Source organism: Sulfurospirillum sp. hDNRA2, assembly GCF_024206095.2.
In the GTDB taxonomy this organism is placed as follows: domain Bacteria; phylum Campylobacterota; class Campylobacteria; order Campylobacterales; family Sulfurospirillaceae; genus Sulfurospirillum.
The window spans coordinates 511,019-626,361 of record NZ_CP159800.1 but is presented as its reverse complement, the minus strand read 5'-3'; the positions used below and the strand labels follow the sequence as shown (position 1 = coordinate 626,361).

Here is a 115,343-nt window from a genome sequence, read left to right as displayed (position 1 = left end):
AAGCTACGGCAATACGATCGATATTTTTTGCGGCGAAAAAGAGCTCAAAAAGACGATTGCCCGTGTCGTTACCGATTCCACTCCCTTAGAAGAGCCCAAAGACTACACGACATGTAACGTTTTTGCTTTGGCTAAACTCTTTTTGAAAAATGACGAAGTAGAGGCGTTAAAAGAACGTTACGCAAAAGGCGGCGAAGGATACGGGCATTTTAAAGCCTATTTGAACGAATTGGTTTGGAACTATTTTGCAAGCGCGCGCGAAAAACGTGCCTACTTTTTAGACCATCCAAACGAAGTGATCGAGATTTTAGAAGCCGGCGCGCAAAAAGCCCGCACCATCGCTTCTGCAAAAATGAAAATCGTACGCGACCTTGTCGGAATTTATCGTTAGGAACTTTTATGTTAGATATTAAACTGATACAAAATGATTTTGAAACCGTAGCGACCGCGCTTCGCAAGAAAAAAGTCGACGAAAGTCTGTTGGAAAATCTTCGAACGCTCTCGTTGGAGCTTAAAAATGCGCGCATCGTGCTGGAGCCTTTGCAAGCGGAGCAAAACACCAAAAGCAAACTCTTCGGCGTTTACGCGAAAGAAGGTAAAGACGTGAGCGCACTCAAAGCGGAACTCGCGGACAATAAAGCAAAAATCGCCGAAGCACAAGAGATCGTTCGGGCATTGGAAGAACAAATGGAAATACAAGCCTCCGTCATTCCCAATATGCCCTCTTCCCTTGTTCCCGAAGGTGAAGACGAAAACGATAACGTCGAACTCAAACGCGTTTTAGAACCTCGCGTCTTCTCCTTTACGCCCAAAGAGCATTGGGATTTGGATATCAAACAAAATTGGATCGATTTTGAGCGCGGCGTCAAACTCTCCAAAAGCCGTTTTAGCGTTCTGAAAAACGAAGCGGCACGGCTTGAACGCGCCTTAATTAATTATATGTTGGATTTTAACCGTAAACGCGGCTTTCACGAGGTGTGCGTTCCGTACATCGTCAACCGCGAAACCTTGATGGGAACGGGACAATTGCCCAAATTCGAAGACGATCTGTTTAAAATCGAAGGCGAAGAGCTTTTTCTCATTCCGACTGCCGAAGTACCCGTAACCAACCTCTTTCGAGACGAAATTCTAACGCAAGAAGAGTTGCCTATTAAAATGACATGTTATTCGGCGTGTTTTCGTAAAGAAGCGGGCAGTGCCGGTAAAGATACTCGCGGTATGATTCGCCAACATCAGTTCGATAAAGTCGAGCTGGTCAGCATCACGACGCCCGAGCAAAGCGAAGCCGTTTTTGACGAGATGCTCTCGTGCGCTTCCGATTTGTTGACCTCTTTAGGGCTTCCGCACCGCCATTTAATGCTCTGCGGCGGAGACCTCGGTTTTAGTGCCGCCAAAACGGTCGATTTGGAAGTCTGGCTTCCCGGACAAAACCGTTACCGTGAGATCAGTTCCGTCTCCAACACCTTTGATTTTCAAGCCAGACGCGCGAAAATTCGCTTCAAAGATAACGGTAAAAACCGTCTCGTTCATACGCTCAACGGCTCTTCGTTAGCCGTCGGACGTACGTTAATCGCACTGATGGAAAATTACCAACAAGAAGACGGGAGCATCGCGATTCCCGACGTTTTAAAAGAGTACATGTAAGATGGCGGAAGAAGAAGTCGTCATCCTCGAAGCGGATCCTTCGACTCCTACGGAAGAAGGCTTTGCGCCTATCGAAGAGGAAGCTTCCGAGGAGACGGCATCCGCAGAGAATGCGGAAGACGAACTTGCCAAACACGCGAAAAAACGTCTGTTGATTCTCTTAGTCGCCGCGGGCGTACTTCTTCTGGCGATTATTATCGCGATCATCGTGATTTTAAAATTAAAATCACACCCGACACCATCCCCCGCGCCGATCGTTAAACACGAAGAAAAACCGATCGTCAAAGAGCAGTTTTCACCTTCCCGCGTCGATTCGATGATTAAAAAAGCCCATGTGCTTTACGAGCAAGGGAACAAAGACGAAGCGTTGAAACTCTACGAAAAGATTGCGACGTATAATGAAGCGATTTCGTATTACAATATCGGCGTCGCCAAGCTCAAAGAACAAAGTTACGCCGAAGCTTTGGACGCCTTTAAAAAAGCGATTCAAAACCAAGAGCATCGCTGCATCAGTGCTATCAATGCTGCCGTATGCGCTTTGGAAATGGGGGACGCAACGCTGTTTCACTACTACGTCGATTTGGCATACGCGTACCTTCCCGAAGAGAGCAATGCTCCGCTTTATTCCTACTACGTGGGCTTGGTGCATTATTATAAAAATTTTTACGTTGAAGCCTTAAGTGCGCTCTCGCATCCTACCAACGATTTTTACCGCGAAGACCAAAACTATCTTACGTCGAAAATCTTGGCCTCTTTAGCGTACAATCAAGAAGCGTACAAGGATTTAGAAGGTGTTGCCAAAGAGAGCGATCTGTTTACGTTAGGACTTTTACAGGCAAAACTCGGTGATTATGGCAAAGCCAAAAACTATTTGGTACGCGCGCTTCGCAACGAACCTGAAAATACGCACATCAAAATGGCACTTGCTTTGGTTGAAAATAAACTCGGCAATCTTGCCAACACGGCTTCGCTCATCCAAGAAGTCGCCAAAGTACGTGACGAAAACGCCGCCCCGATTTACAAAATGCACGCAATTTTAAAACCCACGCTCTTTGATGTGGACAAGGCGCAAAGCGAATTTGAAAAAGAGCTTTTCTTCGACAACGAAAATATCTACAGTCTTTTATTTTACTACGCGCCGTACAAAGTTTTCGACGCGAAACAGACGATCGATTATATTCGAAAAGGAAGTATGAATATTTTTATCGACGAAATCGGACCGGCTCTTTCGTATTTAAAAGCCAGCTCGACGATTTCCAAAGTCAACATCGCTATCTCCAAAGGCATCAAAAAAGCTCTTGATTTTCACGTATACGAAGCCAACGATCTCTTCTTGAAAATGGTCGATGAATACAAAAACCACTCCATTTTGCATTACAATCTGGCGTTAACCTATGCACAGATGGGCGATTACGGCGCGGCATATCGCCATTTTTCCAAAAGTTACCATCTCGATAACGGCAACTATCTCGCCGGCGTTTTTGCGCTCATGAGCGGAAATCTCATCGGCAAAGACATCACGAAACTCAGCGAAGACGTGAAAGAGAGCATCACCAAAAATCCTACACTCGGGCAAGACAGTCTGTACGCGTCGATGATCTACCTCACGGACGGCAACCATTTTTCACTGACGCGTTGGATTGAAAAAGAGAAAGAAGACTCGCCCTTGCATCTTGTCTTAAACATTGTCGCGTCGCAAAAGCTCGGCAACGATCGCATGTATCGCCTCAATGCGCAAAAGTTACAAGCCTTACTTCCCAAAGATATTCTTGCCAATATCATCCTGTTTAACATCAAGCACGACAAACAAGATATCAAACAATACGCCAAAGCGATTCAAATCGAATTTAATGCACTACCGTTAGACTACGACGCTTTTTACTACGGTCCCAAAATCGTCAAAGAACAGTACATCAAACTCTTACAAATCGGCGGATTATTGCATCAAAAACGCGATTTTGTGGTCAAACGCATGGAAGAAGAGCGTGTCGATATTCCGTCGATTATGCAAACGCTCGCATATTTGCAAATTTATACCAACAATTTTGAAGAAGCGTTTGTGCTCTACAATAAACTCATCGACGATTTTCATAAGAAAGATACCTACACCGTATTTCTCGCCTCAGTCGCGGCTATCGGTGCGGGCCATAGCGAAAACGCCATCGCGCTTTTAGAGCTTTCCAAATTGACCGACCCCTCCAACGTGGAGAGCAAGTACGCGCTTGGTTTGCTGTATCAAGAAGTCGGAAATTACGAGGCGGCGACCGCCCAGTACCGAAGCATCGGAAATATCGGTTTTATCTCGCAGTATTTTACGTTCGCATTGGTCAAATAACCTTACATGTACGTTTTGACATGTAAGGTTTAAGACCGGAGGCTTAAATGCCTTCTTGTTCCATTTTATGAACGCTACGCAAACGATCGCGCATCGACATGTAACTGTTAAGTGCCCCGATATAGGCTTTTGCCGTTGCTAACATCGTATCGACGCTTAGCCCGTGCCCCATAATCGCCGGCTTGCTCTCGTCGAAAACGACTTTGACGATGACGCGCGCCATAGCATCTTTGCCTTGTGAAACCGCATCGACTTTATAATCTTTAAGCTCTCCGCTGACGCCGCACACGCGATCGATTACTTTAAAAATAGCGTCCATCGTTCCGTTGCCGATTGCCGCATCGGTAATCTCTTTACCGTCGTGATTGATCGTCACCGCCGCACTTGGGACGCCTCCGGGAGCACAATCGGAAAGTTGCAAGCGAAGCAACTCGAACACTTGAGGAATTTTCGTAATCTCTTCGGCGACCAACGCACGTAAATCATCGTCGAAAATCTCTTTTTTCTGATCCGCCAAAATTTTAAAACGTTCAAACGCTTCGTTAATTTCATCGTCTTGCAATTCGTATCCCAAGCTTGCCAATTTGTCTTTAAATGCATGACGACCGGAATGTTTTCCAAGAACGATCGAGTTTTTATCGAGTCCGATATCTTTAGCACTCATAATTTCATACGTTTGCGTATGTTTTAAAACGCCGTCTTGGTGAATGCCGCTTTCATGCGAAAATGCGTTTTTACCGACGATCGCTTTATTGGGTTGCGGTTCGATTCCGGTAATCGAAGAGACAAGACGGCTGGTCGGGTAAATCTCTTTAATGTTAATATTCGTCTCGTAAGCACTGAAATGATCTTTACGCGTTCGAAGTGCCATCACGATCTCTTCAAGTGCCGCATTTCCGGCACGCTCGCCCAACCCGTTAATTGTACACTCGATTTGACGCGCACCGCTTTCGACGCATGCAAGCGAATTTGCGACCGCAAGCCCCAAATCGTTATGGTTGTGTACCGAGATGATCGCGCGCGCTCCTACAAATTCGTGTAACGACTTAATAATCGCTCCCATCTCCGTCGGTAAGCGATAGCCGACCGTATCGGGAATATTGAGCGTCGTTGCTCCGGCGTTGATGACGGCGTCTAGCACCTCTTTCATAAAACCGATTTCGCTACGTCCGGCGTCTTCGCAACTAAATTCGACGTCTTCACAAAAAGTTTTGGCGTATTGTACCGCTTCGACCGCTTTTTTAATGACTTGATCCGGACTCATTTTAAGTTTGTATTGCATGTGAATCGGACTTGTCGCGATAAACGTGTGAATGCGATTGAATTTTGCTTTGGAAACGGCTTCGCCCGCCGCTTTAATATCCCTCTCCAACGCACGCGCCAATGAACAAACGCGACTTTTGGTAATCACTTCGCTAATACGCGCAATCGCGTCAAAATCTCCCGGGCTTGCCGCGGCAAATCCCGCCTCGATCACGTCAACGCCGAGCTTTTGCAATTGCAAGGCGATTTGAATTTTTTCTTCCGTATTCATGGATGCGCCGGGACTTTGCTCGCCGTCGCGTAACGTCGTATCAAAAATGATAATAGTATTGTCGCTCATAAGGTTATCCTTTAAATGATTGTATCTGTATCGCTAAAAATGAATGAAAAAAAAGAAAATTAGAGGGAGAGAAGGTTTTGCAGGAGGGCGTTTTTAATCTCAATTTTGGGTAAACATTTAATCGATTTCATAATGCCGATCGCCGTAACGTTTTTCATCGTTTCTCCTTTAAAAATAGCTATTTTGAAGAAGAGCGTGAAACGCACTTCTTCAGAGTGGACGTATTATACTCAATTTTTATAGTATTTGGCAACGATGAACGTGTAAACGCCTCGTAATAAGCCATACACAAGGTATAGGCTAATCAGAAGCGTTCCGACTTCGATCGGATATAAATACAGAAGCGAAAACGTCGCGACAAGGTACACCAGTGTTTTAATCAGATGACCTTTCTTTAAATCGATCTTCTTGAAACTCGGATAACGAATATTACTGACCATGAGACACGAAAGTCCGCCTAAACCAAACAGCATCAGACTCTCATAGCCGTGAATAGCGGGATATTCTTTATAAAATAAAATCCACATCGCAACAACGACGGCGGCGGTAGGAATCGGAACACCGATAAAAACGGAAGGCTCGACCGTGCCGATCATCACGTTAAAACGTGCCAAACGGATCGCTCCGAAAACGACGAACATCGCACATAAAAGCGAACCGACTTTCCCGTACGCATGGGCGATACTAAAATAAAATAACATCGCAGGGGCAACGCCGAAAGCTACGATATCCGCTAAAGAGTCGAATTCGGCACCGAATTTACTCGTCGCATTGGTCAATCGTGCAACTCTACCGTCAAGTCCATCAAAAATTAACGACAAAAGAATATAAATCGCCGCTTTATCAAATTGTGCATTTGCCGAAGCAATAACGCTAATAACGCCTAAAAAAGCACTAGCCGCCGTAAAAAGATTGGGGAAGACATACATCAATTGCAATTTGTTCCCGTTTTGAACGTTCATCTTAATCCTTATACGCAAGATAGCCGAGCACACTTTGCCCCGCTTTAACCGTGTCGTTTAGAACCACCTTGATACGCGCGTCTAAACTAACGAGCACGGCAATTTCCCCATCTTTGAGAAAACCCATACGTTCCGTTGCTTTAAAAGAACCGTTTTTGCGGTAAAACACGATAGGATTTCCCCAAGCACCGATGGAACAAACCATATACAGTTGGTCATTTTGTGCCTGACATGTCACGATACTTCGCTCGCCCAATACGGACGACAATGCATGCGAAGGCGGCATAAAAAGACCGAATCGATGTGTCGTTGTAACAACATTCATTGCAAGAGGAGCGCGAATCAATCCCACGTCAAAAAACGATTTTCGAATCACGATACGCAACATCTCTTGATTGTTTTCAAGCGTCGTTTTCGCAATCGACGTTACTCTTCCGTCAATCGGCGAAATCAAAGCGCGCACATCGTCTTCGTCTGCAAGGCGCTCAGGATTACGATAGGAAAAAAGCGCCCATGCAAAAAGCAGGAAAAACAACCACGTCAGCCACGAAAGCACATACGAAAGGAGCAACAACATTCCCGTTAAAACAAGACGGTTCCATCCCTCTTTGGCGATCGGTTGCGTTGTCGTGTATAAAGCGTTACGCATGGCTCGTCGGTTGTTCGTTCAACGGTTTTTCGTGAACGGATTTAGTGTGTTTGAGTTTTGAAGGCATACCGTTTTCTTCTTCAAACGAAGCAATGACTTCGCGCAACTGATCTCCGTCAATCGTTTCAAATTCGTTTAATTTCATCACGATGCGTTCGATGCATTCTCGATACTCTTCCAAACGGACTTTAACGACTTCATAACGCTCTTGCAAGGTTTTTTTAATGTGCTCGTCAAGTTTCTCAGCCATTTTATCGCTGTAGTCTTTGACCGTTCCGCCGTTTAAAAACGTATTACGTTGTTTTTCAAGAACCATTAATCCGGCAACGTCGCTCATACCGTAAATACTCACCATCGCTTTAATAATATCCGTCGCTCTTTCCAAATCGTTACCGGCACCCGTCGAAATTTCGCCCAAAAAAACCTCTTCCGCCGCACGACCGGCCAAAAGAACGTCGACTTCCGCCATCAATTCGTGTTTTTGCATCAAAAATTTATTTTCTTCGGGAGTGTTAAGCGTATATCCAAGGGCTGCAAGTCCTCTTGGAATAATCGATACTTTCGAAACGCGTTTTGCACCTTCCGTCGTTTCCGCAAGAAGTGCATGTCCGCTTTCATGGTATGCTACGATACGTTTTTCTTCCGGATTGATACGGCGACTTTTTTTCTCAAGCCCCGCAATTGCACGCTCTACCGCTTCAACAAGATCTTGTTGTTCGACGTACGTTTTAGTCTTACGTCCCGCAAGAAGCGCGGCTTCGTTAATAATATTGGCTAAGTCCGCACCCGCAAGACCCGCCGTTAAGCGTGCAATTTCTTCAAGATTAATATCTTTTCCTAATTTAATATCGACGACATGTACCTTTAAAATATCTTTACGGCCTTGAAAATCGGGCTTATCGACTAAAACCTGTCGATCGAAACGTCCCGGTCGCAAGAGTGCGGCATCCAATACTTCGGGTCTATTCGTTGCCGCTAAAACGATCACGGGAGACTTATCCGAACTAAACCCGTCCATTTCCGCTAAAAGCTGATTGAGCGTTTGTTCTCTTTCATCGTTACCGCCCATCATACCGCTAGCGGCTCTGCTCTTACCGATCGCATCGATTTCATCGATAAATACGATCGCCGGTGCTTCTTTTTTAGCGTTCTCGAATAAATCGCGTACGCGGCTTGCGCCTACACCTACGAACATTTCGATAAAGCTTGAACCCGAAACCGAGAAAAACGGCACGCTTGCCTCTCCCGCAACCGCTTTAGCAAGCAAGGTTTTACCCGTACCCGGAGGACCTACTAAAAGCACGCCTTTAGGAATTTTAGCTCCTAAGTTCATATAACGATCGGGGTATTTTAAAAAGTCGACGATCTCTTTGACCTCTTCTTTAGCTTCTTCGACCCCGGCAACGTCTTCGAATTTGACTTTCGGCTTTTCGGAGTTGACGAGTTTTTTACTGCTCCCCATACCCAAAATTCCTCCGCCCATATTTTTTTGCATACGATTGGCTAAAAACATCCAAATACCGAAAAAGACAAATACGGGTAAAACCCATGAGAAGAGAATCTCGGTAAAAATATTGGATTCGTTATAACCGCCGTAACTAACTTTTTTTTCATCCATCAACGGAATCAACGTACTGTCTTCGCCGACTTTTTTAACGACATATACGGTTTTTTGTGCACCTTCGTTGGAAAAAGCTTTGATCGTCGTTTGTCCGATCGCCACATAGCTGATTTGGCTGTTGCGGATCAACTCTTTAAGTTCGTAATAACTAATGGTACGCGTTGCACTGTTTTGAACGTTGAAATTAGCCGCCATACCGTTGTCGCTCGTACCGCCGGTAAAATTTTTAAAAAGTAAAATAACGATTATGGAAAAAATCGCAAACATTAAGAGAGGATTTTGGTTGAAAAAGTTATTTTTTTTATCGTTTTTATTTTCTGGGTTGGGATTCATCTATTTCCTTTGTAAAACGAGCGTAAACCACTCGTCTTTTTGGTACTTTTCAACAAGGTGCATTGTCGTAAATTTATGCTCGACCTTATCGATGTATTTATCTAAAATGCCGGAAAGTATCAAAAGACCGTTTTCGTTGACCGCACTTTGCAAGTCGGAAGCCAACATGATTAATACGTCGGCGATAATATTAGCGACGACGATATCGTATTCGCGTTCTCTTTTTTGTACCGAACCCGTCCATATCGTTTGAAACGTCGCATGATTGCGTTGAAAATTTTCACTCGCCGAAAGCGTCGCTTGTTCATCGGTATCGCATAAATCGACTTTAGCACCTAATTTAGAAGCCGCTATCGCTAAAATCCCGCTCCCGCATCCGACGTCAAGTAAAGTCATATTCGGTTGGACATAGCGTTGTAAAAGCAACAAACATCCGTAGGTCGTCTCATGGTGTCCCGATCCGAATGCCAACGCCGGATCGATCACGACATTGATTTTGTTCGGATCGTCTTGTACCCAGCTGGGATGAATGTATAAATTTTCGACATAAAGCGGTTGAACGGAATTGCGATACTGCGCGATCCAATCTTCATTCTCACAAACCGACAAGGTACTTTCAAGCGTTATAGAACGATCTAAAGCGAGAGAGAGTTGTTGGGCAAACGTTTCCATACCGAAGCGAATCGTCTCAAGGTCTTCTTCGCTACGCAAAATCATCGTACCGTCTTTTTCTTCAATAGCCTCATCGCTGAGGCTCATCAAACAATCCATAAAAAGGGAGTATTCGCTACTAGGGGTTAAGGACAATTCGTTATAGGTTTGTTTCATTCAGATTAACCTAAAACATCCTCGAGTTTTTCTTTTAAGACTTGGGGCGTAAACGGTTTGACGATATAGTTATTGACTCCGGCTTTAAGCGCGGTAATCACTTCGGCTTTACCGCCTTCGGTCGTAACCATGATGATCGGCATATTTTCGTATTTTTTTTCGGCACGCACTTTGCGTACGAGATCAAGTCCGTTCATCTCAGGCATATTCCAATCGGTAATCAAAACGTTTACATCCGGAGTTCTTTCCAAAATTTGCCAGGCTTCTACGCCGTGTTCTGCTTCTAACACGTCATCAAACCCCAATCTCTGTAAAGTGTTTTTTATAATACGGCGCATTGTCGAGCTATCGTCTACTACAAGCAGCTTCAATGTCACTCCTTTAACTTTAAGGTTTAGTCTTCCATTCTAACGAACTTTAGTTTGAACTTAGTTTAAAGCACTCTTTTAAGAGCAACGGGCAAAGGCTTCGCGTAAGTCCAACGTACCCTCGTAAAACGCTTTTCCGACGATAACACCGGCGACTTTACGCGAGTGTTTTAGTAAAACTATATCGTCCAAATTTTTAACGCCTCCACTGGCAATCGTATCGATCCCCGAAGCTTCCGCAATGGAGAGTGTAAACTCTGCATTCACGCCGCTTAACATGCCGTCTCTCCCGACGTCGGTACAAATAATTGCTTCCACGCCGGCATTCGCAAATTCTTTGGCTAAATCCGTCGCCAACATCGTCGATTTTTCCGCCCAACCTTCCACTGCGACAAAACCGTCGATCGCATCGATGCCGACGACAATACGGTACTTTCGACACATTTCTTTCACAAAAGCGGGATTTTTAAGTGCGACGGAGCCCAAAATAACCCTATCGATTCCAAGATCGGCATAGCGTCGAATCGTCTCTTCGTCACGAATCCCTCCGCCCAATTCCAATTTGAGGTTGCATTTCTTACGAATTTTTTGAATTTGCTCCATATTGCGCGGTTCACCCGCAAACGCACCGTTTAAATCGACCAAGTGAACCCATTTTGAGCCCATTTCTTCAAACGTTTTTGCCACTTCCCACGGTTCGTTCGAATAGACCGTAGCACTTTGCATCAGTCCTTTTGTCAAGCGCACCGCCTTGCCGTCTTTCAAATCAATCGCCGGTAAAATTTCCATCATAACTCCACAAAATTCTTTAAAATAGCCAAGCCGTTTTCATGCGACTTTTCAGGGTGCGGCTGAAACCCGTAGATATTTTCTTTTTGAACCGCGCTCGCAAACGCATAGCCGTACGTCGTTTTTCCGATTTGATATTTTTTGTCGCACTGCACATGAAAGCTGTGCACGAAATAGAGGTAAAAGCGAGGTGCCATCCCCTTAAAAAGCGGCGTATCTCGCACCACTTCAAGCTCGTTCCAACCCATATGCGGTACTTTAAGGTGTTGAGAAAAACGCGTCGTGTCAAATTTAACGACTTCCCCTTCAATGAGTCCTAGTCCTTGCGTTTTTCCAAATTCCGTGCTGGCTTCAAACAACAGTTGCATCCCCAAACAGATACCTAAAAGAGGCTTTTTCGTTGAGGCAAACGCTTTGACGGCTTCATCCATCTCGCGCTCTTTTAAACACGCCATCGCATCTTTAAAAGCACCTACACCCGGAAGAATAATCTTGTCGTAACCTTCTACATGTGAAGCGTCTTTCACAATTTCGATACGCGTACCGAGTTTCTCAAACGCGTTGGTAACGCTTCGAAGATTGCCCATATTGTAATCGATTAAACCTATCATAATTCTCTCTTTTGATTCACGGATTTCACGTAAAACGCCAAGCCAAACAGTAAAAACGTCACGCCTCCGATGAGATACACCGCATTGACGATATGCGACGCGTCGATAATCGCAAATTTAAACACCAACATCAACGCCTCAATCGCCAACGCGATAATAATCGAGCCTAAAAAACGTACCATCGTTTTATGCATTCCGGAGGTATCGTCTTTTTCGTTACGCCCTAAAACTTCCTCTTCAAAAATGGTTTTTACCAGATCGAAAATTGCCAAAGAGAGCGTAATCAAAATGGTCGATTCGAACATCGCTTTAATGTCCAAAAGTTCGAAGGCAAGTCCGTGCATAAACAAACTTCGCATACCGTTAAAAAGCAGTAAAAGCGCGATTGCCAGTAAAGAGATCGAAAAAAGCGTATAGATCAATTTCGACGTTTTTCCAAATCCCGACTGCAACGATGAAGGGTGGGCAATTTTTAAGATATGTTCCAAAGAGACGTCGATACATGCGATAAAACGTAACGCTCCTTGTTCGTCGTAAATAGGATACGACGCTGTGACGGTTAAGTCGTTCGTTAACGTCGAAGGGTAAGGATCGCTTAAAACGCATCGTTTTTCACGCACGGCACGGTAATAATAGGATTTACCGCTACGATTTTGTCCGAGCCCGCCTTTTTTATGCGGATCGTCGGTGATATTGTTAATGACTTGTTCGCCTTTGTAATCCAACAGGTACAAGGCTTCAAAATCGTCGACTTCATGCACGATTTTATCTAAGCTCGCGGTAATCACGTCCAGATTGGGTTCTGGCATGCGATTGGGTATATTACGCGTAAAAAGATAGCACAAATAGGCTCTTGCCCGCGTTCTCACTTCGGAGAACTGCTGTATTTCTCGAATGACCATCACATCTACCTTTTTATTTTTCGTAATTGTAACTAAATTTTCAAACGGTATATTTTAGCATACGGTTCTAAACTAATCGGCTCAAAAAACCGCCCGTCCGCATTTTCCAAAACAAAAAGTTGTATGTAGGTCGATTCGAACATGGCGTTATCGACGATTAAGAAGGTATTATACGTCTGCATGTAGATCACGTTGAGTTCTCCGTTTGGATGAAGCGATTGTTGTTGTTTCACAAAGGTTCCGCGTTCGTCGTATCCCGTTTGAATGAAGGTGCGAACGCCAACTTCGTTACTACCGATTTTCAATGCTCCTTTTTCTTTATCCAAAGCGATACCGTTTCCGAGTTGAAGTAACTTAACACCGTCTTGAAAACGACTGGTTTCATAGAAAAAAGGGTGGCGAACCGTTTTGCCGCTCATAATATCCAAGTTGCTAAATTGTGCGACGGTCGGGAAAATACTGAGCATGCGAAACGGTAAATAAAAGTAGATTTCACGCGTTTTTTGGGGTAAGTTCAAAGGCGTTTGCAAAGCATCTAAAAAATCATTTGCATTGTTAAAACCGTAATCCAAACTCATTTGGGCGGTATTGTTGATGATCTTTTTTGGCTGCTCTTTCGTTTTCGTTTCATTTTCTTCGGCCGTTACAAAGGCTTTTTCGGTGTATTCGACTTCCAAGCGGGCAAGTCGTGCCGCGCTTTCTTGCGTATTCGTGAGCATAAAACTAACGGGAAAATTCACGTCGCCACCGTGTTTTCCGCCATCGATCAACGTCTTCGTATCGGCATAGTAGCGTAACGGATACCCGTAATCCCACCATGTCACGATATAATCTTCTCTACCGACGTTATTTCGCAATGATGCGAGCTGTTCGACTTCGGTTTTATTCAAAACGGTCGGAACTCTATATTCGATAATATGTGCGACATTGGGATATAAAACGGCTAAGCTTGCCGTCACGACAAAGCCCGATTTGAGAATCCGCCCCAATGTTTCATTGACGAAAAATCCCGTAATAGAGCTACTAAGTATAAAAAGGAGATAGGCAACACCCAACGCGCAAACGGGTACGGCATAAATCGTAAAGCGTAGTCCGCCCCAAAGAGCTAAAAAGCCGAGTCCCATGAGCGGCAATCCCAACAACATCGCTTTGTAACGTCTTACCAATAACGCATAACCGACTATCGAAGCGGCAAACGTGATCGTATGTCCGCTGATTCGCTCCGCAAAAACCGAAAAAGGAATATCGCCGGCTTCTCGGATCGTTTGGTTAACTGAGAAGAAATGAAGTTCGAGCCCTTGCTGGCTTACGTCGATCGCATCTTTAAAAACATAACTTTTTAATTGCGCCCAAATCGGAGAGAAACCTCCCGTTGCAAAAAAAAGAATACTACCGATCGCTAAAATATACCATACGTATGAAGCAAGTTTTTTTTGTTTGAAGAGGGCATAAAGCACGCTTACACCGATCAAACGTGCAAATATCGGCAAACCCATCATCGCAAAAAGCATCATTGCGATTAACTTAATCGGGAAAGACTCTTTACGCTCAAACACCAAAGCATAAACTAAAATCAGCCCCAAATATGCAAATTCTAACGAATAGCTTTGCGGATACCACCATCGATACGCAATAATTTCTACTGCCGTTATCAGAAGATATTTATCTTCTTTCGTGCGTAATGCCAAAATCAACGACCATAAAAGAAGTGTCGGGAAGACGATATTGAGCATATCGGTATCGTAATACCCGATCATCGTTCGATTGTAATAACTGACCGCGATCGACGCCAATAACGATGCAAGGAAACCGACTTCGATCATACCGAGGTTATACGCGATCAACATCATCGGGAAAACGATCAACGATCCCAAAACGGCCGGCATATAAAAAATAAGCGTTTCAAACGAAACCGGTACTATTTTCGCAAGCAGAAACGTCAATTGAGCAGGGGCTTGATCTATGGGAGAGCCGTCAAACTTTTGATGTGTCCCAGCAAGCAAATCTCGCGCGCCTTCCGCCCAATAATAACCGTCGTTGGTGTTAATCATAAACGTATCGGCATAGTGAAAACTCTCAAAATTGCTAAACTGATACACCCAAATCAAACGAATCGCAATGCTAAACGCAAAAGCAATCAAACAATATAATGCAACATAACTTTTGTGACGTAAATCCATCAAGCACCTCTTTTGGGTGTGAGTAAAAGATAAAAAATCGTAAAGCAAAGAGCATAAAGAAAGAAAATATAAACATCGTCTCGCACTTTAAATCCTAACCCTATATACGAAAAAAATCCTTGCAAAAGCCCTAAAATAATAACCGTTCTTCGCGTATTGCCGTTTTGCAATTGAAAAATCATATGGTGTATATGGGTTTTATCGGCATGCAGAGGGCTTTGATGGTTAAGGATGCGTCGTAACATCACGATCAGTGTATCTAAAATCGGAATAGCCGCTAAAAGCAAAATGGAAATAGCCGTTATATACGCTTTTTGAATCGAATAAAGCGTCAGCATCGCAATAATAAAACCTATCGTTAAACTACCGCTATCACCCATAAAAATTTTAGCCGGATGCCAATTCAGGACTAAAAATCCTATCAAAGCACTGATCAAGCCTACGGACGTATAAAACAAAAAAAGATCTTCATATTTCCATCCGATATAAGAAAACGCCGCTAAAATAACTAACGCTATACACGAAGCTAACCCGTCTAAGCCGTCGATCAGATTAAGAGCGCTCACAAATCCGCTAATCGCAAATGCGCAAAACGCCAATGCCGCCCAGAAAGTAAAAACAATTTCATGTCCAAAAAAGATTCCGAACCGTTGAATATCAAATCCGTTCAGATACAACAATCCTCCGGCACATGCCGTAATAAGTAGTTTAAGCCTTGCGGGTACCGATCGAATATCGTCCCAAAGTCCTGTCACAAAAACCAAAGTCAAGGGTAATAACGCTACCGCGTTGTCAAGAGGATTGAAAAGAATAAAGGCATAAACAAACGCACCAAAAATAGCAATGCCGCCGCTTCGAGGAACCACGCGATCATGCGAACTACGATCGTTGGGAATATCTAAAATATTGATGCGTTTTTGATAATAAACCAAAAGGACGTTTAATCCTAACGACACGCTAAAAACCGTCAAGCATTTTAACAAGACAAAAGTATCGATCAGTGCCAACGTACGTCCTTACATGTCATGTTTAGGCTATTATAGTTAAAAAGAGTTTAAAGCTCGATAGAAGTTAAATCGATGGTAGTAAACACTGATTTCGATATCCTGTAATTTTTGCAGGATATTTTGACAAAATTTTAAATATCGTACTTCGAATACCGTTTTCTCGACAAGCTCTTAGTTGTTCAACAGAATTTAGATAGAGGCTTCGAAACGATGTACTAATCCCTCCCAAGCGCATCTTAACAATCGGCATTTGCAAATAGGTATAGCTGATACGATGGACCGCTAGTAAACGCAGTAATAATTCAAAGTCGGCGGCAATTCGATAATTCGTTTTAAAAGCTCCGTATATCTCATAAAGCTCTCGTCGGCAAAAAAACGTCGGATGCGCCGGCATCCAACCGTATGCAAATTTTTCAGGCGTGCAATGACTACTATCGTAATAGCGTATAACTTTATTCAAATTCGCCGCTCTCACGTAAACCAAATCCGCAAAAACACTTTGCGTCTTCGATTGATAAAAGGCTTGCACAATTTCTTCAATGACGTGATCATGTATGTACATATCGTCGCTATTCAAAAACCCTACGACGTCTCCGGTAGCAAGCTTAATACCTTTATTCATTGCATCGTAAACTCCATGATCGGGTTCGCTGATAAACTGTGTGATTTGAGTGCCGTAAGTATTCACGATATCAATCGTTCCATCGGTACTTGCACCGTCTACAACAATGTATTCAATATTAGAATACGTTTGTGAAAGTACCGAGTCAATAGCGGTTTTAATCACATCTACGTTGTTATAAACAACTGTGATAATGGAAATTTTCATTCTGAAAACGCTTTTAAAGATGCACACACATATGCGATATCCTCTTTCGTATGGCAATAAGAAATAGGTAAGCTAAGCGTTGTCGCATGAATTTCCTCCGAAAGAGGATACGTACCCTCCAAGATTCCCTTCATCGCTTCTTGTTTATGCGGGGGGAAAGGATAATGCACTTCCGTTTTAATGCCGTGCTCCAAAAGGTATTGGCGTAATACATCACGTTTAGAATGACGAATATTGAAAATATGGTAAACATCAAAAAAATCTTCGTGAACATGAGGCAAAATGAAACGTTCATCTAAACATTCCAAATAAATACGCGCCAATGCTCGCTTATGTGCATTAATTTCATCTAAAGCCTTTAACTTTATCGATAAGAACCCTGCTTGTATTTCATCAAGCCTTGAGTTAAAACCTAAATAGTCATTATAATATTTAGTCGATGATCCGTAATTTCGTAAAGAGAGTAAGGCATGATATAAAGTTTCATCATCGGTAATAATTGCTCCGGCATCACCTAATGCACCTAAGTTTTTAGTCGGATAGAAACTAAAACACCCTACCCCGAATGTTCCTGCCTTTTGATGTCGATACATCGCTCCGTGTGCTTGAGCAACATCTTCAATAATTTTAAGATCATAGGCTTCTGCAAGGTCGACAATCGGCTGCATATCGCATACTTTACCGTAGAGATGAACTGCCAAAATCGCTTTGGTATTCGGCGTAATTTTTGCTTCTATTTTAGCAGGATCGATTGTATAGGCTTGCAAATCAGGTTCGACCAATACGGGTTTATAACCATTTCGTATGATTGCCAAAATTGTAGCGATATACGTATTAGACGGAACAATAATTTCACTTTGAGGAGGAAACGCAAATGCATTTAATGCCAAAATAAGTGCATCGAGCCCTGAAGCCACGCCGATACAGTATTTGACTCCGTGATAGTGAGCAAATTCCTCTTCAAAGCGTTTTACATTATTTCCTAATATGTACCATCCGCTTTGTAAAAACGACTCAAAACTCTTTCGGTAGTCTGTAAAAAATTTTTGGTTTACTTTATGAAGATTTTCATATTCGATCATTCGCCGTAAGCCTCTTTAATATAGTCGTTTCTATCATAATATTCTGATGAAAGCACCAATAAAACACTCCCCTTGGAGAAATGATCCATAGTATGCCAATCACGTGGGTCTAATACCAAACATTGAGTCGGTTTATCCAACACGACTGTACGCTTTTTTTCTCCGTCATAGATATCAATTTCACACTGACCGCTAACGCACACAAGTGCTTGGATTGCTTTTTTATGACGATGCCCGCCTCTTTGTTTTTGAACGTCGTATATCCAATAGATACGTTTGATCTCGAACGGCAATACCTTTTCAATAACGCTTAAAGCACCTCTATCATCGCGAAATGTCGGTAAATTAATAATAGTTGCCATACTTGCCCTTCCAGTAATGCCCTAACGATATGAAAAATCCGTACACAATAAACGGCAATGCCATAATACTCAAAATACCTTTACGTTTAAAAGCGACATGTAAAGCCTCTAAATGATTTCGTACAAAATTTTGAGCACCTGCACCCCCGGTAAGATAGACGACAAAAGGTTCATCGATGCGTTTATATTCTTGAATCCGAGATACTAAATCAAAATAGGAATCTAACTCAGCTTTATAGCGATACGCCAACGAGTAAGGAGTTATCTTCTCTTTTTTGATGAACATCGCCTGATGGCACAACGTCCCTGTACCCCAAAATAAAAGATTCAACGTCGTAAACTCTTTGGGATGAACATATAGCCCCTCTTTTGCATCTAATAAAATACCTCCGTAAACCAAATCAAGCCTCGTATTTTTCGTTATTGTAGAGGCAACCAAGGAGAGAATATGCGAGCTTGCCAAAAAATCTCCTGCATTTAAAAAAACAATCCACTCTCCCGTTACAAGTTTCAAGCCTTTATTCATCGCATCATAAATGCCACTGTCTTTTTCACTAATCCAAACAACCGGATACGATGCGTATTTTTGAATGAGCGCAATCGTACCGTCACTCGAACCACCGTCGATAATAATATATTCGACAGAAGAATAGTCTTGTTCCAAAACCGATAAAATAGTTTGTTCCAAAAGCGTAACAGCATTATAAACAACGGTAATAATCGATATTTTTGGTAACGTTTTCATGCGATAAAACTCTTTTTATCAAAAATTCTTTGGCGACTGAAAAGTTTTCTGTAAAAAAATTTCAACGGCAGCAACCAATCTTCTTTAAGACGCGAAAGCATGTATAAAAGCGTATACCCCTCAACAGAAACCGGTTTTTGTAAAAATACAAATTGCTCGCCTACCGTATGGGTTAACATTTCAAGATGCCTGACATATGGCTTGTAAAGGTACATTCTGTCGCTTTGGCTTAAACGATACACACTCAATTCTATTTGGTCATTATTCAAAAAACGTAATGCGTGAAAATGGTAAAAGATAACTTCAAATTTTGCATATGTTTTTTTCTCGATACCGTATAATGTTGAGCCTTCTTGCACCAAAGTATATTGCTGAATGTTCCACGGTGCAACGCCGCCGCCTAAGTGACGTAAAACATGCACTCCATCAAACATACTCGTCCAATGATCCAAATACATCTGATCTCCAAACTTCCCGTCTTCGTAACGAGCGAAACACCACTCGCTACACGCGTTTTGCCACCATGAGAGGACTTTGATACCACGCTCATCGTTCTTAAATGTTACGAATTGGACGCAATAAATACCGCTAGTCGCACTTTGGTCGTACATCGGCGTATAGCGATGTTCAGTAATTAAAACCGACGCATTTTGCATCTCGTTGACCAAAACGGATGGATCGGAAAAAAAATACACATCGGCATCAAGATAGGTACAATGTTCAAGCCCAAAGCGCTCAATCGCGTAACGAATCACAAAAGGCGTACATGTCCAACAGTATTCACCTTTCGTTCTTTCTTGTTTGATGCGTTTAAGTGTTTCGTCCTCAAACATTTCTAACGAGATGATAGTAGCATGCTCAAGGTCTAATTTCACAAGTGTTTCAAACGACAAATCGTCAAACGCAAAAATATAAAGATGAAACTTTTTACAATGCACACTGAGTGACTCATACATGGCAAGTCCGCGCGTTAAATAAGCACTATCAAAAAGGGTGCAAAAGTTATACTGAGCCATGAAAAAGCCTTCGGATTTTATTGAATACTTTATGCGCATAGATTAGCGGTATCTTTCGCCTCATACGTGAAAGTGCATACATCAAGGCTTTTTCAAAAACCTCATCGTGATACGATGTCAATGCTTGACGCGCCAAATCAATCGCAAAACCGTACTGCTTTAAAGAAAGTGCTATTGCGCAACCTAGCAAGTACTCTCTTTTGTCAAATGACTCTTCTTGAGCATAGGTATTCATATATGTTAATTCAGCCCATGCCGTCGATTCTTCCAATACGTAGCGAAAATCGTATAACCTGTCGATAAAATTGGGAAAATATTGCTTCATCGAACTACGGCTTATGCGTTGTGTTCCGCGAGGAGTCATACGCATGAGCCAAAAAGGCTCTTGCGCCATATAACGCAATACTTCAAATAAAAAATCTTCTTTTTCATAAGCGTTGATAATGCCTGGCTCAAACTCAGCAATCGCTATTTTTTGGCGAAGTAAAGAAGGTAGGGAATTAAAAATTCTTAAATCCGTACCTTGGGAATCCGTTTTAAACCAATCAATGTAGTCAAGGCCTAAAACGTTTAATGCCTCATTCACACTCGTCGCTTGCATGGTGACACTTTTTTCTATATCAAAAAGTTCACTAAACGCCCAGTGTTTAAGCTCTTGCTGATTAGGTTTTAAACGGCTTGAACAATACGGAGATTTGGTTAAGTAAAAAGGCGTATCGTGTGTGGATTCGGCAACAAGTTTATTAAAAACATACAATCTTCGATAGCCTGCCGTCGTGCTTTCGACAAATTGCGTCTCACGCTCATCCGCATCAAACGCAATGCAAATAGCATAAGGCGCTAACATTTTCCAAGAAGTATGCAGTGCACCAGAAGCTCCCACATCCACCAAGACGGGCGGCTTATGTTTAAATTCGTTATGCGTTAAGAGTTCTTTTATCATCGATTTTTCCGTTGATAGATAAAGCCTTTATAAATTGCCTCGTCATTTTCAGACAAATAAATGATTAATTCCGGCATAGCGTGAAACTCCTCGACCAAATCATAGTTTGATTCAAAAAAAGCGTTAAACGGATCTTGAGCAAATATCCAGCAAGGATAACTTGCTTCGTAGATTTGAGGAGGCACATGTTGAACACATAGGCGCTCTTTCCCGCTTTTTGAAAACGGTGTCAAATCAACGATAATATACTCAAAGTCATACGCAAAAATCTCGTGCAAAAATTCATAAGGCTTCTCTAAATATTGAAGAACACTTGAAAGCAAAAGAACATTAGGCTTTTGATGTGTCACACATGTTTTAACGTCATAAAAAAACGTTAATGTTTTTGTTTCAAACTCTTTGATGCCCAAATCGACAAAATGTTTTTGCTCGACGACATTCCATGAAACGTCTTTTAAGCCGTCTAAAAATTTTTTATTTTGAAAGTAGGTACTTCCTAAACTTCCTCCAAAATCAACAACATGTAACTTTCCTTGCGTTCGTGAAGACGCGTACATAAGGCCACTCAAAAGCGGCCACGAATATTCTATCGTATCAAATAAAACGCCGTCACGCTCATAGACAGCCTTACCTTCCTTTACTTGCTTTATCGCGTCATAGACTTTTTCGATAATCTTTTCATTATCGTAGCTTCCAGCATCGCATTTTGCTTCTTCCCATGAGGCATAATTTCCAAGCCATCCGTATCGACGGTGTTTCAAGCGCCTCAAATATCGCAATACAAAAGGTGGCAACAGCTCTTTAACCCATGTTCGCATGACGTAAATATCCCACTATTTTAGTAATGATTTTTTCAAAAATATTGCGTTTTGATTGCAAAAAGTAGCCTCTGATTTTTGCCTTAGCCACTTTATCCTCTCTGATAGCCACGTTATTGAGCGCAACATCAAAATTTAAAGCTACATCGTAAACCGTTGTAGCACTACAATGGGTGCCTTGTCCGTCTAAACCGATATTTTGCACGTAACTTTTCCCCGGATAAAGCGTTAAAGCGTCTTGAAGCAATGCCGAAAAATACCACCGTATCGCCCATGAGTTGTTTTTCCCTTGAATCTGATCTTTTAGCATTTGCGTATAGGCATACGCACCGTCAAAATCCGCTTCTTTTTGAAGTTTGCGCTTAGAGACTTCATCTAAGAGTTTCTGCCCGTTTGCTTCAAACGCATCCCAGCCTCGCTTCCACGTCGCCCAACCCCAACAGTCCGCACCCTTTAAAAAAAACGTATCAGGAAGATCTGCAACGGGATAAATATAACCGTGAATCGAAATGACTTTAGGCTCATTTTCGTACAAGGTAAGCGCTTCATTCATATAGGTTAAAAAACAAGGACTCGTTACCAAATCATCTTCAAGAACGATGATTTTTCCGTATTGATTGACGATATTTGTAACACCGTCGATAATGGAATTTGCCAATCCCCAGTTTTTTTCTCGCTCGATAACGGTGACTTTTTTAAACCCTTCTATCGTTTGAAGATACTCTCTTATATTTCTTACATGTAAAGATGCCGCATCGTTTTTTGCGCCGTCGCTGTAGACAAAAAGTTCACTCTCGTTTGCTAATGCGTTTTTTTGTAACGCTTCAACGGTTTGCTTCGTATGCCAAAGGCGATTATAGGTAAACAAAACGATAGGGGCTAAAGTCATTTGTTTTTCACTTCTTCAAAATAGATTCTATGCACGAAAAATACGGTATTGACCGTCTTGGCATAAACCTTATAGCCTAAATTCGTCATAAATTTTACGATTTCATTGTCGCCTAAGCACATCTCGTCGGTTTCAAGAACTTCAACTAAAACGACTTTAGGGCAATGTGTTAAAAAATCATTCGATTTAAGAACTTTAAAATCCCATCCTTCAACATCGATGGATAAAAAATCAATTTTTTGTCCGCTGGGCAAATTGGCATCAAAAATCTCTTTTAACGTATATGTTTGCAACGGTATTTTCGATGTAACAAAATACACGCCCTCATCTTCGCGTTTTTGGGTTAGTGTTTCGGAAAATCCATTCAATGCAGGGTCATTAAAAACGTAATAAGTAAGTTCTTGGTTAGTATCTGAAACGGGAGCCTCAATATTTATATCGCGAGGGCGCATTTTATCAAAAACTTTCATGCTGTTTGGCATCGCATCGATATTGATACCGTACCAACCTTTACGGTAAAAAAGATAAGTATTTGAAAATCGCTTTGGATGATGCGCTCCGACATCAACGTAAAATCCATTTGCTTGATGCGAGAATAGCCGATTTAAAACCATATCCTCGCCTTCTTGAGAATATGATTGAGTGACATACCCATTAAAATAATTGTTTTTGAACTCAATTAAATAATCGCGTATTTGTTTTGGGATAATTGTTTTAAACCATTTTTTTATCATCAAATACCCTCTTAAAAATAATACTTTTTGATAAACAGATAAAATTTATTCTTGTTCGATCCCAAAAAGATAATGAAATATACGCCGCTAAAGCGTAGGAAATAAGCGTTGCCCACGCCGCACCTTGTATCCCAATGCTATCAATTAAAAAATAATTTAATCCAATATTTGAAAGTGCACCTATCAATGTATTAATTGTAGAAAAAATTTGTAAATTTTCATTAACCAGCCAAAAACCGCTTGCAACACCCAAAAACACAAATACTCCAGCCCAAATATGGATCCTTAAAACATCTCCTGCTTGAGCATATTGGCTTCCATAAAGCAAATGAACGATCCAATGTGATAAAAATGTCATCGGAAGCGCAATCAATATTGCTAACCATATCATCAACGTATAAAGCCTTTGAAGCCTTGTGTAATAAAGCTCTTCACTCACTTGTTTAGCGTTTATGATAGCCGGAAATAGCGAACTTGCAATAACCGTCGGTATAAAATACCACGCTTCCGAAATTCGTACAGCCGCAGCATACTGACCTACGGCTTCGCTTCCTAACATCTCTTGTATCATCACTTGATCGATTTTCATATAAATTGAAATGACGATACCGCTGAGTATCAACGGCCAAGAATCTTTCAATAAATTTTTGGCCGTTGGCATATCCCATGTCATTTTTATTTGCCGAAATGTTGAATATTGAAGATAAAAATAAATATAGCCTATCGCCAAAATAATACTATCGAACAACACTACCCAAGCAAATGCAACCAAAGGAGCTTCATTAAGGATAAGTGCTATTTTAATCGTACTTGAAAAAAAAAGACTTAGGACATTAGCAAAAACAACATACTTGCTCATCACTTTTGCTTGAAAATAAAAGTCTACGACATTAAACGCTTGAAAGAATGTCGCACTTGCAATAATAAAAACCAATGTATTTGTAGAATCATCATTAGAGGTCAAATGAACCGCAATAGCAAGAAGCAGTAATACAAAAAAAGCGGCAACCAGCTTGAGCCAAAAGGCTGTTGTTAAAACAACTTGCGCTTTTACAGCATCGTTCACAATTTCGCGTACAACGATGCCGTCAAGTCCTAGCGTAGCAATCGTTGCAAAAAGTCCAACAAAACTCTGAACATAACTAAAACGTCCAAACTGCTCTGGACCTAAATAACGGGCAACCCAAATACCGACCAAAAGACCAACGAGCATACGAAGAATTTTTTCTGCAAAAAGCCATGAAGTATTACAAAAATACTTCATAAATCCTTGATGCTCTTTTAGTGCCTTTATTTTGGAGAGCATTCTTGTTTCAAAAACCACCCGTAAACCGTTTGGATTCCTTCTTCAAGCCGTACCTTATGTTTCCAACCCAAAGCATTAAGCTTTGAAGGGTCGGTACGCTTGAGCATCGTTCCGTCAGGTTTATCCGTATTGTAAACGAGTGTTCCTTCATAGCCGACAATCGTTCGTACCAATTCCGCTAGTTCTCGAATACTAATATCATCTCCCGTTCCGATATTAATGTGCGTATTACGAATCTCTTTTTTATCGCCGATCAGATCTTTAAAATCAACGTTTTCCATAAGAAATACGCATGCGTCCGCCATATCTTCGGAGTAGAGAAACTCTCTTCGCGGTTTTCCGCTTCCCCAAATTTCGACTTCCTTCTCTTGATTCACTTTGGCTTCGTGAATTTTTCGAATGAGTGCCGGAAGGACATGCGACGTTTCAAGATCGAAATTATCATTTGGTCCGTAAAGATTCGTAGGCATCACGGAGATGAAATTGGTACCGTATTGAAGATTGTAACTCTCGCACATTTTAATACCGGCAATTTTTGCTATGGCATAAGGTTCATTGGTGTATTCAAGCTCACTCGTGAGTAAAGAGTCTTCCTTCATCGGCTGCGGTGCGTTTTTGGGGTAAATGCAGGTTGAGCCTAAAAAGAGCAATTTTTTAACGCCGTGAACATAGCTTTGGTAAATCACGTTATTTTGCACGGCTAAATTTTCATAGATGAAATCGGCTCGGTAGGTATTGTTGGCTACGATACCTCCGACTTTAGCGGCTGCTAGAAAAACATACTCGGGCTTTTCCTTTTCAAAAAATTCTTGCACGTCTTTTTGACATGTAAGATCAAGTTCTCCGTGCGTTTTACCGATAATATTGGTATACCCCTTGGCTGTAAGGCTTTTGACAATGGCGCTTCCGACAAGTCCACGATGTCCCGCAACGTAGATTTTGGACGTTTTATTCATCATCTTACTCAAAATAACTCATAATTTTATAGCCACCTTCTTTGAGGTAAACATCTTTGGTCATCAATTTCAGATCCGATGCCATCATGTCTTTGACCAAATCCTCGAGCTTAAATTCACGTTTCCATCCTAATTTTTGCTCTGCTTTACTTGGATCTCCCAAAAGCAGATCCACTTCAGTCGGTCTGAAATAGCGAGGATCGACTGCTACCACCTCTTTCCCGATTTCAACTTGGTAAAGCGGATTGGAACATGCTTTGACGATACCGACTTCCTTCACGCCAATACCTTTAAACTCAAGCTCGATACCGCAATAGCCAAACGCCATACGTACAAAATCACGCACCATCGTCGTTTGCCCCGTAGCGATTACCCAGTCTTCTGGTTCGTCTGCTTGAAGAATCATCCACATCATTTTGACGTAATCTTTGGCATGTCCCCAGTCACGTTTGGCATCTAAGTTACCAAGATAAAGTTTATCTTGAAGACCAAGTGCAATCTTAGAAGCAGCGCGGGTGATTTTACGCGTTACAAATGTCTCTCCACGCACGGGAGATTCATGGTTAAATAAAATGCCGTTGCAGGCAAACATACCATACGCTTCTCGGTAATTAACGGTAATCCAATACGCATACATTTTAGCCACGGCATACGGGCTTCTCGGATAAAACGGCGTGGTCTCTTTTTGAGGGGTTTCTTGGACTTTTCCATAAAGTTCGGAGGTACTGGCTTGATAGATTTTTGTCTTTTTCTCTAAGCCTAAAAGACGCACCGCTTCTAAGATACGAAGCGTTCCTGTACCATCCGCATTGGCTACGTATTCAGGCGTTTCAAATGAAACAGCTACGTGACTCATCGCCGCAAGATTATAGATCTCATCAGGCTGTGTCTCTTGGATGATACGTGTTAAATTCATACTATCGGTCATATCACCGTGATGCAAAATAAGGTTTCTATTCTCAACGTGAGGGTCTTGGTAAAGATGGTCGATTCTATCGGTATTAAACAGTGAACTGCGTCGTTTTAGTCCGTGAACGATGTAGCCTTTTTTAAGCAAAAATTCTGCTAAATAACTTCCATCTTGTCCTGTAATTCCTGTAATAAGTGCCACTTTTTGATTCATACTTCTTTCCTTTTATAATCGTCTTCAACTCTTACGATATCGTCTTCGCCCGTATAACTTCCTACTTGCGCTTCGATCAACACCAAGGGAATTTTCCCTTCATTGCTTAGGCGATGAATTTCCCCCGCCTTAATGTACGTCGATTCGTTTTCCCGTACCAAGAAAATTTTCTCTTCAACTTGAACAACGGCCGTTCCGCTAACGACGATCCAGTGCTCATTACGGTGAAAGTGCTTTTGCAAGCTCAAGCGACATCCCGGTTTCACGACAATTTTTTTAATTTTATACCCTATTTTATCTTCTAAAACGCTGTAAGTACCCCATGGACGATGCACTGTTTTATGCGTCGTCGTCAAATCACCGTTTTCTTTTTTGAGCTTTCCTACAATCTCTTTGACTTTTTGGGAACTCCCTTTTTGACTAATCAAAAGCGCATCTTCCGTATCGATAACAATCAAATCATGGACATCAATGAGGCTGACATGTTTATCGGCCATCACGAAATTATTGCTTGCATCATTATCGAGTTCTTGACAGAGTGCATCAAAACTTCCCACGTCACTCCAACCCATATCGCTTGGAACGACTTTCACTTTTTTGCTTTTTTCCATTACGGCATAATCGATACTATCTTCGGGAATAGCAAACATATCGTCATGACCGATGCGTAAAACGGTGTCTTGGCGTGCATGGGCATAAGCAGTTTGACATGTCAGGAAAATTTGCGGCGCATACGTCTCAAGTTCATGCAAAAACACACCTGCTTTGAAACAGAACATCCCGCTGTTCCAGTAGTAATTTCCGGCTTGTACGTAAGCTTCCGCCGTTTGATGATCGGGCTTTTCATGAAAAGCTTTCACCTCTGCACCCTCGGCTTCGATATAACCGAATCCCGTTTCGGCGAACGTCGGCTTGATACCAAACGTCACCAAAAAGCCCTCTTTGGCTAAGCGTTCCGCTTCGTTAACCGCTCTTTCATATGCTTTTTGATCTTTAATCAGATGATCGCTTGGGGTAACTAAAACGATCTCTTCTTGGTTTACCGCCATACATGCAAGGGCAATAGCAGGAGCTGTATTGCGAGCAATCGGCTCGAGCAAATAACGATTGTTCGACTTTTTAAGCTCTTCCAATTGATCGAGTGCTAAGAAATATTGCTCGGTATTGGAGACGATAAAGTGTTCGCTACACACCGTACTGTTGCGTTCAACCGTCAACTGGAACAACGATTTTTGATCAAAAAGTTTGACAAACTGTTTGGGCATCAGCGTACGGCTAAGCGGCCATAGTCGTGTACCGCTCCCGCCGCATAAAATGACATTAATCACATACATTCCTTATGTTTAATCTTTACCAAATAAATCTCTCGTAAACACTTTTGTTTTAACATCTTCAAGATCAGGTGTTATGCGATTGACAAGAATGACATCGCATATTTTTTTAAATTTATTAATATCGTTCACTACGCAAGAATTGAAGAACTTTGGTTCTTTCAACATGGGTTCATAAACAACAACCTCTATTCCTTTAGCTTTAATACGCTTCATCACGCCTTGAATCGATGAGGTGCGGAAGTTACTACCTCCTGCTTTCATAATTAATCGGTAAATTCCTACGACGTTCGGCTTTTGTTTGATGATCGAATCGGCGATAAAATCTTTTCGCGTACTATTGGAATCAACTATTGCACGAATAAGGTTATTAGGGACATTATTGTAGTTCGCCAAAAGTTGCTTGGTATCTTTTGGCAAGCAGTACCCACCGTAGCCAAACGAAGGATTGTTGTAAAAATTGCCGATACGTGGGTCTAAACAGACACCTTCGATGATCTCTTGAGTACTCAGTCCATGAATTTGCGCGTAGGAGTCAAGCTCGTTAAAAAAGGCGACACGCATAGCAAGATAGGTATTGGCAAAGAGTTTGATGGCTTCAGCTTCCGTTGATTCGGTAAACTCAATCGCAATATCTTTTTTCAAAGCGCCCTCTACGAGTAACGCTGCAAATTTTTGTGCTCGCTCGCTCTTTTCTCCCACCACAATGCGAGAAGGGTAAAGATTGTCATACAAAGCTTTGCCTTCACGTAAAAATTCAGGGACAAAAATAATGTTTTGAGTTTTAAAACGCTCACGTACACTTTTAGTATACCCCACCGGGATGGTTGATTTGATCACCATCGTTGCGCTCGGATTAGAGGTCAAAATATCTTGAATGACACTCTCGATCAATTTAGTATCAAAATAATTGGTCTCAGGATCGTAGTCAGTGGGTGTTGCGATAATAATAAACTCTGCATTCTCATACGCTTCGTGTTTATCCAATGTTGCTTTAAAACGAAGCGGTTTTTCTCTCAAATATGCTTCAATCTCTTTATCCTCGATGGGTGAAATTTTAGCATTCAGCATTTCAATTTTTTCAGGCACAATATCCAAAGCGACCACGTCATGATGCTGTGCCAATAAAATACCGTTTGAAAGCCCGACATACCCTGTTCCGACGACGGTTATTTTCACTTACAATCTCCACGTCGGATTTTTGAGGATGCCTTTGACGTCGATTAAGACGTTACTGAGGCGTCGGTACTCCGATTCGGGCAAGGTCACAAACGCTTGGTGACCTACGGCAACGACGATGGCGTCGTATTTTTTATCGTTTTCAAACGGATCGGCAATCAAATCGTAGCCGTAATGTAACTTTGCTTCGGCCGGATCGACCCACGGATCGTAAACATCGACGTTGCATTTGAACGTTTTTAACTCTTCGATAATATCGACGACCTTGGTATTGCGAATATCCGGACAATTTTCTTTAAAGGTCAAGCCCAAAATAAGCACGTTGGCATCTTTAATTTTCGTATCGTGTTCGATCATCAGCTTAATCGTTTTATCGGCGACGTATTTTCCCATGCTGTTGTTGATTTGGCGCGCGCCGAGAATGAGATTGGGTTTATAGCCTAACTCTTCGGCTTTGTACGTTAAATAATACGGATCGACCCCGATGCAATGTCCGCCGACAAGCCCCGGTTTGAGCTTAATAAAATTCCATTTCGTCGCGGCGGCTTCTAAAACTTCATTGGTATCGATTCCCATCGTATTAAAAATAAGCGCTAATTCGTTGATCAACCCGATATTCACGTCTCGTTGGGTGTTTTCGATAACTTTACTCGCTTCAGCGACTTTAATGCAAGAGGCTTTATGCGTTCCGGCGACGATAATGCTACGGTAAAGCGCATCGACTTTTTCGGCAACTTCGGGCGTAGAACCCGAAGTCACTTTCAAAATATGCTTAACCGTATGCGTTTTATCACCCGGATTGATACGCTCGGGCGAATAACCCGCAAAAAAGTCGCGATTGAACGTTAAGCCCGAAACCTCTTCGAGAACGGGCACGCAAACCTCTTCGGTCACGCCCGGATACACCGTGCTTTCGTAAATGACGATGTCGCCTTTTTTCAAAACTTTTCCCACGCTTTGACTGGCTTTAATCAGAGGCGTTAAATCGGGACGATTGCTTGCGTCGATCGGCGTAGGAACCGTAACGATAAAAATCGTACACGAACGCATATCTTCCAGATTCGTGCTGAAGCTGATGCCGCAACGTAACGCCTCTTTGAGCTCGTCGCTTGTGAGTTCTAAGGTACGATCGTACCCTTGAGAAAGTTCGTCGATACGTGCTTGAAAAATATCGAAGCCGACGACGGGGTATTGCTTAGCAAACTCTGCGGCTAAGGGAAGCCCGACGTAACCCAGACCGATGATTGCAATTTTATCCATAACCACTACCTTTTAAATCTCTTCTTTGATTCTCACGTACACGGGGAAACGCGGTTTTTGATTGGACGTCGTCTCTTTGTATTTGTACGTAATTTTTGTTCCGATCGCCGGAGGATTTTTTCGCTCTTCGTCGCTAAAACCCGAACCGATATCGAAGCGAACGCCTTCGTCGTTTTGACATGTCAGCGAGCCTAAAACTTTTTTGTATTTTCCCTCGCCCGGATGTAGTGCCGTGACGACGCATTCGGCGTCGTAAAAACGTTTCACTTTCAAGGCGTTCGGATCGCGTTTGGCAACGTATTTGGCATCGGGGTTGCGAACGACGACACCCTCGCCGCCGCCTTGTTCAACCTCGCTTAGAAAACGTTGCAAATCGTCGTTGTCTTTACATGTCACTTGTTTTGCGATGTGAAGATAATCGGCTTGATTCAGTTTGAGATAATACTCAAGCTTGACCAAACGCTGCACCAAACCGCCGCTTTCCAAAGGAACGTCAAACGCGTAAAAAGCGATCTCCTTCCATCCTTCGTGCGGTTCTTGTTTTTTGACGATCGAGACGATTTTCGAAAATTCTCCGCGCTTGCTCCACAACTCTCCGTCCACCGCAAAAGACGGAAATCCTTCGGTAAACCACGTCGGAGCCGCAAAAACGACGCCGCCGCGCGAAATCAACTTTTGTCCGTCCCAATAAGCGCGTACGCCGTCCATTTTCTCGCTCATTAACCAGCCTGAAACGTTTTGGTCTTTCCACTCTTCCAAAAGCATCAAATCCGGCTTAGCGGCAAAACAAAAACAAAGCGATACGAAACAGATAAAAACAACCTTACGCATCGACACTCTTAATGCGATGCCAACATCTCTTTTGCCTGCGCAATCAACGCATTGAGCTTTTGCTCGTAGAGTTTGGCATGCGCTTGCACGGTCGATTCAAAACGCGTCACCAGTACGGGTGTCGTATTGCTAGCTCTGACCAAACCCCAACCGTCGCTAAAAATCACCCTAACGCCGTCGACGTCGACGATCTCTTTAATCGCCGGAAAATCTTTGGGAGGATTTTTTAAGAGCTCTTTGACTTTTTCGACCAATGGAAATTTGTCGTTTTCGTTGGTTTCGACTTTAAGTTCTTCGGTCGAATAAACGACCGGTAGCTTTGCAATCTCCGCGTCGACGTCAAGACCGTTTTTCACCAATTCGATCATACGAAGGGTCGCGTAAATAGCGTCGTCGTAACCGAAATAGCGGTCGTTGAAGAAAAGATGCCCGCTCACTTCCGCCGCAAAATCCGCACCCGTTTTGGCGATCATCACTTTAAGGTTACTGTGTCCCGTTTTATACATGATCGCTTTGCCTCTGGCGTTGATGTCGTCGTACATGATTTGCGAGCATTTGACCTCGCCGATCACGGTCGGATTTTTCATCGCACGGGAGAACAAAATCGCCATAATGTCGCCCTTGACGTTATTTTTCTTCGTGAGAAACGCGATTCTATCGGCATCGCCGTCGTAAGCAAAGCCTAGAGAAAATTCGCCCTCAAGCTCTTTTTTAATGTCTTTAAGGTTTTTTTCCACCGTAGGGTCTGGATGATGGTTCGGGAAAGTACCGTCGGGGTCTGTGAACAAACCTTTACATGTAAAGTTTAAACCTTTGAAAATATCCTGTACGACAACCCCCGCAACGCCGTTACCGCAGTCGTAGACAAACGGCGTGCTAAAGCCTTTGAGATGGTCGAACTCTTGAATCATATAAGCGATATAACGCTCTTTGGCGTTGATAAACGTCGAGCTAAGATCGTCTTCGATCTCCATCTCGTAATTGCGCATAATTTCAGCACCCAAAGCATAAATATCTTCGCCGAAGAAAGGCTTTTTATCGATCGTCACTTTAAAGCCGTTATATTCGCTCGGGTTGTGAGACCCCGTGATCATAATAGACGCGTTAGGCGTGAGCCCCTCAAACGTTTGAAAATTGCTAAAGTAGTTCACGGGCGTCGCCACGAGTCCCATATTGAGCACTTTACATCCCGCTTTATTTAAACCGCTGGTCAGATTATCGCATAAAACAGGCGAATGGCTTCGTGCGTCGTAGCCGATCGAAACGACGTTTCCGACCTCTAAAATGCGTTTGCCCAAAAAGTAGCCGATCAGTTTAACCGTCTGCTCGTTCAGTTCGTTTGGATAAATACCCCTGATGTCATATTCCCTAAAAATCGTCTTCATCGATGTTCCTTGTACAATTCTTCTTCAATGGCTATGCCGAACACGTCGGTATAGGATTTGTCGTGTTTTAAATTTTCCTGCATTGTAACCAATGCGCGCTGATAATCTTCTATAATGAGATTGCCTTTTAAAAGCTCGTATTTTAAAAAAAGCCAATAAGTATTGAGCACGTCGCTTTCGCAATACTCTTTGATTTTGCCGATTTCCCCCGCGTAATAAAGCTCCATCACTTGGTCGCCGTGGACGTCGTATTTTCCCGGAAGTCCCGCCATCGCGCAAACATGATCGAGTTTGAGTCCTCGAACCGCGCCGAATTCGCACAAATGATCCATCACGTCCACGTGAAAGCGATCCGAATAGCGTGCGCGGTAATTTTCCCATTTATTTTTATTTAACTCTTTGTTTTCCGCTTCAAAATACGCACTACATGTCAGGTTGTATTGCATCGCGCGAAGCATCAAAAGCGGCATATCGAAACTCCGTCCGTTAAAGCTGACCAATTTAGGATTTTTCTGGTTGATAAAATGAAGGAAATTTTTGATCATTTCATGCTCGTTTGCACCCTCGATGCTACTGACTTTTCGGAACATTCCGAAATCATCGGCAATCACCGCGGAAACGGCGACGATCTTGTGAAAAGGAAGCGGCAGAAACGAACTTCCGCTTTTTTCTTCTTGCTCTTTCATCGCTAACATCGAGACGCTATAGTCGTCTCCTTCGTAGCCTAAAACGTTTCGAATCAGCGCGGCATCGGGAATCGTCTCTATGTCGAAGACGCAGATCATTAAGTCTCTCCTTGGCTCGTTTTAGCTAAAATTTTAGCCTAATTTTACTATGAAAGTGATGAGATGCGAATTTACGTGGAATACGCCGTCGTTAAAAGTGTGCTCTTTTTAGCCAAGCTGCTTCCTATCCGTGTGATTTACCGTTTGTTCGGAGTGCTTGCAGCGCTCTTTTTCAGGCTTGATCGTCGTAGACGTTCGCTAACGCTTAAAAACCTCGCGTTGGCATTTCCGGAGATGGAAGCCTCCTCCCGTTTAGCGTTGGCAAAAAAAGCATATGCCAGTGTCGGCACGACGCTTGCGGAAGTTTTACTAATGTACCATCGCCGTTTCGATATCGATGCGGCCGTCGAAAACCTCGACGAAGCGCTTGAGGAGATCCACGCACGTTTTTCCGATAATCGTAAAGGCATTTTACTCCTAACCGCTCATTTCGGGAATTGGGAACTATTAGCCCATTTTCTAGCCAAACACGGTTATCCGATGGTCGTCATCGGTCGAAGCGGCAACAACCGTTTGATCGAACAATATATTACCGCACCGTTTCGAAGCCTCTACGGAAATGCGCTCGCCAACAAAAGCCAAGCGATAAACGCCATTTTACGCACGTTAAAAAACAAAGGTATCGCCGGTATGTTGATCGACCAAAAAGCAAGCGGTGCCAATAGCATCCAAGCCTCTTTTTTCGGACATCCCGCCGATACCGTAAGTTCCACCGCGCTCTTAAAACGACGCTACGATCCGCCCGTCATACCGCTTTTTATGGCACGTCAAGCAAGCGGTCGCTACCGACTGATCATCGGTCGCGACGCCGAACTTTCTTTGAGCGAAGCGTGGGATGAAACGGAAAAAATCGCACGCTTAACCCAACACTACAACGATATTATCGAAGCAGTCGTGAGGGAGTATCCCGAACAGTGGTTTTGGATGCACAATCGCTGGAGGATTCGCCCGTGAGGATTCTCATTTTAAGCGACTCCCGAAAAGGGCATCTCAACCAATCCGTCGCATTTGCCGAATACCTTGAAGCGCATTACGATATTCTTCCCGTTGCCTTTACATGTCGCACGTTGAAACTGCTCTCGTACGTGCTTGATTTTTTCAAAATTTACACGCTTTGGCTTTTTAAAAATCTTGAGCCGCTTCATCAAACCTACGATCTGATCGTCTCGGCAGGCTCTGGGACCTATTATGCGAACAAAACGCTTGCGCGCGCCCTCAACATTAAGTCCGTCACGATGATGCTTCCGCAAGGTTACCGTTACGACTTCGATCTTATTTTTGCACAAGAGCACGATCATCCGCCACGACGGACGAACATTGTCGTGCTCCCGGCAAATTTTAGCCGTCCAAGGCCGCAAGGGCTGTTCACGCCGAAAGCTCCGTCTGTAGGTATCGTTATCGGCGGGGACAACGCTCTTTTGAAAATGGATAAAGAGCGTCTCAAAAACCAACTCGACGCTATCTTTCAACGCTTTCAAGGCTACGAAATCGCGCTAACGACATCCCCTCGAACCTCCAAAGAGATCGAAGCCTTAGTCGAACGTTATCCCTTTGCCTACCGCGTCATTTTTTCCCAAACACCCATCAACCCTATCGCCGATTTTTTGGAGCATTGCGAAGTCGTGTTTATCACGATCGACTCCACGTCGATGATTAGCGAAGCGATCGGTTACGGTACGTCTTGCGTTGAAGTGTTGCCGCTGAACGCAGTGAAAAACACTAAATTTTTTGCCATGGCAAAGACCCTTGAGCAAGAAGGATACCTCCACCTGTTTGACGGAACGGTAGCACGCTGCAACCGTAAAATCGACTTTAAACGCTACGCGCAGGAGATCGGTAGATGAAAATCGTCCAACTGCTTCCCGAACTCAACGAAGGCGGCGTGGAACGCGGCGTCGTCGAACTCTCACACGAATTGATCAAACGCGGATTTGAAAGCGTCGTCATCAGCAACGGCGGTCGTTTGGTCGAGCGATTAGAGCGTGAAGGAAGCGTACATGTCAAAGTCGACGTCTGCTCGAAAAACCCCTTCAGTGCACCGTGGCGCATCTTTGTGTTGTACCGTACTTTGAAAAAAATCCGCCCCGATCTTTTACATGTCAGAAGCCGCGTACCGGCGTGGATGGTCTTTTTCGCCAATCGCTTTTTACGCCTTCCCGTCGTCTCAACCGTTCACGGCTTTAACTCCGTCGGATTTTACAGTTCGATTATGACCAAAACCGATCACGTGATTTGCGTTAGCGGCGCGATCAAAGACTTTATTCAAACACACTACGGCGTTCCCGATGAAAAAATAAGCGTCATCCCGAGGGGTATCGATCTTACGGTTTTTAATCCTTCAACGATCGATCGATCGTTTATCGAAGCGTTTCAAACGCGCTTTGGCCTTCACGATCGCTTCGTCGTCTCGACGGTCGGACGCATTACGCAACTCAAAGATCTGGAAACGTTTATCCGAGCCGTTGCGATTCTTAAAAAAGAGATTCCCAACATCGTCGGACTCGTTATCGGAGGTATCCGCGAAGATAAACACGCCTATGCCGCGTCACTTCAGGCTCTTTGTGCATCGCTGGAACTTGACGATACGGTGTTATTTTGCGGAAGCTCCAATAACGTAGCGGAAATTTACGCCCTAAGCGACGTTACGCTCAGCTGCTCCAAAAAACCCGAAAGTTTCGGAAGAAGCGTCGCCGAAGCGATCGCCATGAACACGCCGGTCGTCGCCACGCGTCACGGCGGCGTTTTAGACATCGTTCAAGAAGGCGTAAACGGCTACTTTTCCGCCATCGAAGACGCTCAGGATTTGGCGCAAAAAATTACACAAGCAAAAGAGTTAAGCTTTGATGGGTATACTTACGTGAAATGCCATTTTTCGTTAGATCAAATGGTCGAAAAAACAATAGGTGTCTATCAGAAACGACTATGATACAAACTTACATGTTAAAACTCTTGACGATTAGAACCCTTTTATCGGTACGTTACCGCATTATTGCGTGTGTTCAAAAGCTTTTATTTTCTTCTAAAATGCCTGTCTCAAAAATCTTAATACATCGCATCGGAACATTCGGTGATTCCATCGTCACGCTTCCGGCACTTTCGATCATACGTCGGCACTATCCTCACGCGCAACTCGATTTTGTTACGACGTATGCAACCCCTTTAAACCTTTCGACGATTGTACGGAAAGATTTTTTTTCGAAAATCTATCTGATTCAAAAACAAAACCGTAAAAAGGAACTCAAAGCCTTAAAACACGAACATTACGATCTTTACATTGAGCTTCCCCAAAACTACGGACTCATTAAGACCTTACGCAATATGCTGGTCGTTCGTTTTTTGCTAGGGATCAAAAATGCTTTCGGATGGGATGAAGGTATGTCCAAGCTCTTTGTGAAAGAGCAATTAACGTACGCACCTCCTTTGCGCGAAAGTGAACGCTTTGTACGAAACTTAGCGCGCAACGCTATTACGGGAACGCCTGATTATCCTTTGCAGATCGAAGCTCCTTCTGCCGAACTACTCACACTTTTTCAAACACCGCACAAGGTGGTTGCCTTTGTCATCGGAACCAACGTTCCCGCCAACAAATGGCCGCTTTCTTCTTGGCGGTCGTTGGCGGTTGCTTTATGCAAAGAAGGCTTTAGCGTAGCGGTTATCGGAGGAGAACAAGAGAAGCAAGACGCACATAAAATTATTGCCGATTTGGATCGCGCCTATACTTTTTGCGGACAATTTTCGATTGCGCAAAGTGCCGGATTTTTACAAACGTGTACGGCAGCGATTTGCCACGATACCGGAGCGATGCATTTATGCTATGCCGTTCATACGCCCTTAGTTGCACTTTTTAGCTCTCGACAACTCGCTTCAAAATGGTTTCCGCCCGAAAAAGGAAACGCCGTTTTGATGCAAATTCTTTCTTGTTCGGGCTGTTTTCGTAAACAATGCGAGAATAATCTTTGCTTAAAAGAAATTACCCCTGACGCCGTAGAACGACAACTGCACGAACTGTTAAAGGAGATTGATGAAAATAGTCCATGTCGCAAGCTTTAATTATCTCAAAGACGGGCAAAGCTATTATGCTACCGATTATAAAATCCAGCAAGGCTTAATTCGTAACGGGCACTTTGTCTATCCTTTCAGCTATCGAGACACGGCGCGATGCGGTAATATCTTCGGTTCCAAGCGATGGGGGATCGGCAAAACAAATCGCCGACTAATTGAAACATGTAAAAATATTGCCCCGGACCTTTTACTGCTTTCTCATGCCGAACTGATCAGCGGTGAAACGTTAGAGCACATTCGTCTTTTATTGCCGAATATTAAAATTGCTATGTGGTTTGTCGATCCGCTTTGGATTCAGCACCATTGTTTAAATATTCAATCCAAAATTGACTCTTTGGACGTTTTTTTTGCAACGACAAGCGGCACGCTGTTAAAAGCATTCAAACGCCCCCGTAACCGCGTCGCTTATTTTCCCAATATTGCCGATGCTTCCATCGAAACTGCCCAATGCTTCGCGCATAGCGACCTTTCGATCGATTTTCTTTTTTGCGGCAGAGACTATAAAGAACCCGAGCGTCAAGCTTTTTTAGTAGAACTTGAAAAAAGCCTCTCTTTTTGCAACGCACAATTCTTTGGTTGCTTAGGAAAACCGTTGATTTTTGGAGATGCGTATACATCACAATTATCCCAAGCCAAAATGGGATTAAGCTACAATCGCCGTAACGACGTCGATCTTTACATGTCAGATCGTATCGTACAACTTACGGGAAACGGTATTTTGACGTTTTCACCTAAAGTTCCCGATATGGAGCTTTTATACACGCATGAAGAGGTCGTTTATGTCGACTCAGCGGAAGAGTTACATGCCAAACTCCGCTATTTTCATACACACGATCAAGAACGCCGAAATATCGCACAAAAAGGTTGGGGAAAAACCCACCGAAGCTTTAACGGCGAAAGAATTACGCGTTATATGATTGAGACGATTTTTGATCGTCCTTTGAGTGAAAATTACGAATGGCAAAATGAGAGGTTTTAATGCTAAGTACCTTGTGGAATAAACTGATCGTATATTGGAAATTGAAGCATTCTTTTCTTTGCGTTAAAGGAAAAGCAAAAATTCGTATCAAAAAAGGAGCTTCGGTAACGCAGCGTACGCAAGGAAAGCTGATTGTCGGTTACGGCGACGGTGCTATCGCTCGATTTACGCATACGGGATGTAATATCAATTTAATGCAACACAGCCGACTCGTTTTAAACGGCAACAGTAAAATAGGATTGGGAAGTGCCTTAACCCTTGAAGAAGGAGCCGTCTTCGAAATAGGTAACAGCACGTACATCAGCGCCGGAGCGACTCTTCGTTCCGCCCAAAAAATTTCAATCGGCGATCAGTGTGCTATTTCATGGAATGTCACGATTTTAGACAGTGATTTTCATGAATATACCTTAGAAGACGGCAGTCTCTCCGTTAAAACCAAAGAGGTAAAAATCGGCAATAATGTCTGGATCGGTAATAACGTCTTGATTTTAAAAGGCGTCACTATCGGCGATAATGCCATTATTGCGGCAGGAAGCGTCGTAACCAAAAGCGTACCGCACGGAACGATCGTCGCGGGCAATCCCGCTAAAATAATCAAAAGCGGCGTCACGCCGACGAACTTAAAGTTTTAATCATGCTCAATACGCTCAAACAAAAATTTCGCACATGGCGATTACACCGAGAAAATGCTCTCTACGAAAAAGCCTATATTCAAAAATTCGGTCCGTTGCCGCCTTTTGAGACTTTTGTAATCCACGAGAACACATTTTCAAGACGTCGCTTGAATATTATCTATCTTACATCGTACGACGGTACGTTTAGTATTAATAACACGTATTTGCCGTTGCAAGAATTAGGTACCGTCTTTCGTTTTGAGATGGATCCGCAAGACGATCGAAAACAGTGGTACGCCCAAAAAGAAGCAATCAATCGTCAGATGGTGCGTTTCGTACAAGAAACCATGGCTCAACATACAATCGACGTTATCGTATGTTATCTATCGGGAAGAACGCTCACGCAAGCAACTTTGGACTTTTTTAAAACGCTCAACGTACCTATTATCAACGAAAGTTTGGATGACGAACGCAAATTCAAAAGCCGTAAAGGTCCTGATGGAAGGTATCGCGGTATGAGTGAGATTTGTTCTTATTTTGACGTATCGCTGACCACGTCAAAAAGTGCTCTTATCAAATACGTCGTTGAAGGAGGAAAGGTTCTTTACAAACCGTATGCCGCTAACCCGTTAATTTATAAAAAGCTAGGACTTGAAAAAAAGTACGATGTCGTTTTTATCGGAGCAAATTACGGAACCCGCCCGACGTATATCACGTATTTGCGCCAAAACGGCATTTCGGTTTTAACCAAAGGTTCGGGCTGGGAAGAAGGGAACGCAACGCCCGATGAAATGATTGTGCTCTTTAATCAAGCCAAAATTATTTTGGGCTTTGCCGGAGTCGGTATCAATGACGATATTTTTATCTTAAAAGGGCGAGATTTTGAAGCTCCGCTAACCGGTTCATTCTATATCACCCAACGCCATTCGGAATTGGAAGAATATTTCGTTTTGGGCAAAGATATTGAAACGTATGCAACCAAAGAAGAACTTCTTGAAAAAGTGCGTTATTTTTTATCGTATGAGAACGAACGAGAAGCCGTTGCACGCAATGGATTTGACACATGCCTTCATCACTATACGGCAAAAGCCGCTTACGAAAAAATTTTAGGACACTTAGGCTTATGAGATCGATACTGTATTATGCTTCACTGGAAAACGCCATTCGCTTTTTCTTATCTGTCTTTATTCTTTTTATTCCCATGAAAACGGCGATATACCCTATTAGTTACAGTTTATTCCTCTTTTTTAGTGGAATTTATTTTTACAAAAATCGCCTCTTTTTTTCTTTTAAAGACTTTGCCATCACCTATCAAAAGCTCCTACTCGCATTTGGACTTGTCATTGCGTCTATGGTGACATCAAACCTTTTAAGTCCTTATGTTTCGTTTGGCTCTTGGAAAATTATTTTTGAATACGTCGTTCGTTATTTTCTACTTTTCGTCGTCTTAATCGTGCTTTATCAAAATGCCGTTATTTCAAAGCGCTTTTTACTCATTTCGATTTTATGTGCCTTGTCGATTCAAGGTATCGACGGGATGTATCAAGCCATTAGCGGTATCGATTTGATTCGAGGGCATTTGGGATCGATCGCCGGAGAGGGTATGAATGGGGGAATCCGTGCGGCAATGTTTCACCGCAATACGTTTGGACTTTTTATGGCAATAGGTATCACATTATCGACACTTTTGTTAATTTTCGAAAACGATCTTTCCCCTAAACATTATCAAACACTCTTTTTAAGCATCACTATACCGTTTTTCATTTTCGGGTTGTTATTCAGTTATTCCCGTTCCGCATGGGTTTTTTGCACCGTTTTTTTAGCGATCTATCTTTTCAAAGAATACAAACGATTGACCTACAAACATTACGCGCTATTGCTGATACTCATTGTATCGATCGTCTGCTTTTTCCTTTACTTTGATACGCTTTTTTTACGATTCGTACAACTCATTCACCTCAATTCAAGCGATCGCGACATTATATGGATGGATAGTATCCGCTTAATTCAAGCACATCCGATAGTCGGCTACGGATTGATGAGCTATCAAAAAATTGCTTCACAAAATACATTCAGCGTACACAATAGCTTCTTGGAAATTATGCTGTTTTTGGGTATTGTCGGCTTCGCGGCTTTCTCTTTTTTACTTTATGTCGCCTTAGAAAAAATCGTTCAAATCAAAAATTCCGTTTTATTGGCTTTTTTTGTCGCGTTTTTAGTCGTTAGCCAGTTTGATCATAGTATTATCAGCAATGCACCTATGCTCTCGGCACTCTCGTTGTTCGCATTTTTTATTTTTGCACAAAAGAGCGAACCGTCACCGCGTTAAAAATTAAAAATTTTTCGTAAAATTTTTAGCACGAAATCCCATATAGTGAAAAAGATCGGGAAGGTGTTTCACCCGCATCATCCTTCTCGAGTAGATTTTCTGATTCGGCGCGAACTGCGCCGTTTGAGAATTTTGTACGATTTGAGCAACCATCGCTACAAGATTATACTCTTCAAGTACACGTCTTCTAGCCTCTTTGAGTGCCTCAAAGCGCCTTTCGTACTCACCTTCTTTTGCGATAATTTCTTTAATTTTTGCGATAGATCCTTCCATATCGTGAATATCGATCGAAATAAGACTCTCTTCAGGGAAATAGTCGTAAACGTTCGGGCAACCGCAATAAATCGGGATACACCATCCTAAAAACGCATCGGCCAATTTTTCCGTCCATACGTGGGCTTCCATATGATTTTCTACAGCAACATGGAATTCATAATCGTCAAGTGCGTCGGCTTTATTTTCAATCCATTTAAACCCTCGCCCGAAGCGTTCGAGTTCTAAAATGGCTTCTTGCATTTTTTGCGTAAATTCGTACCTTAATTTATGCATCGTATGCCCTTGTTGTTTAATCGAACATACGGTTGAAATTTTTTTAGTTTTAACGGGATAGATCATGCGGGCTATTTCATCATAACGCTTGCCGTAGAACCAAACATTTCCCGTTTGAGAACGTTTCGCATTGGGATGAGGGAGTGCTTTTGAATCATGATTGGTTATCAGATAATGAAATTGTCTCGCAAACGCTTCTCCGTAATAAGCGATGGTACTGGGTTCCGTGGTGACTAATATCGTATTTTCTTTAGGGCATTGCAGGCGTTCGGTTCGATTGGGAATACAATGAGGTAAGTCATCGATAACGACCAACCAATCATAGTTTTGATCTAAAGGGTCAAACGTAAAAGAGCATCCTCCCCATACGGCATCGTCGGTTTCAAATTGTTTTTTAAAACCGCTCTCCCCGTCGGGTTTACTTCCGCGCGATATTAACTTAACCCTTACGTATTCTTTCATATCAATACCTTTTAGCTTTTTAAATGTATACACTCATTTGCATTATTTTACGTCGATCGCTTGGCATAGAATATGCCCGATCAAAATGTGCATCTCTTGGATGCGCGGCGTATCGTCGCTCGGCACGATAATATTGACGTCGCAAAATTCGCTCATCACGCCGCCGTCTCTTCCGCTTAAACCGACGGTACGGCATCCCATATTGCGAGCCAGACTGAGCGCGCGCACGACGTTTTTGCTGTGTCCGCTGGTTGATATACCGATGAGCACGTCGCCCTTTTGCGCCAAAGCTTCGACTTGACGATCGAAAATACGATCAAACCCGTAATCGTTTCCTACCGCCGTTAAAACCGACGTATCGGTCGTTAAAGCAAGCCCCGCAAGCCCGCGTCGCTCCGTTTTATAACGCCCGCTCAGTTCGGCGGCGATATGTTGCGCGTCGGCGGCACTTCCTCCGTTACCGCAAAGCATAATCTTATGACCGTTTTTTAAAGCTTCGCTCGCAATAATCGAAGCGGTATAGATGTGGCTTTGCAACGTCGAAAGCGTTGCCTCGACGACCGCTTGATGCGCTTTTATTTCGGTATAAATCATCTCCATCATGCGTTTCGTATCCTTTCTATCGTCTTCGTCGTACTTTTGCCCTCGATAAAGCTTACTAATCGTACTTCCTTGGCGATGTCGCTTCCCACGACCTCTTTACCTTCATAGTCCGCTCCTTTAACCAGTATATCGGGTTTGATAGCGGCAATAAGCTCTAAAGGCGTGTCTTCTTCAAACAAAACGACGTAACTGACCGATTCCAATCCCGCTAACAGGTACGCGCGATCTTCCCATGGATTAATCGGACGGCTTTTTCCTTTTAAACGCTGAATCGACGCATCCGAATTAAGCCCCACAATGAGCATATCCCCAAAGCTTTTAGCCACTTCGAGGTACTTCACATGCCCTACATGTAAGATGTCGAAACAACCGTTGGTAAAAACGATCGTGCGGTGTTTTTGCTCGGCAAGAATGCGGAGGATCTGCTCTTTCGTTTTCAGCTTACTTTGCGCGCTCGTGCGGCAAAACGTATGCTCGTAGGCTTCGATTTCATCGAAATTCACCGTAGCACTTCCGAGTTTTCCGACGACTACGGCGGCGGCTTTGTTGGCAAACGATGCGGCTTCTTGAATACTTAAATCGCAGGCAAGCGCATAGCCGAGTGCGGCTAAGACCGTATCTCCCGCGCCGGTGACGTCGTAGACTTCACGCGCGACGGTGGGCATTTTCATAAACGTCTCGCCAAACAGTGCCATACCGTCTTCGGAAAGCGTAATCACGGCATACTCAAGATTCAAACGCTCTTTGAGCAACATACCCGCTTTTTGCAAACTCTCATCATCGACGATGGCAATTTTCGTCGCAAGGCTTGCCTCTTTTTTATTGGGCGTCACCAGCGTTGCACCGGCATATTTGCGATAATCGTCGCCTTTTGGATCCACCAAAATCAACTTACTCTTTGCTCGTGCAAGCGCAATAACGTGACATGTAAGGGCTTCCGTTAAAACCCCTTTACCGTAATCGGAAAGCAAAACGAGATCGACATGGGGAAGCATTTTTTCATAATGAGACACTAGCGCCTCGATCGACGTTTGGCTAATCGGTTCTTTGGATTCGCTGTCATACCGTACGACGTGTTGATGCGACGCAATCACGCGGCTTTTTTTGCCGGTTTTTCGCCCGACTTCTCGAACGATGCCTCCAACGTCGGCACCGGAAATTTCAAGCATGCGTACCAGCTCTTCGGCGTTTTCGTCTTGACCGACGACGCTTAAAACGCCGACGTTTGCGCCTAAGCTTAAAAGATTATTGACCACGTTTCCGGCACCGCCTAAAACGGTGCTCTCTTTTTGAATGTCCACGACTTGAACCGGAGCTTCGGGTGAAATGCGTTCGCATTTTCCCCAAAGGTAATGATCCAGCATCACGTCACCGATGACCAAAATATTCGGACGATACGTTCGTAATTTATCCACGTTTGACTTCGCTTTCATAAATGCGTTGTATTTCGGGAGCATACGCTTTGATGCCCGCTTCCAAGCTCACGCTCGGCCGGTAACCCAAATCCTGACATGTCAAAGCAATATCTGCTTGCGTATGCATCTGATACGCTCCGACATAAGGATTTTCAAAATAGTCCGTGCCTAAGGAAGTACCGAGCTCTTGTTGCAAGGTATCGGCAATCTCTTGAAAACTACGCGGATTTCCCGTTCCGACATTGTAAACGCCGCATTTGCCGCAAAGCGCGGCTTTAAGATTGGCTTGAATGACGTCGTCGATGTAGATAAAATCGCGTTGGATCGCTTCCGATCCGTAAAAAAGACGCGGTTTATTACCGCTTAAAATTTGAAGACCGAGTTGCAACGCCATCGACGCCGTTTTGTGTTTAAAGTACTCTCTTGGACCGTAAACGTTAAAATACCGAAGCCCTACAACGGACATTTTTGGATGCAATACGCAAAATGCTCGTGCGGTATGTTCCATGGCAAGTTTGCTAAAACCGTACACGTTTTGGGGTCGCTCGTATCCGATGCGTTGAGGAGAAGGAGCATCGCCGTACGTTGCGGCACTGGAAGCGTAGACTATGACCGCACCGCTTTGATGGGCCAGTTCCAAGATATGCTTAAAAGCATTGACGTTGGTTTGGATCATCATCCCTTGATCGAGCACGGTCGTATCGGAAATCGCCGCTTCGTGGAAGATATAATCAAAGCGGTACGCAACCAGTTTCGCAATAGCCGCTTCATCGTTAATATCGCCGCTAATCACTTCGCCTTGAAATCCGATCAGGTTTTTAAAATGCCCGAAACTCTTCAAATGGCCGTTGGAAAACGTCGCTTCGCTTCGGAAACAATCAAAAACGACGACCTTACATGTCGGAAAGTTTTCTTGAAAATAAAAAGCGAGGTTACTGCCGATAAATCCAGCACCGCCCGTAATTAAAACTGTTTTATGATGAAAATCGACCATAAAAAACCTTATTTATCGCTAGTTGTTTTAATAATATTGATTGTATCCAAAAGAAAATTAACCCTATATTTAGCATCGCTCGGTTGATCTTCGCCGATGAAAATCGTTTGCTCGATACGAGCGCCTCTTGCGGCAATCATATCGCTTGGTTTATCGCCGATCATCCAAGAACGCTTCACGTCGATGTCAAACGCTTGGATCGCCTCTTCAAACATTTGGCTTCGAGGCTTACGACACGAACAACCAAGTTCCGGTGCGTGCGGACAATGATACACCGCGTCGATGGTCACGTTTACATGTAAAAACGCTTGACACATCCACGACGTTAAAACGTGAAAATCTTCTTCACGGTAATACCCGCGTCCGATACCCGATTGATTCGTGACAATAATCAGCAAATACCCTAAATCTTGAAACGTACGCAAGGTTTCGAAAACACCCTCGCAAAACTCGAAATCTTCGATCCGATAGACATAACCCTTATCTTTGTTAATCACGCCGTCGCGATCCAAAAACACCGCTTTGTTCATCTATTTTTCCAACTCTTGCGTAATGTCGCTGAGCAAATTGGTGTACTCCAAATAATCAAATTCTTTTTGCTGTGCGATCAAAGACTCTTTCGCCCGCCTAAAAAACACGCGCGCTTCGTCGCGATTTTTCATATCGTACGCTAAAAATTTTCCCATATAATAATTGGCGAACAGATGATCGGGTTCTGCGTTTAAAACTTTTTGAACGGCTTCAAGCGCACTGTAAATTTGCGTATTTTTTTGCAAGGCAAGGGCGAGTTTAAGACGAATCATATGTTGCATGCCGTCCACCGCCAAACTTTTTTTATACATCAACGCCGCTTCGCTGAAAATACCCATTTCAAAATACCCGTCACCTAGCTCGTTCCAAATACGTTTATCGTTACTTTTTGCCGCTTGCTGTTTGAGATTGGTCACTTTAAGCGCAAAAGGTAAAACCGTTGCGATTTGGCTGTTTTCCACATGATGAGGATCGATCGTATAGGCATCGACGAGCAGTTCGAAACCGCGCGCGATTTGCCCGCGCTTGAGGTAAATATTGGCAAGTTGAAGCATGCAAACCGTATTGGAAGGCTCTTCGATTAAGATTTTTTCTATCTTCGCTTTAGCACTTTGAGAGTCGATTCGCTCCGTCTCGCATACGCTATGCGTTTGAGCGTACGCTAAAGAGATACACCACGCGATTACACCCAAAACTCGCCACATCTCAACTTACCGTCCTTGGATTTTTAAGATAGATTATACCTAAACTTTGACCTAAACCCTCTTTGCCTTTGAGCAAAATGTCACATCGGCTAAGCAAGGATAAAGTCTCGTGCGTTATAATTTTGCCACACACAACATTCAAGGGGCTTTCAATGAAAAAACTTTCTCTATTCTTGGCGATTGCGGCTTGTTCAACGCTTATGGCAGCGGACGGCGAAGCGATCTACAAATCAAAATGCTTTTCTTGCCACGGCGACAAAGCTTCCAAAGCGGCTTTAAACAAGTCTCAAATTATTGCAGGCTGGGATGCCGCAAAAATCATCGCTTCCGTTAACGGATACAAAAACGGCGAAGGCGGACCGATGAAAGGCGTTATGAAACCGATCGCGTCAGGCTTAAACGACGAAGATCTTAAAGCGGTAGCCGCGACCATCGCTTCTTATAAATAAGCGATATACGGCTACGGGGCATCGCGCTTTTGTAGCCGTATCGACGTTCTTTGTTCAATCCGGCGGGGCGTATCCCGTCTCTTTTTTACGTTTTTCTTCCAAAAGTTCTTTGCGTTTTTTCTCCATCATCACCGCATCGTTCAATGCCTCTTGGCTGTCAAACTGCGCACCGTCGATAAATTTGGTTTGATCGTCGAACTGTCCGCTTCGAATACCCCATATCAACGCCCACAAACCGAATGCTCCCAAAAGCGTCGAAGCACCGAGCATCATCGCAATAACCCAACCGTCCATTACTCTTTCCTTTTCAATACCGTTTTAATACGCATCGCATTTCCCACCACAACCAGCGAACTTAAAGACATCGACAATGCCGCAAACAGAGGGATAATATAACCGCTCATCGCCAAAGGCACGGTCAAAACGTTGTAAAGCAACGAAAACGCCAAATTTTCTTTGACGATCCGCAATGTTTTACGCGCAATCACAAACGCCTCGTACAAACCGCGCATATCGCCTTGCGTCAAAACGACGTCGCTCACTTCGACCGCCACGTCCGCACCGCTTCCCATCGCAATGGCGATCTCACTACTCGAAAGGGCTAACGTATCGTTGATACCGTCTCCCACCATGACGACCTTATGCCCTTTTTGGCGCAACGCTTCGATGTATTCGGCTTTTTCGTGCGGTAAAAGAGCAGACGCGTACGTTTCGATTCCCGCTTCCTTTGCGATACTTTCGGTGACATGGGCATGATCACCGCTTAAAAGTACCAAGGAAAGCCCTAACGCTTGGAGCTTTTCAAGGCTCTCTTTCGCATCGCTTTTGAGCGTATCTTTGAGCCCGAACATCGCAACGATCTGCCCGTCGACCGCAAAAAAGTAATGCGTCAGATTTTCCAACGTTTGAGGGATGCGAACCTCGATTCCCTCTTCGTGCATCAAGCGAGCATTACCGCCTACGATACGCTTGGTCTCGCAAAGGGCTTTAACGCCTTTGGCTTCGATCGCTTTGATTTGTTCTAAAGGGTGTGAGGGCATCTTGGGAAATCGCGCTTTTAAATACGCTCCGACACCTTGACTGATCGGATGCGAAGAGCTACATGTCAGGGCATATGCTAAAGACGCAAACGATTCGTCTTCAAAGATCGTTTCGATCACTTCGGGCTTCGCGTTGGTAATCGTGCCCGTTTTATCGAGCACCAGCGTATCGCATTGTGCCATACTTTCCAAAAACCCCGCCTCTTTAAACAAAATGCCCCTTCGTGCCGCCAAAGAGATGCCGACCAACGTCGCAATCGGCGTCGCCAAAGACAAAGCGCACGGGCAGGCGATGACGATGACCGAGATCGAAACGATCAACGCGGTCTCAAACGAAGCACTTTGGTAGAACCAAAAACAAAACGTCAGAAGTGCCAACGTTAAAATCGTACGCGAAAAATAGCCCGAAATACGGTTTGCCAACTTCTCGATCTGCGGTTTTTTACTCATCGCGTCTTCTAGTAAGGAGACGATTTTCGAGAGCATCGAAGAGGCAAACGTCGACGTCGCTTTGTAACGAATCACGCTGTCCAGACAAATGGAACCGCTCAAAATTTTATCGCCTTGTTTGAGTAAAACGGGAATCGATTCGCCGTTAATACGCGAAAAATCAAAGGAGCCTTCTCCTTCGCAAACGATGCCGTCGATCACGATTTTATCGCCGGCACGAACCTCAAGGATTTCGCCCGCTTCGATCGATTCGACATCGGTTAAAATTTTTTCTTCGCCTTTTACCAATACGACTTCTGTGGGCATTGCGCTACCGAACGCATCCATCGTATCGACGGCTTTTTTCTTAGTCAAAACTTCTAAATATTTCCCCGCAAAAACAAACGTAATAATCATCGTAACCGAGTCGAAATAGACTTCGGCATTTTGGGAAAACATCGCATACAGTGAGAAAAGATAGGTTAAAGAAGCTCCCGTAGCAACCAAAAAATCCATTGTGATCTGTCGGTGTTTCAAGCCGTAATACGCCCCTTTAAAATAGACCGATCCCGTATAAAAAAGCGTCGGACTGGCTAAAACGAACTCCGCAAAATTCAAAATATTTTTATGGTATTTTTCCATACCGCTAAAATACCCCGCGTATTGCGCCACGGCGATCCACATCACGTTCATCGTCGCAAAAATGCCGACTAAGAGCTTCGTATAGTATTCCCTACGCTGAGCGATACTGCGTTCTTCCCCGCTTTTAGGATCGTAAGGATACGCGTTATAGCCGATACTTCGAATCGTCTCGATAATCTCGGACAATTTGATAACGCTTGCGTCCCAAACGATTTTGGCTTTATGATTCGTATAATTAATGCTTGCTTCGACGATGCCCTCTTTTTTGGAGAGCACTTTTTCGTTGAGCCACACGCAAGCACTGCAATGAATCCCCTCGATAATGAGCGAAATTTCGTTAAAGCCCTCTTTATTTTCTTTCACGTACTTGGAAACGAATCCGTCCAAATCGAATCTCGCAACGTCGTCGTGAAGCACCTTAGGCGGCTCCAGCGTCGTTTCGCCGATCTTGCCGTAAAACGTTTGTAATCCTTCCTCTTGAAGCAGATGAAAAACGCCTTGGCAGCCTTTGCAACAAAAGTATTTGGACGGAGTAAAGCTCTTATCTTCAAATAACGCCGAAGCGTCGTACTCTAATCGGCAGTGATCGCAACGTTGTTTAGCCATAGTAATCTTTCGCGTAAAGTTTGAGCTCAGATTATAGCGTGACTTTTGTGTGATGAACCTGATAGTGCGTTTCAATCGTGCGTTGACAAGAGCTCTTCTTTATTTTTTTTTCAAACCCTTTGTGCTAAAGTGCCTTCCTTGCATTCTCGCGGGCTCATATCGGTATTTAGGGATTGGATTGAAACGCTCATATAAACTTTTTTTAAAGACGGGATTGCTTCTTGCGAGCCTGATGCTCCCGATCGGCATCGCCGTACATTATGATTACGATATGCTCGTCTATACCCTTCTTGCGCTACTGGGTGTTTTAAACTTTTGGGGCGTTTACAAGGTCTTACAATCCAACGATAAACTCAAAGACGAATTACGCAAAAATCTCTATATCGACCTCAACACGCGCCTTCCCAATCGACTCAAACTCCTTCAAGAAAAGAAAAAACTCGACCCCTCTATCGATTCGACGCTGATGATTATTAACATCGACTCGTTTCAAAATACCAATAACTTTTACGGTCATCGCTTCGGCGACCAATTTCTCAAAGTCATCGGCGAATGGCTACAAGGCAATCTCCCGCCCGTAGAATCTTCACTTTACAAATTTGAAGCCGATATTTACGCCATTTTGATCAAAGTGCCTTTTAGCGAATTTAACCTTCAAAAGTACCTGAAAAAACTTTCGACGAAAATTACGAAAGATCGCATCATGTGTGAAGAAGTCGAAGTCGACACGACGCTTTCGATCGGCGCGTACCAAGGTAAGAAAAACCTCTTGAAACTTGCCTCTATTGCCTGCAAAGAGGCAAAAAATAAACGTCTTGCGTATATGATTTACGACAAAAGTAGCCATAAAGAAGCAGAGTACCATCACAATATGATGATGAACCACACCCTTAAAGAAGCCCTTGCCAAAGACCGCGTCGTTCCTTTTTTCCAACCGATACTCAACGTTCGTACGTATGAGATCGAAAAATACGAAACCTTGATGCGCATTCAAAAAGAAAACGAAGGGTATTACGTTCCTAGCGAGTTTTTAGACGTTGCCAAGCATTCGAAAATCTACTCCAAACTCTCTATGTCGTTGATCCAAAAAGCGTTTGAGACCTTCCAAATCTCATCGAGCAGTTTTTCGATCAACCTCTCGTACTTGGATATGACCAATCTGGTAACGACGACGTTTATCATGGAAAAACTCGAAGAGTTTAACGTCGGACCTTGGGTTATCTTTGAGATTTTGGAAAGTGACAGTATCGACAACTACGAAGCCGTGTTGCATTTTATTTCGCAAGTCAAATCCTACGGCGCAAAAATCGCCATCGACGACTTTGGGGCGGGATATTCCAATTTTGAGCGTTTAAGCGAGTTGCATGCCGATTTTATCAAAATCGACGGAAGCTTGATTAAAAATATCCATCGCAACGACGAAATGAAGATTATTGCCAAAACCGTCGTCAACTTTGCCAAAGAGCTCGGCATCAAAACCATTGCCGAATACGTGCATTCCAAAGAAGTGCTCGAATGCGTGAAAGAGATCGGCGTGGACTACGCGCAGGGCTTTTACATCGGCAAACCCGACGCCGCCTTCAAATCTTCGAGCAGCTTTTTTGACGAACAAACAAACACAGGTAAAGTCCACATCCTATAAAAACGGCACCTCCTAGATGGTACCATTCCAAGCGTTCGCCTAAAAACAGATACGCCAAAGCACTTCCGAAAAGCGGCATCAAATGGGTAAACTGTCCGGTTTTATCCGCTCCGATACGCGCAATTCCCAGATGCCATAAGTAATACGAAACGATCGACGTCAAAAGACTCACGTAAGCGATGGCCCAATAGTAGTGTTTAAGCACGAAATATTCGCGCTCCAACGTATAGCCTTGCGCCAAATAAAAAGGTAGCAACATGATGACGCCCAAGAAAACCGTCGTCATAAAAAACTCGAAACTGCTCAAAGCTTTCGGACGGAATTTAACCAAAACACTGTAAGCAGCCCAGCATAAAGAAGAGGCGATCACCCAAAAATCGCCTTGATTGAACTGAAGCGAACCCAAAACGCGCCAATCGCCTTTAAGGACCAAAAACGCGACGCCCGCCGTTGAGAGCACGATGCCGAAAACCTGAACCGCGCGTATGGGCAAGCCTAAAAAGACGAAAGAGAAAAAAACGATCAATAACGGAATGCTCGAATTAATCAACAATGCGTTGATCGCAGCGGTGTAATGTAACCCGACGTACAAAAGCGTATTGAAACCCGCAATCCCGAGCATCGCTAAAAGCGCCAACACGAAAAAATGCTCTTTAAGCGCACGTGCAATGTTTCGTACATGTAAGCATAAAAACGGCAAACCCACGATCAAAACACCAAGCCACCTGAAAAACGCCAACTCCAACGGCTCGATCGCATCGGAGACGAAGCGTCCCAAAACAAAATTTCCCGACCACAGTAGCACGCATAAAACCAACAACGCATAGATTCGCATCACCGTCCTTTATGATGGCATTTTGGCAAAACCACTCGCACTTTTTCCGGATACTTCCCACTTTTTTGCGGTATGCGTTTTGCAAAAACACTCTTCAAAAGCGGCATTATAACAAGTAGCTTATTTCTTTAGCGTTAACCTCTTTAATTAAGAGTTTATTTATCCGAGTTAGTTATAATGGAAGCACGAATACATCTTTTTTAAAGGAACACTCTATGGCAACTACCAAACTCAAAGGCAATCTTGTAAACTTAGCGGGAACCGAATTAAACGTCGGCGATAAAGCACCTTGTATCAGCGTCGTCGCGAAAGATTTGAGCGAAATTACGATCGGCGGAGCAAGCGATAAAACGCAAGTGATCGTCATCGTCCCTTCATTAGACACACCCGTATGTGCGCAAGAGACTCGTATGTTCAATACCAAAGCCGCCGGTATCGACAACGCAACCGTTACCGTCGTTTCGATGGACTTACCGTTTGCGATGGGTCGCTTTTGTACCACAGAGGGTATCGCAAACCTTCAAGTCGGTAGCGATTTTAGAGACAAAGCCGCCGCAAACGCTTACGGCGTTTTGATTGCCGATGGTCCGCTTAAAGGTTTGAGTGCCCGTGCAATTTTCATCGTCGATAAACACGGCGTGATCGTTTACAAAGAACTTTGCCCCGAAATCACCGAAGAGCCGAATTACGAAGCGGCGTTAGAAGCCCTCAAAACGGTTGCGGCGGCAAAAAGCGGTTGCGGTTGCAGTTGCGGACACTAATGGCTGAGTAACGCTTTTTCTTGTGCGCCATCAAGCCACAAGAGAAGCTCTGCCGTTTGCTCCAACGTTTGCATCGGAATCACGATTTGAGGCAACGCGGCAAACGCTGCCAGTAAGGTCTCGTTTTGCAAAAAAGCGACGTTGTAAAGCGTCGCTTTTTTTAAAATCACTTCTACTTGAGCACGCCTAGCATGCTCCGCATTTGTCGGTTGCAATGCCCGATACGCACTTAAACCTTTCGTATTCATAAACACATCACTCCCGCAAAACGTCCCGTTTGCTTTTCCCGACGGTACGAAAAATAATTCCTATTGCAACAACTGCACTCCGCCGATATTTCGATCTTACATGTTAAAATTCCCAAAGTGCTCAAAGCCTCTTTTAAAGCGTGCTGCAAATCCAAGAAGTAGCGTCCTTCCCGTACGTAAAGATAGCGTTCAAAGCCGTGCGTTACCTCAGGTCCGACTTCGTAACAACACGCGTGAATCGAAGGTCCGAGTCTTACATGTAAGTCTTCAAGTTTCGTGCCGTATGCCTTTTGCATCGCTAAAGCGCACGCTTGCACCACGCCTAAACGCACACCTTCGCGCCCCGCATGAGCGACTCCGATACTTTGGGTTACCGCATCGTACAAGAGCACGGGAATACAATCGGCAACCATCACGCACAATCCGATCCCTTTTCGGTTCGTGATCATTGCGTCGCAAACGGGTGTTTCCAAACCTGTTTCGATACGCTCGACGCTGTTTTGATGAACCTGTTCCATAAACACTAACGTTTCCGCACCGATTTTTTCGCGTAAACGTTCACGATTGAGCGCAACGTTTTCGGGTCGGTCGCCGACATGATACGCGACGTTAAGGCTCTCAAAGGGAAAAGGACTTACGCCGCCGAAGCGATCGGTAAACATAAAACGCATTAGTACAATGCCATAATGCGATCCACGCTTTTCCAATCCAACGCTTTTTCGCGGTGAAGCAGATGGTAGACGTAACGTGCGAACATGTCGGTTTCGATATTGACGCGACGCCCGACACGGTAAGAGCGGATCAAAGTATTTTCAAGCGTATGCGGAATAATCGTCAAACGAAACGCATGCAAAAACACTTCGTTGACCGTCAGACTCACGCCGTCGATGGCGATGCTCCCTTTGGGCACGACAAACTTCATCAACGCTTCGGGAAGCCCTATTTGAATATCCAAACCGTTTTCTTGCAAACTGAGCGATTCGATAACGCCGATACCGTCGATATGCCCTTGCACCATATGACCGTCTAGCCGTTCGTCCAAGCGCATCGCCGGTTCGATATGCACGCTTCCCTCATAATTTTCCATCGCCAAAGTGTGACGGCTCTCCAACGAAAGTTCGACGCTAAAACCGTCTTCAAATAAAGCGATAACCGTCAAACATGCTCCGTTGATAGCGATGCTATCGCCGATCTTCGGACGATAACGCGCCCTCAAACGTAAAACATTGGTATGATAACTCAGCACTTCGGCACATTCGCGAATCAATCCTGTAAACATCGTTCCGACCTTCTTCCTCGTCATAGACTTCTTTGATACGTGAATTATAACCATTTTTTAGTGGATCGCCGATGAGACTGAAAATGTTAAAGTTCTGTCGTACGTATAAAGAATTTTAAAGAAAACTTGACTACAATTAAACCATATGGCCTTAAGGAGTCTTGCATGTATTCTGCTCTATCGATTTCCAATAAAATCCATCTTCCGCTGATCTCTTCGATCGTCGTGGGTATGGTGATTATTTTAGCGTCTACGTATTTGAGCGTTCGTACGATCGAAAAAGACGTTTATACCAAAGAGCAATCAACGCTTCGCGTCTACGTCGAAAACCAACTCGATGCCAAATACGACGTTGCCTTAACCAATGCGATTACCGTCGCGTCGAACTATTACGTCATCGAAGCCTTGCTTCGTAACGATCGCGCGCTTGCGCTCGAAGGGCTTAAAACGCTCTCTCAAACCTATAAAGAGTTTACCGACTTTAAAAACGTTCAAATTCATATTCATACCAAGGATGTTAAAAGTTTTTTACGCGCGTGGATGCCTGAAAAATTCGGCGACGATCTTGCGTCGTTTCGCCATACGATTAAAAAAGTCAAAGAGAGCAAGCAACCGCTTTATGCCATCGAAATGGGCGTTGCGGGAATGTCGCTTCGAGGTTTGGCACCCGTTCTCAAAGACAAAGAGTATTTAGGTTCGGTCGAGTTTATCCAATCGTTCGAATCGGTCGTCACCGGTGCCAAAAAAGATTTGGGCGCTAGCGTTATCTTTTTGACCGATAAAAAACAACTCGATCTTAGCGCTTCGGCAAAAGACGCGCTCTTAGCCCGCGATACCGCCTTGTCGCAAAAAAAAGAAAATACCGATATGAAGCTTTTTGAAGAGATTAAAAACCTCGATTTAAGCGCACAAGGAAGCCGCTTTATGACGCCGACGTATTTCGTCGTTCGCCAAGAGCTCAAAGGCTTCGACGGCAATCGTTGCGGCGAAGTGTTGATGGCGGTACCCAAATCCGTCGTCGATCAAACGGTCAACGAAGCGCAAAGCGGTATGCTACGCCAAATCGTCATCATGGCACTCATCGATATTTTGGTGATTGTTGCGCTGATTATTGTGCTTCGAAAAGCCGTTAGCCGGCCGCTCGAGGAGTTGAAAGACAAAGCCGCCAACCTTGCAAGCGGTGATGGCGATTTAACGAAAAAAATCGATATTAAAAGCGGCGACGAAATCGGACAAACCTCTTTGGAATTTAACCGTTTTATCGAAAAAGTCCGCCAAACCGTTGCGCACGCCAAAGAATCCAGCGTTCAAAACGCTTCGGTTGCAACCCAATTAAGCTCTACCGCGATCGAAGTCGGTAAACGCGTCAAAAGCACCTCCGAAATCGCCCAAACGACTAACGCGATGTCGCAAGCGATCAAAAATGAGCTGCAAAATTCTCTCCAAAAAGCCGAGCAGTCCAAAAAAGAGATCGAAAATGCGCATACGACGCTTGGCAATGCTAAAAACGAAATTTTGAAAATGGCGGCGCAAGTCGAAGACTCGGCGCAAACCGAAGTCGAACTGGCCCGACAAATCGCACAACTCAGCTCTGATGCGGATCAAGTGAAAAACGTCTTAACGGTCATCTCCGACATTGCCGATCAAACCAATCTGTTAGCACTGAACGCCGCCATCGAAGCCGCACGTGCGGGCGAGCACGGACGAGGTTTTGCGGTCGTTGCCGATGAAGTGCGAAAACTCGCCGAACGTACGCAAAAAAGCCTTTTGGAGATCAATGCGACCATTAACGTGATCGTTCAAGCGATTAACGATGCCAGCGATCACATGAACACCAATTCCAAAAGTATGGAAAAATTGACGCAAATCGCACACGACGTTGAAAACAACATCGGACAAACCGCCCGTATCATGGACGACGCCACCGCTTCCAACGAACAAACGCTCCACGATTACGCCAAAACCGCCGAACGTATCGACGGTATTGCACAAAAGATCGAAGAGATGAACGCGTATAGCGTCAGTAACGCCAAAAGCATGGAAGAGATGGAAAGCGCAACGCGCCACTTAAGCACGCTTACCGAAGAGCTCAACCACGTTTTAACCGACTTTAGAACGTAAAATGCGCACGAAAGGCAAGAGCCTCGGCTCTTGCTTCCTCAGGCGTAACACTTTGAAACCGTATGCTTCCCCCGGCGTTTAATTGCGCGAGTTTAAAGCAATCCACCGCAATGACCGAGCCGATTTTCGGGTATCCGCCGATCGTTTGTCGCTCTTTTAAAAGAACAATCGGTTCGCCGTGGCTGGGAATCTGAATCGCCCCGTAACAAATCGGTTCTGATAAAATACCCGTGACGCTCGGTACGATTTTTTCTCCGCACAAACGATACCCCATACGATCGCCCTCGCCTTTGTAACGATACGTCGTCGTAAAAAACGTCTCGTGCGCCCGTGCATCGAACAATGCCTCTTGATAGCCTTTAACGACGCGCAAAACCGCCTCGTCGGAGTACGAAGGTATAAGAACGCTCGGAAGACGGCGTTTTAAAGGCAAGCACTTACCTTGCGTCGGCAAAAAATCCCCTTCGATCAGTTTTCTTCCGTCAATGCCCCCAAGCCCTTCTTTGACGCTCGTGGAAAAACTTCCGTACGCAAAAGGCGTTTTAAAACCTCCCGCGACGCTTAAATACGCAAACTGTCCTTTTGAGGCAAATCCGAAGCGTATGACGTCGTCTTTTTCGAGACGGTGCGTTTGCCACATGCCGATCGGTTCGCTATTCAGCGTCGGATGCATATCCGCTCCCGTAATCGCGACGGTTTGCTTACATGTCGAAATCAAGGCAAGCCCGCCTAAGGCAATCTCCACGACCGGCGTGTTAAACGCGTTTCCGGCAAGCTTATTGGCATAACCGAACGCCGTTTCGTCCATCGCCCCGCTTTGCGTCAACCCGATATCGCAAAATCCTATACGTCCGCTATCTTGAATCGTGCTTTGCACGCCGCCTTTGAGCACCGTGAAACCTACATGTTTTTGACTCATAGTTCACCGCCCAACGCCAAAAAACGCTCTTGGCTAATCGCTTCAAAACGTACCGCGTCTCCTACATGTACAAACGAAAGCCCTGGATACGATGCATCGAACATCGCAATCGGCGTACGTCCTAAAATTTTCCATCCTCCGGGACTTTTCGCGGGATACACGGCACTTTGGCGATCCGCAATCGCAACGCTTCCTTTAGGAACGGCTTTTCTAGGATTGGCAAGGCGTGCCGTTTCCAAGCGTTCGTCGGTTTGTCCCAAATAGGCAAATCCGGGTGCAAAACCGATGGCATAAACTCGGTACGTCGTTTGCGTATGCAACGCAACGATCGCTTCGATCGACATCCGTTTTTCCAAAGCAAGAGCTTCCAAATCCCAACCGACTTCTTGCGCGTAGTAAACGGGAATCGTCACGACTTTTTGCTCGCGTGCATCGATGTTCGGTGCATCTTCGAGAAGCGATTGAATCAGCCGACATGTCGTTTGAAAATCGTACCGTACCGAATTAAAACCGACCATCAACGAAGCATACGAAGGAACTATTTCCAAAAACGCCGGATGCGCGCTTCGTTTCAATGCCGCATACGCTTGATACACTTTGTCGGAAACAGCAGCATCGATCGTATGACCGAAATAAAGAATTACGCTCGACTCCGAAGCAATACGATACTCGACGTTCACATGCATTTCCTCAAAGTTTCGACCATCGCTACCGCTTCGGCATTATCGCCGTGTACGCATAAAGTATCGGCACGAAGTGCAATCTTTTTACCTGAAACCGTCTCTAAGACGCCCTCGTTTTGTAACAGTTTCAACCGAGCCACGACCGCATCGACGTCGTGTAACACGGAACCGGCTTGATGGCGCGGCACCAAATAGCCCTCATCGTCATACGCTCGATCCGCGAAGACTTCGTATAACAACGCGATACCTTCTTGCGCGGCGGCTTCTTCATGCGCCTTCATATCCATCATCGACAGTACCATCACTTTCAAATCGATATCGATACGTTTGATAGCGGAGAGCACGGCTTTAAAGATGCGCACGTCTTTCATCATATCGTTATAGAGCCCTCCGTGCGGCTTGACGTATTCGAGTTTTGCCCCGTTGGCTTTGACAAATCCCCACAAAGCACCGATTTGGTAAATAACCATCGCTTCGACTTCTTCCAACGAACACGCCATACTACGCCTACCGAATCCCGCTAAATCCGGATACGCCGGATGCGCTCCGATACGCACGCCGTGTTTTAATGCCAGTTTAATCGACTTATCCATAATCACGGGATCGCCAGCATGAAAACCGCACGCGAAATTTGCCATATCCACATACGGCATTATCAACGCGTCCAAGCCCATTTTCCAAGAGCCGAAACTCTCTCCGGCATCGCAATTTAGTTTAAGACTCATTTTTCGATCCTTTCACTTTTCTAGACGTATTGTAGCAACTTTCCCGTTGCTTCTACGCTTAAGATACAGCCAAATCATAGTATAATAAAATTTTTCCCATGCATTTTTCCTTTTGAGAAAAAAAGTGATTCAAAAATTTATCTTTTAGGTACTGTGATTATGAAATACGACGTGATTGTAATCGGAGGCGGGCATGCGGGTATTGAAGCATCCTTGGCCTCCGCTAGGCTTGGAAATAAAACCCTTCTGATCTCTATTTTAGCCGAACAAATCGGCGCGGCAAGTTGTAATCCCGCCATCGGAGGACTCGCCAAAGGACATTTGGTCAAAGAAATCGACGCTTTAGGCGGTCAAATGGCACTTGCCACCGATGCTTGCGGCATTCAGTTTCGCATCTTAAACCTTTCCAAAGGCCCCGCCGTTCGCGGAAGCCGCGCACAAATTGATATGGATCGTTACCGTATCTACATGCGTACGACGCTTTTAAATACCGAAAATTTAAGTATCGCCCAAGAAACCGCCGAAGAGATTCTGACGGAAGAAGGTTGCGTCAAGGGCGTCATTACCTCACTCGGCAACCGTTACCATGCCTCAAAAGTTATTGTGACAACCGGAACGTTTTTACGAGGACTGATTCATATCGGCGAATACCGACACGAATCCGGACGCGTAGGTGAATTTCCTTCCCTCAAACTCTCTTCTTCCATTAAAGCCTTAGGCATTACGATGGGACGGCTAAAAACCGGAACCTGTGCGAGAATCGACGCTAAAACGATTGATTTTTCCAAAATGGAACTCCAGCCCGGAGACGAACATCCGATTCCTTTTAGTTTTCGTACCGACCGCACCGATTTTCATCCGCACCAACTGCCTTGCTATATCGCCTATACCAATGAAGAGACGCATACGATCATCGAAAGTAATTTTCACAGAGCGCCTTTGTTTACGGGACAAATCAACGGCATTGGACCTCGATATTGTCCCAGTATCGAAGATAAGATCAACCGCTTTCGAGACAAAGAACGCCATCATCTCTTTATCGAACCGCAAACGCGCGAAGCGACCGAATACTACATTAACGGTTTTAGCACCTCGTTACCGACCGATACGCAACTTGCCATGATTCATTCGGTAGAAGGAATGGAAAATGCAAAGATTGTTCGCTTCGGGTACGCTATCGAATACGATTACGTCGATCCGACGGAACTCAAACATACGTTGGAAACCAAAAAAGTTTCCGGACTCTATTGCGCGGGGCAGATCAACGGAACGACCGGCTACGAAGAAGCGGCGGCACAAGGATTGATGGCGGGTATTAACGCCTCGTTGCAACTTCAAGGCAAAGAACCGCTGGTTTTACGCCGCGATGAAGCGTATATCGGCGTTTTAATCGACGATTTGGTCACCAAAGGTACGAAAGAACCTTATCGCATGTTCACGAGCCGCGCGGAATATCGCTTGCTTTTACGCGAAGACAATGCGGATTTAAGGCTCACGCCTTACGGCTATAAAATCGGCTTGATCGACGAGCAAACGCATGCGCGCGTCGTTAAAAAGCATCAAGCATTATGCGAAGGCTTGGCGTATTTGGAAGAGACGACGCTTACGCCGTCCAACGAGAACAATGCTTTTTTGGCTTCTATCGGAGAAGATAAAATTACCGATAAGGTCTCCTTGCAAAAAATCGTCGCGCGTTCGGATTTTAGTATCGAGAAACTCGAAAAACTAGCACCTTGCATCGCGGCGTTTAGCGAAGAGGCGAAAGAGCAGATTTTGGTCGAAGCCAAATACAAAAATTATATCGAAAAGCAAAAAGAACAAATCGACGTTATGAAAGCGATGATTAACGTTGCCATTCCCGCCGAAATGGATTTTGCGTCTATTTCGGGTCTGAGCAACGAAGTGGTCGAAAAGCTCAAACGCTTTAACCCGCCGACATTGTTTGCGGCAAGCGAGATTAGCGGTATTACGCCGGCCGCTTTAGACATTTTACATGTATATATAAAACTTTTCAATAAAAAAAATAAATCTTGACGTAAAATTGACGTAAATTCGTATAATTGACGTGTGTCATAGTTTCTTAATAAATGATAAGATAAAATAGTCACAAATTAAACTACAAGAAAGGAAAACAGGATGGCTGTTGAAGAGAGCAGACGAGACTTTATCGGCATGGCATTCGGCGGTTTTGCAGCGGCAGGGGGCATTGTGGCTCTGGGCGCTATGAAGAAGACTTGGGATCCGCTTCCAAGCGTACAATCCGCCGGATTCATTACCGTTGATCTCTCTCCGATGAAAGAAGGAGAGGTACAAACGATACAATGGAGAGGGAAGCCGATTTTCATTTTGAAGAAAAGTGCGGATATGGCAAAGAACGAGAAACGAGACGTCGTCGCAGGAGGGAGTAGCTACTCGGTGATGATCGGACTTTGTACGCACTTAGGCTGTATTCCGACGTGGACACCCTCCACCAAGCAGTTTAAATGCGCATGTCACGGCGGCGAATTTGACGCCAGCGGCGTCAACACGTTTGGACCGCCTCCTCGTCCTATGGATATTCCTCCCTTTAAAATCGACGGAACGAAACTCGTCCTCGGCGAAGAGGGACCGGAATATAAAAAAATGGTAGCTAAGAAAGCGTAAAGGAGAGACACGTGGCAGCAATAAAAAAAGCAACGGGCTTGATGGACTGGTTGGATCAGCGATTGGCGGTCAACGGATTTATCAAAGTCATGATGAGCGAGTATTGGATTCCTAAGAATATCAATTTCTTATGGGCGATGGGTGTCGTCTTAATGAGTTTGTTTATGATTTTGATCGTATCGGGTATTTTTCTTTTGATGTATTACAAACCCGATATAAAATTGGCGTTTGATAGCGTCAACTATACGATTATGCAAGAGGTCGAATACGGCTGGTTATGGAGACATATGCACGGTGTAGCGGCATCGGTTATTTTCTTAGTCATCTACATTCACATGTTTACGGGTATCTATTACGGCTCATACAAAAAAGGCCGTGAGATGATCTGGTTAACCGGTATGGCACTCTTTGGTATCTTCTCTGCCGAAGCGTTTAGCGGGTATATGCTTCCGTGGGGACAGATGAGTTACTGGGCGGCACAGGTTATTACCAATCTTTTCGGCGGTATTCCTTTTATCGGCGAAGCGTTGGTTATTTGGATTCGAGGCGATTTCTTGGTGGCGGATGCGACGTTAACACGCTTTTTTATGTTACATGTCCTTTTACTTCCTTTAGTAATTTTACTCTTAATCGCCGTTCACTTCTATGCGTTACGTTTTCCGCATGTCAATAACCAAGACTCCGAAGAGTTCGATTTCGACAAAGAGGCTAAGAAATATTTGGAAGGTCGCAAAAAAGAGTCTAAAGTGGTTCCTTTTTGGCCGGTCTTTTTATCCAAAGACTTTTTCGTTGTCGGTATTGCCTTAACCGTCTTTTTCTACTTGGTCTGTTTCCACTACGATTTTGCGATGGATCCGATCAACTTTGAACCGGCCAACAATATGAAAACGCCGGCACATATTTATCCGGAGTGGTATTTCTTGTGGAGTTATGAAGTGCTTCGCGGTTTCTTCTTTGATATCGGCGGTATTGCAGCAATGGATATCGGTTTAGCGGCGTTTGGATTTGCCAACGTTATTTTTATGCTTTTACCGTTTTTAGATCGCAATACGATGCATACGGCACCGGCGCACAAACGTCCGATGTTTTTCGTCTGGTTTTGGTTATTGTTAATCGATATGATCGTTTTAACCGTTTACGGTAAGCTTCCTCCGACGGGGGCAAACGCTTGGGTAGGCTTTGGTGCAACCATCGTTTTCCTTGTTTTATTCGTCCTCCTTCCGATTATTACCAAAATTGAAGCCAAAAACGAAGAAGGAGCCGAGTCATGAGAGAGTTGAAAATTTTAGTAGTGGTTCTTTTCTTTACTGCCGTTGTCTATTGGGGTGTCGAACCTTTCGCCCATTCTCAAATGCACCCTCACGTCGCCCCTGCCGATTTCGCTTTTAAGGATTTAGGCACGAACGATAAAAAAGGCAATGCAAGCAAAGGTGCCGAGACATTTTTAAGTGCCGGTTGTACGGGATGCCACGGTGTCGCTTCTCAGGGAATGCCTTCACCGATGGACGATGCGGCGGCTTCTGCAAGCTTTGGCGTCGTACCGCCCGATTTGAGCAATGCGGGTGCCATTTACGACAAACACTTTTTAAGCGCACTGATCAAAGATCCGACCAAAGCTTTAAAAGTCGAGCATAAGTTCAACGAAACACGTCCGCATCCGATGATTGCATTTTACGGTCTTGGGGGCGATTTGGATCAAGAGGTTGCCGACATCGTCGCTTACCTTCAAAGCATTGCTCCGATTGCGCCTTTAAGCGACAAACAAGTCTTTCAAGACGCCTGCGGCAGATGCCACGATATGAAATACGATAAAACGATGAGTTCTTCGGATAAAGCGGCATTAACCGCGTATATGGGAACCTTGCCTCCGGATCTTTCGATTATGATTCGTGCGAAGAGCGACGAGTACCTTTCAACGTTCATCAACAATCCTCAAAAACAGTTAGCGGGTACGTCGATGCCGCGTGTAGGTTTAACCGAAAAAGCGCAAAATCAAGTGATCTCCTATATGGAGAAAGTCGGCGATCGTAAAAAAGCCGAACGCGAAGACCTCGGTTATAAATTAATCGGCTATATGGTACTTTTCACGCTTCTTGCGTTTGCTTGGAAAGTTAAAATCTGGAAAGAAGTGCACTAACGTGCGAAGAAGAGGAGCCATGTGAATGCATGGCTCTTTTTTTTACAGTAACCGCTCACACAAAAAAACGCGCTTAGCGTTCCTCGTATGCTCCGATAGAAAGAATCTTTTCGTAACGCTTATCCATACGTTCTTGATCACTCAATTGATCTAACTCTTGCAACGACTTAATAAAATAATCCCCCAAAGCCTTAATCGCACTCTCTTTATCGCGATGTCCGCCGACAAGCGGTTCGTCGACGATCGCATCGATTAATTTCAATCCGTAAAGATCGTCTGCGGTGATTTTCATCGCTTTGGTCGCATTTTCCTGTTTAGAAGGGTCGTTCCATAAAATGGCGGCACATCCTTCCGGAGAAATAACGGAAAAAACGGAATATCGCATCATCGCCACACGGTCGGCAACGCCTATGGCTAAAGCACCGCCGCTTCCGCCCTCTCCGATCACGACGGCAACACTTTGGGTATTCAATCGACTCAATTCCAAAAGATTTTTGGCAATTGCTTCGCTTTGACCGCGTTCTTCCGCCGCAATGCCTGGATACGCGCCCGGGGTGTCAATTAAAAACAAGATAGGCAGGTTAAATTTTTCCGCCATCTTTGCTAAACGCAATGCTTTTCGATAGCCTTCGGGATGTGGCATACCGAAATTTCGTTTGATTTTATTTTTGGTTCCGCGTCCTTTTTGTTCGCCGATAATCATCGTCTTTCGTCCGGCTAAATAGCCGATATAGCCGACAATTGCAGCATCATCGGCAAAATTGCGATCTCCGTGAACTTCGTAACTCTCTTTCAACAAACCTCGAATATAGTCCAAAGCATACGGACGATCGGGATGGCGGGCGAGTTGAAGTTTTTGGTATTCACTGAGATTTTTATAGGTTTTAGAGATCTCTTTGGCGAGATTTTTTTCCAAGATTTCAACGGCATGCGCATCGCCTTTGATTTTTGCACCAGCAATATCTTCGTCGATTTGTTTAATACCGTTTTCAAACTCTAAATAGGTTGCCACTCTTTGTCCTTATACGCGCTTAAAAATGACGGAGCCGTTGGTTCCGCCAAAGCCGAATGAGTTACTCATAATATAGTGAGCTTTGCATTTTCGAGCCGTATTGGGGATATAATCCAAATCGCATTCGGGATCGGGGTTTTCGTAATTGATCGTCGGAGGCAAGATTTCATCGCGCATCGCCATAAGGCAGATAACCGCTTCAATAGCACCCGCTGCACCCAAGCAGTGACCGATTTGACCTTTAGTGGAGCTGATTTGCGGTACGTTTGCGCCGAAAAGCTCTTTAATCGCTGCCGTTTCGTTTTTATCGTTTGCCGGCGTGCTCGTTCCGTGTGCGTTGATATAATCGATACGAGGAGAACCTGCCATTTCGTATGCCGCTTTCATCGCACGGTAAGGACCGTCCATGCTCGGAGAAGTGATATGGCTGGCGTCGGCACTTTCACCGAATCCAACCACTTCGCCGTAAATGTGCGCACCTCTAGCGACCGCATCGTCGTAAAGTTCGAGGACTAACGCGCCCGCACCCTCGCCCATAATAAAACCGTCACGTTCCGCATCAAACGGACGTGAAGCACGTTGGGGATCGTCGTTGCGCGTCGAAAGTGCTTTCATCGACGAAAATCCGCCGATACCCGCCGCACAAATTGCCGCCTCGGCACCGACAACAAGCATTTTTTTCGCACCGCCCGTTAAAATCGTTTTCGTTGCGTCGCTAATCGCATGCGTTCCCGCCGCACATGCCGTTACCGAAGAGAGGTTCGGCCCTTTTAAACCGTACTCGATCGAAACCATACCGCCTAACATGTTAATTAACGCGGAAGGAATAAAAAACGGAGAAATTTTACGAGGGCCTGCGGTATTGACGATCACGGAGTTTTTTTCGATGACGATCAATCCGCCGATACCCGAAGCCGAACTGACACCGAAACGCTCGGACTCAAAACTTTCAAATTTCGCATCATGCATCGCTTCTTTCGCTGCGGCAAGACCCAACTGAATAAAACGGTCGGCTTTTTTGACTTCTTTGGGATTCATAATCGTATTGGGATCAAAGCCGATGATCTCGCCGGCGATAGTCACAGAATGTTCGGTCGCGTCAAACGAACTAATGCTTTTAATGCCACATTGACCTTCAACGATAGCTTTAAAAGAACTCTCTTTATCCAAACCCAGTGAATTAATCATTCCTATACCGGTAACAACGACTCTTTTCAAATTTTTATCCTCTTTTGTGATCTAATGGGGAGTAGGAGAGCCCGATCAAACGGGCTTTATGCGTTATGAAATTATTTGTGTGCTTCAATGTAAGACATTGCATCTTTGACGGTGACGATTTTTTCAGCGTCGGTGTCGGGAATTTCGATATCGAATTTCTCTTCAAGTGCCATAACGAGTTCTACAACGTCCAAAGAGTCCGCGCCCAAATCTTCTACAAATTTTGACTCTTCTTTTACCTCGTCGGGATTTACGTTTAATTGTTCAACAACGACCGCTTTTACATCATCGAATAGTGCCATTTAATAGCTCCTTTAAAAAATTTTCACTATTTTATCAAAAAAAACTTTAATTTGAATTTGGTATCGCTTACATGTACATGCCGCCGTTGACTTTTAGCACTTCCCCCGTGATGTAAGCGGCACTATCGCTGAGTAAAAAAGCGACCGCTTCTGCGATGTCCTTAGGCGTTCCGAAACGCTTCAACGGAATCTTCGACGTATAACTTTCTTTAATCTCGTCGCTTAATTTATCGGTCATTTCAGTCGCAATAAAACCGGGGGTTACGGCGTTAAAACGTACGTCTCTGGCACTTCCTTCTTGCGCGAAACTTTTGGTCATCGCAATCAAACCGCCTTTGCTCGCACTGTAATTGACTTGTCCCGCATTGCCCGTTTCGCCGACGATCGAAGCGATATTGACGACGCTACCGAAACGCTTTTTGCTCATCGTTTTGAGTGCTTCGCGGCATCCTACGAACGCCGACGTCAGATTGATATCGATGACGGACGTAAAATCCTCTTTTTTCATACGAATCGCCAATTTATCGTTGGTAATACCCGCATTGTTGACCAAATACGAGAGTTCTCCGTCGCTATCGACGATCGTTTTGATACCTTCGACAAAGGCTTCTTCGTCCGCAACGTCAAAGCCGATCACCGCCGCTACGCCGCCGTTTGCTTCGATTTGCGCTTTGATTGCGTCGGCTTGCTCGGGGCGTGAACGATAGTTGATCCATACTTTTAACCCGTATTGCGCCAACGTCAAGGCGATCTCTTGACCGATACCGCTTGCCGCACCCGTAACTAAAACATTTTTTCCGTTAAATTTCATTGATCTTTCCTTTGTTAAATCTTGACATGTAGAGTCTAAAACGACACCAACGGTGCATCCATTTCAGATGGAATTTCAAGCCCCATCAACGCTAAAACCGTCGGCGCGATATGATTCAGCGCGCCTTTGCGAACGTGTTTGACGCGCTTGTCCAACACGAAAGCGTAGACGTCGAAAGTCGTGTGGTTTGTTAATTTGGCTCCCGTTTCGTCGAACATCTGCTCGCAATTTCCGTGATCGCTCGTCAGTACCACGGAATAATCCGCCGCCGAAGCTTTGTCAAACAACCGTCCCAACGCCTCATCCACCGCTTCAACGGCTTTGATGGCAGCGTCTAGACTTCCCGTATGCCCGACCATATCACCGTTAGCAAAATTGACGACGATAAAATCGTACGCTGCGTCCATCGCGCTTAAAACCGCGTCGGCAACGGCTTTCGCACTCATTTGAGGCTCCAAATCGTACGTTTTGACTTTGGGACTGGGAACTAAAAGTCTGGTTTCGCCGACTTTAGGCTCTTCCACGCCGCCGTTAAAGAAAAACGTAACATGAGCGTATTTTTCCGTTTCCGCCGTATGAAACTGAGAAAGTCCCGCCGCCGAAACCACGTCGCTTAAGACGTTTTGAGGCGTTTGCGATTCGAACAAAATCGCAAACGGATACGTGCTATCGTACTCGCTCATCGTCACGCATTCCACACCGTTTAGCGTGCGCGAGAACTCGCCGAACTCTTTAAAACCGATCGCTCGGGAAAGCTCGCGCATACGATCGTTTCTAAAATTGGCGAAGATAACGCCGTCCTCACTTTTAATACCCTGAAAACCCTCAAGTGCAACCGGCTCGATAAACTCGTCGGTAATGCCTTTATCGTACATCGACTGCACGTAGTCTTTGGCACCGAGCGTCGTTTTAGGCGTTGCATCTACGATAGCACGGTATCCTTGTTCGATTCGTTCCCAACGGTTGTCGCGATCCATACTAAAAAAACGTCCCGAAATCGACGCAATGCCGATATGTTCCGTGCAAATGCTTTCCAAACGTTCCACGAACGAGACGCCCGACGTCGGCGAAACATCACGCCCGTCGGTAATGACATGTAAGCGTACCGTTTTGCCTTGAGCTTCCGCAATGTGCGCCAACGCGATAATATGTTCGATATGCGAATGCACGCCGCCGTCGCTTGCAAGCCCTACGATATGAATATCGCCCTTGACATGTAACAAAGACGTCAACGCCGGATTGCTCGCTAAAGATCCATCTTGCGCTGCTAAAGAAATCTTGACGAGGTTTTGGTACAAAACACGTCCGCTACCGATGCACATGTGCCCGACTTCGCTGTTGCCCATCTGCCCCTCGGGAAGCCCGACGCTAAGTCCAGAAGTCGCAACCAACGCGTAGGGTACTTCCTTAAAAAGCCGTTCATACGTCGGTTTATGCGCCATAGCGAAGGCATTGGCGGTATCGGAAGCATTGTGTCCGATACCGTCCGTAATAATCAGTAAGGTTTTTTGAATCTGCGGTTTCAAATCCCACCCTTTGTTATAAGCTTATAAGCAATATGGTACTAAAATGTTGCTTTTAGACTTCTTTTATAGCCTATCGCGCATAGGCCGTAAAAGAGGTCTAGTATCCTTAACTTTTTGGAAATACACTTTATGTTTTACTTTTTATACCAACTCACGTCGATCAATATTTTTCAATACATTACCGTTAGAGCGGGATTTGCTTTTTTCTTCAGTTTTATTCTGACAATTTATCTGATGCCCAAATTTATTCGATGGGCAAAAGCGCGCAACGCAAGCCAACCGATCTACGATCTTGCCCCCAAAACCCACCAACAAAAAGGCAAAACGCCGACAATGGGCGGATTGGTCTTTTTATGCGCCTCGACCATTGCCATTTTGATTAACGCACGTATGGACAATCTTTTCGTCATCGGAGGTCTAGCGTGTTTAGTGCTCTTCGGCCTTATCGGCGTCCAAGACGACCTCTCCAAAATTTTGGGCAAAAGCAACACTGCGGGACTGAGTCCTAGAGGCAAACTCTTGTTACAAATTGCCGCTTCGCTCGTAATTGCTTTGACGCTCTACATCGCCGTCGACATGAATACCCATTTTTTTATTCCTTTTTACAAATTTCCGCTTTTCGATATGCATCTTTTTGCGATCGCTTTTTGGATTTTAGTCATGGTTTCCGCCAGTAACGCGGTCAATCTCACCGACGGACTCGACGGACTTGCAACAGTACCTTCCATCTTTTCTATTTTATCGCTCGGCGTTTTTGTTTACGTCGGCGGCAATGCGTATTTAAGCGGTTATTTATTGCTTCCTAAAGTCGGAGGAAGCGGCGAAGTGGTCATCGTCGCCACGGCCGTTATGGGTTCGCTCGTCGGTTTTTTATGGTTCAATTGCTACCCCGCCGAAGTTTTTATGGGCGATAGCGGAAGCCTGAGTATCGGCTCGTTTATCGGTTATATGGCGATTATTTCTAAAAATGAGATTTTGTTGTTTCTCGTCGGGTTTGTCTTCGTCCTAGAAACCGTATCGGTTATTTTACAAGTAGGCAGTTATAAAACACGCAAAAAACGGATCTTTCTTATGGCGCCGATCCATCACCACTTTGAGGTAAAAGGTTGGCCGGAAAACAAGATTATCGTGCGATTTTGGATTCTCGCATTGATGTCAAATCTTTTAGCACTAACGGCATTGAAAATCAGATGACAATAACACTCTTCGGACACGGAAAAACAACCAAAGCTATTGCGGCAAAATTTAGCGGACAATGTCAGATCTTCGACGATCATTTTACCGAACCAAGTACGGACGAATACGGTAATCGTTTGTTACCGCCCTCTTGCTTCGATCCCGAACAAAGCGACGTTGAAATCCCCAGCCCCGGATTTCCATCCAACCATCCGCTTATCGTTAAAGCCAAACACGTCACAAGCGAGTACGACTTTTTTAAAGAGCAAATGCCCTTTTCGATTTGGATCAGCGGAACCAACGGAAAGACGACAACGACGCAAATTTGCGAACATCTGCTCCAAGACAAAGGCGCATGTGCCGGCGGTAACATCGGAACGCCCTTGGCCGCCATCGACGAAAAAGCAACGATATGGATTTTGGAAACCAGTTCGTTCACGTTTCACTATACAAAAATCACGGCACCCGATATTTACTTGCTTCTTCCGATCAAACCTGATCATTTGACGTGGCACGGAAGTATGGAAGCCTACATCGAAGCAAAACTTTCCGTTTTGAGGCGTATGAAAGAAGGTAGCGTAGCCGTTGTTCCCAAAGCCTTCGCCGATACGCCAACACTTGCCCATATCGTGGCTTATGAAAACGAAACGGATTTAGCGCAACACGTAGGAATCGACATCGACCGCATTCACTTCAAATCGCCGTTTTTACTCGATGCCGTACTCGCTGCATGTGCACAAAAAATTTTACTCGATACGGTCGATTATGCCCACCTCAATACGTTTAAAATCGACCACTATAAAATCGAAGAGTTTCACGATACGCAAGGACGTCTCTGGGTCGACGACTCTAAAGGCACCAACGTCGATGCGACCGTGGAAGCGTTAAAGCGTTATAAAGACAAGCAGATTTTACTGGTGCTCGGAGGCGACGACAAAGGCGTTGATTTGCAAGAACTTTTCGACTTTATGAAAACCTTACATGTCAAGATTTTTGCTATCGGTTCCAATACCGAAAGACTGGCTTCTTTGGCGCAAAAAGAGGGTGTTTGGCTCTCAAAATGCTTTATTCTCGAAGAAGCGATGAAGCAAATTCACGCTGTCCATACAAAAGAGACCGTCGCCCTCCTTTCTCCCGCGGCGGCAAGTTTGGATCAGTTTAAATCCTATGCCCATCGCGGCGATCGTTTCAAAGAGTTGGCACTAAGCTAGTATTAAAGTTTTTAAGCTATAATTTCAACTCTTCAAAACGTGGCTGGATAGCTCAGTCGGTAGAGCAGGAGACTGAAAATCTCCGTGTCGGCGGTTCGATTCCGTCTCCAGCCACCACCACCTTATTTCACCCTAGCAAATACCCCTTCCCAACATTTTTTACGTTTGACTACCCTTTTATCAGTAGCTTCCTTTTCTCCCCAATACGACCAAAACGGTTTTGAACAAAATCTGCAAATCCAGTTCTATCGACCAGTTACGCACATACCATACATCCAGTTGTACACGCTCGTCGTATTCGATGTCGTTGCGGCCGCTGACTTGCCATAAGCCTGTAATGCCCGGTTTTACGGCGATAAAATACTCAAAGTATTCGCCGTACTTGGCGACTTCTTGTTCGATGATAGGACGAGGACCTACCAAGGACATCTCGCCTCTTAAAACGTTAAGGAGTTGCGGGAGCTCGTCTAAAGAGGTTTTGCGTAAAAATTTGCCTATTTTCGTGATGCGAGGATCGTCTTTGAGCTTAAAATCCCTCTCCCACTCTTCTTTGCTCTCTTCGCATGTTTCTAAAAGCTCTTCAAGGCGCTCGTTGGCGTCAATATACATCGTACGGAATTTATAAACCTTAAACTTCTTGCCGCCAAAACCGATACGTTCGTGCGTAAAGATAGGATTCCCTTTGGTCGTTACGTATACGACGCCGTAGAGCCACATGAGAAAAGGCGATGTCAACACGAAAGCGATAAACGCAACACTGACGTCGAACACGCGTTTGATCGCTTGATCCAAAGGGCTTAGAAGATTGTTTTTGATATAAAATGCCATGCCCTTATGGTGAATCGAGCTGATCAGCTCCCCGTTAATAATAGGAATTTTCGTCATTTTCGGCAAAACAATGACTTTGCGGACACGTTTTTGCACGTGGTTGACCAAGATGTTTAAATCCAGCAACGTGTTGGATTCCAAGTCAATGACGACGGAGTCGAATTGCTGTTCATCGACAAGATAGTCTATCGTCTGCATAACCATATTCGGCGATAAAAGATCGGTATTGACGATACCTTTGATGTCGTAACCGAAAGGATTGCCTTTGGCAAACCACGTGCGAACATTTTTCAAACCTTGGTTATCGCAGATCACGAAAACAGGCTGTCTAAAATATTCCCATTGAAAAAAGATCTTTTTGAGGTAATACGACCATAAAGCATTGGCATTATTCAAGAGGTAAAAAATACAAACGATGGCTCGTGAAGTCGTGTCGTTGAGTTTTGCCAAAGCGATAATAATCAAAATAATCGCAAACGAGAAGAAGTTAGCCTTGAGCGATAAAATAGCCGCATTGACCGTTACCATTCTATGCGTCATCAAACGTACGTAAAAATAGCTTAACATGTAAATAAAAATCATCCAGCCGTAACGCGCGGGCGTTTGTGATGCATCCATCTCCAAAAAAACGTCGGCAATGCATAAAGAAGCGTAAAGATTGATCACAAAAAAAATAAGGCTGATGAAAAACTTTAATATAAAATAACGCATACGATGCTCCGTGGTATAACAAGACAATAGTGTAACAAAAGAAGGTTAAAAAGAGGATTTAAACGCGATGAATTTTATCAACGAACAGAGAATCGAACGAGGAAGCGCGCTAGGGGCATTTTTAAGCAAATAACGTAGTTCGTTGCACGCTTGTCCTATGCCGGAAGATTCTATTTTGCCGTATTTTGCCGCTTCGTCTAAAATCCAACGGTTGTCCTTAAAAAAACGTCCGATAGTGCGGTAACGCCTCCAAATATCCTTACATGTCAAAACGTGCGAATGGTATACTTTTGCTTCAGCAACGTACGCGATCTTTTTACCGTCCATAATCGCACGTGCCGCAAACTCCATATCTTCGTTGGTACACAAATCTTTGGTAAATCCGCCTACTTCTTTAAAATAATGCGCTTTATACATCGCACAACTATCGGAACAAAAAAACGTCTTAATGCCCAAAACGGGTAAATCACTTTGAGATTTCACCCGAGAAATCGGCGGATAGTTGGTCGTGCGCGCAAACACTTCAATCGCATCGGCATTTTCATAAGGAATTTGCCGTGCATACGCTACGACGACATCGGGATCTTCAAACGCTTGAAGCAGATTTTCTACCAAAAAACCGTCACATGGCATCGCGTCTTGCGTCATAAAAAGGTAAAAATCCGCTTCGTAATGTAACGCTAAATTACGCGTATTGGCATGGTTGAATTCATAAGAAGGTATTTTCACGTCTTGTACATCAGGAATAGCGATACTCGTATTGCCCGAATTAATTACCAAATATGATGAAGATATAGTTTGTTTTTGTAATAAGGGGATTATTTTTTTTCCGAAGGATTTTTGAGGATTAAAAATAGGAATAATTATTTGAATTTTCATAATCAGTGCTTTATGAATTTTTCTTTTTCAGAATTATTTCTATTTGTTTCACAATAAACAAAGCTATTTTTTTAGGTAAGATCATTGCCGGTACCGTAAAAATCCAAAAATAAATACGAAATTTATATTTGGTGTAAAGTATTTTAAAACAACCTTTACACTCAACTTTTGAAAGACCATTTCTTATTCTAACAATATTGGCTGGAAGATAAAACATAAGTAATCGTTTGATATAAATTTCTATAAAACTACTTATTGGATATTTAAGATTTATGAAATATAGCATGTCTATAAAGTTTTTTCCAAATACTTCGCAAAGATTATAACTTCCACTATTAAACTGTCTTGCTCCAAATGCTTCATTAGTAACAAAAATATTTAAATCACTTTTTAGAATACAAATGATATTCCAATACATTTGTCCTAAATTATTATTTGGAATATCTTTTAAATTTATTGTTTTTAAAAGTATTTCTTTATTAACAATATTTGCGCTGATAAACGTTATATTTGTATGTATTTTTGCAACAAAATTTTCTTTTGATGCCATATGAATACACGAAAATGTTTGAACATGATAATCTAATATGTCAGCATCATCATAAAAATTTTTAGCTCGTAAATGAATCAGTCCTATAGTCTCTTTTGATTTTAAGATATCAATTATATTTTCTAAAGTAGTTGGGAAAAAGACATCATCATCACCAAAAATCCAAACGTATTGAGATGTTGCTTTAGTAATACATTTTTTAAAATTTTCATCAGGACCAATATTTTCCTTATTACGAATATATCTTATATTCATAGAAATTTGATGTTTTTTAATAATCTCAGCTGTATTATCCTGTGAATTATTGTCAATAACAAGTACTTCTATATCATCCTGTATCGTTTGAGGCATATTTTTTTCAAGTGATGCCAAACATATATCTAAATACTTTGCTCTTTGAAAAGTAGGTATCGCAATGGTAAGACAACTCACTTTAATGCACCTTTACTAGCCAAAAATTTTCTATAAATAACATAAATCCACGGTAGTCCAAAAACATAACTCGATAAAAACCCAACAAATATATAGTCTACTAAATCATAGTGCAATGTTATGATAGTTGTAATTAAAATATAGAATGCAGAAATGACGGTAGGGATAATAAACAATTCCCGTTTAAAGCATCGAATATAGGTTACAAATATATAGACAATAACTTGAAACAACCAAGCAAGCCATAAAAGCATAAAAGAAAAGAAATCAACAACACGTTCTTTATAAATATAAAAAATATCGATCTTAAATAATAAGAACGCTCCTAAGCTACCCAAAAAAAGAAAGATAATAAGAGCCAATTGGCTGACTTTAAAATAAAGAATATAAGATTCTTGATATTTCTTTGCAGCAATCATCCTAATAATACTAGCCATCTTAGCATTTAGTGGAGCAATGGAAACTGCAAATAATGCACTTAATATTGCTATACTCAAACCAACTTTTCCTGCAATAACACTACCTTTGAAATAATACACAATAGGCGTATAAACCTGAAATAAAAGAAATCCACTTACCATACTAAATGTATTCTTTTGAAAATAGTTAACAAATATTTTTTGTTTATGTTTATTAAAAATAGCCTTCGTCTTAAAAGATCCAACGATGATAGTTCTAAATTTTATACATAAAATACAGAAAGCGATCAACATCGATATAAAAATCGAATATGAAAGGGCATAGAGACCATAATTGAAGTAAAGAAGAAGGCATGTCAAACAGATAACAACAAACATCAAAAATGATTTGGCTTGATACGCAAAAAGAACCTGATTGAAACTTTCAAGATAACTTAAAAAAGAAAAATTTAATGTAAAAAGAAATATGCCTAGAAGATACATACCAAAAATCATAATAAGATCAGTATGAATGAGTAAAGGAGTGTTATGCTGAATATAAAAAGAAAAAAATAGAAAGACAGCTAGGCTTAGACATGTTAAAAAAATGATAAAAAATTTTTTACTGTAACGTGTAAACGCTAACAAACTGTTTTTGTCTTTTATATGACCTATGATGGTTAATTTTTCAATTAACAAGTTTTTAAACTCATGAGCACCAAAGATAAGTACTATGCCATTTTGTGCTGCACTAAAGAGTAAGACAATACTCCCAAAACTCAGCATCAAAAACCATAATCCTTGATCCTCATGTGATAAATAAAGAGGTATAAGCAATACAGGAATTAATCCATTTAAAATTTTTAAGAATTGAAAGATAAATACCCAAGTAGTATTGCTCTTAATCAAAATTAATGCGCTCCTTCTCAAAAACCAATGGCCGTTTAAGTACTTGTGTGTAAATAGCTCCTATATATTCGCCAATAATCCCTATAAAAAAGAGCATTACAGAAAACATAAATGCTGTCATAATAAGTAATGGTGCTATACCTAAGCTCATTTCATCCCATAACACTAATTTTGCAATTGTATATCCTACTCCCATTAACAAGCTAAGAAGGCCGAAAAGAGTACCGATAAAAATTGCCATTCTAAGGGGTACTTTTGAATTATTGATAATCCCTAACATTCCCATATCATATAATGAGTAAAAATTATTTTTCGTAAGTCCACGAATACGTACTGGCTGATTATAAGGTATCATTGCAACACTAAAACCAACTTCTGCCAGCATCCCTCTAAAGAATGGATAAGGATCGTCCATAGTTTTTAAAGCATCCATAACCTTACGATCAAAAAGTCCAAATCCCGTACAATTTTTAAAGATTCTCACTTCTGAAAGTTTACCAAGCAGGTCATAATACAACTCCCTCACTTTAAACATCAAACCATGCTCTTCACTCTCTTTTTTGACAGCAAGAACGATTTCATTGCCTTCTTCCCATTTTTGAATAAAAACAGGTAACAATTCTGGTGGATCTTGAAGATCAGCAACGACAGAGATGACAGCATCTCCAGTTGCTTGAAACAAAGCATGTGTCGGAGACTTAATATGCCCAAAGTTTCTTGCATTAACAATAACTTTGACATTTTTATCTTGAAAAGCAATATTTCTCAAAATTTCAACAGTGCGATCTTCCGATGCATTATCAATAAAAATATGCTCATACTCATAATGAGACACCTTTTCATTCATCACTTTTTTAACTTGAGTATATAACTCTTCAACATTGTCTTCTTCATTATAACATGCTGTTACAATACTTATTTTTTTCATACAGTTTTAGTCCTAAAAACAAATTTTTTATTTAATACAAACGATACCACAGCTAAAGGTGTAAGTAATACAACGCCATTTATATACATATTTTCAAAACCAAAATACTTAAATAACCAGAGAAAAGAGATATTCAGCCCATAAATGATAATGTAAACAGCAACAAATCTAAAAATAAGACTGTTATCATGACTACCAAAGACTAACTTACCTATGGTTTTAAAATTAAACAAGACCCCTAAAATCGTTGAGCACAAAACAGCCAACGAATAGTGCATATTCAAAAAAATAAAAAATGCAAATAAAGAATACCCAAAAATAGTATTTAAAATTCCCACAAAAAGGAATGAAATAAGTTGTTTTTTCATTTTAGATTTCTCTATTCAATTTAGAATTACTAAAGAAAAATTTATTTATAAAAGGAGTCATTTTAATAATATTTCCTATTGCCAAGCTAGAAAAAATTAAATAAAATGTTTCGCTACTCCAATGATACCTAATGATAGATGTTTGCGATAAATAAACAAACATCATATTATGAAAAAGCAAAATAATAAGTGATTGTGATCCAAGGTAACTAATAAAATTGGATATATAATTATCCGTATTTAAAAATTTATTTACCAAATACATAAGAATTACTGATGCAGCTATTGCTCCTATAAATGAAAGAAAAAAATGTTGATAATCTCTGTCATTCATAGATAAATAACTAAATTTTAAGCATATTAGCCATAATAATAATGTGATGAAGAGAATTTGCTTATTTATCCTTTCAAGGATATTATATTGTTTCATTAAATATCCCACATATAAAAACAATAAACCTACCATAGAAATATCAAAACTCCATGGTAAAAAGATTATTTTACCAATTAATACACCAGCAGCAGATATGCATAATACAAAAAAGAAAGATATAACGCTGTTAAAATTTAACGTCAACTTTAGAAAAAATAAAAGTAAAAATTCTGCACAGAATAAAGATACAACAAACCACGCTGGGCCAACGGGAGCAATATTTGATAATGGCGTATAAATATTAATCGCACCAACTCCATATAAAGAGCTTTCAATAATTTGCCACAAAATAGCTAAAATATTTGATAACGGAGTTCCAACAATTGGATTTGGACACTGAAACAATAAAAAAATTATAAAAAAAATAAAGCCACTTACAAAATATGGATATAAAAGACTTTTAATACGATTTTTAAACAAAAGACTTATATTTTTTTCATATTTACTAAAATTAAATAAATATCCAGAGAGAATAAAGAACAAAGGCATATGAAAAGAAAATATTGTATTTGCTGTGATAGAAGACGGAGCAACTGTATGCCCTATAACAACAAGCAAAATACCTATACCTTTAGCTCTATCTAGCCATGTGATTCTACTTGTCATTCTTTTGATTCCTATTTTCTGCAGAAGCATTTTGTTTTTTTAAAACTCTCATTGGCTTTTCAATGAAATAATACATGAGCATAGCAAAACAGGTTGTCAAGACTAATCCAACAATAAATTTCATAAAAAAAGGACTCTGTAATACTAAAATTTTGTTAACCTGCATGAGAAGAGGTTCATGCCAAACATAAATAGGGAATGTTAACATTCCAAAATAATGAATAATAGACATTTTCTTAACAATAATTTGCTTTTTAATATCATTCACTTCTAGGCATGTAATCAAATAGGCAGTGACAATTGCTGTTAAAGACGGCATAAGGCATATAAATATTTTCGTATACTTTAAATTTGCAATAATAAATGTTTTATATCCAATAAAACTATTTATGAAAAACAAGATGAAAAACAAGATAATAGCTATTCGATAATTAAAAAACTTTTCTAAATTTTTCTTGAGTACCTCGTGAATAAAAAAGTTTGCACTCATACCAATTAAAAATAGATCTAAATTACTAAAAAGTGGCTTATAGATATATCTGCCCCAATAAATCATATCTTCATGCCCAAAAGACAAATCAGAAAAAGTTCTTTGAGACAATCCAAGTAAAACAATAACCCAAAATACAATGTAAGAGTTAAAGGACTTCATACTTTTATCTAGTATAATCACAAGGAATGGAACTAAAATGTAAAATTGTATTTCAGTACTGAGTGTCCACAATGCACCATTTATGTTAATTGGCAATTCACTATCATTGGTAAATGTCAACACTCTAAAAAGATATTTTATATTTTCCATCTGGAATATTTCTGGATGCATAAATATAGAAACAACAAAAACTGATAAAAGATATATAGGGAAGATTTGAATAACCCTATTCATATAAAAATTTTTAATGCCATTTGCATCAAAATTATATTTTTGAGAGGTAAAGTTTTTGCCCATCAGAAAACCAGATAAAACAAAAAATATCCATACTCCAGCCCAAGGAGAAGTAAACAAGAAAAATGAAATATCAAATTTTTCAAACAAGAAAAACTTATTTTCAGGTAACTGGAAATTATAATTAAATATAATATATGTATGAATAACAAAGACCATAATCCAAGCTATTGCACGAATTGATAATAAGTGATTGATTTGATTTTTATTGTAAATTTTCGATTCTATTTTGTAAATTGCTTCTAAGGAATCATTGGTTGTATACAATAAAATCAGAATTAATAGAATTGATAAAATCAAGACAGTAAGTAACAACATAGCATAATCATATTCTTGTATATTTTTATATTGAATGAGCAAAGGCTTAACCTGTCCACTAAAAATTCGTGTCTGGTCAAAACCTTGTCCGATCATAACATTATCAAATACTGGATTTAAAGTTACAAAGTTATTAGAAATTTTTTGATTATTTATTGTGATCAAAAGCCTATTTTTATAATATTGAAGGTACAGATGGTTCTCTTGATTTTGCAATAAACCTTGGCTGATATTAATACCTAATAATTTATTATCTAGATCATTAGTCAAGACCCAAAGTTCATTATTTTGACCAAATTCTGCTCTTATGCCAGAATTAATACTACTTGTTTGAAATATATTTTCTAATAAATGACTTTTTTCATCAAGGTAAAAGAATATGTCTAATTCGCAAGAGATATTCCTGCTTATAGGTAATGAAATATTTTTTTCTTTTTCCAAGACAACTGTCGTATTTTTGGCAAAAAAACTATTCAAATTCATATTTATTTTATTATACGATACTATCGTAGAAGATAATAATAAAACAGATATAAACAAAAGACAAATGAAAATATAATTTTTATTTTTTCTTATAGACACTGATTAGACTCCCTTTTTCCACTAATTCGTAATCATTTTTAACATCATTAAATAAATTTTGTAAAGTCTTTAATTTTGGAATTCTTTGTTTTAAAGATTCATTTCTCCAAAAAGATTCTAAATCAAAAAAAGACATTTGGGACATCTCTTGCGTAAAATCTCTATTTATATCATTATCAACAAATAGCAAATCAGCATCCTGTTCAATCATCTGTTTAATAGTCTGATATTCGTATTTTGTTACAATGGTTGATCTTAATTCAAAAAATGGAAATCCACTGTATTTTTCTGACAATATGCCTAAGATATTGTCGTATTTTGAAATCATATAAAATTTATTTTCGGGATTATGTTTTTTAATCAGATCTATAGAATTTTGGAAATCATCAAAGCTATAAGTACTTAAGATACCACCTGCTCTTTCATGATTCCATTTATACAATTTATGAGTTTTAAATACATCATTGTAAGTGGTTTTATCATCTATAAATGAACCTAACAAGTTTGCATAACATATCAAAAGAACTAAAATGATTGATAAGGAGAAATATCTTTTATATTGAAAATCTAGTAAATGATACAAAATCATAAATGGCAAAGAAAAGATAAATATATAAATAATTATATTATTTAATGATCCATGCCAAATAAAATACGTAAATAAAAATTCTGTATAAAAGAGCAAAAAGATATAACTAGAAAGATATTTTTTTTCTTCTAATTTGTTGTAAAAGAAAAAAAGTAGTAACCATTGCATAAAAACCGTCAATAATACTATAAAATAAAATAGATTTGATGCAAAAGGAAAGGAATAAAATCCATCTAAGAAATATTTAATAGATGGATTTTCCATTAACGGATAAGACTTAAAAGAAATAATGCCAGCTAAACCAATAGAACAAAGTATAAACAAAAATATTTTATCTATTAATCTATTTCTAATAAAATTTATACCCAAAAGTATACTTAATGTACCAAGTGTTGAGAAAAATATAAATTGCCCAAAATCTTTTGCTATCCAAATGGATAAAATGGATAATAATGCTATTGCGATAAGATATTTTTTTTTTAATGTTAATGAATAACTTAAAAATGCACCAATAATAAATATGTCTAATAAATGTCTTGAATTTGTGACCGTTGGTGCATAAGAAAATGCATAATATCGATTACCAAATAAAGCTATACCTAAAAGTAATATAAAAATTATACGTAAATAATTATCCCTAAAAAAATAAAAAATAAAAGCTACAGCAATCAAGTAATAGATTAAATCTATTGTCTTTTTAGCCTTCTCATAATTGTTAATAGAAAATCCACCATACACATCCATTATTTTATCAATGATCATGACACTCAAAAAACCATACTGTGAAAATATTTCAGAGTTATCTCTACCGAGTTTCATCTCATTGATAGGTGATAAGACAAATGAATTTTCATGGATATAATATCTATCAAGTATTTGCATATTTTGTTCATAAATGTTAAAACGGATAAAATCCATTTTTTCTTTTAATTTTGCAATAGTTGCTGCTTGAAACATAGGATATTCATCAAAGATAGGCTCAACTGAACCATCATCTAAAACATGTGTATATCTAGTTAAGTCTTTATAATTATCTACTAACAAATAATCAGATAAAAGAATATTTTTATATTTATTATAATAAATATTAGGAAAATGTGTTTTATAATCACCATTCAAAATATGGCCATAAGACAATTGCTTATTTTTTTCTAGAACAATAGGTTTCATAATATTTTTGAACATTAGTCCCATATCTTTTTGATCATTAAAGAAAATATCGTTTGTAGAAGAAAATTTTTCTTCTTTTTCTGGATTAAATATTAAATTGTTATTGATATATTCTTTATTGGATACTTCACTACCATTAAGTAGCGTTGTTTCATCTATATATCTATATTCATTTATTAGTTTATAGTCACTTGTTATATGATCTAAATAAAAATAACTCTGAATAGCTACTAGTGCAAATGTTAATATGAATAAATATTTTTTAGTTAAAAAGCTCATCGATTTTATTCTTTATCCTTATTAGAGTTTTTTGGATTGTTTTTATATATTTTATACCATATCAAAAGTGTAAAAAAAGCTGTTGATGTAAAAATATAATACAAATAAAAAAAGAAAAATCTATTTTTTGATGGAAAATAAAAATAGTAGACCCAATCCATGTATTCATATTTTTCAGCTATTTGGTAAAAAAACTTACCAAATAGCTTATAAGAGACAACTTCAAAAAGTATAAAAACTAAAATAAGTTTAAAATAAACTTTCATTATTTTCCCAAAAATTCTTTTATTTTTTCAATCATATACTGTATGGCATCATCGCCCATACCAGGGTAAAGTCCAACCCAGAAACTATCGTTCATAATTTTATCAGTGTTTGGCAATACTCCGACAACTCTATACTCTTTATCTTTTTCCAAAGATTCAAACAATGGATGTCTAAGCATATTGCCAGCGAAGAGATTACGAGTTTGAATGTTATTGTTCTCCAAGTACTCAACAAGCTCATTTCTAGTACATTTAACGCCTTCTTTTAAAGTCATCATAAATCCAAACCAACTAGGATCACTACTAGGTTGCATTGTGACTAAGATAAGTTCAGGAATGTCTTTTAGTCCGTCATGAAGTTTTTTAAAATTTTCTTTTCTTTTTTCTACAAAGCTTGGAAATTTCTCAAGTTGGGCACAGCCAACAGCCGCTTGCATATCGGATACTTTAAGATTAAATCCAAAATGGCTATAAACATACTTATGGTCATAGCCTTTTGGTAAACTTCCAAATTGTTGAGAAAATCTACATCCACAGGTATTATCAACACCACTTTCACACCAACAGTCTCTTCCCCAATCACGCATAGAGAGCATAATTTTTTTAAGCAAAGGATTGTTTGTATAGGTTGCACCACCCTCGCCCATAGTCATGTGATGTGGCGGGTAAAAGCTACTGGTTCCAATGTCGCCCCATGTTCCCGTAGGTTTACCCTCATACGTTGAGCCAAGCGCATCGCAATTGTCTTCAATAAGCCATAGATTGTGTTTATCACAAAATGCTTTGACGGCTTTAATGTTAAAAGGATTTCCTAACGTATGGGCTATCATCACCGCTTTTGTTTTTGGGCTGAGTGCTTTTTCTAACTGTGTAGCATCAATATTAAAGTGTGTGAGTTCCATATCGACAAATACAGGCACAGCACCGTATTGAACAATAGGCGCTACGGTGGTTGGAAAACCAGCCGCTACGGTAATGACTTCATCCCCTCGTTTAACTTGTCGCTCTTTTAAAAGAGGTGACGTTAGGGCATAAAATGCCAACAAATTGGCAGAACTGCCACTGTTAACCAAGAACGCCCATCTTACATGTAAAAATGCTGCCAACTCTTTTTCAAATTTTTTGGAGTAATCGCCATACGTTAACCAAAAATCAAGCGAGCTATCGACGAGATTGACCATCTCTTTTTCATCAAACACGCGCCCTGCATAATTCACACGACTCTGCCCTGCAACAAAGGGTTTAGTTTGGTTTTTTTTATGCACGAGTTCATAATACTCTTTTGTTTTATCTAAAATCTCTTGTTTGAGTTGTTGCTCTTTTGTCATTATTTACCTTTCCACATTGAATCTATCTTTTTAATATAAGGATCTTCTTTGATGGTTTGAATATCCAATTGCTCTAAATTTTTTTGAAAATAACATCTCATTTTAGCAATAGCATTTTTATGAGATGTGAACGGAAAATCACCAAGTTCTTTTAAGAGGCGCTCATTATTGGAAGTGTATTCATGATTGAGTCCTTCATTGATGACGCTTATTTCCGATTTAAAATCACTGACTTCATTGACCAAATTTGCCAATGTAACCAAATCTACTTTTGTACCCGTTGTGACGTTGTAAATTTTCTCTTTCGTATCATTATAGATAAAAAAATCTATCATTTTGACTAAATCATCAATATAAATATAGTCAAAATAGACATTTTTATTAATTGTGATAGGCAAATGCAACAGATTTTTAACAATTGCATTGGAAATAAATTTATAACGATAGTTTTCATACTCACCATAGGCACCAAAAATCCTTAATTGCACTATATTCTGAGATTTTTCTATATAGCGTGATGTTATAGATTTATAAAACCCATATTCATCTAAAGGGAATGATGTGAGATACTCTTCTTCTTTCGCTTGAATGATAGGTTTATGTTTACCATACTCCGCACCACTCCCAAAAGAGATGATTTTCTTGACATTTTTTTCATGCTTGACAATATTGAAAAAAATTCGCAGATTGTACTCTGTAATGCTTTTCATATCAAGTGTATCGCGACCACCACCACGATTTGCAGTATGAACGATAATATCAATTTTATTTTGCAAGATATAATGATCTACGGCATCTTCATCACTAAGATCAAGCTCTTTACTGGATGGAGTAAAAAGCTTGATATCCGTGTCAGCGATAAGATATTCTCTAAGATGAGTACCAACAAAACCGTTAGCACCAGTTATAAAAATATTCATTTTTGTGCAAGTCTTTTTTCAAGCATTTCAATTCTTTTTTCATCTTCATTATGAATTCGATGATAATATCTTCGTTTGCTTTTCAACCATAACAATTCAAATTCGACACCCGTTAAAATACCATCTGAAATGTTACTCACAGCATCTTTATGATAAACAATTTTGCGTGTTTCATATTTATCGATTAGATTTTGATTAACAAGAGATTTGATAAAATCAGCAGAATTTGTAGAGATAGCTCCACCCAAGCCACATTTCAACCCTTTTTCTCTTGATTTTTGAAAAATCTCAGTGCAGTACTGTAACATTTGTTCACTGTCTACAAAATTCCTATCTTTACCCATTGAACCCGTAAAATCGACCCGTCCTATTGTAACACCAGAAAGTGTATTTAAATTGTCAACCGTTAAAATATCATCGATATTATTATAAGAGGTTATCGTTTCAATGTTTATCGCAAATTCAATGTCTTCTCTATTATCTTCTGCAACAAACGTATTAATAGCACCAATAAATTTACTTACTGCAAACTTTGTTTCAGCCATAGGTGCGATAATACCGCCAACACCTAATGTAATAGCATTGTACATATCTGACACCGCTTCTACACCACCTATTTTAATAATAATTGGCAAATCAACTGTATCAGCAACATCTTTCAATCTAGAAAGCTCGTCAGATCTACTTCCTTCATTTTCATACTCTGCTTTAATCTCAAAAACTCCATAATCATTTTTAAGTCTTTTTAAAACTTCGATCATCTCGTACTCTAATACATTCACTGGTATCCTCCTGATATAATTTTGATAGCATCTTCTAACGTTTTCCCATCTTTTCCAACAAGAATACTTTTGCATTCATAGTTATTTGCCATTGCAATATCACTTTCCATCATGTCCCCAATGACCCAAATATTATCTTTATGAAGATTCCATTCTTTACATATCGTTTCAAGTAAATATATATTAGGCTTACCAACAATATAATCTGCCTGACACTTACTTGCCCCTAATAATGATGCTAAAATAGCATTCGCACCTGGTTTATAAACACCATTTTCTATTGGAAAATTTGCATCAGCATTACTCGCTATGATTTTTGCGCCATTACGAATTGCGGTTAGCCCTCGCGCTATTGTATTATAGGTAAAGTTCACATCTAATCCAACAACAACTGCTTCACATGAATATTCATCAACAACCTCAATATTTAATGATGACAATTCTTGGGCAAAACTTTCAGTTCCAATGAGAAAAACTTTTTTTAAATTAGTTTCTTTTAAGTATTTACCTGTTGCATAAGACGATGTATAGACTTTAGCAACTTCTGTTTTTACATTCAAATGTATCAATTTATTGCAGATTTCATTCCGCGTTTTAGTCGAATTATTTGTAAAAAAAATAACTTTATAACCTGAATCTTCTAATAATTTGATCGCTTCTAATGCGTAATATGCCAATGTATTACCATAGTAAATAGTACCATCTAAATCAAATATGACCGCTTTATTCATCGAGTGTCTTTATAATCATATTATTTTTAAATTCATCTCTTGGCAAAAATGGGAACATATCTTCCAATGGTTTAGAAATCATCTTGCCATCAGGTTTAACTTCTGATGAAAGTTTTGGTTCCATTTTTTCCGATGGAGAGAGCATCAATTCACATACAATAGGATTATTGGCTAGCAAAATAGGTTTCAAAATATTTTTGAGATTTTGTTGACTTTCTATTTTGACGGTTTCAAAACCATAAGCCTTAGCAATTTTTAAAATATCTGGAAAACTAACGCCACTATCACTATCTGCCCCAACTTTATGCCCTTTAAAAAATCCATTTTGTGTATTACGAATAGATATATACCCACCATTATTTAAAACAAAAATTTTAATTGGTAATTTATTGTGAATGATAGTTTGAAACTCCTGAATATTCATTTGTAAACTACCTTCACCCGTTACGCAGATGACCTCTTTTTTACCGTGTGCATAACAAGCACCTATGGCTGCGGGAATATCATAGCCCATTGATGCACATCCGGAATTTACAACAACTTTTTGATTTTTATAAAGTTTCAAACTTTGATACGAAGCAACGCACGCTGTACCATTTCCAAAAATATAAACTTCATCATCACTCGCTATATCTGAAATGACATCATAAAAATTATAAGAATCAACACAGTCAGAAACTTCCTGTCTTTTAACTTCTATGGTTGGATATTGTTTTTTATAAGACTCACATTTAGTAAACCATGCTGAAATATCAGGTAATATTTCTTGTTTCATATGTTTTAGCAATGTTTGAATAAAGATCTTTGCATCGCTCTTTATTTTGACATCAATAGCTAATGTATGTTTATTTAATTCTGCCTCATCGATATCAACAACAATTTTTTTTGCTTCTCTACCAAAGAATTCCCAATTATAACTGATAGCCCGTATATTAAGTCTTGCTCCAATAGCAAGCACTAGATCAGCATTTTGAACAGTAAAATTCGCCATTCGATTGCCAACGGTGCCATATCTACCAAAAAAACAAGGATGATCATTTCGTACGATATCATAACGGGCGAATGTTCCAATAACAGGTATTTTTAAAGCATCAATAAGTTCTAAAAAATCTTGATCAGCATCTGCAAGTCTAATGCCATTACCTGCAATAATGACGGGTCTTTTTGCATTTTTAAGTAATTGAATGACTTCATTAATTTTAGTATCGTAAATAACTTCTTCTGGTACTGAAAACTCTATTAAGTCATTTTCATCGATCATCGCCCCTTGAATATCAAGAGGTACATCTATCCAAACAGGACCTGACCTTCCATGTTTTGCTTCATAAACTGCTTTTTGTAAATGGTATTTAATAGTATTTTTATCGGTGATCATCACTGCATATTTGGTAATAGGTTTAACTAAATCAATAATGTTGATTTCTTGGTCACCTAATTGACGCAATTTGAGCTCTGGCTGTGATGCGATCGTTGTTTGAAATTTTACTTGACCTGAAATAATCATTGTAGGAATAGAATCAACCCAAGCGCCATAAACACCTGTCATGGCATTTGTTCCGCCAGGGCCTGTTGTGACATAAGCAATACCAATTTGATTGGAGACTCTAGCAAATCCTTCTGCTGCAATAGCACATGCTTGTTCATGATGATTACAAACATACTCCAACTTTTCATTTTTTCCCAAAGAATCAATTAGGTGCATATTGCCACCACCAGAAACCATGAACACGGTTTTGGCTGTATCTTTGTGTTCTGCTATAAAATTTGCTATATAATCACTTACTTTAATCATTTTTGTGTCCACTCAATATTTTTTTCTTTTGCATCTCGCACATAATTTTGCAAATCTTCTTCGCTTAAAAGTTTATTGTGCTCATAAAAGGCTTTATACCATTTCACCGTCTTTTCAAAGGTCTTTTCACTATCCCACACATCTTTCCAATGAAGTTTGATATGGGCTTTTGAGCAATCAAGTTTTAACAAATTAGCTTCATGAAGTTGGTTTGGAGTTTGATTGATCTCATAGTCAATTGTATCCCAATGCTGTTTTACATGTAAAACCACTTCTTCGACGCAAATACTGCCCTCATCACTCGGTCCAAAGTTCCATGCTTCTGCAAATTCTACTTTTCCCTCAAGCAATTTTTGACCTACATGCAAATACCCACTCAATGGTTCAAGAACATGTTGCCAAGGTCTTGTTGCTTTAGGATTTCGGATGCTTACTTTTTTACCTTGACTCACAGATACCATAATATCCGTCATCAGTCTATCGTGTGCCCAATCTCCTCCACCAATGACATTGCCGGCTCTGCATGTTGCTAAAAGCGTTTGATGTAATTTTCTATAGTCATGGGGATTAAAATATGAATTTCGATATGAACTTGCAAGTAAATCTGCACACCCCTTTGATGCACTATAAGGATCATACCCACCCATCGGGTCGTTTTCCCTATAACCCCAAACCCATTCTCTGTTTTCATAGGCTTTGTCACTAGTAATATTCACAATCGCTTTGACATTATTTTTACGACATGCTTCAAAAACTTTGAGTGTTCCTATCACGTTTGTTTCATAGGTTTCTATCGGGTTTGCATAAGAAGGTCTGACCAATGCTTGCGCTGCCAAATGAAATACAATATCTGGCTTGTACATTGCAAATGTTTGGTCAAGTTTCTCTAAATCTCTTATATCACCAACAATAGATATTATATCAAGATTTAAAAGCTCAAAATGATTGGGTTTTGTAGGTGAAGGCAAAGAATAACCAATAACAGTTGCACCCATTTTCTTTAGCCAATAGACAAGCCAAGAGCCTTTAAAACCTGTGTGTCCTGTGACCAAAACAATTTTATCTTTGTAGATACAATCAAATAAAGAGTGCATTACCAAACTTTCCATGGAGCTTTATTCTCTTTCCAGAGTTTATTGAGTTTTTGGTTATCTCTTAGGGTATCCATTGGTTGCCAGAATCCTTCATGTTTATAGGCTACCATTTCATTATCTTTAGCTAAATTTTGAAGAGGAGCTTGTTCAAAAATACAATTCTCATCATCGCTAATATAATCAAGCACTTTGGGCTCACATACAAAAAAACCTCCGTTAATCCATCCAGCTTCGGTTTTTGGTTTCTCAATAAAACTTTTAATATTCATACTTGCATCAATATCAAGATTTCCAAACCGTGCTTCTGGTTGAATGGCTGACATGGTAATGGCTTTACCATGTTGTTTATGAAATGCCACTGTCTTAGCAATATCAATATCGCTTACACCATCACCATACGTCAATAAAAATGGCTCATCACCTATATATTGTTTTGCACGTTTAATACGACCACCCGTCATCGTATCAAGTCCTGTGTCAACAAGGGTTACTTTCCATGGTTCACTACTATTATTGTGTACTTCCCGACTGTTGGTTTGTAAATCTATTGTTACATCGCTTTGATGTAAAAAATAGTTTGCAAAATACTCTTTGATATAGTAACCTTTGTATCCGAGTAAAATGACAAACTCGTTAAATCCATAATGAGAGTAAATCTTCATAATATGCCATAATATTGGCTTTCCCCCAATTTCTACCATAGGTTTTGGTTTTACATCCGTCTCTTCTGCAATTCTTGTACCATAACCACCTGCTAATAATACCACTTTCATATTTTCATTACTCCCTGAATTTTTTTAAATACCATTCAACGGTTTTGACGATGCCGCTTTCAAAATTCTCTTCGGCACTCCAACCGAGTTTTGTTTCGATCTTCGTCGCATCGATCGCATAACGCCTGTCATGACCCGCTCGATCTTCGACAAATGTGATTTGTTCTTGATACGATGTTGCTTTAGGCTTGAGCGTATCTAAAATTTCACAGATTTTATGGGCGATATAAAGGTTGTTGCGCTCGTTACGTCCGCCGATATTGTACGTCTCGCCTGAGATACCCTCATGATAAGCAAGATCGATTCCTTTGCAATGATCGAGCACGTAGAGCCAATCGCGAATATTTTTACCGTCGCCGTAAATAGGGATTTTTTGACCGGCAAGGGCTTTGCGTACGATCGTGGGAATGAGCTTTTCATCGTGTTGCTTAGGCCCGTAGTTGTTGGAACAATTGGTCACGACGGTGTTCATCCCGTACGTGTGATGATAGGCTCTCACGATCATATCGCTAGAGGCTTTCGATGCCGAATAAGGTGAGTTGGGCGCATAAGGTGTGCTTTCGGTAAACAAACCCTCTTCGCCTAAGGTTCCGTAAACTTCATCGGTAGAGATGTGATGAAAACGACACGCCTCGTATCCTTCTTTCCAGACGAAAGGTTTTTCCATCCACGTTTTATACGCCACGTCGATCAGCGTAAACGTGCCGTTAACATTCGTTTCGACAAAAACGCCCGGATTTTTAATCGAATTATCGACATGCGACTCTGCAGCAAAATGAATGACGCCGCAAATCGCGTATTGTTCGAACAACGATTCCACTAAAGCACGATCGCAAATATCGCCTTGAACGAATACGTAGCGTTCGTTATCGTCCACTTCCGCCAAATTGTCCAAATTGCCCGCATAGGTTAAAAGATCAAGATTGACGATACGGTAGTGGGGGTACTGTTCTAAAAAGTACGGCACGAAATTAGAGCCGATAAAACCGGCACATCCGGTCACTAAAATTGATTTGGTATACGGCATCAGCGTTCTTCTCCCATATGACGTAAACATGCGTGTAAACTCTCTTGCCAATGAGGAATTTCTAACGCATACGCCTGTTTAATCTTTGATTTATTTAAAAGCGAATAATGCGGCCTTTTAGCCGGTGTCGGATACGAAACGGTTTCAATGGGCACAACCTTACATGTAAGCTTGGCGCTCTTCATAATTTCTTTGGCAAAATCATACCAAGAACAAACACCTTCGTTAGAATAATGGTAAATTTGCGTTTGCGCGTTGTCGATGTGCGGCAACATGTCCAAAATCGCCTTAGCGAGGTCTCGCGCGTAAGTCGGCGTTCCGACTTGATCGAAAATGACGCCTAAAGACTCTTTCTCTTTTCCAAGGCGTAACATCGTTTTGACGAAGTTGGCTCCGTAGCGACTGTAAACCCATGACGTGCGGATAATGACGCTATGAGGAAGAGTAACATGTAAGAGTGCTTTTTCGCCTAAAAGCTTCGTTTGCCCGTAAACCGATTGCGGATTGGTCGCATCGTCTTCGACGTAAGGACGGTAGTTTTTTCCGTCAAAGACGTAATCGGTGGAGATGTGCACGAGTTTGCAGTGAGACTCTTGGGCAATCGTTGCCAGATATTTGACCGCTTGATGATTGATGGCATCTGCTAAAGCTTCGTCGCTTTGGGCTTTATCAACCGCCGTATACGCCGCACAATTGACGATCGTATCGATGGCGTTTTGTTTGACATACGACCTTATCGCTTCTTCGTCGGTGATGTCCAACTCTTCTTTATCCGTAAAAAAGTAGGTATGGGCATACGAACGTGAGAGTTCACGCAGTTCGCTTCCGAGTTGTCCGTTTGCGCCGGTCACTAAGATCTTAAGCATAGTAGTTCACGCCGTAGTCGAAAAGATCGAGCGCATCTTCGAGTTTGGGCTGTTGAGTATCTCGTTCAGAAAGGCGCAACGCTTCTACGCTTAGCGGCCACTCTATTTTTAAATTTTTATCGTTATACGCAATACCGCGATCAGACTGTGGAGCATAATAATTATCGACCTTATACGTAAACGTACAGGTTTCGCTCAACACCACAAAACCGTGCGCGAAGCCTCGTGGAATAAACATCTGGCGTTTGTTTTTACCGCTAAGTTCAACCGCCACATGTTCCCCAAACGTCGGACTTCCCACGCGAATATCGACCGCGACGTCCAAGACTTTCCCGTCAATCACGCGAACCAATTTAGACTGGGCAAACGGAGGTAGTTGATAGTGAAGCCCGCGTAAAACGCCGTGATGGCTCCTCGACTCGTTATCTTGGCAAAAATTGACACGATAGCCGATAAAATTTTCAAACGCCTCTTGTCGAAACGTTTCAACAAAATAGCCTCGCTCGTCGCCAAACACTTTAGGCTCGATAATAATCACTTCAGGAATTCCCGTTTTTAAAAAATTCATTTTCGTCTTCTTTCTTGCGCTTTTTTCAAAAGGTATTGCCCGTATTGATTCTTTTTCAAAGGCTCGGCTAAGGCAAGCAACTGCTCTTTACTGATGTACCCTTTATCGTACGCTATTTCTTCAAGGCAGGCAACTTTAAGGCTTTGTCTTTTTTCGATGGTTTGAATAAATTGTCCCGCGTCTAACAAGCTTTCGTGCGTTCCCGTATCGAGCCATGCAAAACCTCTTCCCATCAGTTCGACTTTGAGCGCACCTTGCGTTAAGTAGGCTTGATTGACGGAGGTTATTTCTAGCTCTCCTCGTTCGCTCGGCTTGACGTTTTTAGCGATTTGGACGACGGAATTGGGATAAAAATAGAGCCCGACGACGGCATAGTTGGACTTAGGATGTTGCGGCTTCTCTTCAATGCTTAAAACCGTTTCGTTCTCATCAAAATCCACAACCCCGTAACGTTCCGGATCACTGACGTAGTAACCGAAAACCGTCGCTTTTCCCTCTTTCTCGACATTTTCAACCGATTTTTCCAACAAGCCCGTTAAGCCTTGCCCGTAAAAAATATTATCGCCCAAAACCAAACACACGCTCTCATTTCCGATAAACTCTTCCCCTAAGAGAAATGCTTGTGCCAAGCCGTCTGGGCTGGGTTGTACGACGTACGAAAACTTCATTCCAAGCTCGCTTCCGTCTTGCAGTAACTCTTCAAATCTCGGCAAATCCTGCGGCGTCGAGATAATCAAAACTTCCCTAATCCCCGCCAACATCAAAACGGAGAGCGGATAATAAATCATCGGCTTGTCGTAAACCGGCACCAGTTGCTTACTCACGCCTCTGGTAATGGGATAAAGTCTCGTACCGCTTCCGCCGGCTAAAATAATACCTTTCATTCTTCGTATCCTTTAGGATTTTGACACTGAAATCGCCACATATCTTCGCACATTTTATCCAAATCGTACTTTGCCTCCCACCCTAAAAGCTCTTTAGCAAAACTCGGATCGGAGTAAAACTCCGCGATATCGCCGGCGCGTCTGGGTAAAATCGCGTACGGTATCTCTTTGCCGCACGCTTTTGAAAAAGCATGAATCACGTCTAAAACACTGTACCCTTTTCCCGTTCCCAAATTAACAGCCGTACACTGCGGACGGTCTAAAAAAGCAAGGGCTTTAAGATGCCCCGATGCCAAATCGACCACGTGAAGATAATCTCTTACTCCCGTACCGTCTTTTGTGGGATAATCGTTCCCGAAAACATTGACGCATTGACGCCTTCCAATAGCAACTTGAGCGATATACGGCATAAGATTGTTCGGAATTCCTTGCGGATTTTCGCCGATCAAACCGCTTTCGTGCGCACCGACGGGATTAAAATAACGTAAAATCGCTATCGACCACGTAGGATCGCTGACATGTAAGTTTCGTAGCATCTCTTCAATGACCAGTTTCGTCTGTCCATAAGGGTTCGTCGTACGCAAAGGGTGTGCTTCGGTGAAAGGGAGAAATTCCGGATTTCCGTATACGGTAGCCGAAGAACTAAAAATGAGCTTTTTGATATTCATACGACGCATGGATTGAAGAAGGCAAAGTGTTGCGTATACGTTGTTGTCGTAGTAATCAAGCGGCTTTTCGACCGATTCGCCGACGGCTTTAGATCCGGCAAAATGAATCACGGCGTCGCAACCTTCGAGGGTTTTTTCAAGCAAGGCTTTATCGCGAACGTCGCCGCAAACCGTTGAAAGTTTTTTAGACGTAATTTGCATTACACGTTTGAGCGACTCGGGCGTACTGTTGGAAAAATTATCATACACGACAACTTCAAATCCCGCGTTCAGTAATTCAACACAGGTATGTGAGCCGATATATCCCGCTCCGCCCGTTACTAAAACCGTCATACTACCCCTAAATGCAAACCCGCCAACGATACGTTTTATAATTGTAACGTAGTATCGTTACGTTTTGCGTTATCGTTATTTATGAATCAAACTATGTTTTTCTTTTGAAGAAGTTATTTTAGTCTCTTACGACTTTATTTACGATTAACACGCGGTAACGAATGCAAGCAACGTCGCCTTAGTTTTTAATCACGCCCAGATCGACGCAAGCGATATGGTTGAGGGAGGCTTTGGCGGTTTTCTTTAAGACACCGAAAATTTCATTGAGTTCATTATCGTCAAAATCATGCTGATAGCCGAATCCGTGACAAATGACCGCGGCACTCACCGTCATCAGCGGAAACTTTTGCAATGCCCCTTCACGATTTTTTGCCATAATATACCCCGAACTCAGCCCTTGTTCGCAATAAAAACTCTTAATGTCTTCGGAAAATTTCGAGACGATTTCCAAAATGATTGCGTAGACTTTTTCAAACGTATCTTCTTCTTTTAAGTTCCAGCCTAAGAAAAAATCATCTCCGCCGACATGCCCTATCAAGCACTCTTCAAAACCGATCGAACTGCGTAAAATATCGGCAAAAAGCGTAATAGCGCGATCGCCTTTACGAAAGCCGTAATAATCGTTAAACGGTTTAAAATTGTCAAAATCAAAATATGCCATCATGACTTTGTCTTTACTCTCCATCGCATTGGCGACAAATTCGTTGATGATGCGATTGCCGGAGAGTCCCGTTAAGGGATTTTGATCTTTTGCGTCGACGATATTCTTTTCGTTGACGATGTCCAAAAGCACTTTAGAGCTTAAATAACCGATGTATTTTTCGTCTTCGGTAATCAAGATAGCGTCGTTATCGTCGTCAAAGGCGTAAATTTTCAAAATTTTATCCAACGGATCGTTGATGTCGGCGCGTCCGCAATGCGAAACGATATTTTTCAAGCTACCTTGGGTGATGTTGTACAAAAGCGACTTACCGTAATTGGAGTACATGTAAGATTTGATGTCGGAGTCTTTAATAATGCCCATCGGCGTCCAATCGCGCGCCAAAACCGGCACGAAATGGGTCTTTTTGTCGCCGCGTAAAAGTTCGTATACTTCGTTAATATGCGAATCCACAAAAACGGGATGGCTTTTTTGAATGTACTTTTCGATATTGGAAATCTTCCCGTTTTTGCGTTTCTCGTTTTGTGAAATATTTTTGACATGTTCATAGGAAGGCATAATTTCCCAGACGTTTAGCGTCGGGCGTTGCACGAAATAGCCTTGCACCATATTGCAACCGAGTTTTTTACATTCGATATACTCCTCTTCGCACTCTAAACCCTCGACGATCGTAAAAATACCCATTGCCTGCGCGATCTGAACTATGGAGCCGACGAAGAGTTTTTTCTTCTTGCTTTTATGAATGTCGTTGATAAAAAAACGGTCGATTTTGATAAAATCGGGTTCGGCATGAAAAAGCATCTGAAGTCCGGAAAAGCCTACCCCGAAATCATCGATCGCCATTTTATAGCCTTGTTGCTTGTACAAATTGAGCACGAGTTTATCCACGCCCGCGTACATACCGACTTGATGCTTTTCCGAAAGTTCGAAACAGATGTTCGAAAAGTCCATATCGTAAGTGCTTAAAAGCTCACATGTATAACCGGATTTAAAATCGGGCATCATCGTGATGCGGTTGTCGAGATTGTAAAAAAGTTTGACATGTTTGGCAAAAGGAAGTAACGAAAATTTGTGAATGGCTTTTTCACGGAGCTTAATATCGACGCTGTAAAGCACTTTTTCGCTAAAAGCGGTATCGAAAACGGCATCGATCGTATTAAAATCCGCCGCTTCGTAATTACGAATCAACGCCTCAACGGCGTAAAGCCTTCCCGTATAAATATTGACAATCGGCTGAAACGCAAAATCGGCGACCTCAATGAGTTTTTGCCATCGCTCGTTTAACATGTGACGTGACTCCTCCATTGAAATGGAAGAATTCTACGCTAAAGCGATTACCGAATTGTTACATGTCACGTATTCAGTCGCAATTTTCCACGCAAATTTTATGCGGTATCACCTGTCCTCCGCATCCCGCAAAACAAGCATCGTAGGCTTGGTCGCACCCGCAATCGGTCGTACAAAAGCTTTGTTGATTGACTAAAATTTGCTCAAAAGAAGGGCGTACGGGCACCCACGGCTCGCGCGGTTGACGATAGCGTAGCGCATTCACGCGCGAACGTAATTCGTCGCGTCTTTGACAGGCACTCGGATCTTTCGTGCGTTCGCATTGGGATTGAAAATAGCTCAAATCGCGACTGTAATCGCGATAAGCACTCTCCCACGCAAATCGCTCTGCCCGATACGAAGAGAGTTCGAACATATAACGATCGTAGGCACGATCGAAAGAACGCATCTCTTCTACTTCAATCGCTTTGGCTTTTGCATACGCATCGTCTAAACAACGCTGATATGCCGCTTGACACGGCGTTTGACAACGCTCGCGCGCCGTCATACAGCCGTTGAAACACGCGGTACTTGCTTCCGTCGTCACGAGGGGCGGAACGTATTGATTTTGAATCACGTACCGCGGCCCGCATCCGATAAATAATAACCCGACTATCCCAAGAAGTGCTTGTCGCATTGCCGCTCTTTCGTCATTTTTTTGCGTATTATACGCTACAATCGTGAAAAAACGGTGAATTAAGGCTCGAGTCTCGCCCCTTTAAGATACTGCGCCATCATCCGATCGTAAAGGCTTCCTTTGTCGCCGTCAGGCTCTTTAAGGCGATTGAGTTGTGTTTGCATGATCTGTATCTGCTCTTTAGGAATCTCTTTACCCGCGCAAATGTAATAATCCGTATTTAAAATCACGTATGCCATACGGTACTGCGAAACGTCTTGCCCTTCGGTAATCAAATGATACACGAACGGAACGTCGGTATACACTACTGCATCGACTCTGCCGTATTCCAACATCTTATACCCTTGAATCGGCGTTGAAACACGAGTTATATTTAAACCGTGGTGCTCTCCGATTTCTTGAAACAGTAACTTCTCCGAAGAGGTCTCTTTAATCGTGGCGATACGCATCGGACGTAAAATTTCCGTCAAACTTTTACCGCTAGCCACCGGCGTCGCTCTTTTGGTAATCACGCCCAATCTGACCGTTGCCACCGGTCCTAGCCAATAAAAATGCGGTTCTCGATCTTTCAGCTTAACCGCCGTCATCAAATAAGCCTTGGGGTGTTTGAGGGCTTCTTCGTACATTTTATTCCAAGCGTCCATCGTCAATTCGTCTTGCGAAAAACGTGAACGCAACGTCGAAAGACTGGCTTCGAGTAGATCGACGCTTAAGCCCTTGATCTCGCCTTTATCGCGAAAACTAAAGGGCGGATTCGGCGCGGCATACACTAACGGCTCGAGCGCAAAAGAGGGAGTCACACACACAGAAATCACCGTAACGCAAAGCGCGAAAGCAAAATACAAACGATGCATCATTTATCCTTAATAGCGTTGTCATGACAGCATAGATAAGAAAAAATACTAAAATATATTATAAAGGATTCTTTAAAATTGTAGTCCTATCTAGCTTAATTCAAGCAAAAGAGTGTGACAAAATGGACGAAAAAAAAGTCAAAAAATGAAGACTATTTGTACAAACGCGGTAAATACGCCAAATAAATGATATTGCTCATCGCTCCGCTGCATAAGATCATTGCCATAACGACGATTTGATAACGAACGGCAACTAAAGGATCGACTCCGGAGAGGATTTGTCCGGTCATCATCCCCGGAAGCGAGACGAAACCTACCGCTAAAAATTGATTAATTTGAGGGATCATCGACGCTTTAAACGCGATCGAACGTGCTTTTTCATGAGGAAGATGCTCTTTTTCTTTTTCGTAGCGTTCGGCGGCTAAAGAGAGGGCATTCATTGCATTGGCATAAATCATTCCAGCCAGAGGAATCACAAACCTAGCGTCAAACGGATTGTTTAATTCAAGGACAACCCCTAAAACCCACACTAAATTAAACGAACCTCCCAAAACGATGGAAACCAAAATAAGCCCGAACGTTTTGAAATCTTTTTGGGGAATATTGCGTCTCGCGATAAACGAAGCCGTCGTTACCATCACGATCAGCAGTAAAGAGAGCATCCAAAGCGTATTCGTCTCAAACAAAGAGGTTAAAACGTATCCGACGAGGATCAATTGAACGCTCATACGAAGCGTTGCTTGCGCGATCTCGCCTTTTTTCCCGACCCATCGATAATAGGCATATCCGACAATGCTTAAAGGAATGATCATAAAAAGCAGATGCGATAAAGCGATGGTCTGCATGAGAACCTTAGGAACGATTCAAGAAGCGCGGCACTTCTCGAACCGTTGTTAAGAATTTTTACGAAAAGAGCCTATTGACCGCGTTGTTTCAATGCCGCGACGATTGCCGCGATGTACTCTTCTTTGCTTTCGTCTTCTTCGATATCGTGAAGTGCATCTAGCGTAAAGGTCGGCAATTTATGGTCAAGGTAAGTCGTATTGAAAATACCCGCTTTAAAGTCTTCGTCGCGAACGATTTGGCGGTGAAGCGGAACGTTGGTAGGAATACCCCAAATAATAAACTCGTTCAACGCACGTTTTGCACGGCGAACCGTTCCTTCCCAGTCAAGTCCCGTCACGATCAATTTTCCGATCATCGAGTCGTAATTGCTCGGAACGATATAATCTTTATAACCGATCGAATCCATACGAACGCCCGGACCGCCGGGGGAGAGATGGCGCGTAATGCGTCCGGAGGAAGGAATGAAACCGACTTTAGGATCTTCGGCATTAATACGAAATTCGATCGCATAACCTCTAAATTTAATGTCCTCTTGCATAAACGGCAAGCGTTGACCCTCTGCGATACGAATCATACGGTAGATAATATCCACGCCCGAAATCTGCTCGGTAATCGTATGTTCGACTTGAACGCGCGTATTCATCTCGATAAAGTAGAAGTTGTCGTCTTCGTCCACAAGGTATTCGATCGTACCTACGCTTTCGTAACCGAGCTTGATCATCGCTTTTTTAGACGTACGAAGTAACTCTTTGCGAATCTCTTCGTTAAGTCTCGGGCTCGGAGCGATTTCAACCACTTTTTGGTGCTTTCGCTGAATCGAACAATCCCGTTCGCCTAAGTGAATGACGTTGCCGTATTTATCGGCGACGATTTGGACTTCGATATGGCGGGGATTGGAAAGATACTTTTCAATAAACGCATCGCCTCTGCCGAAAAAGCGTTTCGCTTCTTGCGTTGCCGCTTCGAACATCGAAGCAAACTCTTCTTCTTTTTTGACGATACGCATACCGCGACCGCCGCCGCCGAATGCCGCTTTGATGATGACCGGAAAACCGATCTCTTTAGCGATTTTCGTTGCTTCGGCAATATCCGTAATCGGCGTATCCGTTCCTTCGATGACCGGAACACCGACGGCTTTCATCGCCACTTTAGACGCCATCTTATCGCCGAAAAGTGCGATGTGTTCAGGTTTTGGACCGATGAACGTGATGCCGTTATCGATACAGTGTTGCGCAAAATCAGGATTTTCGGATAAGAAACCGTATCCCGGGTGAATGGCATCCGCGCCTACTTCTTTCGCCAAAGCGACGATTCGCTCGTAGTCTAAATAGGCTTGAATCGGATCGCCGTCGATCAGATAACACTCGTCCGCCTTGCGTACCCAAACGCCCCTCGCGTCAATCGTAGAGAAAATACAAACACTTTTGATTTCCAACTCTTGACATGCCCGAATAATTCTAAGCGCAATCTCGCCGCGATTTGCGATGAGCACTTTTTTTATTTTTTGTGTTTGCACAACTATCTCCCCAAAGAAATTAAGGGTGTTATTATAGCACTAAAATGCCCAATTAAAAAATGATTAAGACATTTTTTTGACATTTTCAAAGCCAATCGGAGCGTTTACTCTGCTCGTCGATCTGCCTTCCGATCGTTTGATGCAAATGCCAATAATACTCCACAAACCGCTTCACGTCCGTACGGCAAGGCATGTATAAACCTTCGGCGTTTTGAGATGCAAAGCGATCTAAAAAGATTTTTGCATCGTTTTGGGCAAGATAATGTTTTGCCAAATCGGTATAGGTCTGAAGATACCAACTTTTGAGTTTTTCGTACGCCGTGTCGCTTTGATCGATCCTTAACGTTTCGTCAAATCGTAAAACGCCGCTTTCGAACAATCCGCTTAAATGGATCAATCCTTCGCAGTAATAAGGCTCGACTTCGCTTGTTTTCATCCACGCAATCAATCCGACGCTTCGTTTGATCGTATCGCTTAAAAGCGCTCTTTTGAGCGTCGCGTCTTCGTGCATAAAAAAGGCGACCAAACCGCCCGTCGTCGCTTTGAACTCTTCGATATTTTTAAAAACGCCGCTTCGATTCATTCGGGTTTCCGTTCCCTCGTCCATCCACAAAATATGCCCGTATTCATGCCCGATCGTACCGACTTCGTAGATGCGATGCCACAAATCCGGACGATGAAAGAGAATGTCGCGTTCTTCGTCGATAAAGGCTTTTCCGAAAACTTCGTGATGGATTTTCAAAAAAGGCTTGGCGCGTTGGGCGTCCAAAACGTTATCGGCAAACGCAAAAATCTTTTTGCCGCGCTCCTTGCTTACTGTTTCGTCGTTAGGAACGACTTGTGCGGAAAAAAGCCCGTTGAACTCCGCCGCGTAAAAAAGTGCCGGACGACCGATATAAAGTTGCACGCGTTTTAAGTTGGAAAGGACATTTTCCCTCACATGTGTTTGCGTCGAGCCTAAAGCGTCGTACAAACGCACAAACGCCTGCTCGATTCGCGCATACGTCGTTGCGGCGCTTTGGTGTTCGGGGCGCGAAAGCCTGACGTCCCATTCGAGGGCAACCGCTTTTTTGTAATGGTCTTCATAGTATTCTAAAGGGTGTCCGATTTGAATCGGAGCGGTCATATCCATCCATTTACGATCCACGTCCGCCCATTTGGCGATCAATTGCGTGCGGTCTTCTTCGCCGAAGGCTTGATTTAAGGCTTGAAAATAACGTACGTACGCCTCTTTTTGTCCCCAAACGGGATCGTCCAAAGCGTTTAAGTCTTCAACCAAAGAGCCGATTGCCGCGCGTACGCTTGCGACTTCGCGCGGAAATGCCGTTGCGTACGCCTGAGCGATATAACCGTTTTCGACTTTTTGCAACACGGAATACGAACGATCGCCCTCTTCACCGCAAGGATCGGGATCGAATAGCCCCTTTTCGTGGAGCATCGCGGCGATTTTTTGTCCGTCGCGCTCGTATTCCAGTTCCAAAAGCGGATTGATCGTGTTGACGATGTGCTCGTTCCAATGCGATTGCCATTCGCTCATTGCGACGCCTATTTCGTGTACGCCTTGTAAAACACGTCGGTAAAACGGTGAAAAAAGTGCCTCTTGTTCGACGGTTGCGATCAAGGACGCGTGGCGTTTCATATAAAACGCTTTCACCCAAAGATAAGCTTTTTCTTTGGCTTGCGCGATAAAGACGGCGTCTTTGCCCTCTTTTTCCAACGCCTGAACGAGTTGGTCGTCTCGGAGATTGATCAGTCTTGTTAACGCCGCGACGCGATTGTCGCGCGTTTGAGCCAACTCGACCTCTTCCAAAAACGCATCGATCAGCGTCGCAACATCGACGTTAAACGCTTCGTGCTCGACCAAGCCGAAATAATCGCCTAACTCTTTTTGGCGCATCGCTACGATTTCGTACAATCGCGCCCAATCGTTTAAAAATTTTGCTTTCATCACTTCATTCTCGTGTTTTTTTAAGTATAATTTTATCTCATTTAATCTCATGAACGCTTTAAAGGATACATAATGTCACACGACTGGGCGATTGAAACCAAAACCATTCAATGCGGGTGGGAGCCGAAAAACGGCGAGCCGCGCGTCCTTCCCATTTACCAGAGCACTACGTACAAATACGACAGCGTCAAAGAAGTTGCGATGCTTTTCGATTTGGAAGCGCCGGGGCATATGTATTCGCGTATTTCCAATCCTACATGTGAAGCCTTAGAAAACAAAATCGCCGCCCTCGAAGGCGGTGTGGGCGCATTGGTTACCTCTTCGGGGCAAAACGCTTCGACGATCGCTATCGCCAATATTTGCTCCTCGGGCGACCACTTTATCGCCGTGGGCGCGATTTACGGCGGAACCGTTTCGTTATTTACCAACACGCTGAAAAAAATGGGCATCGACGTCACGCTCGTAGACGCTAGCCTCTCCAAAGAGGAACTCAAAACGTTTTTCAGACCCAATACCAAAGCAATTTTCGGCGAAACCATCGCCAATCCGAAACTCGACGTCCTCGATTTTGAAAAATTTTCCGCCTTGGCGCACGAGATGGACGTTCCGCTGATCGTGGATAATACGTTTGCCACGCCTTACCTTTGCCGTCCGCTGGAACTTGGAGCGCACATCGTCATTCACTCGGCGACCAAATACCTCGACGGGCACGCAATCAGCGTCGGAGGCGTGATCGTAGACGGCGGTACATTTAACTGGCGTAACGGTAAATTTCCCGAATTTACCGAACCCGACAAAAGTTACCACGGCATCGTCTATACCGAAAAATTCGGCAATCTCGCCTACATCGTCAAAGCCCGCGTTCAGTGGATTCGCGATATCGGTTCGTACTTGACGCCGATGAACGCTTTTCTAACCAACCTCGGCACGGAAACCTTACATGTCAGAATGGACAGGCATTGCGAAAACGCCTTAAAGCTCGCTTTGTTTTTAGAAGCGCATCCCAAAGTCGGCTGGGTCAACTATCCCGCTTTGCCTTCGCATAAAGATTACGCATTAGCGCAAAAGTACCTCAAAGGCGCGAGCGGCGTTTTAACGTTCGGCGTTAAAGGCGGAAGGGAAGAAGGCGAGAAAGTGATGAACGCACTCAAACTTGCCGCCATCGTCGTACATGTCGCCGACGTTCGTACGGGCGTGTTGCATCCGGCGAGCATGACGCACCGCCAACTCAGCGACGAAGAACAACTCAAAGCCGGCGTTACGCCCGATTTGGTTCGCGTCACCGTCGGACTCGAAAATATCGACGATATTATCGCCGATTTCGACCAAGCGCTTCGTACGATTTAACACGCAAAGGATCCGCATGAACACGAGCCGTTACGAAACGATCAACACGTACCTCAATCGAGGCATCCTTGAAGCCGCTATCAACTTCGCCAAAATGTACGAAAGCCCGTTTTGCTTGGTAAAATTCGGCTTCGAGGTCGATGTCGAAGACGGCTTTTTTTTCCGAGACGTGATCACGTTTATGCACTCGGAACTCTCGTTTCAAACGATTTTGCAACAATCAAACGACACCTTCGTCGTCATCTTGCGCGATACGAAACTGCACCATGCCAAAAAAATCATGAAACACGTAGAGCACGCCTTGAAGGTCTATTTTAAAGTCGAGCTCAAAAGCATCGGTATCACGCTTTACGATCCGAGCGATACGTACAAAAGCCTGATGGATCGGCTCGATAAATACTACGTTATGTCCAAACTTTCGACGCGCAAAAAGATTTTTTACGGCACTTTGGAGTTTGACTTTTACGAAACGCATACTAAAAACGACGTCTTAGCCGCTATCTTGCGTAAAGACAAACGCGTCACGCTGCATAATCTTTACAACGGTATTCCCATCCAAGAAGAAGCAAGCGTCGCCCACTTCGACGAGGGCGTAGCACAACTGAAAATTACGACGCCCAAAATTCATTACTACGGCTTGGAACACTTTACGTTTTTACAACACGACAAAATCCCTAACGTCATCAAAGCCAAAATCATCAAAGTCGATCCGGCAAAATCCTTGGTCGTCTTGACGCAACTTGAATTTTTAGACGCTTCGCCGCTTGATCGCTCCTACATCCGCGTTCAACCGCAAAAAGCAATTAACGCGACGCTTTTACGCACAAAAATCAAACTCTTCGACGGTACGATCGACAATCTATCGGAAAGTGCGATCGTACTTCGCGTCAAATTGGGCGATATTGAAAAGATTTTACAAAAGGGACTTTTGGAGGAGACGTTTGAGATTCGTTTTCAACTGCCCAGCGACAAAGGCTTTTTAACGATGATTAGCGCGGATGCGACGATTTTTAGCCTCATCAACGAAACGCTTGTGCTTGCGATTCAACCCAACGCGTTTATGAAATCCAAAATTCATCAGTACATCGCCATGCGCCAAAACGGGCTCTTGATGGAACTACGCCATCAACTCAAACATCGAAGTTAGTCGACGTATGGCACTTTACGTCGATGCCGACGCTTTTCCCAACCTGCTGAAAGACATTTTGCTACGCGCCGTTTCCAAACGCGAAATCACGACCTATTTTGTCGCGAACAAACCCATTCCTTTGCCCGCCTCGTCGCACCTTCATATGATCGTCGTCGCCCAAGGAGCCGATGAAGCCGATCATTATATTTTTGAACATGTCAAACCGTATGAGTTGGTCGTGACGGCGGATATTCCTTTGGCAAATCGACTCGTCGATAAAAAGGTTTTGGTACTCGACCCTAGAGGAACGCTCTACGACGAACACAATATCAAAAGCCTGCTTGCGATGCGAAATCTCATGCAAGAACTCAGAGATGCGGGTGAAATCACCGGCGGACCAAGCGCGATCGGTGAAAAGCAAAAACGCGCTTTTGCCGATGCGCTCAACGCCCTTTTACAAAAATATTCGTTTTAAACGCCGCTTTATTTCTCCGATGCAAACAAAAGAGCCTGCGAACGGCTCATCATACGCGGCACCACGTCGTCAAAGGCGTCGCTTACGTTTTTACGTTTGGACTGGATGTTGCTTGCCAAACGATCAAACCCTTGCGTATAGGTCTCGAAAACCTCTTTAAAGGCTTTAATGCGTTTGACGCTCTCTTTATTGTCGACTAAAAGCTCGATCTTGTCGGCATGCTTTTTGACGAGGTCTTTCATCTCTTTGGTTCGAATCAAGAAAAATTCACTGTTATTGAGCGAATACGACGCCACGGCCAGTTTATACTTCAACGCCGCGTCTAAAAGATGCGCCGCACTGTTGCCGCTCATCGGATCGTTATCGGTAAACGCCTGAAACAAAATACGGTTGGGATGCTCTTCCAATAACGCATCGTACTTGGCGAAAATCTCCACTTCGATCTTAGCATTCTCTTCTTCAAGCGCGATGATCGCTTTGAACAAACGATCGAAAGCTTGCATATCGCGACGCAAGGCATCGATCGTTTGCGCACGGTTTTTGTCCTGAGACGATTGCGCGTCCAAAGTGTCTAAGAGCGCGTACAGACGTTTAGCTTCTTGATCGAAATCGATCAGGTATTTTTTATCTTGGACGATCATATATTCTTTCACGTCCAAACGTAACTTCATGAGCGTCGGGCTCATCGAATGAAGCGTCTCAAGCGTCGCTTTTTGCGTTTGAGAGGGGCTTTGCGATTGCATGACATGTACGCCTGCAATCGTGAGGGCAACCGTGCCTACCAACGCAAAAGCGCATCCTAAAATCGTTCGTTGCATTCCTTATTTCCTTTCTAAAAGCATGCCTTATCGAAGGCAAAACGGCTTAGGGTAAAATCGTATTTTTCTTGACCATCGCTTCGGTCAGTTTGGTTTGAGCCCAAACGGCGACTTGCACTTTTTTCAATTCACGCTCGTCCATCGGAATCAAGCCGATGCGTTGTAGTGCGCCTTTTAGGCCTATCATGTTTGCGTTCGTGTACAATTTAATGAACGCTTCCATGCCTTTAACGTCGTTTCGATGAGCATTTTTGATGTAAAGATACAATCCTCGCGCGATCGGGTATTCGCCTGAAGAGATCGTTTTAAAATTGGGATCTTTTCCGTCGACGTGTGCGCCTTGGATTTTATCGGCGTTCTCTTCAAGATAGCTATAACCGAAAATACCGAACGCTTCGAGGTCTTTTGTCAGTTTACGCACGACCAAATCATCGTTTTCCGCCGCGGGAACATACACGTCGTCTTGGCGAATGGCTTTGTATTTGCCTTTTTGTTCGCCGTATGCGTCAAAATGTTTAGAAGCATGTTCCATGACCATCTCTTCGAAAGAATCGCGCGTTCCTGAAGTTGTCGGAGGTCCGTAAACGACGATTTTGCGATTGGGAAGCGAAGGGTCGATTTCATTCCATGTTTTATACGGATTTTTAACCAAGCTTTTGCCGTCTTTAGAGGGAACTTCTTCGGCAAGCGCTAAAAAAATCTGTTCGCGCGTCAGCGATATGTCGGGATTTTTTTGCGAATGAGCAAACACGATGCCGTCAAATCCGACTTTCATACCGGTAATGTCGTTAACGCCGTTTTTGACGCACGTTTCATATTCGCTTTGCTTCATCGGGCGTGAAGCGTTGGTCATATCGGGCGTATCGGGGCCTACTCCGGCACAAAACAGTTTCATTCCTCCGCCCGTTCCGGTAGACTCGACGCGCGGAAGCGGATTGCTTTTCGCGGCAAAGGCCTTGGCGACGTAGGTCGTAAACGGATAAACCGTCGAAGAACCGACAATATAAATTTGATCTCTCGCAACGGCGACGCCGCTTAAAGAGGCAATGCCCAACAACCACACGATAGCACGTTTTGACATGTTCATCCTAACGCTCCTTTTTTTTTATTTTAATCACGGCGTTTAGGCAAAGCCCAAACGCCTACGCTCGCCGCTTTGGCACTAAAGCTTGCCTCATTCGAGGCAGAAGTTTTCAAATGCCGCATCCAACATTTTTTACCTTTTTAATCACGGCGTTTAGGCAAAGCCCAAACGCCTACGCTCGCCGCTTGGACGTTCAAACTTTTTCAATCCGATGCAATTGCAAACGCTATATTAAAGGGATTTCATTACGGTGTGATTACGTTTCGTTTTTGACATGTCACGCTTCAAAAAGAGCCTTACATGTAATCAAACGGTAACCAATTCCTATTAGAATGCCTCTTGTTATATCAAACTTCAGCAAAGGGGAATTTCAATGAAGATGAATAGAATGTTACTTCTTTCAGCTCTAGCGGCAGTCAGCCTTGTAGCGGCAGATAAAATCAACGGCGCGGGTGCTAGCTTTCCGGCTCCGATCTATTATAAATGGGCGCACGATTACCAAGCACAAACCGGCGTACAAGTCAATTATCAATCTATCGGTTCCGGCGGCGGTATTAAACAAATCGAAGCGCGTACGGTGGATTTCGGAGCTTCCGATGAACCGCTTGAAGCTAAACGCTTGGGTGAGAGCAAACTTCTTCAATTTCCTGCCGTCGTCGGTGCTATCTGTTTAGCGTACAATCTTCCCGAACTTGAAGGCAAAGAAGTCAAGCTTTCCAATGCCGTCGTCGAAGAAATTTTCTTAGGCACGATTACCAAATGGAACGATCCTAAAATTGCCGCGGACAACGCAGGCGTAGCTCTTCCGGATAAAACAATCACGATTGCGTATCGATCTGACGGAAGCGGTACGACATGGAACTTTACCTACTGGCTCGATAAAATGGGTAAAACATGGCATGAAAAAGTGGGCTTGGGTAAAACCGTTCAATGGCCTGTGGGTATCGGCGGAAAAGGTAACGAAGGCGTGACCAATATGATCAAACAAACTCCGGGCTCTATCGGTTATATCGAAACGGCATATGCTGCAAAAAATAACCTTCCGATGGCAACGCTTCAAAGTGCCGAGGGTACGTGGGTAAAAGCAACGACCGAAAATATTATGGCAGCTGCGGCGAACGCAAAATGGAAAGGCGAAGAGGGCTTTTATCAAATCCTTGCTTCACAACCGGGTAAAAATACGTATCCAATCGTAGCGGCAACGTTTATTCTTTTACCGCAAGAAAAAGCGGCTGAAAACAAAGAGGTCTCAAAATTCTTTACATTCGCGTTTGAAAAAGGTGCGGCGGAAGCTGAAAAATTGGGCTATATCCCACTTCCTAAACCGACCGTAGAAGCCATTGAAGCTTACTTGAAAACCAACGGCGCAAAATAATTTTAACTCGCGGGGCTTAAGCTCCGCGACACCTTATCTCCTTGTGAAGGAAACCACTTCGTTATGAAGCATTTTAATATCGGCGACTTTATTTTCGGCAACCTCGCGAGATTGATGTCGATCTCGGTTTTAGTGATTTTAGTGAGTATTTTTTACGTTCTCTACGATCATGCTAAGCTGGCAATCGATAAGCTCGGTTTTAAATTTATTTTCGATACCAACTGGGCGCCCAACGTCGAGCAATTCGGCGCGTTTCCCGCTATTTACGGAACTCTAAGCAGTACGTCTATCGCTATGGTGTTAGCCACGCCTATCGCTTTGGGTATTGCGATTTTTCTTTCCGAAATCGTTCGAGGCGGTATCAAAACGCTGATCGGTACGATGATCGAGCTTTTAGCGGCGATCCCGTCCATCGTTTACGGTATGTGGGGACTTTTTTTCTTCGTACCCGTCATTCAAGCACTCACGCACAGTTCGGGAATCGGAACGTTGACGGCGAGCGTTATCTTAGCAATTATGATTATTCCCTTTACCGCCGCGGTCTCAAGAGACGCGATGGATACGACGCCCGATATTCTCAAAGAATCGGCATACGCACTGGGAGCGACCAAATGGGACGTAATTAAAGACGTCGTGATTCCGTTTGCCAAAGTGGGCATTATCGGCTCGATTATTCTCTCTTTAGGAAGGGCTTTAGGTGAAACGATGGCGGTAACCTTCGTGATGGGAAATGCTACGCGCATGCCTTCTTCCATTTTAGAACCCGCCACGAGTATTCCGGTCATTTTGGCAAACGAATTTAGCGAAGCCGACGGCGATTTGTACTATTCGAGCCTCTTTTTCTTGGCACTGATCTTATTCGTACTGAGCTTCGGCGTCATCGCCGTAGCCAAATTCGTCTTTTTACGTAAAGTGAGAAAAAATGGTTAATAAATCCTCGTATCAAAAACGCAAAATCAACAATATCATTGCCCTCTCCTTAGCTTCTTTTGCGACGGTTTTAGGCATTTTCTTCCTTTTTTGGATTTTGGGTATTTTACTCTTTAACGGATTGTCGCACATCTCTTGGGAAATTTTTAGCGTTGACGGTGCGCCTCCGGGCATTGAACCGAGCGGTTTACGCCATGCGCTTGTGGGACATTTGATGCTGACCGTAACATCGACGATGATCGGCGTACCGATGGGATTGCTGGCAGGAACGTACCTAAGCGAATACGGTGCAAATTCTCGTTTTGCCAATTTTACGCGCGATATTTCCGATATTATGATGTCCGCACCTTCTATCATTATCGGTGTTTTCGTCTACGGTATCTTGGTCATGCCATTTAAACAATTTTCCGGTTGGGCGGGAAGCATCGCGCTTGCGATCATTATGATTCCGGTCATTATCCGAACGACTGATGACATGTTAGCCCTCGTTCCAAGAGAACTTCGCGAAGCCGCTTACGCTCTGGGTGCTCCCAAATGGAAAGTCATCGTCCAAATCGTCTATAAAGGAGCGATTACGGGGATTACGACGGGTATTTTACTCGGCGTTGCCAGAGTGGCGGGCGAAACCGCACCGCTTCTGTTCACCGCCTTTAACAATAACTTTTACTCGATGGATATGTCTCGTTCCATCGCGTCCTTAACCGTTACGATGTTTAACTATACGATGAGCCCTTTTGAAGATTGGCAAGCCATCGGTTGGGCAAGTGCCGCAATCTTGGCATTTTCCATTCTTGCCATTAACATCGTCGGACGCATTATTATCAAACGTAAAAAACGCTAAAAGGAAATCGATGTCTACCATCACGACCATTACCGATCCTCTCGAACTTGAAGTCAAAGACTTTAACTTTTACTATGCGGGTAAAAACGAACCCAACCTTAAAGCGGTCAATATGCCGATCGCGCAGAAAAAAGTCACCGCACTGATCGGCCCTAGCGGATGCGGAAAAACGACCTTGCTTCGATCGTTCAATCGTATGCACGATTTGTATCCGGGAAACCGCTACGAAGGCGAAATTCACTTTCATATGGACAATAAAAATCTTCTTTCCAAAGAGACCGACCTTATCGCGCTTCGTATGAAAATCGGTATGATTTTCCAAAAACCGACCCCGTTTCCGATGAGCATTTTCGATAACGTCGCCTACGGACTTCGCCTTCAAGGGCTCAAAGATAAAAAAGTCATTGCCGAAAAAGTCGAAAAAGCCCTCCGCGGTGCCGCGTTGTGGGACGAAGTCAAAGACCGACTTAAAGACGGTGCATCCGCGCTTTCGGGCGGTCAGCAACAACGTTTGTGTATCGCACGCGCCGTTGCAGTTGAACCTCAGGTTCTTCTCTTCGACGAACCGACCTCCGCACTCGATCCGATTTCGACCATTTCGATCGAACAGCTCATTATCGAACTCAAAGAGCAACTCACCGTCATCATCGTCACGCACAACCTTCAGCAAGCCGCGCGCATTTCGGACTATACGGCGTTTATGTATTTAGGCGAACTCATTGAACTCGACCATACGAAAAATATGTTCGTCAATCCGCAAGAAAAACTGACCGAAGAGTACATCACGGGAAGGTTCGGTTAATTTCCGATCTTCCTTTGCTTTTTATCGATTGTTAATCTTTTGCCGTTATAATACGTTTTTCGACAAAGGATACGTTGATGACGCAAACGATGCCGAGCCTTTTTATCTCCCACGGCTCGCCGATGAACTTGGTGCTGGACAACCGTTTTACGCAAGCGTTGGAAACGCTCAGCACCCGCTTGGTGCTTCCTAAAGCGATTTTAGTCGTTTCGGCGCATTGGTACGCCGATCAAACGGCCGTAAGCATCGCTTCGGGCATTACCTACGAAACACTCTACGATTTTTACGGTTTCCCGCCCTCTTTGTACGAACTCTCCTACGAGAGCCCGAGCAATAATTCGCTCTCCAAACACGTTAGCGATCTCTTAGGCGGTATCCCTATGGTCGAACGCGGCTTGGATCACGGGGCTTGGATGCCGCTTTATTACCTTTTTCCCAAAGCCAGCATTCCCGTGATAGAACTGAGCATCAATAAACATTTACGTTTCGACGAACATGTCGCTTTAGGCAAAAAACTCGCCTCTTTGCGCGATGAGGGAGTCATGCTCATCGCCAGCGGAAACGTCACGCACAACTTGGGAACGGTCGATTTTTACACTATCGATGCAACGCCGCCGATATGGGCGCAAAACGTCGATGCGTATATCAATCATGCTTTTGCGCAAAACGACATACAAAGTCTGATCGATATAGAACGTCGATGCGAAACGTTTAAAACCGCCCATCCGAACGTCGATCACTATGTACCGCTTCTTTATACGGCAGGTTCGCGCAGAGCCGACGATACGCTAAGCGTATTAACGCCTTTTTTCCAAAACGCCAGCCTTTCGATGAGAGGATTTATGCTTCATTAACGCTTTTTCCTAACGAGCGTCGATCAAGCCGATTTTTGACATGTCACGCTCGTTTTGCTCCTATCTCACGCCAAATCTCACACAGACCAATTACAATGTAAAAGGCGTTTAAAACGCGCTATTGATTGTAAGGGAAATTTTATGTTTCAGACGATTCAAGCCAAACTACTTTTTTTACTGGTCATTATTCTTACGGGAACTTTGGGACTCAGTTATTTGCTCATACACAACGGTTCTCACGCGCAAACCGCCGTGGAAAAAGTGCAAACTATCGGCAAATTGCCGCGTTATACGGCGGAGCTTTTGATGTATTCCAGAGGGTATCAGATCTCCTACGCTCAAAAATTTATGGACGATTCCTATCAAGCACAAACCAACCTTATTCAAGCCATCGACGAGCTTAAGACTATGCTTAGCTCTCCTCAAGAGATAGAACTTTTAGAACGCATCGCAAAAGGCGTTGAGGAGTTTAAAGCTTCCAGTACGCCACGCTTTGAGATGCTGAAAAAGTACAAAGAGACAACCAATTCACCAGAGTTTCTTGCCACGCCTGAGGGAAAGAAATTTACCGAGCTGACCAACATCGGACGAACCGCGTTTATTGCGATCTCCAAAAATTCCGACGAACTCTCCAAACTGATCGAACACGAAGAAGATGCCAAGCTTGATAAAGCGCAACACATCGGCATTACGATGGCACTTCTCATCTTAGGTTTTACGACGTTTCTTTTTAGATTTATCGCACTGAAGATCAAAAAATCGCTTTCCAAAGCGGCTCAAGAGTGCGAGTACATCGGACGCACCAAAGATCTAAGCCGTCCGATTGAAAGCATCGGCAATGATGAGATCGCCGACATCATGCGAACGATCAATGCACTTTTCGATCAATTACGCACCGCGATTGACGATGCCAAACGCACCGCAACGGAAAATGCCGCCGTCGCTGAAGAACTCTCTTCGACTTCGCTGCAAATTGGTAAACGCACCGAAGAGACCGATAAAGAAGTCGACCATGCGGTCAAAACAACGCAAAACGTCGCAACCATTTTACGCGAAAGCGAGAACAATGCCCATCACGCGGGAACGATCATGCAAAATGTCGCCGATGATTTGCATAACGCTTCTGGTGAAGTGCTTGCCGTATCGTCCGACCTTCAAGCCGTTGTCCTCAATCAAACCGATCTTTCCGCACGTTTAGAACAACTCGACCAAGAAGTAACGCAAGTGCAACAAGTGCTTTTAGTCATCGCCGATATTGCCGATCAGACCAACCTACTAGCACTCAACGCCGCCATCGAAGCCGCGCGCGCTGGAGAGCACGGTCGTGGATTTGCCGTCGTCGCCGATGAAGTACGCAAGCTCGCCGAACGTACGCAAAAAAGCCTCGTGGAGAGCCACTCCACCGTAGCCCTCATCACCCAGTCGGTTGCAACGACTTCCGAGCTGATGAAGAAGAACGCCCAAGAGATTCAAGCACTCGGCAATCGCGCCGAAAACACTCAACGCTTAATGCTGAAAACCGTCGATAGTATGAACGAAACGTCCGCTGTTGCACAAAGCTCCGCTCAAAAAGCCAAACACGGAAGCAAAGAAGCGGACGTCATGCTAGAGCGTGTGGCGACGATCCACAAGCTAACCTCGATTAATGCCAGAAGTGTCGAAGAGATCGCCGGAGCGGCAGAACACCTCGCCAAACTCTCCACCAATTTAAGCAACGCTCTCTCAACGTTTAAAACTGCTTAAACATCAGCATCCAAGCCTCCATCAAGGCTTGGACTCGCCTTTGATATAGCGTGCCTTTTTTGCCTCTTTGATCTTGGCGATGTCGACTAAGATAAAACTGTCGACACAGTTGGAAAAGTCTTTGTCGATGTTAAAATCCAAAAATAAAATACCGCCCTCCTCGCACAGTTCGGTGTACTGTTTATACAAGGTCGGTACGCTTAAATCCATATGCGAGAGTTGCTCTTTTAAAACGGCAAAATCCTCTTTATAATCTTTCCCGCCGAAAAAAGAGAGGGCTTCTTCTTTTTCCGCCTTGCTCATAAAAAAGCCGCTTCGTGCGCGCACAAGCTCTTTGGAAGTCGAAAAATAGAGTGAATAAAACGTCACGATCAGATTTTTCGCGATTTTCGTATAGACATCGCTCAGGCTTACCGGACCGTACATGTAACGCACATGCGGATTTTGGTACAAATACGCGCCGATGCCTTGCCAGAGATAATCCAATGCCCTCGTTCCCCAATAACGCGGCTGTACGAAGCTTCGTCCCAGCTCGATCGCATTGTGCATGTAAGGCTCGAAAGCGTCGGTAAATTCAAAAAGCGTATGCGAATAAAATCCCTCCACGCCGAAATACCGAGCAATAAAATCCGCCTCGCCGATACGGTATGCCCCTACGACTTCCAGCTCTTCATCGTCCCATAAAACGATATGTTTGTAGTGCTTATCAAAAGCGTCTACGTCGCGCTTATAACCTGTCCCTTCTTCGACTTTGCGAAACGTATACTCCCTAAGCCTTCCGATCTCTTTCATCAAAATCGATCCCTCTTCGCATTCGTACAAAAAGATTTTTTTACCGTCGTTCGTCTCGCCTAGCAACGTCGATTTTTTCAATTCCGCACGAATGGCTTTACGCTCCTCAGGATGCGCGATCGCCGTTTGGGTACTGAAAAGTCCTTTCTTGCCTTTACTGATTTTGTACAGATGCTTTTTGAGCAAATTGAGCACCGTATGGTCGCTAAACCCCGACTTTTCGATCGTCTTATAGGCAATCATCTCGCCGATTTTGAAGTGAATGATCTTGGAGCGTTTTTTGAACATCTCGCGCGCCAGCAAAAAGGTGGAGAGTTTTTTATTGACCATCGAAAGGGTGTAAAAAAGCGGCGAATTTTTGGCGTCGATAAAAACGGGCAAGATCGGCGAATTGGTTTTTTGCGCAAATTTCAAAAACCCTTTTTTCCACTTCGTATCTTTAATACCCGTCGGTTGCGCACGCGACACTTCGCCGGAAGGAAACACGATGAGGGCTTCGTCGTTTTCCAAGGCGTCGTATACCTTTTTAATCGACTCTTTCGCCGTCGTTCCGCTTAAATTGTCGATCGGAATCAATAACGCGTTTAAAGGTTCAATTTGCATCAAAACGTCGTTGGCAAGCACTTTAACGTCTCGGCGAACCTCTTTGACGAGCGAGATCAAAGCCAATGCGTCGAGTGCGCCTAAAGGATGGTTTGCGACGATAATCACGCGTCCTGAAGAGGGAATATTCGCTTTATCTTTATTGGAAACCGTATAACCGAAGTTGAAGTACTCTAAAACCGCTTCCACAAAATCAAAACCCCGATACGCTTCGCCGTGAATTAAAAAGTCGTTAATCTCGTCTTGATGTAAGACTTTTTTTAAACAATAAACGATGAGATTACGAATCACGGCGGGATAATAGACGATGCGAGGATATTTAAGGCTTAAGGTTTTTTCGACGTCAACCATGGCTGTCCTTTAAGGGATATTTTAACGTCGATTATAAGAGCGGCTCATTACAAGACGGTAACGATGAGGGCATTTTTATGTTACCATATTGTAATGTTTTACCTTTACAATGGAAGTAAATTATTCTAAGGAAAATCAATGCTTCAAAAATACGAAGAGAGACTTGCTCAAATCAAGCAAATGCTCTTAGATCTCGGCTCCGAAATCACGATGGCAGGCGAAAAAGCGCTTTGCGGTATCGAAAATTTAGATATCTCCCGCTTTGAATCGGCTCGAACGCTTCTTAAAAACGTCGAAGCAGAAGCCAACGCCATCGATAACGAAATCGTCGTTGCTTTAGCGCTTTTCGGTCCCGAAGCCAAAGATCTACGTAAAATGGTTGCTTTTTTA

Annotated in this window: 109 protein-coding genes, 1 tRNA gene and 1 pseudogene (2 of these 111 running past the window's edge); 32 read left to right on the top strand and 79 right to left on the bottom strand. The window is 42.7% G+C overall.

What is annotated here, in order from left to right; genetic code table 11:
• The 3 genes in view from trpS to NL930_RS03295 are tightly spaced (at most 8 nt apart) and all read left to right on the top strand, a layout consistent with a single transcriptional unit that may run on beyond the window.
• A protein-coding gene (gene trpS / locus NL930_RS03305; protein WP_039674203.1) for a tryptophan--tRNA ligase crosses the window boundary here: on the top strand, positions 1-391 show its final stretch. Its footprint begins 575 nt before the window's first position; the window shows 391 of its 966 coding nt (coding positions 576-966); its start codon lies beyond the left edge, outside the window; the stop codon is at positions 389-391.
• An 8-nt stretch (positions 392-399) separates the two neighbouring features.
• Entirely contained in the window at positions 400-1,644 is a 1,245-nt protein-coding gene (gene serS, locus NL930_RS03300) for a serine--tRNA ligase (RefSeq protein WP_254377403.1), read from the top strand.
• 1 nt (position 1,645) lies between these two features.
• Positions 1,646-3,979 (top strand): tetratricopeptide repeat protein, encoded by a 2,334-nt coding sequence (locus NL930_RS03295; RefSeq protein WP_254377404.1) that lies wholly within the window; start codon positions 1,646-1,648, stop codon positions 3,977-3,979.
• 43 nt (positions 3,980-4,022) lie between these two features.
• Here the strand turns inward: NL930_RS03295 and NL930_RS03290 are convergent, their stop codons facing one another.
• The 29 genes from NL930_RS03290 to NL930_RS03150 all read right to left on the bottom strand — a co-directional run bounded on the left by NL930_RS03290 (position 4,023) and on the right by NL930_RS03150 (position 33,406).
• Positions 4,023-5,582, bottom strand: coding sequence for a 2-isopropylmalate synthase (locus NL930_RS03290; protein ID WP_039674209.1), 1,560 nt, complete (start codon positions 5,580-5,582; stop codon positions 4,023-4,025).
• A 230-nt stretch (positions 5,583-5,812) separates the two neighbouring features.
• Positions 5,813-6,544, bottom strand: a complete 732-nt coding sequence (pssA, locus tag NL930_RS03285) for a CDP-diacylglycerol--serine O-phosphatidyltransferase (RefSeq protein ID WP_039674211.1) — start codon at positions 6,542-6,544, stop codon at positions 5,813-5,815.
• Position 6,545: 1 nt separating this feature from the next.
• Positions 6,546-7,193, bottom strand: a complete 648-nt coding sequence (locus NL930_RS03280; RefSeq protein ID WP_039674213.1) for a phosphatidylserine decarboxylase — start codon at positions 7,191-7,193, stop codon at positions 6,546-6,548.
• Entirely contained in the window at positions 7,186-9,147 is a 1,962-nt protein-coding gene (gene ftsH / locus NL930_RS03275; protein WP_041962243.1) for an ATP-dependent zinc metalloprotease FtsH, read from the bottom strand. Before ftsH ends, NL930_RS03280 begins: the two co-directional genes overlap by 8 nt.
• Entirely contained in the window at positions 9,148-9,975 is an 828-nt protein-coding gene (locus tag NL930_RS03270) for a 50S ribosomal protein L11 methyltransferase (RefSeq protein ID WP_039674215.1), read from the bottom strand. It abuts the gene before it with no gap.
• Positions 9,976-9,980: 5 nt separating this feature from the next.
• Positions 9,981-10,346, bottom strand: a complete 366-nt coding sequence (locus tag NL930_RS03265; RefSeq protein WP_039674217.1) for a chemotaxis response regulator CheY — start codon at positions 10,344-10,346, stop codon at positions 9,981-9,983.
• Between the two features lie 75 nt (positions 10,347-10,421).
• On the bottom strand, positions 10,422-11,132 hold the full coding sequence (gene hisA / locus NL930_RS03260) for a 1-(5-phosphoribosyl)-5-[(5-phosphoribosylamino)methylideneamino]imidazole-4-carboxamide isomerase (RefSeq protein WP_254377405.1): 711 nt from the start codon (positions 11,130-11,132) through the stop codon (positions 10,422-10,424).
• Positions 11,132-11,743 (bottom strand): imidazole glycerol phosphate synthase subunit HisH, encoded by a 612-nt coding sequence (gene hisH, locus NL930_RS03255; RefSeq protein WP_254377406.1) that lies wholly within the window; start codon positions 11,741-11,743, stop codon positions 11,132-11,134. The genes hisA and hisH overlap by 1 nt, the downstream gene beginning before the upstream one ends.
• Positions 11,740-12,645 (bottom strand): PDC sensor domain-containing protein, encoded by a 906-nt coding sequence (locus tag NL930_RS03250; protein ID WP_060825408.1) that lies wholly within the window; start codon positions 12,643-12,645, stop codon positions 11,740-11,742. The genes hisH and NL930_RS03250 overlap by 4 nt, the downstream gene beginning before the upstream one ends.
• 32 nt (positions 12,646-12,677) lie before the next feature.
• The gene (locus tag NL930_RS03245; protein WP_254377407.1) at positions 12,678-14,825 is read right to left on the bottom strand and encodes an STT3 domain-containing protein; all 2,148 of its coding nucleotides are present in this window, start codon (positions 14,823-14,825) and stop codon (positions 12,678-12,680) included.
• Positions 14,825-15,832 (bottom strand): glycosyltransferase family 4 protein, encoded by a 1,008-nt coding sequence (locus tag NL930_RS03240; protein ID WP_254377408.1) that lies wholly within the window; start codon positions 15,830-15,832, stop codon positions 14,825-14,827. The genes NL930_RS03245 and NL930_RS03240 overlap by 1 nt, the downstream gene beginning before the upstream one ends.
• Positions 15,833-15,896: 64 nt before the next feature.
• The gene (locus NL930_RS03235; protein ID WP_254377409.1) at positions 15,897-16,661 is read right to left on the bottom strand and encodes a glycosyltransferase family 2 protein; all 765 of its coding nucleotides are present in this window, start codon (positions 16,659-16,661) and stop codon (positions 15,897-15,899) included.
• The gene (locus tag NL930_RS03230) at positions 16,658-17,743 is read right to left on the bottom strand and encodes a DegT/DnrJ/EryC1/StrS aminotransferase family protein (RefSeq protein ID WP_254377410.1); all 1,086 of its coding nucleotides are present in this window, start codon (positions 17,741-17,743) and stop codon (positions 16,658-16,660) included. The genes NL930_RS03235 and NL930_RS03230 overlap by 4 nt, the downstream gene beginning before the upstream one ends.
• Positions 17,740-18,105, bottom strand: coding sequence for an FdtA/QdtA family cupin domain-containing protein (locus NL930_RS03225; RefSeq protein ID WP_254377411.1), 366 nt, complete (start codon positions 18,103-18,105; stop codon positions 17,740-17,742). The genes NL930_RS03230 and NL930_RS03225 overlap by 4 nt, the downstream gene beginning before the upstream one ends.
• On the bottom strand, positions 18,089-18,850 hold the full coding sequence (locus tag NL930_RS03220) for a glycosyltransferase family 2 protein (RefSeq protein ID WP_254377412.1): 762 nt from the start codon (positions 18,848-18,850) through the stop codon (positions 18,089-18,091). Before NL930_RS03220 ends, NL930_RS03225 begins: the two co-directional genes overlap by 17 nt.
• Positions 18,847-19,866, bottom strand: a complete 1,020-nt coding sequence (locus NL930_RS03215; RefSeq protein WP_254377413.1) for a hypothetical protein — start codon at positions 19,864-19,866, stop codon at positions 18,847-18,849. Before NL930_RS03215 ends, NL930_RS03220 begins: the two co-directional genes overlap by 4 nt.
• Entirely contained in the window at positions 19,853-20,809 is a 957-nt protein-coding gene (locus NL930_RS03210) for a hypothetical protein (RefSeq protein ID WP_254377414.1), read from the bottom strand. Before NL930_RS03210 ends, NL930_RS03215 begins: the two co-directional genes overlap by 14 nt.
• The gene (locus tag NL930_RS03205; protein WP_254377415.1) at positions 20,806-21,570 is read right to left on the bottom strand and encodes a TIGR04325 family methyltransferase; all 765 of its coding nucleotides are present in this window, start codon (positions 21,568-21,570) and stop codon (positions 20,806-20,808) included. The genes NL930_RS03210 and NL930_RS03205 overlap by 4 nt, the downstream gene beginning before the upstream one ends.
• Before the next feature lie 40 nt (positions 21,571-21,610).
• On the bottom strand, positions 21,611-22,516 hold the full coding sequence (locus NL930_RS03200; RefSeq protein WP_254377416.1) for a glycosyltransferase: 906 nt from the start codon (positions 22,514-22,516) through the stop codon (positions 21,611-21,613).
• On the bottom strand, positions 22,513-23,250 hold the full coding sequence (locus NL930_RS03195; RefSeq protein ID WP_254377417.1) for an FkbM family methyltransferase: 738 nt from the start codon (positions 23,248-23,250) through the stop codon (positions 22,513-22,515). The genes NL930_RS03200 and NL930_RS03195 overlap by 4 nt, the downstream gene beginning before the upstream one ends.
• Positions 23,231-24,574, bottom strand: a complete 1,344-nt coding sequence (locus tag NL930_RS03190) for an oligosaccharide flippase family protein (RefSeq protein ID WP_254377418.1) — start codon at positions 24,572-24,574, stop codon at positions 23,231-23,233. The genes NL930_RS03195 and NL930_RS03190 overlap by 20 nt, the downstream gene beginning before the upstream one ends.
• The gene (locus NL930_RS03185; protein WP_254377419.1) at positions 24,541-25,512 is read right to left on the bottom strand and encodes a GDP-L-fucose synthase; all 972 of its coding nucleotides are present in this window, start codon (positions 25,510-25,512) and stop codon (positions 24,541-24,543) included. The genes NL930_RS03190 and NL930_RS03185 overlap by 34 nt, the downstream gene beginning before the upstream one ends.
• 4 nt (positions 25,513-25,516) lie before the next feature.
• Positions 25,517-26,635 (bottom strand): GDP-mannose 4,6-dehydratase, encoded by a 1,119-nt coding sequence (gmd, locus tag NL930_RS03180; RefSeq protein WP_254377420.1) that lies wholly within the window; start codon positions 26,633-26,635, stop codon positions 25,517-25,519.
• Positions 26,632-27,963, bottom strand: a complete 1,332-nt coding sequence (locus NL930_RS03175; protein WP_254377421.1) for a mannose-1-phosphate guanylyltransferase/mannose-6-phosphate isomerase — start codon at positions 27,961-27,963, stop codon at positions 26,632-26,634. The genes gmd and NL930_RS03175 overlap by 4 nt, the downstream gene beginning before the upstream one ends.
• Before the next feature lie 15 nt (positions 27,964-27,978).
• Positions 27,979-29,145, bottom strand: a complete 1,167-nt coding sequence (locus NL930_RS03170) for a nucleotide sugar dehydrogenase (RefSeq protein ID WP_254377422.1) — start codon at positions 29,143-29,145, stop codon at positions 27,979-27,981.
• Positions 29,146-30,405 carry a nucleotide sugar dehydrogenase gene (locus NL930_RS03165; RefSeq protein ID WP_254377423.1) on the bottom strand — a complete coding sequence of 420 codons (1,260 nt, stop codon included), beginning with the start codon at positions 30,403-30,405 and terminating at the stop codon, positions 29,146-29,148.
• A 12-nt stretch (positions 30,406-30,417) separates the two neighbouring features.
• Positions 30,418-31,236 carry a DNA ligase gene (locus tag NL930_RS03160; RefSeq protein ID WP_041962260.1) on the bottom strand — a complete coding sequence of 273 codons (819 nt, stop codon included), beginning with the start codon at positions 31,234-31,236 and terminating at the stop codon, positions 30,418-30,420.
• 8 nt (positions 31,237-31,244) lie between these two features.
• Positions 31,245-32,621, bottom strand: coding sequence for a phosphomannomutase/phosphoglucomutase (locus NL930_RS03155; RefSeq protein WP_039674248.1), 1,377 nt, complete (start codon positions 32,619-32,621; stop codon positions 31,245-31,247).
• A complete protein-coding gene (locus tag NL930_RS03150; protein ID WP_041962261.1) occupies positions 32,618-33,406 on the bottom strand; it encodes a 3'-5' exonuclease in 789 nt (262 codons plus the stop codon). The genes NL930_RS03155 and NL930_RS03150 overlap by 4 nt, the downstream gene beginning before the upstream one ends.
• A 63-nt stretch (positions 33,407-33,469) precedes the next feature.
• Here NL930_RS03150 and NL930_RS03145 point away from each other — a divergent pair, with 63 nt between their 5' ends.
• The 8 genes and pseudogenes from NL930_RS03145 to NL930_RS03110 all read left to right on the top strand — a co-directional run bounded on the left by NL930_RS03145 (position 33,470) and on the right by NL930_RS03110 (position 41,390).
• Complete coding sequence (locus tag NL930_RS03145; protein ID WP_041962262.1) at positions 33,470-34,360, top strand: lysophospholipid acyltransferase family protein; 891 nt, start codon at positions 33,470-33,472, stop codon at positions 34,358-34,360.
• Complete coding sequence (locus NL930_RS03140; protein WP_254377424.1) at positions 34,357-35,250, top strand: ELM1/GtrOC1 family putative glycosyltransferase; 894 nt, start codon at positions 34,357-34,359, stop codon at positions 35,248-35,250. Before NL930_RS03145 ends, NL930_RS03140 begins: the two co-directional genes overlap by 4 nt.
• Positions 35,247-36,332: a glycosyltransferase family 4 protein gene (locus NL930_RS03135; protein WP_254377425.1), complete on the top strand. Its 1,086-nt coding sequence runs from the start codon at positions 35,247-35,249 to the stop codon at positions 36,330-36,332. Before NL930_RS03140 ends, NL930_RS03135 begins: the two co-directional genes overlap by 4 nt.
• Positions 36,329-37,456 carry a glycosyltransferase family 9 protein gene (locus NL930_RS03130; RefSeq protein ID WP_158509028.1) on the top strand — a complete coding sequence of 376 codons (1,128 nt, stop codon included), beginning with the start codon at positions 36,329-36,331 and terminating at the stop codon, positions 37,454-37,456. Before NL930_RS03135 ends, NL930_RS03130 begins: the two co-directional genes overlap by 4 nt.
• A complete protein-coding gene (locus tag NL930_RS03125) occupies positions 37,428-38,447 on the top strand; it encodes a glycosyltransferase (RefSeq protein WP_254377426.1) in 1,020 nt (339 codons plus the stop codon). Before NL930_RS03130 ends, NL930_RS03125 begins: the two co-directional genes overlap by 29 nt.
• Before the next feature lie 452 nt (positions 38,448-38,899).
• A pseudogene (locus NL930_RS13380) lies at positions 38,900-39,079 on the top strand (DapH/DapD/GlmU-related protein); the annotation flags it as partial.
• Between the two features lie 2 nt (positions 39,080-39,081).
• Positions 39,082-40,188 (top strand): glycosyltransferase, encoded by a 1,107-nt coding sequence (locus NL930_RS03115; protein ID WP_254377427.1) that lies wholly within the window; start codon positions 39,082-39,084, stop codon positions 40,186-40,188.
• A complete protein-coding gene (locus NL930_RS03110; RefSeq protein WP_254377428.1) occupies positions 40,185-41,390 on the top strand; it encodes an O-antigen ligase in 1,206 nt (401 codons plus the stop codon). The genes NL930_RS03115 and NL930_RS03110 overlap by 4 nt, the downstream gene beginning before the upstream one ends.
• Before the next feature lie 3 nt (positions 41,391-41,393).
• Here the strand turns inward: NL930_RS03110 and NL930_RS03105 are convergent, their stop codons facing one another.
• The 6 genes from NL930_RS03105 to NL930_RS03080 are packed head-to-tail and all read right to left on the bottom strand — an operon-like array spanning position 41,394 to position 46,648.
• A complete protein-coding gene (locus NL930_RS03105; RefSeq protein ID WP_254377429.1) occupies positions 41,394-42,401 on the bottom strand; it encodes a glycosyltransferase family 10 domain-containing protein in 1,008 nt (335 codons plus the stop codon).
• Between the two features lie 42 nt (positions 42,402-42,443).
• Positions 42,444-43,004 carry a D-sedoheptulose 7-phosphate isomerase gene (gene gmhA / locus NL930_RS03100; protein WP_041962268.1) on the bottom strand — a complete coding sequence of 187 codons (561 nt, stop codon included), beginning with the start codon at positions 43,002-43,004 and terminating at the stop codon, positions 42,444-42,446.
• Positions 43,001-44,419, bottom strand: coding sequence for a D-glycero-beta-D-manno-heptose-7-phosphate kinase (gene rfaE1, locus NL930_RS03095; protein WP_254377430.1), 1,419 nt, complete (start codon positions 44,417-44,419; stop codon positions 43,001-43,003). Before rfaE1 ends, gmhA begins: the two co-directional genes overlap by 4 nt.
• A complete protein-coding gene (gene rfaD / locus NL930_RS03090; protein WP_254377431.1) occupies positions 44,412-45,413 on the bottom strand; it encodes an ADP-glyceromanno-heptose 6-epimerase in 1,002 nt (333 codons plus the stop codon). The genes rfaE1 and rfaD overlap by 8 nt, the downstream gene beginning before the upstream one ends.
• A gap of 8 nt (positions 45,414-45,421) precedes the next feature.
• Positions 45,422-45,943 carry a D-glycero-beta-D-manno-heptose 1,7-bisphosphate 7-phosphatase gene (gene gmhB / locus NL930_RS03085; protein WP_254377432.1) on the bottom strand — a complete coding sequence of 174 codons (522 nt, stop codon included), beginning with the start codon at positions 45,941-45,943 and terminating at the stop codon, positions 45,422-45,424.
• Positions 45,944-46,648 (bottom strand): hypothetical protein, encoded by a 705-nt coding sequence (locus NL930_RS03080; protein WP_254377433.1) that lies wholly within the window; start codon positions 46,646-46,648, stop codon positions 45,944-45,946.
• A gap of 152 nt (positions 46,649-46,800) precedes the next feature.
• Between NL930_RS03080 and NL930_RS03075 the strand changes: the two genes are divergently transcribed.
• Entirely contained in the window at positions 46,801-47,097 is a 297-nt protein-coding gene (locus NL930_RS03075) for a c-type cytochrome (protein WP_039674271.1), read from the top strand.
• 54 nt (positions 47,098-47,151) lie between these two features.
• On the opposite strand, the gene ccoS is transcribed toward NL930_RS03075, so the two are convergent.
• A complete protein-coding gene (gene ccoS, locus NL930_RS03070; protein ID WP_039674273.1) occupies positions 47,152-47,391 on the bottom strand; it encodes a cbb3-type cytochrome oxidase assembly protein CcoS in 240 nt (79 codons plus the stop codon).
• Positions 47,391-49,814, bottom strand: coding sequence for a heavy metal translocating P-type ATPase (locus NL930_RS03065; protein WP_254377434.1), 2,424 nt, complete (start codon positions 49,812-49,814; stop codon positions 47,391-47,393). The genes ccoS and NL930_RS03065 overlap by 1 nt, the downstream gene beginning before the upstream one ends.
• 178 nt (positions 49,815-49,992) lie before the next feature.
• Between NL930_RS03065 and NL930_RS03060 the strand changes: the two genes are divergently transcribed.
• Positions 49,993-51,456, top strand: a complete 1,464-nt coding sequence (locus NL930_RS03060; protein WP_254377435.1) for an EAL domain-containing protein — start codon at positions 49,993-49,995, stop codon at positions 51,454-51,456.
• Here NL930_RS03060 and NL930_RS03055 read toward each other — a convergent pair.
• Entirely contained in the window at positions 51,395-52,291 is an 897-nt protein-coding gene (locus NL930_RS03055) for a DMT family transporter (RefSeq protein ID WP_254377436.1), read from the bottom strand. The genes NL930_RS03060 and NL930_RS03055 overlap by 62 nt on opposite strands.
• A 215-nt stretch (positions 52,292-52,506) precedes the next feature.
• On the opposite strand from NL930_RS03055, the gene tpx reads away from it, so the two are divergent.
• A complete protein-coding gene (tpx, locus tag NL930_RS03050) occupies positions 52,507-53,052 on the top strand; it encodes a thiol peroxidase (RefSeq protein WP_039674279.1) in 546 nt (181 codons plus the stop codon).
• Here the strand turns inward: tpx and NL930_RS03045 are convergent.
• The 3 genes from NL930_RS03045 to NL930_RS03035 are packed head-to-tail and all read right to left on the bottom strand — an operon-like array spanning position 53,049 to position 54,579.
• Positions 53,049-53,300: a hypothetical protein gene (locus NL930_RS03045; protein WP_039674281.1), complete on the bottom strand. Its 252-nt coding sequence runs from the start codon at positions 53,298-53,300 to the stop codon at positions 53,049-53,051. The two genes, tpx and NL930_RS03045, sit on opposite strands and share 4 nt — an antisense overlap.
• Entirely contained in the window at positions 53,297-53,971 is a 675-nt protein-coding gene (pgeF, locus tag NL930_RS03040; RefSeq protein WP_254377437.1) for a peptidoglycan editing factor PgeF, read from the bottom strand. Before pgeF ends, NL930_RS03045 begins: the two co-directional genes overlap by 4 nt.
• A complete protein-coding gene (locus NL930_RS03035) occupies positions 53,971-54,579 on the bottom strand; it encodes a riboflavin synthase (protein ID WP_254377444.1) in 609 nt (202 codons plus the stop codon). Before NL930_RS03035 ends, pgeF begins: the two co-directional genes overlap by 1 nt.
• A 165-nt stretch (positions 54,580-54,744) precedes the next feature.
• On the opposite strand from NL930_RS03035, the gene NL930_RS03030 reads away from it, so the two are divergent.
• On the top strand, positions 54,745-56,700 hold the full coding sequence (locus NL930_RS03030; RefSeq protein WP_254377438.1) for a methyl-accepting chemotaxis protein: 1,956 nt from the start codon (positions 54,745-54,747) through the stop codon (positions 56,698-56,700).
• Here NL930_RS03030 and NL930_RS03025 read toward each other — a convergent pair.
• The 3 genes from NL930_RS03025 to NL930_RS03015 are packed head-to-tail and all read right to left on the bottom strand — an operon-like array spanning position 56,690 to position 59,027.
• Positions 56,690-57,619, bottom strand: coding sequence for a biotin-dependent carboxyltransferase family protein (locus tag NL930_RS03025; RefSeq protein ID WP_254377439.1), 930 nt, complete (start codon positions 57,617-57,619; stop codon positions 56,690-56,692). The genes NL930_RS03030 and NL930_RS03025 overlap by 11 nt on opposite strands.
• A complete protein-coding gene (gene pxpB, locus NL930_RS03020) occupies positions 57,616-58,305 on the bottom strand; it encodes a 5-oxoprolinase subunit PxpB (protein WP_256497327.1) in 690 nt (229 codons plus the stop codon). The genes NL930_RS03025 and pxpB overlap by 4 nt, the downstream gene beginning before the upstream one ends.
• Positions 58,296-59,027, bottom strand: coding sequence for a 5-oxoprolinase subunit PxpA (locus NL930_RS03015; protein ID WP_254377441.1), 732 nt, complete (start codon positions 59,025-59,027; stop codon positions 58,296-58,298). Before NL930_RS03015 ends, pxpB begins: the two co-directional genes overlap by 10 nt.
• Positions 59,028-59,186: 159 nt before the next feature.
• Here NL930_RS03015 and mnmG point away from each other — a divergent pair, with 159 nt between their 5' ends.
• The 4 genes from mnmG to NL930_RS02995 all read left to right on the top strand — a co-directional run bounded on the left by mnmG (position 59,187) and on the right by NL930_RS02995 (position 63,807).
• The gene (mnmG, locus tag NL930_RS03010) at positions 59,187-61,061 is read left to right on the top strand and encodes a tRNA uridine-5-carboxymethylaminomethyl(34) synthesis enzyme MnmG (RefSeq protein ID WP_254377442.1); all 1,875 of its coding nucleotides are present in this window, start codon (positions 59,187-59,189) and stop codon (positions 61,059-61,061) included.
• 102 nt (positions 61,062-61,163) lie between these two features.
• Positions 61,164-61,670, top strand: coding sequence for a ubiquinol-cytochrome c reductase iron-sulfur subunit (gene petA, locus NL930_RS03005; protein WP_039675762.1), 507 nt, complete (start codon positions 61,164-61,166; stop codon positions 61,668-61,670).
• An 11-nt stretch (positions 61,671-61,681) separates the two neighbouring features.
• Positions 61,682-62,941, top strand: a complete 1,260-nt coding sequence (locus tag NL930_RS03000) for a cytochrome bc complex cytochrome b subunit (RefSeq protein WP_354672753.1) — start codon at positions 61,682-61,684, stop codon at positions 62,939-62,941.
• Complete coding sequence (locus NL930_RS02995) at positions 62,938-63,807, top strand: c-type cytochrome (RefSeq protein ID WP_354672762.1); 870 nt, start codon at positions 62,938-62,940, stop codon at positions 63,805-63,807. Before NL930_RS03000 ends, NL930_RS02995 begins: the two co-directional genes overlap by 4 nt.
• Positions 63,808-63,880: 73 nt before the next feature.
• Here the strand turns inward: NL930_RS02995 and accA are convergent, their stop codons facing one another.
• From accA to gpmI, 5 genes are all read right to left on the bottom strand, one after another.
• Positions 63,881-64,819, bottom strand: coding sequence for an acetyl-CoA carboxylase carboxyl transferase subunit alpha (accA, locus tag NL930_RS02990; RefSeq protein ID WP_039675848.1), 939 nt, complete (start codon positions 64,817-64,819; stop codon positions 63,881-63,883).
• Between the two features lie 9 nt (positions 64,820-64,828).
• On the bottom strand, positions 64,829-66,037 hold the full coding sequence (locus NL930_RS02985) for a beta-ketoacyl-ACP synthase II (RefSeq protein WP_039675846.1): 1,209 nt from the start codon (positions 66,035-66,037) through the stop codon (positions 64,829-64,831).
• 71 nt (positions 66,038-66,108) lie between these two features.
• A complete protein-coding gene (acpP, locus tag NL930_RS02980) occupies positions 66,109-66,339 on the bottom strand; it encodes an acyl carrier protein (RefSeq protein ID WP_012857599.1) in 231 nt (76 codons plus the stop codon).
• Between the two features lie 67 nt (positions 66,340-66,406).
• Positions 66,407-67,150: a 3-oxoacyl-ACP reductase FabG gene (gene fabG, locus NL930_RS02975; protein ID WP_060825364.1), complete on the bottom strand. Its 744-nt coding sequence runs from the start codon at positions 67,148-67,150 to the stop codon at positions 66,407-66,409.
• 35 nt (positions 67,151-67,185) lie between these two features.
• Positions 67,186-68,676, bottom strand: a complete 1,491-nt coding sequence (gene gpmI, locus NL930_RS02970) for a 2,3-bisphosphoglycerate-independent phosphoglycerate mutase (RefSeq protein ID WP_254376983.1) — start codon at positions 68,674-68,676, stop codon at positions 67,186-67,188.
• 129 nt (positions 68,677-68,805) lie between these two features.
• On the opposite strand from gpmI, the gene mraY reads away from it, so the two are divergent.
• The 3 genes from mraY (at position 68,806) to NL930_RS02955 (ending at position 71,180) form a co-directional block, all read left to right on the top strand.
• Positions 68,806-69,870 carry a phospho-N-acetylmuramoyl-pentapeptide-transferase gene (mraY, locus tag NL930_RS02965; RefSeq protein WP_039675839.1) on the top strand — a complete coding sequence of 355 codons (1,065 nt, stop codon included), beginning with the start codon at positions 68,806-68,808 and terminating at the stop codon, positions 69,868-69,870.
• Entirely contained in the window at positions 69,867-71,063 is a 1,197-nt protein-coding gene (gene murD, locus NL930_RS02960) for a UDP-N-acetylmuramoyl-L-alanine--D-glutamate ligase (protein WP_039675837.1), read from the top strand. The genes mraY and murD overlap by 4 nt, the downstream gene beginning before the upstream one ends.
• 41 nt (positions 71,064-71,104) lie before the next feature.
• Positions 71,105-71,180: transfer RNA gene (locus NL930_RS02955), tRNA-Phe, on the top strand.
• A gap of 63 nt (positions 71,181-71,243) precedes the next feature.
• Here the strand turns inward: NL930_RS02955 and NL930_RS02950 are convergent.
• From NL930_RS02950 to ciaB, 27 genes are all read right to left on the bottom strand, one after another.
• A complete protein-coding gene (locus tag NL930_RS02950; protein ID WP_254376984.1) occupies positions 71,244-72,602 on the bottom strand; it encodes an exopolysaccharide biosynthesis polyprenyl glycosylphosphotransferase in 1,359 nt (452 codons plus the stop codon).
• A 45-nt stretch (positions 72,603-72,647) separates the two neighbouring features.
• Positions 72,648-73,331 carry a glycosyltransferase family 2 protein gene (locus NL930_RS02945; protein WP_254376985.1) on the bottom strand — a complete coding sequence of 228 codons (684 nt, stop codon included), beginning with the start codon at positions 73,329-73,331 and terminating at the stop codon, positions 72,648-72,650.
• A 160-nt stretch (positions 73,332-73,491) separates the two neighbouring features.
• Positions 73,492-74,463, bottom strand: a complete 972-nt coding sequence (locus NL930_RS02940) for a glycosyltransferase (RefSeq protein ID WP_254376986.1) — start codon at positions 74,461-74,463, stop codon at positions 73,492-73,494.
• A complete protein-coding gene (locus NL930_RS02935; protein ID WP_254376987.1) occupies positions 74,460-75,770 on the bottom strand; it encodes a hypothetical protein in 1,311 nt (436 codons plus the stop codon). The genes NL930_RS02940 and NL930_RS02935 overlap by 4 nt, the downstream gene beginning before the upstream one ends.
• On the bottom strand, positions 75,763-76,698 hold the full coding sequence (locus NL930_RS02930) for a glycosyltransferase family 2 protein (RefSeq protein WP_254376988.1): 936 nt from the start codon (positions 76,696-76,698) through the stop codon (positions 75,763-75,765). The genes NL930_RS02935 and NL930_RS02930 overlap by 8 nt, the downstream gene beginning before the upstream one ends.
• The gene (locus tag NL930_RS02925; protein ID WP_254376989.1) at positions 76,695-77,066 is read right to left on the bottom strand and encodes a GtrA family protein; all 372 of its coding nucleotides are present in this window, start codon (positions 77,064-77,066) and stop codon (positions 76,695-76,697) included. The genes NL930_RS02930 and NL930_RS02925 overlap by 4 nt, the downstream gene beginning before the upstream one ends.
• 1 nt (position 77,067) lies before the next feature.
• The gene (locus NL930_RS02920) at positions 77,068-78,105 is read right to left on the bottom strand and encodes an acyltransferase family protein (RefSeq protein ID WP_254376990.1); all 1,038 of its coding nucleotides are present in this window, start codon (positions 78,103-78,105) and stop codon (positions 77,068-77,070) included.
• Positions 78,095-79,951 carry an acyltransferase gene (locus NL930_RS02915; RefSeq protein WP_254376991.1) on the bottom strand — a complete coding sequence of 619 codons (1,857 nt, stop codon included), beginning with the start codon at positions 79,949-79,951 and terminating at the stop codon, positions 78,095-78,097. Before NL930_RS02915 ends, NL930_RS02920 begins: the two co-directional genes overlap by 11 nt.
• Positions 79,932-81,989 (bottom strand): hypothetical protein, encoded by a 2,058-nt coding sequence (locus tag NL930_RS02910; protein WP_254376992.1) that lies wholly within the window; start codon positions 81,987-81,989, stop codon positions 79,932-79,934. The genes NL930_RS02915 and NL930_RS02910 overlap by 20 nt, the downstream gene beginning before the upstream one ends.
• A 265-nt stretch (positions 81,990-82,254) precedes the next feature.
• Entirely contained in the window at positions 82,255-83,583 is a 1,329-nt protein-coding gene (gene rfbH / locus NL930_RS02905) for a lipopolysaccharide biosynthesis protein RfbH (RefSeq protein WP_254376993.1), read from the bottom strand.
• Positions 83,583-84,503 (bottom strand): NAD(P)-dependent oxidoreductase, encoded by a 921-nt coding sequence (locus tag NL930_RS02900; RefSeq protein ID WP_254376994.1) that lies wholly within the window; start codon positions 84,501-84,503, stop codon positions 83,583-83,585. The genes rfbH and NL930_RS02900 overlap by 1 nt, the downstream gene beginning before the upstream one ends.
• The gene (locus NL930_RS02895) at positions 84,500-85,285 is read right to left on the bottom strand and encodes an aldolase/citrate lyase family protein (protein ID WP_254376995.1); all 786 of its coding nucleotides are present in this window, start codon (positions 85,283-85,285) and stop codon (positions 84,500-84,502) included. The genes NL930_RS02900 and NL930_RS02895 overlap by 4 nt, the downstream gene beginning before the upstream one ends.
• Positions 85,282-86,016 carry an HAD-IIA family hydrolase gene (locus NL930_RS02890; protein WP_254376996.1) on the bottom strand — a complete coding sequence of 245 codons (735 nt, stop codon included), beginning with the start codon at positions 86,014-86,016 and terminating at the stop codon, positions 85,282-85,284. Before NL930_RS02890 ends, NL930_RS02895 begins: the two co-directional genes overlap by 4 nt.
• A complete protein-coding gene (locus NL930_RS02885; RefSeq protein ID WP_254376997.1) occupies positions 86,009-87,808 on the bottom strand; it encodes a thiamine pyrophosphate-binding protein in 1,800 nt (599 codons plus the stop codon). The genes NL930_RS02890 and NL930_RS02885 overlap by 8 nt, the downstream gene beginning before the upstream one ends.
• Entirely contained in the window at positions 87,805-88,917 is a 1,113-nt protein-coding gene (gene rfbG / locus NL930_RS02880) for a CDP-glucose 4,6-dehydratase (RefSeq protein WP_254376998.1), read from the bottom strand. Before rfbG ends, NL930_RS02885 begins: the two co-directional genes overlap by 4 nt.
• Positions 88,902-89,675 carry a glucose-1-phosphate cytidylyltransferase gene (gene rfbF, locus NL930_RS02875; protein WP_254376999.1) on the bottom strand — a complete coding sequence of 258 codons (774 nt, stop codon included), beginning with the start codon at positions 89,673-89,675 and terminating at the stop codon, positions 88,902-88,904. Before rfbF ends, rfbG begins: the two co-directional genes overlap by 16 nt.
• Before the next feature lie 7 nt (positions 89,676-89,682).
• The gene (gene rfbB, locus NL930_RS02870) at positions 89,683-90,702 is read right to left on the bottom strand and encodes a dTDP-glucose 4,6-dehydratase (protein ID WP_254377000.1); all 1,020 of its coding nucleotides are present in this window, start codon (positions 90,700-90,702) and stop codon (positions 89,683-89,685) included.
• A complete protein-coding gene (rfbD, locus tag NL930_RS02865; RefSeq protein ID WP_254377001.1) occupies positions 90,702-91,568 on the bottom strand; it encodes a dTDP-4-dehydrorhamnose reductase in 867 nt (288 codons plus the stop codon). The genes rfbB and rfbD overlap by 1 nt, the downstream gene beginning before the upstream one ends.
• Positions 91,561-92,136, bottom strand: a complete 576-nt coding sequence (gene rfbC, locus NL930_RS02860) for a dTDP-4-dehydrorhamnose 3,5-epimerase (protein WP_254377002.1) — start codon at positions 92,134-92,136, stop codon at positions 91,561-91,563. The genes rfbD and rfbC overlap by 8 nt, the downstream gene beginning before the upstream one ends.
• Positions 92,133-93,020 (bottom strand): glucose-1-phosphate thymidylyltransferase RfbA, encoded by an 888-nt coding sequence (rfbA, locus tag NL930_RS02855; RefSeq protein ID WP_254377003.1) that lies wholly within the window; start codon positions 93,018-93,020, stop codon positions 92,133-92,135. The genes rfbC and rfbA overlap by 4 nt, the downstream gene beginning before the upstream one ends.
• Entirely contained in the window at positions 93,017-94,021 is a 1,005-nt protein-coding gene (galE, locus tag NL930_RS02850; protein WP_254377004.1) for a UDP-glucose 4-epimerase GalE, read from the bottom strand. Before galE ends, rfbA begins: the two co-directional genes overlap by 4 nt.
• A 178-nt stretch (positions 94,022-94,199) precedes the next feature.
• A complete protein-coding gene (locus NL930_RS02845; RefSeq protein WP_254377005.1) occupies positions 94,200-95,969 on the bottom strand; it encodes an EAL domain-containing protein in 1,770 nt (589 codons plus the stop codon).
• A 73-nt stretch (positions 95,970-96,042) separates the two neighbouring features.
• On the bottom strand, positions 96,043-96,645 hold the full coding sequence (locus NL930_RS02840; protein WP_254377006.1) for a hypothetical protein: 603 nt from the start codon (positions 96,643-96,645) through the stop codon (positions 96,043-96,045).
• Positions 96,646-96,704: 59 nt separating this feature from the next.
• Positions 96,705-97,499, bottom strand: coding sequence for an ABC transporter substrate-binding protein (locus tag NL930_RS02835; protein WP_254377007.1), 795 nt, complete (start codon positions 97,497-97,499; stop codon positions 96,705-96,707).
• Positions 97,500-97,651: 152 nt separating this feature from the next.
• The gene (locus NL930_RS02830; protein ID WP_254377008.1) at positions 97,652-98,344 is read right to left on the bottom strand and encodes an ABC transporter permease; all 693 of its coding nucleotides are present in this window, start codon (positions 98,342-98,344) and stop codon (positions 97,652-97,654) included.
• 71 nt (positions 98,345-98,415) lie between these two features.
• Positions 98,416-99,861 (bottom strand): acetyl/propionyl/methylcrotonyl-CoA carboxylase subunit alpha, encoded by a 1,446-nt coding sequence (locus NL930_RS02825; protein ID WP_060825335.1) that lies wholly within the window; start codon positions 99,859-99,861, stop codon positions 98,416-98,418.
• Between the two features lie 85 nt (positions 99,862-99,946).
• Positions 99,947-101,809 carry an invasion protein CiaB gene (gene ciaB, locus NL930_RS02820; protein ID WP_254377009.1) on the bottom strand — a complete coding sequence of 621 codons (1,863 nt, stop codon included), beginning with the start codon at positions 101,807-101,809 and terminating at the stop codon, positions 99,947-99,949.
• 72 nt (positions 101,810-101,881) lie between these two features.
• On the opposite strand from ciaB, the gene NL930_RS02815 reads away from it, so the two are divergent.
• The 3 genes from NL930_RS02815 to NL930_RS02805 are packed head-to-tail and all read left to right on the top strand — an operon-like array spanning position 101,882 to position 104,760.
• Complete coding sequence (locus tag NL930_RS02815; protein ID WP_041962315.1) at positions 101,882-103,156, top strand: O-acetylhomoserine aminocarboxypropyltransferase/cysteine synthase family protein; 1,275 nt, start codon at positions 101,882-101,884, stop codon at positions 103,154-103,156.
• 16 nt (positions 103,157-103,172) lie between these two features.
• The gene (locus NL930_RS02810) at positions 103,173-104,303 is read left to right on the top strand and encodes a hypothetical protein (protein WP_254377010.1); all 1,131 of its coding nucleotides are present in this window, start codon (positions 103,173-103,175) and stop codon (positions 104,301-104,303) included.
• Positions 104,304-104,310: 7 nt separating this feature from the next.
• On the top strand, positions 104,311-104,760 hold the full coding sequence (locus NL930_RS02805) for a YaiI/YqxD family protein (RefSeq protein WP_254377011.1): 450 nt from the start codon (positions 104,311-104,313) through the stop codon (positions 104,758-104,760).
• A gap of 8 nt (positions 104,761-104,768) precedes the next feature.
• Here NL930_RS02805 and NL930_RS02800 read toward each other — a convergent pair whose 3' ends face one another.
• On the bottom strand, positions 104,769-105,578 hold the full coding sequence (locus NL930_RS02800; RefSeq protein WP_254377012.1) for a hypothetical protein: 810 nt from the start codon (positions 105,576-105,578) through the stop codon (positions 104,769-104,771).
• A gap of 46 nt (positions 105,579-105,624) precedes the next feature.
• Complete coding sequence (locus NL930_RS02795; protein ID WP_373028069.1) at positions 105,625-106,659, bottom strand: substrate-binding domain-containing protein; 1,035 nt, start codon at positions 106,657-106,659, stop codon at positions 105,625-105,627.
• 382 nt (positions 106,660-107,041) lie between these two features.
• Between NL930_RS02795 and pstS the strand changes: the two genes are divergently transcribed.
• The 6 genes from pstS to NL930_RS02765 all read left to right on the top strand — a co-directional run bounded on the left by pstS (position 107,042) and on the right by NL930_RS02765 (position 113,207).
• Positions 107,042-108,037 (top strand): phosphate ABC transporter substrate-binding protein PstS, encoded by a 996-nt coding sequence (gene pstS, locus NL930_RS02790; protein WP_254377014.1) that lies wholly within the window; start codon positions 107,042-107,044, stop codon positions 108,035-108,037.
• Positions 108,038-108,100: 63 nt separating this feature from the next.
• Positions 108,101-108,967 (top strand): phosphate ABC transporter permease subunit PstC, encoded by an 867-nt coding sequence (gene pstC, locus NL930_RS02785; RefSeq protein WP_039673348.1) that lies wholly within the window; start codon positions 108,101-108,103, stop codon positions 108,965-108,967.
• Entirely contained in the window at positions 108,960-109,808 is an 849-nt protein-coding gene (pstA, locus tag NL930_RS02780; RefSeq protein ID WP_254377015.1) for a phosphate ABC transporter permease PstA, read from the top strand. Before pstC ends, pstA begins: the two co-directional genes overlap by 8 nt.
• 10 nt (positions 109,809-109,818) lie before the next feature.
• On the top strand, positions 109,819-110,610 hold the full coding sequence (pstB, locus tag NL930_RS02775) for a phosphate ABC transporter ATP-binding protein PstB (protein WP_039673350.1): 792 nt from the start codon (positions 109,819-109,821) through the stop codon (positions 110,608-110,610).
• A 77-nt stretch (positions 110,611-110,687) separates the two neighbouring features.
• Complete coding sequence (locus NL930_RS02770) at positions 110,688-111,464, top strand: dioxygenase (RefSeq protein ID WP_254377016.1); 777 nt, start codon at positions 110,688-110,690, stop codon at positions 111,462-111,464.
• A gap of 141 nt (positions 111,465-111,605) precedes the next feature.
• Positions 111,606-113,207 (top strand): methyl-accepting chemotaxis protein, encoded by a 1,602-nt coding sequence (locus NL930_RS02765; RefSeq protein WP_254377017.1) that lies wholly within the window; start codon positions 111,606-111,608, stop codon positions 113,205-113,207.
• Positions 113,208-113,228: 21 nt separating this feature from the next.
• Here the strand turns inward: NL930_RS02765 and NL930_RS02760 are convergent, their stop codons facing one another.
• A complete protein-coding gene (locus NL930_RS02760; protein WP_039673356.1) occupies positions 113,229-114,953 on the bottom strand; it encodes a lysophospholipid acyltransferase family protein in 1,725 nt (574 codons plus the stop codon).
• 138 nt (positions 114,954-115,091) lie between these two features.
• Between NL930_RS02760 and NL930_RS02755 the strand changes: the two genes are divergently transcribed.
• Positions 115,092-115,343 carry the start of a PhoU domain-containing protein gene (locus tag NL930_RS02755; RefSeq protein ID WP_254377018.1) on the top strand. The gene runs 417 nt beyond the window's last position, so only the first 252 of its 669 coding nucleotides appear in the window; it begins with the start codon at positions 115,092-115,094; its stop codon lies off the right edge, out of view.

Bases quoted from the DNA above. Each gene is read 5' to 3' on its own strand.
- gmd (WP_254377420.1), bottom strand. From the start codon at position 26,635: ATGAATCAAAAAGTGGCACTTATTACAGGAATTACAGGACAAGATGGA.
- pstC (WP_039673348.1), top strand. From the start codon at position 108,101: ATGAAGCATTTTAATATCGGCGACTTTATTTTCGGCAACCTCGCGAGA.
- NL930_RS02900 (WP_254376994.1), bottom strand. From the start codon at position 84,503: ATGAATATTTTTATAACTGGTGCTAACGGTTTTGTTGGTACTCATCTT.
- hisA (WP_254377405.1), bottom strand. From the start codon at position 11,132: ATGGAAATTTTACCGGCGATTGATTTGAAAGACGGCAAGGCGGTGCGC.
- pstS (WP_254377014.1), top strand. From the start codon at position 107,042: ATGAATAGAATGTTACTTCTTTCAGCTCTAGCGGCAGTCAGCCTTGTA.
- NL930_RS03145 (WP_041962262.1), top strand. From the start codon at position 33,470: ATGCGAATTTACGTGGAATACGCCGTCGTTAAAAGTGTGCTCTTTTTA.
- NL930_RS03150 (WP_041962261.1), bottom strand. From the start codon at position 33,406: ATGATCTGCGTCTTCGACATAGAGACGATTCCCGATGCCGCGCTGATT.
- NL930_RS02830 (WP_254377008.1), bottom strand. From the start codon at position 98,344: ATGCAGACCATCGCTTTATCGCATCTGCTTTTTATGATCATTCCTTTA.
- rfbH (WP_254376993.1), bottom strand. From the start codon at position 83,583: ATGACAAAAGAGCAACAACTCAAACAAGAGATTTTAGATAAAACAAAA.
- NL930_RS03080 (WP_254377433.1), bottom strand. From the start codon at position 46,648: ATGTGGCGAGTTTTGGGTGTAATCGCGTGGTGTATCTCTTTAGCGTAC.
- mnmG (WP_254377442.1), top strand. From the start codon at position 59,187: ATGAAATACGACGTGATTGTAATCGGAGGCGGGCATGCGGGTATTGAA.
- NL930_RS03075 (WP_039674271.1), top strand. From the start codon at position 46,801: ATGAAAAAACTTTCTCTATTCTTGGCGATTGCGGCTTGTTCAACGCTT.
- pgeF (WP_254377437.1), bottom strand. From the start codon at position 53,971: ATGCGTTTTATGTTTACCGATCGCTTCGGCGGCGTAAGTCCTTTTCCC.
- NL930_RS03135 (WP_254377425.1), top strand. From the start codon at position 35,247: ATGAAAATCGTCCAACTGCTTCCCGAACTCAACGAAGGCGGCGTGGAA.
- NL930_RS02810 (WP_254377010.1), top strand. From the start codon at position 103,173: ATGAACACGAGCCGTTACGAAACGATCAACACGTACCTCAATCGAGGC.
- NL930_RS02920 (WP_254376990.1), bottom strand. From the start codon at position 78,105: ATGACAAGTAGAATCACATGGCTAGATAGAGCTAAAGGTATAGGTATT.
- NL930_RS02765 (WP_254377017.1), top strand. From the start codon at position 111,606: ATGTTTCAGACGATTCAAGCCAAACTACTTTTTTTACTGGTCATTATT.
- NL930_RS03295 (WP_254377404.1), top strand. From the start codon at position 1,646: ATGGCGGAAGAAGAAGTCGTCATCCTCGAAGCGGATCCTTCGACTCCT.
- NL930_RS02890 (WP_254376996.1), bottom strand. From the start codon at position 86,016: ATGAATAAAGCGGTCATATTTGATTTAGATGGTACTATTTACTATGGT.
- NL930_RS02930 (WP_254376988.1), bottom strand. From the start codon at position 76,698: ATGAAAAAAATAAGTATTGTAACAGCATGTTATAATGAAGAAGACAAT.
- pstB (WP_039673350.1), top strand. From the start codon at position 109,819: ATGTCTACCATCACGACCATTACCGATCCTCTCGAACTTGAAGTCAAA.
- NL930_RS03225 (WP_254377411.1), bottom strand. From the start codon at position 18,105: ATGGCAACTATTATTAATTTACCGACATTTCGCGATGATAGAGGTGCT.
- serS (WP_254377403.1), top strand. From the start codon at position 400: ATGTTAGATATTAAACTGATACAAAATGATTTTGAAACCGTAGCGACC.
- NL930_RS02815 (WP_041962315.1), top strand. From the start codon at position 101,882: ATGTCACACGACTGGGCGATTGAAACCAAAACCATTCAATGCGGGTGG.
- NL930_RS03290 (WP_039674209.1), bottom strand. From the start codon at position 5,582: ATGAGCGACAATACTATTATCATTTTTGATACGACGTTACGCGACGGC.
- NL930_RS02835 (WP_254377007.1), bottom strand. From the start codon at position 97,499: ATGCATCGTTTGTATTTTGCTTTCGCGCTTTGCGTTACGGTGATTTCT.
- rfbC (WP_254377002.1), bottom strand. From the start codon at position 92,136: ATGAATTTTTTAAAAACGGGAATTCCTGAAGTGATTATTATCGAGCCT.
- NL930_RS02840 (WP_254377006.1), bottom strand. From the start codon at position 96,645: ATGCGACAAGCACTTCTTGGGATAGTCGGGTTATTATTTATCGGATGC.
- acpP (WP_012857599.1), bottom strand. From the start codon at position 66,339: ATGGCACTATTCGATGATGTAAAAGCGGTCGTTGTTGAACAATTAAAC.
- pstA (WP_254377015.1), top strand. From the start codon at position 108,960: ATGGTTAATAAATCCTCGTATCAAAAACGCAAAATCAACAATATCATT.
- hisH (WP_254377406.1), bottom strand. From the start codon at position 11,743: ATGATAGGTTTAATCGATTACAATATGGGCAATCTTCGAAGCGTTACC.
- petA (WP_039675762.1), top strand. From the start codon at position 61,164: ATGGCTGTTGAAGAGAGCAGACGAGACTTTATCGGCATGGCATTCGGC.
- NL930_RS03220 (WP_254377412.1), bottom strand. From the start codon at position 18,850: ATGAAAACGTTACCAAAAATATCGATTATTACCGTTGTTTATAATGCT.
- ciaB (WP_254377009.1), bottom strand. From the start codon at position 101,809: ATGAAAGCAAAATTTTTAAACGATTGGGCGCGATTGTACGAAATCGTA.
- NL930_RS03250 (WP_060825408.1), bottom strand. From the start codon at position 12,645: ATGGTCATTCGAGAAATACAGCAGTTCTCCGAAGTGAGAACGCGGGCA.
- ccoS (WP_039674273.1), bottom strand. From the start codon at position 47,391: ATGGACGGTTGGGTTATTGCGATGATGCTCGGTGCTTCGACGCTTTTG.
- pssA (WP_039674211.1), bottom strand. From the start codon at position 6,544: ATGAACGTTCAAAACGGGAACAAATTGCAATTGATGTATGTCTTCCCC.
- NL930_RS03125 (WP_254377426.1), top strand. From the start codon at position 37,428: ATGAAAATAGTCCATGTCGCAAGCTTTAATTATCTCAAAGACGGGCAA.
- tpx (WP_039674279.1), top strand. From the start codon at position 52,507: ATGGCAACTACCAAACTCAAAGGCAATCTTGTAAACTTAGCGGGAACC.
- NL930_RS02995 (WP_354672762.1), top strand. From the start codon at position 62,938: ATGAGAGAGTTGAAAATTTTAGTAGTGGTTCTTTTCTTTACTGCCGTT.
- NL930_RS02800 (WP_254377012.1), bottom strand. From the start codon at position 105,578: ATGCAACGAACGATTTTAGGATGCGCTTTTGCGTTGGTAGGCACGGTT.
- NL930_RS02845 (WP_254377005.1), bottom strand. From the start codon at position 95,969: ATGTTAAACGAGCGATGGCAAAAACTCATTGAGGTCGCCGATTTTGCG.
- NL930_RS03270 (WP_039674215.1), bottom strand. From the start codon at position 9,975: ATGAAACAAACCTATAACGAATTGTCCTTAACCCCTAGTAGCGAATAC.
- NL930_RS03015 (WP_254377441.1), bottom strand. From the start codon at position 59,027: ATGAGTCTTAAACTAAATTGCGATGCCGGAGAGAGTTTCGGCTCTTGG.
- NL930_RS03030 (WP_254377438.1), top strand. From the start codon at position 54,745: ATGTATTCTGCTCTATCGATTTCCAATAAAATCCATCTTCCGCTGATC.
- NL930_RS03280 (WP_039674213.1), bottom strand. From the start codon at position 7,193: ATGCGTAACGCTTTATACACGACAACGCAACCGATCGCCAAAGAGGGA.
- NL930_RS03055 (WP_254377436.1), bottom strand. From the start codon at position 52,291: ATGCGAATCTATGCGTTGTTGGTTTTATGCGTGCTACTGTGGTCGGGA.
- gmhB (WP_254377432.1), bottom strand. From the start codon at position 45,943: ATGAACAAAGCGGTGTTTTTGGATCGCGACGGCGTGATTAACAAAGAT.
- NL930_RS02805 (WP_254377011.1), top strand. From the start codon at position 104,311: ATGGCACTTTACGTCGATGCCGACGCTTTTCCCAACCTGCTGAAAGAC.
- mraY (WP_039675839.1), top strand. From the start codon at position 68,806: ATGTTTTACTTTTTATACCAACTCACGTCGATCAATATTTTTCAATAC.
- NL930_RS03210 (WP_254377414.1), bottom strand. From the start codon at position 20,809: ATGATAAAAGAACTCTTAACGCATAACGAATTTAAACATAAGCCGCCC.
- galE (WP_254377004.1), bottom strand. From the start codon at position 94,021: ATGACGGTTTTAGTAACGGGCGGAGCGGGATATATCGGCTCACATACC.
- fabG (WP_060825364.1), bottom strand. From the start codon at position 67,150: ATGAAATTTAACGGAAAAAATGTTTTAGTTACGGGTGCGGCAAGCGGT.
- NL930_RS03105 (WP_254377429.1), bottom strand. From the start codon at position 42,401: ATGAAAGAATACGTAAGGGTTAAGTTAATATCGCGCGGAAGTAAACCC.
- NL930_RS02795 (WP_373028069.1), bottom strand. From the start codon at position 106,659: ATGTCAAAACGTGCTATCGTGTGGTTGTTGGGCATTGCCTCTTTAAGC.
- NL930_RS02885 (WP_254376997.1), bottom strand. From the start codon at position 87,808: ATGATTAAAGTAAGTGATTATATAGCAAATTTTATAGCAGAACACAAA.
- rfbF (WP_254376999.1), bottom strand. From the start codon at position 89,675: ATGAAAGTGGTATTATTAGCAGGTGGTTATGGTACAAGAATTGCAGAA.
- NL930_RS03235 (WP_254377409.1), bottom strand. From the start codon at position 16,661: ATGAAAATTTCCATTATCACAGTTGTTTATAACAACGTAGATGTGATT.
- NL930_RS03130 (WP_158509028.1), top strand. From the start codon at position 36,329: ATGATACAAACTTACATGTTAAAACTCTTGACGATTAGAACCCTTTTA.
- NL930_RS02950 (WP_254376984.1), bottom strand. From the start codon at position 72,602: ATGCGTTATTTTATATTAAAGTTTTTCATCAGCCTTATTTTTTTTGTG.
- rfbB (WP_254377000.1), bottom strand. From the start codon at position 90,702: ATGCCGTATACCAAATCAATTTTAGTGACCGGATGTGCCGGTTTTATC.
- rfbD (WP_254377001.1), bottom strand. From the start codon at position 91,568: ATGCTTAAGATCTTAGTGACCGGCGCAAACGGACAACTCGGAAGCGAA.
- NL930_RS02760 (WP_039673356.1), bottom strand. From the start codon at position 114,953: ATGGTTGACGTCGAAAAAACCTTAAGCCTTAAATATCCTCGCATCGTC.
- NL930_RS02925 (WP_254376989.1), bottom strand. From the start codon at position 77,066: ATGAAAAAACAACTTATTTCATTCCTTTTTGTGGGAATTTTAAATACT.
- NL930_RS03200 (WP_254377416.1), bottom strand. From the start codon at position 22,516: ATGACTTTAGCCCCTATCGTTTTGTTTACCTATAATCGCCTTTGGCAT.
- NL930_RS03065 (WP_254377434.1), bottom strand. From the start codon at position 49,814: ATGGCTAAACAACGTTGCGATCACTGCCGATTAGAGTACGACGCTTCG.
- NL930_RS03165 (WP_254377423.1), bottom strand. From the start codon at position 30,405: ATGGATAAAATTGCAATCATCGGTCTGGGTTACGTCGGGCTTCCCTTA.
- NL930_RS03160 (WP_041962260.1), bottom strand. From the start codon at position 31,236: ATGCGTAAGGTTGTTTTTATCTGTTTCGTATCGCTTTGTTTTTGTTTT.
- NL930_RS03045 (WP_039674281.1), bottom strand. From the start codon at position 53,300: ATGAATACGAAAGGTTTAAGTGCGTATCGGGCATTGCAACCGACAAAT.
- rfaD (WP_254377431.1), bottom strand. From the start codon at position 45,413: ATGGTCGATTTTCATCATAAAACAGTTTTAATTACGGGCGGTGCTGGA.
- NL930_RS02770 (WP_254377016.1), top strand. From the start codon at position 110,688: ATGACGCAAACGATGCCGAGCCTTTTTATCTCCCACGGCTCGCCGATG.
- NL930_RS03245 (WP_254377407.1), bottom strand. From the start codon at position 14,825: ATGGATTTACGTCACAAAAGTTATGTTGCATTATATTGTTTGATTGCT.
- rfbA (WP_254377003.1), bottom strand. From the start codon at position 93,020: ATGAAAGGTATTATTTTAGCCGGCGGAAGCGGTACGAGACTTTATCCC.
- NL930_RS03110 (WP_254377428.1), top strand. From the start codon at position 40,185: ATGAGATCGATACTGTATTATGCTTCACTGGAAAACGCCATTCGCTTT.
- ftsH (WP_041962243.1), bottom strand. From the start codon at position 9,147: ATGAATCCCAACCCAGAAAATAAAAACGATAAAAAAAATAACTTTTTC.
- murD (WP_039675837.1), top strand. From the start codon at position 69,867: ATGACAATAACACTCTTCGGACACGGAAAAACAACCAAAGCTATTGCG.
- NL930_RS03185 (WP_254377419.1), bottom strand. From the start codon at position 25,512: ATGAATAAAACGTCCAAAATCTACGTTGCGGGACATCGTGGACTTGTC.
- gmhA (WP_041962268.1), bottom strand. From the start codon at position 43,004: ATGATGGAGATGATTTATACCGAAATAAAAGCGCATCAAGCGGTCGTC.
- NL930_RS03025 (WP_254377439.1), bottom strand. From the start codon at position 57,619: ATGAGTCAAAAACATGTAGGTTTCACGGTGCTCAAAGGCGGCGTGCAA.
- NL930_RS03155 (WP_039674248.1), bottom strand. From the start codon at position 32,621: ATGAAGACGATTTTTAGGGAATATGACATCAGGGGTATTTATCCAAAC.
- NL930_RS03115 (WP_254377427.1), top strand. From the start codon at position 39,082: ATGCTCAATACGCTCAAACAAAAATTTCGCACATGGCGATTACACCGA.
- NL930_RS03195 (WP_254377417.1), bottom strand. From the start codon at position 23,250: ATGATAAAAAAATGGTTTAAAACAATTATCCCAAAACAAATACGCGAT.
- NL930_RS03215 (WP_254377413.1), bottom strand. From the start codon at position 19,866: ATGGCTCAGTATAACTTTTGCACCCTTTTTGATAGTGCTTATTTAACG.
- pxpB (WP_256497327.1), bottom strand. From the start codon at position 58,305: ATGCATGTGAACGTCGAGTATCGTATTGCTTCGGAGTCGAGCGTAATT.
- NL930_RS03035 (WP_254377444.1), bottom strand. From the start codon at position 54,579: ATGTTTACAGGATTGATTCGCGAATGTGCCGAAGTGCTGAGTTATCAT.
- NL930_RS03230 (WP_254377410.1), bottom strand. From the start codon at position 17,743: ATGATCGAATATGAAAATCTTCATAAAGTAAACCAAAAATTTTTTACA.
- NL930_RS02910 (WP_254376992.1), bottom strand. From the start codon at position 81,989: ATGAGCTTTTTAACTAAAAAATATTTATTCATATTAACATTTGCACTA.
- rfbG (WP_254376998.1), bottom strand. From the start codon at position 88,917: ATGGAAAGTTTGGTAATGCACTCTTTATTTGATTGTATCTACAAAGAT.